The organism is Mycobacterium attenuatum (genome assembly GCF_900566085.1).
Taxonomy (GTDB): domain Bacteria; phylum Actinomycetota; class Actinomycetes; order Mycobacteriales; family Mycobacteriaceae; genus Mycobacterium; species Mycobacterium attenuatum.
Genome location: NZ_UPHT01000049.1, coordinates 1 through 103,198, shown reverse-complemented (window position 1 = coordinate 103,198; position 103,198 = coordinate 1). Strand labels below are relative to the sequence as shown.

General features: G+C 66.1%; 78 protein-coding genes, 2 tRNA genes and 3 pseudogenes. 35 read left to right on the top strand and 48 right to left on the bottom strand.

Annotated elements, in window-relative coordinates; all coding sequences use genetic code 11:
- Positions 1–176, top strand: a pseudogene (locus tag EET13_RS31300) (IS1634 family transposase); the annotation flags it as partial.
- A 349-nt stretch (positions 177–525) separates the two neighbouring features.
- Positions 526–1,335 (top strand): fatty-acid O-methyltransferase Mtf2, encoded by an 810-nt coding sequence (mtf2, locus tag EET13_RS08925; RefSeq protein WP_122441950.1) that lies wholly within the window; start codon positions 526–528, stop codon positions 1,333–1,335.
- A 139-nt stretch (positions 1,336–1,474) separates the two neighbouring features.
- On the opposite strand, the gene EET13_RS08920 is transcribed toward mtf2, so the two are convergent.
- Complete coding sequence (locus EET13_RS08920) at positions 1,475–1,801, bottom strand: hypothetical protein (RefSeq protein ID WP_244603831.1); 327 nt, start codon at positions 1,799–1,801, stop codon at positions 1,475–1,477.
- A 101-nt stretch (positions 1,802–1,902) separates the two neighbouring features.
- Complete coding sequence (pks2, locus tag EET13_RS08915; protein ID WP_122441939.1) at positions 1,903–8,217, bottom strand: sulfolipid-1 biosynthesis phthioceranic/hydroxyphthioceranic acid synthase; 6,315 nt, start codon at positions 8,215–8,217, stop codon at positions 1,903–1,905.
- A gap of 700 nt (positions 8,218–8,917) precedes the next feature.
- On the opposite strand from pks2, the gene fadD28 reads away from it, so the two are divergent.
- Together fadD28 and EET13_RS08905 are read left to right on the top strand one after the other, a co-directional pair.
- Entirely contained in the window at positions 8,918–10,660 is a 1,743-nt protein-coding gene (gene fadD28 / locus EET13_RS08910; RefSeq protein WP_122441938.1) for a fatty-acid--AMP ligase FAAL28/FadD28, read from the top strand.
- Between the two features lie 82 nt (positions 10,661–10,742).
- A complete protein-coding gene (locus EET13_RS08905; RefSeq protein WP_122441949.1) occupies positions 10,743–13,514 on the top strand; it encodes an MMPL family transporter in 2,772 nt (923 codons plus the stop codon).
- 14 nt (positions 13,515–13,528) lie between these two features.
- Here the strand turns inward: EET13_RS08905 and EET13_RS08900 are convergent, their stop codons facing one another.
- From EET13_RS08900 to EET13_RS08875, 6 genes are all read right to left on the bottom strand, one after another.
- Positions 13,529–14,224 carry an LppX_LprAFG lipoprotein gene (locus EET13_RS08900; RefSeq protein WP_122441937.1) on the bottom strand — a complete coding sequence of 232 codons (696 nt, stop codon included), beginning with the start codon at positions 14,222–14,224 and terminating at the stop codon, positions 13,529–13,531.
- 260 nt (positions 14,225–14,484) lie between these two features.
- The gene (locus EET13_RS08895) at positions 14,485–20,850 is read right to left on the bottom strand and encodes a type I polyketide synthase (RefSeq protein ID WP_122441936.1); all 6,366 of its coding nucleotides are present in this window, start codon (positions 20,848–20,850) and stop codon (positions 14,485–14,487) included.
- 16 nt (positions 20,851–20,866) lie between these two features.
- Entirely contained in the window at positions 20,867–22,987 is a 2,121-nt protein-coding gene (locus tag EET13_RS08890) for a p-hydroxybenzoic acid--AMP ligase FadD22 (protein WP_122441935.1), read from the bottom strand.
- 16 nt (positions 22,988–23,003) lie between these two features.
- Complete coding sequence (locus EET13_RS08885) at positions 23,004–23,594, bottom strand: chorismate--pyruvate lyase family protein (RefSeq protein ID WP_122441934.1); 591 nt, start codon at positions 23,592–23,594, stop codon at positions 23,004–23,006.
- 43 nt (positions 23,595–23,637) lie between these two features.
- Positions 23,638–25,386, bottom strand: coding sequence for an AMP-binding protein (locus tag EET13_RS08880; protein ID WP_211189044.1), 1,749 nt, complete (start codon positions 25,384–25,386; stop codon positions 23,638–23,640).
- 289 nt (positions 25,387–25,675) lie between these two features.
- A complete protein-coding gene (locus tag EET13_RS08875) occupies positions 25,676–26,851 on the bottom strand; it encodes an LLM class flavin-dependent oxidoreductase (RefSeq protein WP_122441932.1) in 1,176 nt (391 codons plus the stop codon).
- Positions 26,852–27,050: 199 nt separating this feature from the next.
- Here EET13_RS08875 and EET13_RS08870 point away from each other — a divergent pair, with 199 nt between their 5' ends.
- On the top strand, positions 27,051–27,875 hold the full coding sequence (locus EET13_RS08870) for a phthiotriol/phenolphthiotriol dimycocerosates methyltransferase (protein ID WP_122441931.1): 825 nt from the start codon (positions 27,051–27,053) through the stop codon (positions 27,873–27,875).
- A 52-nt stretch (positions 27,876–27,927) separates the two neighbouring features.
- Positions 27,928–29,184, top strand: coding sequence for a saccharopine dehydrogenase family protein (locus EET13_RS08865; RefSeq protein WP_122441930.1), 1,257 nt, complete (start codon positions 27,928–27,930; stop codon positions 29,182–29,184).
- Positions 29,185–29,198: 14 nt separating this feature from the next.
- On the opposite strand, the pseudogene EET13_RS08860 reads toward EET13_RS08865, so the two are convergent.
- Positions 29,199–30,540, bottom strand: a pseudogene (locus EET13_RS08860) (hypothetical protein).
- 442 nt (positions 30,541–30,982) lie between these two features.
- Between EET13_RS08860 and EET13_RS08855 the strand changes: the two are divergent.
- Both EET13_RS08855 and EET13_RS08850 read left to right on the top strand, forming a co-directional pair.
- Positions 30,983–31,714 carry an FkbM family methyltransferase gene (locus EET13_RS08855; protein WP_122441929.1) on the top strand — a complete coding sequence of 244 codons (732 nt, stop codon included), beginning with the start codon at positions 30,983–30,985 and terminating at the stop codon, positions 31,712–31,714.
- Between the two features lie 24 nt (positions 31,715–31,738).
- The gene (locus EET13_RS08850) at positions 31,739–32,503 is read left to right on the top strand and encodes a glycosyltransferase family 2 protein (protein ID WP_122441928.1); all 765 of its coding nucleotides are present in this window, start codon (positions 31,739–31,741) and stop codon (positions 32,501–32,503) included.
- Between the two features lie 55 nt (positions 32,504–32,558).
- Here the strand turns inward: EET13_RS08850 and EET13_RS08845 are convergent, their stop codons facing one another.
- Positions 32,559–33,650: a glycosyltransferase family 4 protein gene (locus tag EET13_RS08845; protein ID WP_122441927.1), complete on the bottom strand. Its 1,092-nt coding sequence runs from the start codon at positions 33,648–33,650 to the stop codon at positions 32,559–32,561.
- 482 nt (positions 33,651–34,132) lie between these two features.
- Here EET13_RS08845 and EET13_RS08835 point away from each other — a divergent pair, with 482 nt between their 5' ends.
- Positions 34,133–35,026: an FkbM family methyltransferase gene (locus EET13_RS08835; protein WP_122441925.1), complete on the top strand. Its 894-nt coding sequence runs from the start codon at positions 34,133–34,135 to the stop codon at positions 35,024–35,026.
- 96 nt (positions 35,027–35,122) lie between these two features.
- Positions 35,123–36,112 carry a Gfo/Idh/MocA family protein gene (locus tag EET13_RS08830; RefSeq protein WP_122441924.1) on the top strand — a complete coding sequence of 330 codons (990 nt, stop codon included), beginning with the start codon at positions 35,123–35,125 and terminating at the stop codon, positions 36,110–36,112.
- Between the two features lie 60 nt (positions 36,113–36,172).
- Here the strand turns inward: EET13_RS08830 and EET13_RS08825 are convergent, their stop codons facing one another.
- Entirely contained in the window at positions 36,173–36,862 is a 690-nt protein-coding gene (locus tag EET13_RS08825) for a class I SAM-dependent methyltransferase (RefSeq protein ID WP_168991252.1), read from the bottom strand.
- Between the two features lie 498 nt (positions 36,863–37,360).
- On the opposite strand from EET13_RS08825, the gene EET13_RS08820 reads away from it, so the two are divergent.
- Positions 37,361–38,350 carry a Gfo/Idh/MocA family protein gene (locus EET13_RS08820; RefSeq protein WP_244603830.1) on the top strand — a complete coding sequence of 330 codons (990 nt, stop codon included), beginning with the start codon at positions 37,361–37,363 and terminating at the stop codon, positions 38,348–38,350.
- Between the two features lie 105 nt (positions 38,351–38,455).
- The gene (locus EET13_RS08815) at positions 38,456–39,280 is read left to right on the top strand and encodes a class I SAM-dependent methyltransferase (RefSeq protein ID WP_122441921.1); all 825 of its coding nucleotides are present in this window, start codon (positions 38,456–38,458) and stop codon (positions 39,278–39,280) included.
- A gap of 56 nt (positions 39,281–39,336) precedes the next feature.
- Here EET13_RS08815 and EET13_RS08810 read toward each other — a convergent pair whose 3' ends face one another.
- From EET13_RS08810 to EET13_RS08790, 5 genes are all read right to left on the bottom strand, one after another.
- The gene (locus EET13_RS08810; RefSeq protein ID WP_244603829.1) at positions 39,337–40,224 is read right to left on the bottom strand and encodes a hypothetical protein; all 888 of its coding nucleotides are present in this window, start codon (positions 40,222–40,224) and stop codon (positions 39,337–39,339) included.
- A 172-nt stretch (positions 40,225–40,396) separates the two neighbouring features.
- Positions 40,397–41,359: a GDP-L-fucose synthase family protein gene (locus EET13_RS08805; RefSeq protein ID WP_122441919.1), complete on the bottom strand. Its 963-nt coding sequence runs from the start codon at positions 41,357–41,359 to the stop codon at positions 40,397–40,399.
- On the bottom strand, positions 41,356–42,390 hold the full coding sequence (gene gmd / locus EET13_RS08800) for a GDP-mannose 4,6-dehydratase (protein ID WP_122441918.1): 1,035 nt from the start codon (positions 42,388–42,390) through the stop codon (positions 41,356–41,358). Before gmd ends, EET13_RS08805 begins: the two co-directional genes overlap by 4 nt.
- Before the next feature lie 516 nt (positions 42,391–42,906).
- Positions 42,907–44,157 (bottom strand): nucleotide disphospho-sugar-binding domain-containing protein, encoded by a 1,251-nt coding sequence (locus tag EET13_RS08795; protein ID WP_244603828.1) that lies wholly within the window; start codon positions 44,155–44,157, stop codon positions 42,907–42,909.
- 312 nt (positions 44,158–44,469) lie between these two features.
- Positions 44,470–45,771: a glycosyltransferase gene (locus tag EET13_RS08790; RefSeq protein WP_122441916.1), complete on the bottom strand. Its 1,302-nt coding sequence runs from the start codon at positions 45,769–45,771 to the stop codon at positions 44,470–44,472.
- Positions 45,772–46,147: 376 nt separating this feature from the next.
- Here EET13_RS08790 and EET13_RS08785 point away from each other — a divergent pair, with 376 nt between their 5' ends.
- From EET13_RS08785 to EET13_RS08775, 3 genes are all read left to right on the top strand, one after another.
- Positions 46,148–47,332 carry a permease gene (locus EET13_RS08785; protein WP_168991251.1) on the top strand — a complete coding sequence of 395 codons (1,185 nt, stop codon included), beginning with the start codon at positions 46,148–46,150 and terminating at the stop codon, positions 47,330–47,332.
- A gap of 31 nt (positions 47,333–47,363) precedes the next feature.
- A complete protein-coding gene (gene purU, locus EET13_RS08780) occupies positions 47,364–48,260 on the top strand; it encodes a formyltetrahydrofolate deformylase (RefSeq protein ID WP_122441914.1) in 897 nt (298 codons plus the stop codon).
- A 214-nt stretch (positions 48,261–48,474) separates the two neighbouring features.
- Positions 48,475–48,657: a hypothetical protein gene (locus EET13_RS08775; RefSeq protein WP_122441913.1), complete on the top strand. Its 183-nt coding sequence runs from the start codon at positions 48,475–48,477 to the stop codon at positions 48,655–48,657.
- 63 nt (positions 48,658–48,720) lie between these two features.
- On the opposite strand, the gene coaD is transcribed toward EET13_RS08775, so the two are convergent.
- The 6 genes from coaD to EET13_RS08745 form a co-directional block, all read right to left on the bottom strand.
- Entirely contained in the window at positions 48,721–49,197 is a 477-nt protein-coding gene (gene coaD, locus EET13_RS08770; RefSeq protein ID WP_122441912.1) for a pantetheine-phosphate adenylyltransferase, read from the bottom strand.
- A gap of 77 nt (positions 49,198–49,274) precedes the next feature.
- The gene (gene rsmD / locus EET13_RS08765; RefSeq protein ID WP_122441911.1) at positions 49,275–49,829 is read right to left on the bottom strand and encodes a 16S rRNA (guanine(966)-N(2))-methyltransferase RsmD; all 555 of its coding nucleotides are present in this window, start codon (positions 49,827–49,829) and stop codon (positions 49,275–49,277) included.
- Positions 49,826–53,209, bottom strand: a complete 3,384-nt coding sequence (locus tag EET13_RS08760; RefSeq protein ID WP_122441910.1) for a pyruvate carboxylase — start codon at positions 53,207–53,209, stop codon at positions 49,826–49,828. Before EET13_RS08760 ends, rsmD begins: the two co-directional genes overlap by 4 nt.
- 10 nt (positions 53,210–53,219) lie before the next feature.
- On the bottom strand, positions 53,220–53,858 hold the full coding sequence (locus EET13_RS08755) for a vitamin K epoxide reductase family protein (protein WP_122441909.1): 639 nt from the start codon (positions 53,856–53,858) through the stop codon (positions 53,220–53,222).
- A 5-nt stretch (positions 53,859–53,863) separates the two neighbouring features.
- Positions 53,864–54,628, bottom strand: coding sequence for a DsbA family protein (locus EET13_RS08750; RefSeq protein ID WP_122441908.1), 765 nt, complete (start codon positions 54,626–54,628; stop codon positions 53,864–53,866).
- 76 nt (positions 54,629–54,704) lie between these two features.
- Positions 54,705–55,823: an alpha/beta hydrolase gene (locus EET13_RS08745; protein WP_122441907.1), complete on the bottom strand. Its 1,119-nt coding sequence runs from the start codon at positions 55,821–55,823 to the stop codon at positions 54,705–54,707.
- Between EET13_RS08745 and EET13_RS32730 the strand changes: the two genes are divergently transcribed.
- The 3 genes and pseudogenes from EET13_RS32730 to EET13_RS08735 all read left to right on the top strand — a co-directional run bounded on the left by EET13_RS32730 (position 55,822) and on the right by EET13_RS08735 (position 57,217).
- Entirely contained in the window at positions 55,822–56,076 is a 255-nt protein-coding gene (locus tag EET13_RS32730) for an aldo-keto reductase family protein (RefSeq protein WP_244603827.1), read from the top strand. The two genes, EET13_RS08745 and EET13_RS32730, sit on opposite strands and share 2 nt — an antisense overlap.
- A 69-nt stretch (positions 56,077–56,145) precedes the next feature.
- Positions 56,146–56,365, top strand: a pseudogene (locus tag EET13_RS32725) (aldo/keto reductase); the annotation flags it as partial.
- Between the two features lie 6 nt (positions 56,366–56,371).
- Positions 56,372–57,217, top strand: a complete 846-nt coding sequence (locus EET13_RS08735; RefSeq protein WP_122441906.1) for an aldo/keto reductase — start codon at positions 56,372–56,374, stop codon at positions 57,215–57,217.
- A 90-nt stretch (positions 57,218–57,307) separates the two neighbouring features.
- On the opposite strand, the gene EET13_RS08730 is transcribed toward EET13_RS08735, so the two are convergent.
- From EET13_RS08730 to EET13_RS08720, 3 genes are read right to left on the bottom strand one after another with little or no spacing between them, the layout of a single operon-like run.
- Complete coding sequence (locus tag EET13_RS08730) at positions 57,308–58,021, bottom strand: HNH endonuclease family protein (protein ID WP_122441905.1); 714 nt, start codon at positions 58,019–58,021, stop codon at positions 57,308–57,310.
- Entirely contained in the window at positions 58,018–60,237 is a 2,220-nt protein-coding gene (recG, locus tag EET13_RS08725) for an ATP-dependent DNA helicase RecG (RefSeq protein WP_122441904.1), read from the bottom strand. The genes EET13_RS08730 and recG overlap by 4 nt, the downstream gene beginning before the upstream one ends.
- A 2-nt stretch (positions 60,238–60,239) precedes the next feature.
- Positions 60,240–61,910, bottom strand: coding sequence for a DAK2 domain-containing protein (locus EET13_RS08720; protein WP_425294231.1), 1,671 nt, complete (start codon positions 61,908–61,910; stop codon positions 60,240–60,242).
- Positions 61,911–62,200: 290 nt separating this feature from the next.
- Between EET13_RS08720 and rpmB the strand changes: the two genes are divergently transcribed.
- Together rpmB and EET13_RS08710 are read left to right on the top strand one after the other, a co-directional pair.
- Entirely contained in the window at positions 62,201–62,395 is a 195-nt protein-coding gene (rpmB, locus tag EET13_RS08715) for a 50S ribosomal protein L28 (protein ID WP_122441903.1), read from the top strand.
- A 688-nt stretch (positions 62,396–63,083) separates the two neighbouring features.
- Positions 63,084–64,382 carry a PPE family protein gene (locus EET13_RS08710; protein WP_122441902.1) on the top strand — a complete coding sequence of 433 codons (1,299 nt, stop codon included), beginning with the start codon at positions 63,084–63,086 and terminating at the stop codon, positions 64,380–64,382.
- 74 nt (positions 64,383–64,456) lie between these two features.
- On the opposite strand, the gene EET13_RS08705 is transcribed toward EET13_RS08710, so the two are convergent.
- Genes EET13_RS08705 through EET13_RS08695 form a run of 3 tightly spaced genes read right to left on the bottom strand, consistent with a single transcriptional unit; the run spans position 64,457 to position 66,430 of the window.
- Entirely contained in the window at positions 64,457–65,140 is a 684-nt protein-coding gene (locus EET13_RS08705) for a uracil-DNA glycosylase (RefSeq protein ID WP_122441901.1), read from the bottom strand.
- A complete protein-coding gene (locus EET13_RS08700) occupies positions 65,137–65,427 on the bottom strand; it encodes a DUF1330 domain-containing protein (RefSeq protein WP_122441900.1) in 291 nt (96 codons plus the stop codon). Before EET13_RS08700 ends, EET13_RS08705 begins: the two co-directional genes overlap by 4 nt.
- 25 nt (positions 65,428–65,452) lie before the next feature.
- Positions 65,453–66,430, bottom strand: a complete 978-nt coding sequence (locus tag EET13_RS08695) for a thiamine-phosphate kinase (RefSeq protein ID WP_122441899.1) — start codon at positions 66,428–66,430, stop codon at positions 65,453–65,455.
- Positions 66,431–66,581: 151 nt separating this feature from the next.
- On the opposite strand from EET13_RS08695, the gene EET13_RS08690 reads away from it, so the two are divergent.
- On the top strand, positions 66,582–67,157 hold the full coding sequence (locus EET13_RS08690; protein ID WP_425294230.1) for a DUF3515 domain-containing protein: 576 nt from the start codon (positions 66,582–66,584) through the stop codon (positions 67,155–67,157).
- Positions 67,158–67,163: 6 nt separating this feature from the next.
- Here the strand turns inward: EET13_RS08690 and EET13_RS08685 are convergent, their stop codons facing one another.
- Both EET13_RS08685 and EET13_RS08680 read right to left on the bottom strand, forming a co-directional pair.
- Positions 67,164–68,276 (bottom strand): D-alanine--D-alanine ligase family protein, encoded by a 1,113-nt coding sequence (locus EET13_RS08685; RefSeq protein ID WP_122441897.1) that lies wholly within the window; start codon positions 68,274–68,276, stop codon positions 67,164–67,166.
- A 101-nt stretch (positions 68,277–68,377) separates the two neighbouring features.
- Positions 68,378–69,385, bottom strand: a complete 1,008-nt coding sequence (locus EET13_RS08680) for an NAD(P)H-dependent glycerol-3-phosphate dehydrogenase (RefSeq protein WP_122441896.1) — start codon at positions 69,383–69,385, stop codon at positions 68,378–68,380.
- Positions 69,386–69,514: 129 nt separating this feature from the next.
- Between EET13_RS08680 and cofC the strand changes: the two genes are divergently transcribed.
- From cofC to mutT1, 3 genes are all read left to right on the top strand, one after another.
- Complete coding sequence (cofC, locus tag EET13_RS08675) at positions 69,515–70,165, top strand: 2-phospho-L-lactate guanylyltransferase (RefSeq protein WP_122441947.1); 651 nt, start codon at positions 69,515–69,517, stop codon at positions 70,163–70,165.
- An 80-nt stretch (positions 70,166–70,245) separates the two neighbouring features.
- Positions 70,246–72,453 carry an RNA degradosome polyphosphate kinase gene (locus EET13_RS08670; RefSeq protein ID WP_122441895.1) on the top strand — a complete coding sequence of 736 codons (2,208 nt, stop codon included), beginning with the start codon at positions 70,246–70,248 and terminating at the stop codon, positions 72,451–72,453.
- 86 nt (positions 72,454–72,539) lie between these two features.
- A complete protein-coding gene (gene mutT1, locus EET13_RS08665; RefSeq protein WP_122441894.1) occupies positions 72,540–73,472 on the top strand; it encodes an 8-oxo-(d)GTP phosphatase MutT1 in 933 nt (310 codons plus the stop codon).
- 60 nt (positions 73,473–73,532) lie between these two features.
- Here the strand turns inward: mutT1 and EET13_RS08660 are convergent, their stop codons facing one another.
- From EET13_RS08660 to leuC, 3 genes are all read right to left on the bottom strand, one after another.
- Positions 73,533–74,186, bottom strand: a complete 654-nt coding sequence (locus EET13_RS08660) for an HU family DNA-binding protein (RefSeq protein ID WP_122441893.1) — start codon at positions 74,184–74,186, stop codon at positions 73,533–73,535.
- Positions 74,187–74,410: 224 nt separating this feature from the next.
- Positions 74,411–75,007: a 3-isopropylmalate dehydratase small subunit gene (gene leuD, locus EET13_RS08655; protein ID WP_122441892.1), complete on the bottom strand. Its 597-nt coding sequence runs from the start codon at positions 75,005–75,007 to the stop codon at positions 74,411–74,413.
- Positions 75,008–75,044: 37 nt separating this feature from the next.
- Entirely contained in the window at positions 75,045–76,475 is a 1,431-nt protein-coding gene (gene leuC, locus EET13_RS08650; protein WP_122441891.1) for a 3-isopropylmalate dehydratase large subunit, read from the bottom strand.
- A gap of 83 nt (positions 76,476–76,558) precedes the next feature.
- Between leuC and EET13_RS08645 the strand changes: the two genes are divergently transcribed.
- Together EET13_RS08645 and EET13_RS08640 are read left to right on the top strand one after the other, a co-directional pair.
- Complete coding sequence (locus EET13_RS08645) at positions 76,559–77,260, top strand: IclR family transcriptional regulator (protein WP_122441890.1); 702 nt, start codon at positions 76,559–76,561, stop codon at positions 77,258–77,260.
- 89 nt (positions 77,261–77,349) lie between these two features.
- Entirely contained in the window at positions 77,350–77,862 is a 513-nt protein-coding gene (locus EET13_RS08640) for a PPOX class F420-dependent oxidoreductase (protein WP_122441889.1), read from the top strand.
- A 5-nt stretch (positions 77,863–77,867) separates the two neighbouring features.
- Here EET13_RS08640 and EET13_RS08635 read toward each other — a convergent pair.
- The 4 genes from EET13_RS08635 to EET13_RS08620 form a co-directional block, all read right to left on the bottom strand.
- Positions 77,868–77,940: transfer RNA gene (locus EET13_RS08635), tRNA-Glu, on the bottom strand.
- 84 nt (positions 77,941–78,024) lie between these two features.
- Positions 78,025–78,096 (bottom strand) — tRNA-Gln (locus tag EET13_RS08630).
- Positions 78,097–78,249: 153 nt separating this feature from the next.
- Entirely contained in the window at positions 78,250–79,737 is a 1,488-nt protein-coding gene (gltX, locus tag EET13_RS08625; protein ID WP_122441888.1) for a glutamate--tRNA ligase, read from the bottom strand.
- A complete protein-coding gene (locus EET13_RS08620; protein WP_122441887.1) occupies positions 79,734–80,552 on the bottom strand; it encodes a fumarylacetoacetate hydrolase family protein in 819 nt (272 codons plus the stop codon). The genes gltX and EET13_RS08620 overlap by 4 nt, the downstream gene beginning before the upstream one ends.
- 161 nt (positions 80,553–80,713) lie before the next feature.
- Here EET13_RS08620 and EET13_RS08615 point away from each other — a divergent pair, with 161 nt between their 5' ends.
- The 5 genes from EET13_RS08615 (at position 80,714) to EET13_RS08590 (ending at position 87,184) form a co-directional block, all read left to right on the top strand.
- Positions 80,714–82,018: an MFS transporter gene (locus tag EET13_RS08615; RefSeq protein WP_342212278.1), complete on the top strand. Its 1,305-nt coding sequence runs from the start codon at positions 80,714–80,716 to the stop codon at positions 82,016–82,018.
- A 353-nt stretch (positions 82,019–82,371) separates the two neighbouring features.
- Positions 82,372–83,076, top strand: a complete 705-nt coding sequence (locus EET13_RS08610; RefSeq protein WP_244603826.1) for a class I SAM-dependent methyltransferase — start codon at positions 82,372–82,374, stop codon at positions 83,074–83,076.
- Positions 83,077–83,130: 54 nt separating this feature from the next.
- Complete coding sequence (locus tag EET13_RS08605) at positions 83,131–84,480, top strand: MFS transporter (protein ID WP_122441885.1); 1,350 nt, start codon at positions 83,131–83,133, stop codon at positions 84,478–84,480.
- A 66-nt stretch (positions 84,481–84,546) separates the two neighbouring features.
- Positions 84,547–85,791: an MFS transporter gene (locus tag EET13_RS08600; RefSeq protein WP_211189043.1), complete on the top strand. Its 1,245-nt coding sequence runs from the start codon at positions 84,547–84,549 to the stop codon at positions 85,789–85,791.
- A 205-nt stretch (positions 85,792–85,996) separates the two neighbouring features.
- A complete protein-coding gene (locus EET13_RS08590) occupies positions 85,997–87,184 on the top strand; it encodes an MFS transporter (RefSeq protein ID WP_211189042.1) in 1,188 nt (395 codons plus the stop codon).
- Here EET13_RS08590 and EET13_RS08585 read toward each other — a convergent pair.
- Together EET13_RS08585 and serA are read right to left on the bottom strand one after the other, a co-directional pair.
- Positions 87,181–88,191, bottom strand: coding sequence for a 3-isopropylmalate dehydrogenase (locus tag EET13_RS08585; RefSeq protein ID WP_122441884.1), 1,011 nt, complete (start codon positions 88,189–88,191; stop codon positions 87,181–87,183). The genes EET13_RS08590 and EET13_RS08585 overlap by 4 nt on opposite strands.
- A gap of 61 nt (positions 88,192–88,252) precedes the next feature.
- Positions 88,253–89,839: a phosphoglycerate dehydrogenase gene (gene serA / locus EET13_RS08580; RefSeq protein ID WP_122441883.1), complete on the bottom strand. Its 1,587-nt coding sequence runs from the start codon at positions 89,837–89,839 to the stop codon at positions 88,253–88,255.
- A 110-nt stretch (positions 89,840–89,949) separates the two neighbouring features.
- Here serA and EET13_RS08575 point away from each other — a divergent pair, with 110 nt between their 5' ends.
- Together EET13_RS08575 and wrbA are read left to right on the top strand one after the other, a co-directional pair.
- Positions 89,950–91,380 (top strand): phytoene desaturase family protein, encoded by a 1,431-nt coding sequence (locus EET13_RS08575; RefSeq protein WP_122441882.1) that lies wholly within the window; start codon positions 89,950–89,952, stop codon positions 91,378–91,380.
- The gene (gene wrbA / locus EET13_RS08570) at positions 91,377–91,976 is read left to right on the top strand and encodes an NAD(P)H:quinone oxidoreductase (protein WP_122441881.1); all 600 of its coding nucleotides are present in this window, start codon (positions 91,377–91,379) and stop codon (positions 91,974–91,976) included. Before EET13_RS08575 ends, wrbA begins: the two co-directional genes overlap by 4 nt.
- Positions 91,977–92,048: 72 nt before the next feature.
- On the opposite strand, the gene ilvC is transcribed toward wrbA, so the two are convergent.
- The 3 genes from ilvC to EET13_RS08555 are packed head-to-tail and all read right to left on the bottom strand — an operon-like array spanning position 92,049 to position 95,443.
- Entirely contained in the window at positions 92,049–93,050 is a 1,002-nt protein-coding gene (gene ilvC, locus EET13_RS08565; protein WP_122441880.1) for a ketol-acid reductoisomerase, read from the bottom strand.
- 33 nt (positions 93,051–93,083) lie between these two features.
- The gene (ilvN, locus tag EET13_RS08560; RefSeq protein WP_122441879.1) at positions 93,084–93,599 is read right to left on the bottom strand and encodes an acetolactate synthase small subunit; all 516 of its coding nucleotides are present in this window, start codon (positions 93,597–93,599) and stop codon (positions 93,084–93,086) included.
- Positions 93,599–95,443, bottom strand: a complete 1,845-nt coding sequence (locus tag EET13_RS08555; protein WP_122441878.1) for an acetolactate synthase large subunit — start codon at positions 95,441–95,443, stop codon at positions 93,599–93,601. The genes ilvN and EET13_RS08555 overlap by 1 nt, the downstream gene beginning before the upstream one ends.
- 281 nt (positions 95,444–95,724) lie before the next feature.
- Between EET13_RS08555 and EET13_RS08550 the strand changes: the two genes are divergently transcribed.
- The gene (locus EET13_RS08550) at positions 95,725–96,102 is read left to right on the top strand and encodes a PH domain-containing protein (protein ID WP_122441877.1); all 378 of its coding nucleotides are present in this window, start codon (positions 95,725–95,727) and stop codon (positions 96,100–96,102) included.
- Positions 96,103–96,107: 5 nt separating this feature from the next.
- Here EET13_RS08550 and EET13_RS08545 read toward each other — a convergent pair whose 3' ends face one another.
- Complete coding sequence (locus EET13_RS08545; protein ID WP_122441876.1) at positions 96,108–96,953, bottom strand: DoxX family protein; 846 nt, start codon at positions 96,951–96,953, stop codon at positions 96,108–96,110.
- 200 nt (positions 96,954–97,153) lie between these two features.
- On the opposite strand from EET13_RS08545, the gene EET13_RS08540 reads away from it, so the two are divergent.
- Positions 97,154–98,275 (top strand): PQQ-dependent sugar dehydrogenase, encoded by a 1,122-nt coding sequence (locus EET13_RS08540; protein ID WP_122441943.1) that lies wholly within the window; start codon positions 97,154–97,156, stop codon positions 98,273–98,275.
- 152 nt (positions 98,276–98,427) lie between these two features.
- Here EET13_RS08540 and EET13_RS08535 read toward each other — a convergent pair whose 3' ends face one another.
- The 5 genes from EET13_RS08535 to EET13_RS31285 all read right to left on the bottom strand — a co-directional run.
- A complete protein-coding gene (locus EET13_RS08535; protein ID WP_122441942.1) occupies positions 98,428–98,961 on the bottom strand; it encodes a flavin reductase family protein in 534 nt (177 codons plus the stop codon).
- A 112-nt stretch (positions 98,962–99,073) separates the two neighbouring features.
- Positions 99,074–100,594: an Asp-tRNA(Asn)/Glu-tRNA(Gln) amidotransferase subunit GatB gene (gene gatB / locus EET13_RS08530; RefSeq protein WP_122441875.1), complete on the bottom strand. Its 1,521-nt coding sequence runs from the start codon at positions 100,592–100,594 to the stop codon at positions 99,074–99,076.
- Between the two features lie 73 nt (positions 100,595–100,667).
- Complete coding sequence (locus tag EET13_RS08525; RefSeq protein WP_425293652.1) at positions 100,668–101,801, bottom strand: MinD/ParA family ATP-binding protein; 1,134 nt, start codon at positions 101,799–101,801, stop codon at positions 100,668–100,670.
- 152 nt (positions 101,802–101,953) lie between these two features.
- Positions 101,954–102,985 carry an ATP-dependent 6-phosphofructokinase gene (locus EET13_RS08520; protein WP_122441941.1) on the bottom strand — a complete coding sequence of 344 codons (1,032 nt, stop codon included), beginning with the start codon at positions 102,983–102,985 and terminating at the stop codon, positions 101,954–101,956.
- Positions 102,986–103,115: 130 nt separating this feature from the next.
- Positions 103,116–103,198: hypothetical protein (locus EET13_RS31285; RefSeq protein WP_244603832.1), on the bottom strand; the 83-nt coding region annotated here is incomplete at its 5' end.

The following is a 103,198-nucleotide window of genomic DNA, read 5'->3' as shown; positions in this document are numbered from 1 at the left end:
TCGCGCACTGCATTCAGGAACGCAGTGGGCTGGCCATCGCCAACATCATCAAGCAACTGCGACCGCTGCGCTCAGCGACCATCACCATCAACGGCGCCAGTCAGACCTTCCCACCCGAAATCCCTGAGCCCCAGCGGACAATCCTCGCCCACCTCGGCATCAAAGTGGCTTACTAAACCAAATGTCCTAACTCAGGTGGTTGGCCGTGACACTCGCTGATGACGTCGGCCACCATCGACCGCGGATCGGCCAACAGAGCCGGCGCGCATTCTGCCCGTCGCACAGCGACACCCGCACGCCCGCAACACGTTTGTGGCGCTCAGGTGGGCTGACTCGGACGTCCGGGCCGATGGCGACCCGTGTGACTGGCGTGATCAGCGTGCAGTGCGCCCAACGGTGGAATTCTGCTGCACCAGCCCCGGTCCGGGTAACCGCACCGCGCGGTCGGCGCTGCGAATCGCCCGGGCGGCCCCCGGCACCGACCGCGGTTTGGACCCCGGACCGATACCCTGTCATACTCCGCATATGGCACTCAAAAACCGCGTGTACGACGTGGTTCTCCCGGTCGGCTGGAAGCTGAATCAGAAAGCCCAGAAATATATTTACCCCTCCTTCACCAAGCGCGTTGCCGCCGACGAGCTGGTGTTCCTCAACATGGGATATGAGGAGGATCCGCCGATGGCGGTGCCGCTAGAATCGTCCGACGAGCCCGATCGGTATTCCATCCAGCTCTACCACCGGGTTGCCGCCCAGGTGGACCTCACCGGCAAGCGGGTTCTGGAGGTAGGTGCCGGACACGGCGGCGGCGCCTCCTACGTCATGCGTGCCCTGCATCCGGCCTCCTACACCGGATTGGACCTAAACCCTGCCGGTATCGCGTTCTGCCAGAAGCAACACGATGTTGCCGGCCTTGATTTCGTCCAAGGTGACGCCGAGAACCTGCCCTTCGCCGACGAATCGTTCGACGCGGTGATCAACATCGAATCCTCGCTCTACTACCCCGATTTCGCCCGATTTCTCGATGAGGTGGCACGGGTCCTGCGGCCGGGAGGCCATTTCCTGTACACCGATTTCCGGCTCCCGTTCGGCGTCGCTGCCTGGGAGGCGGCGCTGGCCAACGCTCCGCTGCGAATCGTTTCGCAGACCGAGATCAATGATGAGATTCTGCGCGGCTACGAGAAACTGTCGCCGTCGTTGAAGGCGCTTTATGATCGCCATACACCGCGGCTCTTACGAGGTGTCTACGCAAAGCTTTTCGCTGTCGACGGCAAGACGACCCACCCGCTGAAGGCGTGGGGATTTTCCTACCGAATCTACTGTTTGACCAAGGTGTGAGGCGCGGCGTCGAAAGTCGCGCTGAGTACGTCGACGTCGGGTTTGGCACGTTGGCGGCGGCGGGCGCCCACCGCCGTTGTCTGCACATCGGATAACGCCGCCGACAGCAAGCGGCCGGCATCCAGAACCCAACTGAGGGTTATGCGGGCCGGACCTCGTAACCAAGATCGGCCAGCGCTCGGGCCGGCGTCCTGCCGTCGGCGCTGCCGGGCAACTTGGATTCTTTGAAAATGTGTAGGCCTTCTCCGGCCACCCCGTAGAACGCCGTGGAGACCGGGTCATCTGGGGGCTCGGGTGAATCCACGTGAAAAACCCGCATGGCCCATAGTGTCTTTGACGCGGCGATCACGCTGTAACCGCACAGCGGAGGGTTGACGTGGTAGAGCTCGATTTCACCTCGGGCGAACAACTCGGGGTTGGGTAACGAACCGACGCGGCGCGCTACGCCGATCGTGTTGTCCGGCACGCAAACGACCCTTTCCCTGGCAGGCTGCATCGCCGATATCGCAACCGCCAGTTCGGCGGTCGCCCCACGCGCAGCACGGGGTTACGTCAGCTTCCCTGCTCTTATGACGCGACCGGCTGCGCCTCCTCTTCGGCCAGCGTGTCGGCCAGGTGCTGAGCCAAGGCGCGCGCAGTGTTGTGGGTCGCGATGACCTTGGGAGACAACCGAATTCCGGTCTCGGTTTCGATATGGGTACGCATTTCCAGCATGCCCAGCGAATCCAAGCCGTACTCGACGAAGGGCCGGTCGGCATCGACCGTGCGTCGCAGGATCACGCTGGCCTGCTCGGCGATCAGGCGGCGAAGCCGGGCCGGCCATTCCTCTTGCGGCAGCGAACTCAGCTCCGTGCGGAACTTGCTTGGGCCCCTTGAGCCTTGCCCGGTGGATGCGAACATCTCGCCCCACGGGCTGCGCCGCACGAGGTCGGGCAGCCACGGCGCCCCGATAATCGGAATGTAGCCGGTGTAAGTGCGGTTGTGGCGCAGCAACGTCTCGAAGGCGTAGGCACCCTCGTCGGGGCTGATCATGATTTCGCCGCCTTCGGCCAGGAATGTGGCGCGGCCGACCTCACCCCAGGCACCCCACGCGATCGCGGTGACCGGCAGGCCTTGAGCGCGACGCCAGTGGGCGAAGGCGTCCACCCAGCTGTTGGCCGCGGCATAGGCGCCCTGACCGGGCGAACCCAGCAGCGCCGCTCCCGAGGAGAACAGGCACAGCCAGTCCAGCGGCTGTCCGGCAGTGGCACGGTGCAGGTTCCACGACCCGTACACCTTGGGTGACCAGTCGCGGTCGATGAGCTCGTCGGTGATGTTGGTCAGCGTCGCATCTTCGACCACCGCCGCAGAGTGCAGCACGCCGCGCAGCGGCAGCCCGGTGGCCGTCGCCGCGGCGACCAGACGGTCTCCGGTCTCGGGCTCGGCGATGTTGCCGCACTCCACCACGATGTCGGCACCGCGCTTGCGGAGGCGCTCAATCACCTGCCGGGCCCTCGGGTTGGGCTGTGAGCGGGCGGTGAGCACGATGCGGCCCACCCCAGCCCCGCCGTTGGCAGAAGCCAGCTTCTCGGCGAAGAACAGACCCAGACCGCCCAGGCCGCCGGTGATGATGTAGGCGCCGTCGCGGCGGAAGACCGGAGCCTGTTGGGGCGGCACCACCGCGCTGCTGCGGCCGCTGCGCGGCATGTCGAGCAGGAGCTTGCCGGTGTGCTCGGCGTTGCTCATTGCCCGGACGGCATTGGCCGCCTCCGCCAACGGGTAGTGAGTGCACTCCGGCGCGTTCAGCACACCGTCTGCGGTGAGCTTGAACACCGTGGTGAGCAATTCGCGGACCCGCTCGGGCTGCAGGACCGACATCAGCGCCAGGTCCAGGTAGTAGAACGTCAGGCCGCGACGGAACGGGTACAGCCCCAGCCGGGTGTTGCCGTATACATCGGCCTTGCCGATTTCGACGAACCGCCCGCCGAAGGCCAGCAGCTCCAGCCCCGCGCGCTGGGCTGCGCCGGTCAGGGAGTTCAGCACGATGTCCACACCGTAACCGTCGGTGTCGCGGCGGATCTGCTCGGCGAACTCGACGCTACGCGAGTCGTAGATGTGCTCGATGCCCATGTCGCGCAACAGCTCTCGCTTGCGCGCGCTGCCGGCGGTCGCAAAGATCTCCGCCCCTGCGGCCCGCGCGATCGAAATGGCCGCCTGCCCAACACCGCCGGTCGCGGAGTGGATCAACACTTTGTCACCCGCCTTGATCCCGGCCAGATCGTTGAGCCCGTACCAGGCGGTGGCGTTAGCGGTGGCGGCCGCGATCGCCTGCTCGTCGGAAAGGCCCGCCGGCAGCGTGACGGCCAGGGTGGCAGCACACGTGAGGAACGTTCGCCAGCAGCCGCCCTCGGAGAAGCCGCCGACGCGGTCGCCGACCTGGTGGCCGGTGACCCCCTCCCCCACCGCGGTCACCACACCGACGAAATCCATGCCCAACTGAGGCTGGCGGTCGTCGATGATGGGGAATCGACCGAAGGCGATCAGAACATCGGCGAAGTTGATGGTCGACATGCTGACCGCGACCTCGATCTGGCCGGGGCCGGGCGGAATCCGGTCGCAGGCGGCCAGTTCCAGCGTTTGCAGGTCACCGGGTGTGCGGATCTGCATCCGCATGCCGTCGTGTTCGTGGTCCACGATCGCGGTGTGCCGCTCGTCATGGCTGAGCGGGCTGGGGCACAAGCGCGCCACGTACCATTCGCCATCGCGCCAGGCGGTCTCGTCTTCCTCCGATCCCGCCAGCAGTTGCTGGGCAACCTGTTCGACGTCGGTGTGCTCGTCGACGTCGATCTGGGTGGTCCGCAACAGCGGATGTTCGCTGCTGATCACCCGCAACAGCCCACGCAGCCCGGTCTGTTCCAGGTTGGGCTCGTCCTCGGGCCGCACCACCTGGGCCTGCCTGGTCACGACGAACAACCGGGGTAACTCGCCCTCCAATTCGGCCAGCTCCCGGGTGATGCGGACAAAGTGGCGCACCTGCTCACGACCCCGCAGCAGGCCCTGCTCGTCCGGCTCACCAGCCGGCGGCCCGCAGAGAATCACCACGCCATCGACGGGCCGGGTACGCAGTTGACTGCCCAGCTTTTCGACGCTCTCGGCGAGGTCGGCCGCCGCCGGCCAGTGCACAGCGGCGCATTCGGTGCCTTGCGGCCCATGGGATTTCAGCGCGTCGATCAGCGTTGAACCCAGCATGTCGGAGCCGTCGGAGGTGTCGATCAGCAGCCAGGATGTCGCCTCGTCGTGCGTCACCTCGGGCAGCGTCCGCTGTTGCCACGCCAGCGTCAGTAGCCGCTCGCTGAGCAGCCGGTCACGTTCGGCGCTTTCGGTGGTTCCGGTTCCCATGTGCAGCCCACGGACGGCCAACAGAACAGTCCCATGCTCGTCGAGCAGGTCAAGATCGGCCTCACCGCCGGTAGGGCCGGCCTTGGTCACCCGCGTGTAGCAGTAGCGGGCATTGCGGGTAGGTCCATACGCCCGCAGGCTGCGCACACCCAGCGGCAACAGCAAACCACCGCTGCCGGTGGCGTCGACTCCAGCACCGACGGATTGGAAACAGGCGTCCAGCAGTGCCGGGTGAATGCGGTAGGCGCCCTGCTGGAAACGGATCGAGGCGGGCAGCCCGACCTCCGCCAGCACAGTGCCGGTTCCGGCCTCCGCGGTGCGTGCGGTGGCCAGACCGCTGAAGGCCGGACCCAAGTGAACACCGCGCTTGGCGAACGATTCCCGCATCTCGGACCCGTTCACGCTGACCGGATGCGCTGCCAGCAGTGCGGCCATGTCGTACTCCGGGGGCGCCGAATCATCTTCGGCGGCATAGAGAGTCGCGGTGGCGTGCTGTGTCTTTTCACCCTCCTGATCGGATTCCACCGCGAAGGTGAGCGCACCGGGGGCGTCGACCGATGCCACGGCCTCGATCGGGGTTTGGTCGTCGAGCAGGAGCATCTGCTCGAAGGCGATGTCACGCACTTCGCAGCCGTCTCCGAAGACCTCGCCGGCCGCGGCCAGCGCCATCTCGCAGTAGGCGGCGCCGGGCAGGGCCGCGACATTGTGCACCTGGTGGTCGCCGAGCCACGGCAATGCCGCGGTACCGACGTCGGTCTGCCACACGTGGCGCTGCGGCTCCTCGAGCAGCCGCACATGTGCGCCCAGCAGCGGATGCACGGCAATGGTGCAGGCACCCTGCGCCTTCTGTTCTTGCCCCTCGTCGTCGATGAACAAGCGGGGGTGGGTCCACGCCGGCAGCGGCGCATCGACCAGCCGCCCGGTGGGATACAGCACCGAGAAGTCCACCGCCGCGCCGGCGCTGTGCAGGTCGGTCAGCAACCCGCGCAGCCCGTGCGGCAACGGCTGCTCACGCCGCATGCCGGCCAGTGCGGCCGCCGTCATGTCCAGACTGCGGGAGGTCTGGTCCACGGCGTGGGTCAGCAGCGGGTGCGGTGACAGCTCGGCGAACACCCGGTAGCCGTCCTCCAGCGCCGCCTGCACCGCCGCGGCGAACTGCACGGTGTTGCGCAGGTTGTCCACCCAGTAGCGGCCATCACACGCCGGCCGCTCGCGCGGGTCGAACAGGGTTGCCGAGTAGTACGGGACCTGGGGCGGGCTCGGCTTGAGATCAGCCAGCGCCGCGGCCAGATCGTCGAGGATCGGGTCGACCTGCGGTGAGTGCGACGCAACGTCGACGGCGACCTCGCGGGCCATCACGTCACGCTGTTCCCAGCGCGCGACGAGATCGCGCACCGTGTCGGTGGCACCACCGATCACCGTCGACTGCGGCGAGGCCACCACCGCCACCGTGACATCGTCGATTCCGCGGGCCATGAGTTCCGAATTGACCTGCTTGGCAGGCAGTTCCACCGATGCCATGGCGCCGGCACCGGCAATGCGGGTCATCAGCCGGGAGCGGCGGCAGATGACGCGCGCGCCGTCCTCCAGCGACAGCGCACCGGCGGCAACCGCCGCGGCCGCTTCACCCAGCGAGTGTCCGATGACCGCGCCCGGTCGCACCCCGTAGGTCTTTTCCATGGTGGCGGCGAGCGCGACCTGCATCGTGAACAGGGTCGGCTGGACCTTGTCGATCCCGGTCACCGTCTGCGGCGACGTCATCGCCTCGGTCACCGAGAAGCCCGATTCTTCGGCGATGACCGGCTCCACCGCCGCGACGGTCGCGGCGAACACCGGCTCATTCGCCAGCAGTTCAGCACCCATGGCCGCCCATTGCGACCCCTGTCCGGAGAACACCCACACCGGTCCCCGATCGCCTTGTCCTACTGCAGCGTCGTAGAGGATTTCGCCGTCGGCGACCTCGCGCAGCCCTTCGACCAGTTCCGGCAGGCTGGCGGCAACCACGGCGGTGCGCACCGGCCGGTGCGCACGCCGCTGCGCCAGCGTGTAGCCAAGATCTGAGAGCGCAACCGTGTCCTGACGCTCTTGCACCCAGTCGGCCAGCCGGCGCGCGCTGTGGCGCAGCGCGTCGGCGGAGCTTGACGACAACGCGAACAGCAGACGGTCCTGGGTCGTGGCAGCGCCTTCTGCGGGAGCTTGCTCGGGGGCTGATGCCGGGGCTTGCTCCAGGATCGCGTGCACGTTGGTGCCCGACATGCCGAACGAGCTCACCGCGGCCCGCCTTGGGGCTTTCTCATCCTTCCGCGGCCACGGCGTAATCGCCTGCGGCGCAAAGAGTTCCGTCTCGATTCCGGCGAGTTCGTCAGGCAGCCGGTTGAAGTGCAGCAACGGCGGCACCACGCCGTGTTGCAGTGACAGAACCGCCTTGATCAGTCCTACCGCCCCGGCCGCGGACTCGCTGTGTCCCATATTGGCCTTGGCCGAACCGATCGCACACGGCGTGCCGGCGCCATACACCCGTGCAAGGCTGCGAAACTCGATCGGGTCACCGACCGGGGTACCGGTGCCGTGCGCCTCCACGGCGCCGATGGTTTCGGCGTCCACGCCCGCGGCCGCCAACGCCGCACGGTACACAGCGACCTGCGCGTCCTCCGACGGCATTGTGAGGGTCTCCGTGCGACCGTCCTGATTGCTGGCGGTACCGCGGACCACCGCCAGGATCCGGTTACCGTCACGCAGCGCATCCGGCAGCCGCTTGAGCAGCACCATGGCGCAGCCCTCGGAGCGCACGAAGCCGTCCGCATCCGCGTCGAACGAATGGCAGCAACCGGTCGGGGAAAGCATGCCTTGCCCGGACGTCGCCACACTGCCGTGCGGTTCCAGGAGCACCGCGCAGCCACCCGCCAAAGCAAGATCGCTCTCGCCCTCATGCAGGCTGCGGCAGGCCAGGTGCACCGCCATCAGGCCCGAGGAACACGCCGTGTCAAACGTCATCGCCGGGCCATGCAGGCCCAGAGCATAGGAGATCCGCCCGGATGCCACGCTGTTGTTCAGGCCGGTGACGACGTACGGGCTGGCCAGACCGCCGGCGCCCTTGGTCAGGACCAGGTAGTCCTCGTGGGTCAGCCCGGTGTACACCGCAGTCGACGACCCGGCCAGCGATGCCGGGTCCAGACCGGCATGCTCGATAGCCTCCCAGGAGGTTTCCAGCAGCAATCGATGCTGCGGATCGATCGAGGTGGCCTCCCGCTCGCTGATCCCGAAAAACTCGGCGTCGAAGCCGGCAACGTCGTCGATGAACCCGCCCCACCGCGACACCGTCCGACCGGGAACTCCGGGCTCCGGGTCGTAGAAGTCGTCGGCGTCCCAGCGGTCCGGCGGAATCTCGGTGACCAGGTCGGCGCCGCGCGCCAGGGCTTCCCACAATTTGTCAGGCGAGTCGATCCCCCCGGGAAGCCGGCATCCCATGCCGATGACCGCAACGGGAGTGACACGTGTTTGCATCGATTTTTCCTGTCTCAGCTCGACCGGTGTTACCCGACGACATCACCGAATTTTTTTTACGCGGGCAACGAAAGGCCACGGCGCCGCTCGCTAGTCCCCCCGCCTGGATCTCAACACCAGGGCAGGTCTCGAAGAGAACAGCTTAGACGGCCCTCAGCGATGCGGAGGACCAATGGTGAGAATTTTGTTGGGACTCGCCCACGACCAGGCTGCTGGCCAGCCCAAACGGGTAAGTAACGGCCGAGCCGGCGCTGGCCGGCGCGGCGGCCGCCCGCCACCGCGCTACGGTACGGCCGTCCCACTTGACCCGCGCCTCGGGTTGCCCTGCCGGTCCCGCGATGCAGCCACAGGACCCGGCAACCGGCCCACCGCTCTATGCACCGGCTGGATCGGCGGGATCGACGGGATCAGCGCGGTGACGGGGTCAGCCGGAGCCACGTCAGCGCCCACGAAGTGTGGAATCCGCTGCCCACCAATACTGCTCGCCGGAGCTTTCGACGTGATCCCGGTTCCGCGCCGGGCCACCACGGTTCCCTACGTCTCCCCCGTTGGGGCGGGCTGCATCGGCCGAGCACGGGCCGCAACTGCCGCCCACGCGACAGCCGAGGCCGGGGCGAATAGACCGTGCAGCCCGCTGGGTCATGCCCTGCGGATGCCGTCTCACCGCCTTCATCACGGCCGGACGGTAACGTGATAGCTCATGAGTGTGCGTTCCCTACCCGCTGCGCTACGCGCGTGCGCCCGGCTACAGCCCAATGACCCGGCGTTTACGTTCATCGATTACGAAAAGGACTGGGGTGGTGTCGCCGAAATCCTGACCTGGTCCCAGTTGTATCGGCGGACACTGAATGTCGCGCAAGAGCTGAGCCGTTGCACGGCGACCGGTGATCGCGCGGTGATATTGGCTCCGCAGAGCCTTGATTACATCACCGCTTTTCTTGGTGCTTTGCAGGCCGGGGTGATCGCAATTCCGCTTGCGGTTCCGCAGGGCGGGGCCACCGACGAACGCGTTGACGCTGTAATTCGGGACGCGTCACCTTCGGCCATTTTGACGACGTCGTCCGTCGTGGACGATGTCGCGCAGCATGTCACCGCGCAGCTCGGCGAATCCGCGCCCTCGATCATCGAAGTCGATTTGCTCGACCTGGACGCTGCGAATCCATCCGCGGTCCGGGACGAGAACCATTCACCGGTCGCTTACCTGCAATACACGTCGGGGTCCACCCGCACCCCGGCGGGCGTGGTGATGTCCCATCAGAACCTTCGAGTCAATTTCGAACAGCTGATGGCCGGCTATTTTGCCGACACCGACGGGATAGCGCCGCCGGATTCCACGCTGGTTTCGTGGCTGCCGTTTTACCACGACATGGGTTTGGTCTTGGGAGTGTGCGCACCGATCCTCGGGGGATATCAGTCGGTGCTCACCAGCCCGGTGGCATTTCTGCAGCGTCCGGCGCGCTGGATGCACATGCTGGCCACCAATTCACACGCGTTTTCGGCGGCGCCGAACTTCGCCTTCGAACTGGCGGCAAAGAAAGTCTCAGACGATGACATGGCCGGCCACGACCTCGGTAATGTGCTGACCATCCTCAGTGGCAGCGAGCGCGTCCACCCCGCGACGATCAAGCGCTTCGCCGACCGCTTCGCGCGCTTCAATCTGCACGAGAAGGTGATTCGTCCCTCGTACGGCCTGGCGGAAGCCACGGTGTTCGTGGCCGCTAGCAGGACAAACCATCCGCCGAAATTCGTCGATTTCGAAGCCGAAGGACTGTCCGACGGCAAAGCCAAGCCATGCAGCAGCACCGACGGCACAAAATTGGTCAGCTATGTGGTTCCGCAATCACCGATAATTCGGATTGTCGATCCGGAGACCCGTACCGAATGCCGGGAAGGAATGGTCGGTGAGATCTGGGTACACGGCGACAATGTCGCCACTGGCTATTGGCAAAAACCCGAAGAGAATGAGCGCACCTTCGGCGCGAATCTGGTCAGCCCATCCCAAGGCACGCCCGAAGGTCCCTGGCTGAGAACTGGAGACTCCGGTTTCATCACCGATGGCGAATTGTTCATCATCGGCCGTATCAAAGACCTCTTGATCGTTTACGGGCGCAATCATTCTCCAGACGACATCGAGGCGACGATCCAGGAGATCACCCGGGGGCGCTGCGCGGCGATATCGGTTCCCAGCGATCGCAGCACAGAAAAGCTGGTCGCCATCATCGAACTCAGAAAGCGCGGCGAGTCGGATTCGGACGCGATGGAGCGGCTGGGCGCCATTAAGCGTGAGGTCACGTCGGCATTATCGGCTTCGCACGGTCTTAGCGTCGCGGATTTGGTTGTGGTTGCGCCGGGTTCGATTCCGATCACCACCAGCGGCAAGGTCAGACGAGCAGCATGCATCGAGCAATACCGCCAAGATCAATTCGCCCGCTTAGACGTTTAGCCTGGTCGGCCATCATCCCTAGAATTGGTACAAGCGTGTGAAAACGTCGTGCGCGGGCACCGGCGTCAATAGCGTCACCAGCGTGCCAGCCGACGCGGGCCGTAGGCGATCCCGGCGCGCCCCATTCCTTGTCGTCGCCGCCTGGATTGCGGCAGCGGTGATTGCGAATGTGATCCTGGCACTGACACAGGCGAAGCCCCGCGATACCTCGTCGGCGCTGCTGCCTCAGGATGCCAAGGCGGCTGCCGCCACCTCCCGGATCGCGCAGTGGTTCCCGGGCAGCGGCACCGACGCGATCGCCTACCTGGTGGTAGACGGCCGCGACCAGCTTGGATCCGCCGACGAGCAGTACTACAACGCAGCGGTGAGCGCGTTGCGCGCCGACACCGCCCACGTCGGATCGGTCCTCGACTGGTGGTCGGACCCGCTTACCGCCCCGCTGGGAACCAGCCCCGAGGGGCGGTCGGGGGTCGCGATGGTGTGGCTGGTGGGCCAGGCCGGTAGCGACCAAGCGCGGAGCTCACTGGATGCGGCCCGATCGGTGGTGCGCAAACTACCGCCGAGTCCGGGACTTCGTGCCCGCATTGTGGCTTCGCAGGCCATCACAGACATCCCGCTGCGCATGCAGGTATGGCAGGGCTCGGTGATCGCAGCCGCCGCGGCGCTCATCGCCGTGCTGCTCCTGCTGCGCTCCCGACAGTCCCCCCGTTCGGTGGCGATGGTGCTGCTGGCCACCGGGGTCTCGGTGGCAGTGGCATGGCCGCTCGCCGCGATGGTGCCGCGAAGCAGCAGCGCCTTGTCGGTGTTTTCGGGGACCCTGGCCTTCGTCTTGACGATCGCCACCATTACCGCAGCCACCATGCTGGCCGCCCGGCTCCGGCCCGACGGAAGCGTTTCGGTGACCGACCGCCGCGCATACCGCGACCTGTTGCCCGGGTTAGCTCTACCCGGGGCATGCGTGGCAGTGTTCACCGGCCCGCTGCTGCTGGCTCAAACGCCCGCCCTGCGCGGCGTCGGCACCGCCGCACCGGATGTCTTGGTGGCGCTTGCGGTTTCGCTGACACTGCTGCCTGCCTTGCTCGGGTTTGCCGGGCCTCGGACGCTGTCATTGCCGCGTGCCGGCGGTCCCGGCTGGGCACGCAGGTTGCCGAAACCCCGGTTCGCCAATCCCGTTGCCGTCGCCGCCGTGGTGCTGGCGATCTGCGCCCTGCCCGTCGCCGTAATGCGGTGCGACGTCGGTGAGGGACGGGCTCATCCGCCTGGGACCAGCACCGCGCGGCTGTTGCCCGGTAATCCACTGCCCGACGTCGTGGTGGTCAACTCAGCCGCGGACCTTCGCCAGCCCGCAGGGCTCATCGCCATCGATCAGCTCAGTCACCGTCTGATGGAGATTCCCGGTGTACGCAAAGTGGAGTCGGCCGCATGGCCGGCCGGTGTCCCATGGGCCGACGCCTCGCTCACCACCGCCGCGGGAAAGCTCTCCGATCAGCTGAATCGGGGGGCCGGCTCGTTCATGCCGCAGCTGAACGCCATCAAGTCCCTGGGAGCCACGATCGACCAGGTCAGCGCCGCGGTCGACGAGCTGGACAACAGCGTGAGAATCGGGCTTGCCGGAGCCAATCAGCTACAGCAGAACATCAACCGGGTCCTCTCTGTCACGCAGACGCTGCGGGGCAAAGCTACGGAAGTCTCGCAATACCTGAACCCGTTGCGGGACATGCTCACCGGTGCTGCGTATTGTCCCGACGAGCAGCTGTGCTCGGCCGCGCGCCAGGTCGTCGGACCACTGGACCTGGTGGTCGCAAATGTGGCCGCACTGACCAACGGTGCCGACCGCATAGCCGCGGTATCGAACCAAACGATGGGCGCCTTCGCCTCGACACCGCACGTGGTGGCCGAAATGCGGTCTACGCTGGGCCAGCTGCGCTCCTTCGTGCCCAGGCTCGAATCGAGCATTCAGGAAATTCTGCCGCAGCTCGTTCAGGTGTCGGCGTTCCTGAAGAACATCTCCGTCGATTTCGCCGACACCGGCGAGGGTGGTTTCCACCTCACCCGCAAGGACCTGGCGGAGCCGTCGTATCAGCATGTGCGGCAATCGATGTTCTCGCCGGACGGCACGGCGACGCGGCTGTTCGTCTATTCCGACGGGAACACGCTGGAGCTTGACGCAGCGGCACGCAAGCAGTCACTCGAACTTGCCGCCGCCAAGGCGATGAAGTACGGAAGTCTTGTCGACAGCCAGATCACGGTGACCGGCGCCGCGCAAATGGCCACGGCCGCCCGCGCTGCCCTCACCCACGATGCCGTCCTGCTGGCCCTGATGATGCTTGTGGCGGCGGTGCTGATCGGCCGGTGGCGCGGCGCGATCAGCGGTGCCGTGGTCGGTGTGGGGGTGGCGGCGTCCTACCTTGCGGCGCTCGGGATTTCGGTGGTGCTGTGGCAATACCTACTGAATCGTCAGTTGCAGGTCGCGGTCCCGCTGGTGTCGTTCGCCATCCTCGCGGCGCTCGGCGCTCCTTACCTCATTGCCGCAATTGCCGCAATCACACCACTTCAAGCCCCTGACATCGCCCGTGGGCCACGGCCCGCGACGACAATGCCGGTCCGAAGCGCCGTCGCGCCCCTCATCGCACTCGGTGCCGTCTTCGCCGGCGGACTGCTGGTGGTGTCCGGCGGCTCGGCAGGGGCTGCCAGTCAGCTCGGCACCATTGTCCTGCTCGGCTTGGGCGTGCTGATTGCGGTGGCACCCGTATGCATCGCAGCGGTGATCCGCAGGGACCACACCAGGCAACCCGGCGTCGTCGGACCGCCCCTAGCGAAGCGGCTGAAACGTGTTGGCCGCGAACGCTTTTAGTCGACCTTGCGTTTTTAGTCGACCTTGAGGGGTTCGTTCCATTTCGACAGGGTGAGCTCGACCGCGCCGGACCCGATGTCGATAGTTGCCCGCACCAGGCGATGCGAACCGTCGGAGGCGATCCAGACCGTCGCCGGCCGCGGCTGCCTGGCACCGGGATCCAGCATCTTGACGGTATCGGTCGGCACTGTTCCGCTGATCTTGGCGGTCGGAATTCCGTCGATCACCTCCGAGCCTTGCGACTGCAGATTGGTGATACCCGAGAGCACCTTCGCCACCCCGTTGGTGGGATCGACCACCCGCGAGGCTGCCAATTCGGAGACGGAGCCGAGGTTGGTCCAGTCATCGAACAGCTTCACCGAGATGCTGTCGTCCTTGGTCCGGAACGGGACGTCCGGCTGGCCCTGATAGGTGCACACACCTTTCGCGGCGAGCGGATTTGCCCGGACGTCGACGTCGGCGCTGGTGATGCCGAGCAAGCTGTCGACTTTGCCGGTCGTTCGGATCGCCAGGTGCACGCTCGTCAAAGCCTTGGTGGCCTCCAGCGACTGCTTCACCTCGGACACGAGCGCGGGGTCGCTCGTCGTGCTGACCGAACTGTGTGCCTCGGATTCGGGTTTGTCCGAGGAGCACCCGGGCAGCCACAGCACCGCGGCGGTGGCCGCCGCCACCACAAGGGCGAAAGTCGCCGCCGGTTTCCGATCGTTCATTGCTCATCCTCTCGATGAAGTTTCGCCCATACCGCTCGCGACGCGTGCGACACCGACCCAACACACAGACCAGTCAAGCCACCACAGCGCGGCATGACAGCGACGACGTTCACCGGTTCGGCGCCCTGTCCCGGTCCTCTCCTGCCCGCGTGATCTGCCGTGCGCGGGCTGATCAACCCGGCCGACTACAGGTCCGGTGCGTCCACACTAGCCCGGTTCGGTACGTGCCTGGTGGCTGTCGCCGGTCCGGCCGGACCGCGCTATGCATGGACCGACACCTTCGCTTCGTTGTCTTCGTCGCTGTCAGCGCGCGGTGACCGGTCGCCATTGGATTCGGGATGGATTTGCTGGGCTATGTGGTCGGCGACAGCGGTCGGCGTGGGGTGATCCAAGATCACCGTCGGCGGCAAGGTCAGCCCAGTGGCGTTCTTGAGACGGTTGCGTAGCTCGACTGCGGTCAGCGAGTCGAAGCCAAGGTCCTGGAAACCGCTGTCGGGGTCGATGTCCTCGGGAGTCGGACGGCCCAGCACCGCCGCGGCCTGCGCCCGTACTATCCCTACCAGCAGCCCGTGCCGTTCATCGGGAGCCAGCCCCTGCAGGCGTTGGGCCAGCGCCGACTTCGATTGGGTGGCATCGGCCGTGTCATCGATTTGGCGTCGCCGTCGGCGCCGGACGAGCCCGCCGAACAATGGCGGCAATCCGCCGGCTTGGGCCCGGGTGTCGAGCGCGGCCCGGTCCAGACGGGTGGCGACCAGGACCGGGTGATCGATCGTCAGCGCGGCGTCGAACAACTCCAGGGCCTGCTCCGGGCTCATAGCGACCAGGCCGCTACGGCTCATCCGGGCCAGGTCACGCTCGCTCAAGTGAGCGGTGATGGCGCTGGTTTGTTCCCACAGCCCCCACGCCAGCGATGTGCCCGCCAGCCCCGTGGCCTGTCGGTGAGCGGCCAGTCCGTCCAGGAACGCGTTCGCCGCCGAGTAGTTGCCCTGCCCCGGCGAGCCCACCGTGGCCGCGATCGAGGAGCACAGCACAAACAGCGACAAATCCAGGTCACGGGTGGCCTCGTGCAGGTTCCAGGCCGCATCCACCTTGGCCCGCAAGACCGTGTCGATGCGGTCCGGCGTCAACGAGCTGATCACCGCGTCGTCGACCACCCCCGCGGCGTGAATCACCCCGCGCAGCGGTGGCCATTCCTGCCCCAGTTGGGTCAGCAACCCCGTCACCGCTTCCCGGTCGGCCACATCGCAGGCCACCACCTGCACCCGGGCGCCCGCTTCCGCCAACTCGGCGGCCAGCTCCCCGGCCCCCGCAGCGCGATCGCCGCGCCGACTGGCGAGCACCACATGACGCACTCCGTAGGCAGTGACCATGTGGCGGGCCAGCACCGCCCCGACCATCCCGGTGGCACCGGTGATCAGGACGGTACCGTCGGCGAGCCCGTCAGCCAGCGCCGAGGGCATGGTCAAGACCACTTTGCCGATGTGGCGGGCCTGGCTCATGAATCGGAAGGCGGCCGGCGCGCAGCGCACATCCCACGTGGTGACCGGCAGCCGGTGCAGCACCTGGGTGTCGAACAGCTCCTTCACCTCGCAAAGCATCTCCTGCATGCGCACCGGCCCGGCCTCGGACAGGTCAAACGCCCGGTACCACACACCCGGATAGTTGGCGGCGATGGCCTGTGCGTCGCGAATATCGGTCTTGCCCATTTCGAGGAAACGCCCGCCGCGGACCAGCAATCGCAATGACGCGTCGACAAACTCGCCCGCCAACGAGTCGAGCACCACGTCGACCCCGCGGCCCTCGGTGACCGCCAAGAACTTGTCCTCGAACTCACAGGTGCGCGAATCACCGATATGGTCGTCGTCAAAGCCCATGGCGCGCAACGTGTCCCACTTACCACGGCTGGCGGTGACGAAAACCTCCACCCCCCAGTGGCGAGCCAGCTGCACCGCCGCCATGCCCACGCCACCGGTGCCGGCGTGGATGAGCACCGATTCGCCGGCCTTGATCTCAGCCAAGTCCGCCAACCCAAACAATGCCGTCAAGAACACCACCGGCACAGCCGCGGCCTCCGCGAGCGACCAGCCGCGGGGCGCCTGGGTAATCAGCTGTTGATCGACCACCGCCAGCGGACCCGCACCCCCCAGGAAGCCCATCACCGCGTCGCCGACAGCCACCCCGGTCACGTCGGGACCGGTGTCGATGACCACGCCGGCGCCTTCGGCCCCCAGCGGCGGCGCCTGGCCCGGATACATCCCCAGCGCGGCCACCACGTCGCGGAAATTGACCCCCACCGCCGCGACGGCCACCCGAACCTGCCCCGCCTGCAGCGGCGCCTGGGCTTCTGGGCAGGGCTGGATCACCAGATCCTCCAGGGTTCCGCCGCCACCGGCGGCCAACCGCCACGCCTCTCCCGCGGGCAGCGCCAGCAGCGGCGGTGCCGGCGCCAGCCGGGCGTTGTGCACCACGCGGCCGCGCACCACCAGTTGAGGTTCGCCGACGGCGACCAGGGCGGCCAGGTTCAACGCATCCGTCCCCTGATCCAGCGAGGTGTCGGTGTCGACCAATACGATCCGGCCGGGCTGTTCGGCCTGCGCCGAACGAACCATGCCCCAGACCGCCGCCGCGGCCAGGTCGCTGACATCCTCACCAGGCAATGCCACCGCGCCATGGGTCAACACCACCAAAGTGCCGGCCCGGTCGGTGCCCAGCCAGGACTGCAACACCTGCAAAGCGGCGTGCGTGGCGGCGTATGTCGAGCCCACCGCATCCGCGCCGGCAGCACCGCACTCCCAGACCACCACGGCCGCGTCGCTGGCCCCGGCGCCGTTGCCGTTAGCGCTTTCCGCCATACCCGCATCAGCGGCGCTGAAATCCTTCCAGGAAAGCACCGCGGTCTTGTCTTCTTCGTTAATCACGTTGTGGTTCAAGGATATTGGCGACCAGATCACTTCCAGCGGTCCCTGGTCCGGTCCGCGGCCGGCGGCGGTCACCGCGGCGCGCAACTGCTCGGCGCTCATCGCGCGGGTCACCAGGGCGCCAACCGTCAGCACCGGCAACCCCTCGGCATCGGCGACCTCGACGGAGATGGCATCCGCGCCTGCCGACGCCAGACGCGCCCGTACCCGCCCCGCGCCGCCGGCGTGCAGCGACACCCCGCGCCAGCAGAACGGCAGCATCGTTTCGCTGGTCTCGATAGCCAGCCCCAGAGCATGCAGCACCGCGTCCAGCACGGCCGGGTGCATCCCCACCCCCTCGACCGCCACCCCGTGCTGAGCCGGAGCCACCACCTCGGCGAAGAGCTCAGACTCGCGCCGCCATACCGACACCAGGCCCTGGAATGCCTTGCCGTAGGCATAACCGCGCGCGGCCAGCCGTTCGTAGCCATCGGAGACATCGACGATCTCCGCACCTTCCGGCGGCCACACCGACAAGTCGGCCGAGGCCGGGGCGGGGTTTTCCCCGAGCGTGCCCATGGCATGCAGCAACCACTCGCCGTCGCAGTGATCACCACGGGAATACACGGACACGGAACGGGTTCCCGCCTCATCGGCGGCCCCGACCACCACCTGTACCTTCACTCCTACTCCCGGGTGCAGCACCAGCGGCGCAGCCAGGATCAGTTCGTCGATGACCGCGCAGCCGGCCTCGTCCGCGGCGCGAATGACCAACTCCACGAAGCCCGCTCCGGGAAAGAGCACCACCCCGCCGACGACGTGGTCGGCCAGCCAGGGTTGGTCGGCCAGCGACAACCGGCCGGTCAGAACCACTCCGTCGGCGTCGGGCCGCTCGACCACCGCACCCAGCAACGCATGCTCGGTCGGGCCCAGACCCAAACCAACCGCGTCGGCGGGCCCGTCGGCGCCCGGCGTCTCCCAAAAACGGCGCCGCTGAAAGGCATACGTGGGCAACTCGACTCGGCGCCCACCCGAGCCGGCGAACACCGCCGGCCAATCGACCGACACACCGGTGGTGAACAACTGGCCGGCCGCACCCAGGGCAGCGGCCAATTCGGGCCGGTCTTTGCCCAGTACCGACACCACGACCGCCTCAGCCGGGGACACTGACTGCTCGATCGCGCTCGTCAACCCGCTGCCGGGACCGACCTCGATGAAGTGCGTCGCGCCGAGCTGCTGGGCATGACGGGCGCTGTCGGCAAAACGCACCGGCCGCCTCACATGCTCTACCCAGTACTGCGCAGAACCGAAATCTCCTGTGGCGCCGGCCAATTCGCCCGTCACGTTCGACACCAGCCCAATCTGCAGCTCGCGCGCCTCCACGCGGGCCGCAACCCGCGCGAACTCGTCGAGCATCGGCTCCATGAGCGGCGAATGGAATGCATGCGACACCGCCAACCGGTGCACGCGCCGACCCTGCTCGGCAAACCGATCAGCGATCGCGCTCACGGCGGCCTCGGCGCCGGAGATGGTCACCGATCCGGGCGCATTGATCGCGGCGATCCCCACCCCCTCGCCCAGCAGCGCCGTCACGTCAGTTTCCGCGGCGGCCACCGCCACCATGGCCCCACCGGCCGGCAGGGCCTGCATCAAGCGGCCGCGCGCTGCCACCAACATCGCCGCGTCCGGCAGCGTCAGCACCCCGGCCACGTGCGCCGCCGACAATTCGCCCACCGAGTGACCCATCACGAAGTCCGGCTGCACGCCCCAGCGGCGCAACACCGCGAACAGCGCCACCTCAACCGCGAACAGCGCTGGCTGAGCGAACTCGGTGCTGTCCAACAATTCTGCGTCCGCGCCCCAAACCACTTCGCGCAGCGGCAATCTCAGATGTTGATCCAGTTCATCGGCCACTTCGTCGAATGCCTCGGCGAACACCGGCAACCGGTCGTACAACTCGCGGCCCATCCCGAGGCGCTGCGAGCCCTGTCCGGGAAACACCACTACCGTCTTCCCCACCGATCCGGCTTGGCCCACCGCCACACCGGTACCGGGGTCACCCTCGGCCACGCTCGTCAATGCGGCGATGAGGGCCTCCCGATCGGCGCCGACCACCACGGCCCGATGCTCGAACGCCGACCGGCGGGCCAGTGAGCACCCCACATCGACGGGATCCAGATCCGGATCAGCTTGCACAAACTCCACCAACCGGCTCGCCTGCGCTGTCAGCGCCTCAGCCGACTTCGCCGTAACGACCCACGGCACCACCGGCAACCGGCGCCGCGACCCGGCGCCCTGAGTGGTTTCGTCCGCCTCGACAGCGGCCGGCGCGGGAGCCTCTTCCAGGATCACGTGTGCGTTGGTGCCGCTGATCCCGAACGAGGACACTCCGGCGCGGCGCGGACGCCCGTCAGCCGGCCACTCCCGGGCCTCCGTCAACACCGACACCGCGCCGCTTTCCCAATCCACCCGCGGTGACGGCTCATCCACATGCAACGACTCCGGCATGACCCCGTGCCGCATCGCCTGCACCATCTTGATCACCCCGGCCACCCCAGCGGCGGCCTGGGTGTGACCCATGTTCGACTTGATCGAACCCACCCACAACGGCCGCTCGTACGGACGGCCTTGCCCATAGGTGGCCAGCAACGCATTCGCCTCGATGGGATCGCCCAATGTGGTGGCCGTTCCGTGCGCCTCCACCACGTCGACGTCCGCCGCGGTCAACCCGGCACCGGCCAACGCCGCCCGAATGACCCGCTGCTGGGCCAGCCCGTTCGGCGCGGTCAATCCATTAGACGCGCCATCCTGATTGATGGCGCTCCCGCGCACCACCGCCAGCACCGAGTGCCCCAGCCGCTGTGCGTCGGAGAGTCGTTCGAGCACCACCACACCGGCGCCCTCGCCCCACCCCGTCCCATCGGCCGCGGCGGCAAAGGCCTTACAACGCCCGTCGGCGGCCAGCCCCCGCTGCCGGCTGAACCCGACGAAGATCGACGGCAACCCCATCACCGTCACGCCACCGGCCAATGCCAGATCGCACTCACCCGAGCGCAACGACGCCATCGCCCAGTGGATGGCCACCAACGACGAGGAGCATGCGGTGTCCACCGACACCGCCGGGCCTTCGAGCCCCAGCACGTAGGAAACCCGGCCCGAGGCCACGCTCACGGCCGTGCCAGTCAACCCGTAGCCCTGCAGGCCCCCGGTGTCCCTGCTGCCATAGCTGGGCGCAAAGATCCCGGTGAACACCCCAGTCGCCGAACCCCGCAACGACAACGGATCAATTCCCGCGTGCTCCAACGCTTCCCACGAAACCTCCAGCATCAACCGCTGCTGGGGATCCATGGCCAGCACCTCGCTGGGAGCGATCCCGAAAAAGCCGGCGTCAAACCCCGCGGCATCGTCGAGGAACGCACCCCACCGCGTATAGGTCTTGCCCTCGGCGTCGGGATCCGGATCGAACAACCCCTCCACATCCCAGCCGCGATCTGTCGGAAACTCCGACACCACGTCGCGGCCCTCGGCGACCACGTCCCACAACTTCTCGGCCGAGTCGACCCCACCCGGGAAACGGCAGCCCAGTCCCACCACCGCCACGGGTTCGGTGGCCCGCTGCTCGTAGTCCCGCAGCCGGGCGCGTGCCTCATCGAGTTCGACAGCAACCTTTTTCAGATAGCGGAACAGCTTTTCGCTCTGCTGGTCGGCGCCTTCCATGCTCATCGTCATCGCACCTTGCTCCTCTTCATGACTCGCCAAATTCAGAATCGATCAGCCGGAAAATTTCGTCGGGAGTCGACGCGTCCTGGATCCGCTTGCCCAACCGATCCTCGGTGTCGGCGATGGTGCCGAGGATGGCACGCAACCGGTCGGCCACGCGCCGCTTGTCGGCGTCCCCGATCGTGAGCACCAGCTCTTCGATTCTTTTCAATTCCTCGTCGACTCGCCCCTTCGCATCGACAGTCGCCGGAAGCGGCACCGCCAGCCGGCCCGCCCGCCTGTCCCCACCGGACAGTTCAGCCTCCAAATACTGGGCCAGTCCCGATATCGAGCCGTAGTCCCACCCGACCGTTTCCGGTAGCCGCAGCCCGGTCGCCGCGGCCAGCCGCTGGCAAAGCACGACCGTCATCTGGGAGTCAAAACCCAACTCCGAGAACGCAAGATCGCGATTCACCGACTGCGGATCCGGCTCACCCAGCATCCTGGCAGCCTCGGCAGACACGGCCTCGGCCACCAGCCGGTGACGTTCCTGCTGCAAGGCGGCCAGGCGTTCCTTCAGCGTCACTTCGCCGACATGCCCGACGCTGGTGTGCGTGACGACCGGGGGGAGACCGAGCAACGGTTCCGCGTCCGGCCCGGGCCCGACCGACGTGAGTTCCCAGATCGGTTTCGCCGGCCGCTCGGCACGAAGCGGGCCGCGCAACAGCTTTCCGTTCGGGGTCCGGGGAAGCCGCTCCACCACGGCAAATCGGTGCGGCACCTTGAATGCCGACAGTTTGGTAAGCAGCCCCCGGTGAATACCTCGCATCACCGATTCATCGATGATCGCGCCGCCTGCCGGCACCAGAAATGCCTGCAGTGCCGATGCCCCGGTGGACTCTTTTACGCCGGCAACCGCGGCCTCAGCCACGGCCTCGTGCTCCACAACGAGTCGCTCGATTTCCCGCGGATTGACGTTGACGGCTCCGACGACTTCCGTGTCGTCCGCGCGGCAACGGTAGGAAACCCAGCCCTCGGCGTCGAGGCGCACCGTGTCCCGGGTGTCCAGCCAGCCACCGTTCTCCAAAATCGGGTCGGGGCAATTCCAGTAACCGGTCGCGATCGATGGCCCGCGCACCCACAAATTTCCTTCCACCCCGGGTTCTGCGGTTGCGCCATCCGGCGTCACCACGCGAATCTCGTAGGGCGGAAGAACCTTTCCGAGAGTCCCCGGGCGCCATTCATCGACGGTATTGGAGACAAAGGTCTGACCCACCTCTGTCGACCCGATTCCGTCAAGAATGGGAATACCGCCGAAGAATTCCATGAGCCGCTCGGCAAGACCCGCGTCGAGGGCCTCGCCCGCTGATACCACACAACGGAGCTTTCGGAAGGATTCGGAAGCACATGTGTCGACGACTCTGGCGAAGAAATTCGGCACCCCGTAGAGCACGGACGGCTCAAATCCTTCACACAGTGTGGCCGCCATTTCCGCACTGATCGGCAAAGCATTGATGACCGCGGAACCACCCGTCGCCAGGGGAAACCAGACCGAATTACCCAGACCATAGGCGAAATACATGCGGGCGGTACTCAGCCCCGTGTCGTGAACCGTGAGCCGCAGCGCGTTATGACACATGGCCTCGACAAATGTCAATGGGTCACCGTGCCGGTGGATCGCCGCCTTCGGCGGTCCGGTGGTTCCGGAGGTATAGGTCGCGTATGCGTCAGTGTCACTCCCGAGCCGTTCGTATGCTGCGGGCTCGGCCAGCGCTGCCTCCGACAGCAATTCCGCGGCAGCCAACACTGTCGACGCGCCGAACCGACTGCACAGCGAGTCGGACGCGACGACGAGTGCCGGCTGCGTGTCGCGCTCCAGAAATGCATGGTCATCGCGATGCAGCTCCGGGTTGGCCAGGAACGCCATGACGCCGCGAGCCAGGCATGCCAGCAATAGCTGCACCAGCTCCGCTGAATCTGGAAGACACAACAGGACGCGGTCCCCGCTACCAAGGCCGCGGTGTCCTAACACCGCGGCCAGCCGGGCAGCGCCGTCGTGGATTTGGCCATGGGTGACGATCTCGGGGGCATGGTAAGCGGGCCGGTCGTTCCATCCCGCTTCCGATGCCCGCTCAGCCAGGAGCTGTGCCAGGTTGCCGGTCCGCATTACTGGATGACCGCCCCTAGCGCGCCGCAGTGATGACATTCGAAAACTGGCGGCGATCGGTTTCTTCATGCGGAGCATCGTGGAACACAGCGCGAAGAAAGTATTCGGTGATCACAATGACGGGTTGCCCGCCGGTCAGGATACGGTAGCGGCGCCCGACGGTTCTGCGCCGTGAATGCTGGTACCCGTCCAGCGCGAGCCACCGCGGCAAGTCTCCTAGCCAGACTCTGGCCGCCTCCTTGAATGTCTCGATGTAACTGGCGGCCATAACTTCGCCAATAGGATGATCCGTTCTGGTCAACCGCACCATTATTTCCGGTGGCAGCAGGTCAATGGCGACCAACGACTCCGCGGCCACAAAGACGGTCCCTGAATTCCGGCCCTTGAGCAAAATATTACGTTGCAGCACCCGGCCCACCACCGATGGGCCAAGTTCAGCCACCTTCGCTGCGGTCCGGCGAATTTGTTGATTGACGATCTGCACGACGATTTCTTCGTTGGCCACCACGTTGAGAATCCGGGTGAGGGTGCCGTTGGTTGCGAGGAGAATCCGAAGATCGCGATCGAGCGTCCGGATCTCTTCGTCAGACAGCGTGCGGTCGGTCATGTGCTATTTCTCGGGTGAGGCGGAATCCCACAGACGCGTGTCGTCATGCGGCACCGTCCACGCGGGTGAATTCCTGGTTCAGGTAACGCTCGACGCACGCCGAACGCCGAACCTTACCGCTGGTGGTCACGGGAATCGAACCCGGAGCCACCATGACTACATCAGCGACGCGTACCCGATGTAGCCGTGATATCGCGGACGTCACTTCGCGTTTGAGCGTGCGCAGGCGTTCCGACGCCTCGGCGTCGGGATGACCCCACTTCGTGACCTCGATGACGGTGACCAACTGTTCGGTGCGGTCGTCGGGCACGGCTATCGCCACCACCCGGCCGCCGGTGATCTCCTGGATTGTCGCCTCAATGTCGTCGGGATAGTGGTTGGACCCATCCACCACCAGCAGATCCTTGATACGGCCGGTGATGAACAACTCTCCCTCGAACATGACGCCGAGGTCTCCGGTTCGCAGCCACGGACCGGCCGGGGTGCCGGGCGAGGGATCGACGAGCTTTGCCGCGAAGGTCCGCTCGGTGAGTTCGGGGTTGCGCCAATAACCCATGGCCACGTTGTCGCCCTGGACCCAGATTTCGCCGACCGTTCCCGCAGGAATCTCTGTGCTGGCATCGGGGTCGACGATCCGCACGGTCGAGGCCCGCGGCGTGCCGTAGCTGACCAGCTTGGCGCCCTCATCGGCATCGCTGTCGCAGCGCCGGGCCTGGCCTGCGGCCAGTTGCTGGTAGTCGAAACACACAGCCTTGGGCGGGCGTCCCGGTCCAGCGGTCGCCACGTATACCGTGGCCTCGGCGAGCCCGTAGGAGGGTCGGATCGCCGTCTGGCTGAGGTTGAACTTGGCGAACCGGTCGAGGAAACGCCGGACCGTCGCGGGGTTTACGCGTTCGGCGCCGGTGGCGATCGCCCGCACGTGCCCGAGGTCCAGTCCGGCCATATCGTCGTCGGAGGTTCTGCGGACCGCCAGTTCGAAACCGAAGTTCGGTGCGCTGGAAATCTGGCCGCGATGTCTGCCCAGCAATTGCATCCAGCGGGCCGGCCGCTGCAGAAACGCCATCGGGCTCAGCAACACTGCCGTGTCCTGGTTGATCATCGGCAGGATGACACCCAGCATCAACCCCATGTCGTGATAGAACGGCAGCCACGACACCGCCGTAGAGGGAACCTTTTCCGTATCGCCGAGGTAATCCGACATCAGCTGCACGCAGTTGGTGATGACGTTCTTGTGCGACAGCACGACACCGGCGGGCGAGCGCGTCGACCCCGACGTGTACTGGATGTAGGCCGTACCCGGGCGTGCGTGTGGTGTGGTGGCGACTTCGCGCGGCGAGTCCAGGTCCAGCGAGTCAACGGCCACGACGATCGGCGCCGGACCCTGGGGCGCGCGGGCGTGCGGCACATACTTGGTGACCTCGTCGACAACCGCGGACGTGGTGACAATGACCGTCGGCAAGGAATCCCGCAACGCAGCGGAAATTCGTTCGTCGTGGATACCGAACTGCGGAACCGGCAGCGGAACGGCGATCAGGCCGGCCTCCAGCGCGCCGAGGAAGGCAACGATGTATTCGAGCCCCTGCGGGGCCAATATCGCCGCCCGATCACCACGAGACGCGCAGATCCTGAGTTCGTCCGCCACGATCATGGCGCGTCGGTAGACCTGCCACCAGGTGAGGGTTTCGGTAATTCCTTTCGGATCCAGCTCGTAGTCGATGAACTTGTATGCCGCGCGGTTGGGGTAGTTGGTGGCCGCCTTGTGCAGCAGATCGATGAGCGACGATTCGCTCATCGCGAATCGGGTTACCGTCCCATTCGGCGGTTGCGCCGGTTGGGCATCTGTGCCCTGGTCGGTTTGCGTCGCCACCTCTCCCCCAGCCTGAAATGACACGTTCGTTTGCATGGTCGTCCTTCGGCTCTTGACGCAAGAGAGTACGGACGTTTCGCTGCCGTGTCCTTCGAATCGGAATCGGCGCATATACGGCTCGTACGTTGCCCGGAATGCAATGCCACGTCGGTGAGGCCACACGACAATAACAGGTCCCGGCCACTGTGCCCGCAGGACAGAATTAACCCGGTGGTCAGCCGCAGGTCGGCGAGCTGACACCCAGCTTCTTGAGTCCGCGCAACACCTTGGCGTGCGGCAGGCTCGCCGCAACCGCCTTGCCCAGGCTCGGATTGACCAGACTGCCGTTGATCACGAGCAAGTACTCGAGGCCGTGATCTCGCCATTCCGCTACCTGGTCGACCACTTCCGCGGGAGTGCCGCTGAAGACAACCTCTTTCATCAGTGCGGGCGGGACTTTCGCCGTATACGACAAGACCGTCTGCTGGTCCATCGTCTGCGGGATCAGATCCTGCACCCCGGAGAAATCGGCCCCCATCGGATGCTCGACACCGTGGCGGGCACAGACGTCGCCGGGCACGCCGAGCGCGGTCATCTTCACGACCACAGAATCCAACGCCTCCGCCACGTCGTCGCTGTTGCGACCGGTGATCACCCCGCGCACCGCCGACGGCGTAATCGACATCGGGTCACGGCCGGCGTCGGATGCCGCTGCGCGTACGGTTTCAAGCGCCCGGCGGTAGTCATCGGGTCGCACCAGAACAATGGGAACCCAGGCGTCGGCGTAGCGTCCGGTGGCACGCAGCATCCGCGGCCCGTGCGCCGCAATCCAGATTTCCGGCCATTTCCCCCGGTATGGCGGCAGGTCGAACGCGGCGTTACGCAGCGGAAAGTATGCCGATTCGCGCGAGACCAATTCGCCGTTCGAACCCCACAACGCACGTATGGTGGCCAGTGCTTCTTCGAACCGCGCCACCGGTTTGGTCCACTCAACGCCGTAGGGCTCGTTGGCTTCACGCTCCCCAACACCGATACCCAGGATGGCATTGCCCCGGGTAAGCAGCTGCAGAGTCGCGGCGGCCTGGGCCGTGACCGCCGGGTTGCGGCGACTGGCGTCGGTCACGCACACGCCCAGCCGCAACCGCTTGGGCCTGCCGTAAGCGAGGTTTCCCAGCATCGTCCAGGGTTCGTAGTTGGCATCGACGCTGGGCACCAGTTTCGCGGCGATCCCCAGATATTCCGGCGTCGCGATCGAGCGCGGCACCAGTGCATTCAGATGGTCGCCTACCCAGTACGAATCGGCGCCTGTCAGCGTCGCGGCCACCATGCTGGACCGCGCCAGCCAACCCGGGCGAAACCGCGAGTGCACGAGCGAATCGACAAAACCGAAACGAAATCCGCCCCTGCTCACTGCCCGCCTGCCACGCTGTTGATCACCGACATGCCGGGGAGGCTACCTCAGCCGCCCGATCGGGCGGGCTGGCCGACGGCGTCAGACGGCCGGCAGCGGGTCGGACCAGCGCTCTCGCCGACCTCGGTACCGTGCGGGGTTCCCGCGACCGCTTGAGTCCGGGCTCCCTCATCGTGTGGGTCTGCCAAACTGCTTGCCCATGCCCTTCACTCCCACCCACAGCCTGCTCGCCCGCGTTGGGAGCACCCCGATCTACAAGCGAGTCTGGCGGTTCTGGTACCCGCTGATGACACGCGGGCTCGCTACCGACGAAATCGTGTTCATCAACTGGGCCTATGAAGAGGATCCGCCGATGGCGCTGCCGCTGACAGAATCCGACGAACCCAACCGAGCCCACATCAACCTGTACCACCGCACGGCGACTCAGGCAGATCTGAAGGGCAAACGGGTGCTCGAGGTCAGCTGCGGCCACGGCGGCGGCGCCTCCTACCTCACCCGCACCTTGCAGCCGGCCTCTTACACGGCGCTCGACCTGAACCCGGCTGGTATCCGGCTTTGCCAGAAGCGACACCACCTGCCGGGCCTTGATTTTGTGCGAGGCGACGCCGAAAACCTGCCCTTCGACGACGAATCCTTCGATGTGGTTCTCAATGTCGAAGCCTCGCACTGCTATCCGCACTTCCGGCGGTTCCTCGCGGAGGTGGTGCGGGTACTGCGGCCGGGCGGGTACTTCGCCTACGCCGACCTGCGCCCCGACAATGAGATCCCGGCCTGGGAGGCCGACCTGGCCGACGCGCCGCTGCGCCAACTGTCGCAGCGGGAGATCAATGCCGAGGTCCTGCGCGGCATCGAAAAGAATTCGACGAAATCACGGGAGCTGGTCGATCGGCATCTGCCGGCGTTTCTGCGCTTCGCGGGCCGCGAATTCATCGGCGTGCAAGGCACTCAACTGTCCCGCTACCTGGAAAGCGGCGACATTTCCTACCGGATGTACTGCTTCGTCAAGGACTCCGTTCAAGGCTGAGCGCCCCACCGCCCACCCCCGGACGCAGCGCTGCTCGGGTAGTCTCACCCGGGTGAATTCAGCCGAACGCGAGTTCGACATCGTCGTATATGGCGCCACGGGCTTTTCGGGCATACTCACCGCCGAACACCTCGCACGCTGCGAGTCGAGCGCCCGGATCGCGCTGGCCGGCCGCTCGAGTAACCGGCTGCAAGCCGCGCGGGAAACGTTGGGCGCCAGCGCCCGGGACTGGCCGCTGATCATCGCCGATGCGGCTCAACCGTCGACGCTGGAGGCGATGGCCGCCCGTACCCGGGTGGTGCTGACTACCGTCGGCCCCTATACCCGCTACGGCCTGCCACTGGTGGCGGCCTGCGCCGGGGCCGGAACCGACTATGCCGACTTGACCGGCGAAGTGATGTTCTGCCGCAACAGCATCGACCTGTATCACAAGCAAGCCGCCGACACCGGCGCCCGGATTGTGCTTGCCTGCGGATTCGATTCGGTGCCTTCGGATTTGAGCGTCTACCAACTGTATCGTCGGACGATCCAGGACGGCACGGGCGAACTTTGCGACACCAACCTGGTGCTCCGCTCGTTCTCCCAGCGCTGGGTTTCCGGTGGCTCGGTTGCTACCTATTCGGAGGCGATGCGCACCGCATCCAGCGACCCGGAAGCCCGGCGGCTGGTCGAGGACCCGTATACGCTGACCACCGACCGCGGCGCCGAACCCGAACTTGGTCCGCAGCCGGACTTTCTCCGCCGCCGCGGAGTCGACTTGGCACCCGAACTCGCCGGCTTTTGGACCGGCGGATTTGTGCAGGGCCCGTTCAACACCCGGATTGTCAGGCGCAGCAACGCGTTACAGGACTGGGCCTATGGCCGGCGATTCCGCTACTCGGAGACCATGAGCCTGGGGCAGTCGTTCGCGGCGCCGGTGGCATCGGCCGTGGCCACCGGTGCGGTCGCGGGCGCTATCGGTTTGGGCAACAGATACTTCAGTCGGCTACCGCGTCGGTTCGTGGAGCGCGTTACCCCCAAACCGGGGACCGGCCCCAGCCGGAAATCCCGCCAGCGCGGCCACTATCGATTCGAGACCTACACCACCACCACGACCGGTACGCGCTACCTGGCGACTTTCGCGCACAATGTCGACGCATACGAGTCGACCGCGGTGCTTCTCGGGCAGTGCGGTCTGGCACTGGCGCTTGATCGCGGCCGCCTTTCCGAATTGCGGGGGGTCCTTACCCCCGCGGCGGCGATGGGCGACGCGCTGCTGGAGCGTCTGCCCGGCGCCGGGATCTCGACGGGAACAGTCCGGCTGAACTGAGCCGCGCGGAACCGCTAGCGCATCCTGCCGACCGCCTCGGGGCATCCCCAGCCCATCCTCCCGGCAAGCGAGAACTCGGATAAGGTGCTCGAAAGGTCTTGACGCAGTTCGTCATTAGAATTGGACCGGCCCGGCTGATAGGCGAGGACCGAGACGAAGACCTCGGCGTGCGTACGTCCGGACAGCAGTCCCAGATATCCACCGCTGCGGTCCATGACCGAGGTGCGCACGCCCCAGAAACCCGTGACGGCGAAGTGGTCGGCGTCCGTTCCGTCCGGCCGGCAGGCGGCCGGGTTGACCGCACCGATGTTGGATGAGACATTTCCGGCGGCCACTCCGACAGTGCGCCGGACCAGCCACTGCGGCAACAGCGGTATCAGGGGCAGCAGTACCGACTGCTCGTTGGGCAGCTGTTGCCGGCGGATCAGTGCTTGCTTTGTGGCGGAGCGGATTTGGCGGAGGTCCGTGGTCGCGCAACCGGGGTCGACGGTGATGTCGACCTTGGTGACCGCGTTGGCGCGGGTATCGCCGGCGATGCGTTCGCTGACCGGCATGCCCACGGTGACCGAGCCGTTCGCGCTGACGCGTCCCAGCCGCTGGGCCAGCCGGACCGCCAGCCCGGCGAGCAGGGTGTTGCTGGTCCCTCCCAGCGACTGCGCGCGGGCGTCCCATTCTTCGGCGTCAACCAAGATCGTCGCCGCCGGGAACATGATGGTCCGGTCCGCCCCGGACAGCGGCGCGACGCGCCTGCTACGCCTCGGCGCCGCCGCTCCCGGGTAACCACGGTTGCGCCGGGCCAGTCGGGCTGCCTTGGCGACGGCCCGGGCGATACCAGGCATGTCACGCGCGGCTTGGCCGGCGTCTTCGCGCAGCGCTTCCCAGCGTCGGCGCGACCCGGCTGCGGGCCAGCTGAGCTGCTCGTCGCGGCCGCAGGCCGCGTCCGCCACCGCTTCGCACAGCCCGACGGCGTCGGTGAGGCAATGGGAGATGGCCAAACTGATCCCCGCGCCGCCGCCGGTGAAGGGGTGCACCGCAAGTCGCCATCCGGGTCCGTGCTCGGCATCCAACGGTGCGCTGGCCTGCTCGTGGACCCAGGCATCGAATTCCTCGCGAGGCCGGGGCGTGGTGACGATCTCGAAGTCCGGAAGAAACCCAACGATGCCGACCGAACGGCAGCGGCGAACATTCGATTCGGCGAGCCAGCCGTCCCCGACGCAGATGGTGGTGAAACTGCCGGAGCCGGTTGATGTCTACCCCACGGTCGTACACCCAGACACACTGCAGCACGTTGAAGGTTCCGGTCGCTCGCTCGCCGGCAAAGAAGGTCTGGTCGAGCGGATCGACCACGTTGCTCATCGCGCCAAGACCCTTTCACTGCGCCCGCACACGGGGCGGTCCGCACGGCCCGAACGCTTGGCGCACCACCGCATCCCGGCCCGAGCGGGAAACCCGTGCCGCGCGGAAAGCCCAAGAACAACACCCTGATTGAGCGACATGCGGGCCGCTGCACGCCGCGTCATGCCGATCGCCAACTCGAGGGCAAGCTCGCAACCTCCTCGCGCTGCCGCGGTGAAGTCTAGCGCGCATGCCCAACGGCGGGCATTTCATGGCAGCCACCGACAGTCACCGCGTCCCCGGGACGGACTCGGCGCGGTGCGACGCCCTCTACCGCAGCGAGCAGCCCGACGCCAGGACGTGAGCGGCGGCTACCGGTCCTCCGGGCAACGTCTAAGATCGCGGCCGCACCGCCCTGCGCCGGCCAACCCGGGCAGGCCGACGGACATGTTAGTGTCACACGGTGCATTTGTCGGACCTGGCTCGTTTCATCGTGCGCAGCGCTGCCTTTGAGGTGCCGCGCCGTTATTCCGAGCGGGACCAAAGACACCAGTTTGTGAAGCAACTCGAATTGCGCCGGGTCGACGTCGTTTTCGACGTCGGGGCCAATTCGGGGCAATATGCCAACGGTCTGCGCCGCGCGGGGTACAACGGTCGCATCGTCTCGTTCGAGCCGCTATCAAAACCATTTCTGGCCTTGGAAAGAAAGGCGGCTGCTGATCCGTTCTGGGATTGCCAGCAGTGTGCGCTCGGCGATTCCGACGGGACGATCTCGGTCAATGTCGCAGGAAACGCCGGTCAGAGCAGTTCGGTGTTGCCCATGCTCACCCGCCACCAGGAGGCCTTTCCCCCGGCGAATTACGTCGGCACCGAGGAGGCGCCGATTCGCCGACTCGATTCCGTGGCCCCGGAATTTGTCCGGCCCAACGGCGCGGTTTTCCTCAAAGTTGACGTACAGGGATTTGAGAAACAGGTACTCGACGGCGCCAAGTCGACGATCAACGAACATTGCGTCGGCATGCAACTCGAACTCTCCTTCTCGCCATTGTACGAAGGCGGCATGCTCATTCCGGAAGCACTCGATAAGGTGTATTCCCTGGGCTTCACATTGACTGGGTTGCTGCCCTGTTTCATGGACGCTCGAAATGGTCGCATGTTGCAGGCCGACGGCATCTTCTTCCGCGATGCCAATTGACTCGAAGCGCGATGTGAGGCCAGCTTGACCGCTGCTGAGACAACAAAAGCCAACGCGGCCGCACCACTGTTTTCCATCATCATCCCCACCTTGAACGTGGCCTCGGCACTGCGTGATTGCCTGGAAAGCATTGCCCGCCAGAGGTTCCGCGACTTCGAGTTGATACTCGTCGACGGCGGCTCGACAGATGCCACCGTCGACATCGCAAACAGCTTTGCCCCAAACTTCGACACGCGTCTGGTGGTACGTTGCGGCACCGACCGAGGTGTCTACGACGCGATGAATCGCGGCGTGAGCCTGGCGACGGGGACGTGGTTGCTGTTTCTGGGCGCCGACGACGCGCTGTACCAGGCCGACACGCTGGCCCGGGTAGCGGCCTTCATCGGCGAACATGAGCACAGCGATCTGGTGTACGGCGATGTGATCATGCGCTCAACCAAATTGCGCTACGGTGGCGACTTCGACCTTGATCGCCTGCTGTTCAAGCGCAACATCTGTCATCAGGCGATCTTTTACCGCCGCGAACTCTTCACCAGCATCGGCCCCTACAACCTGCGCTACCGGTCCCTGGCCGACTGGGATTTCAATATCCGCTGCTTCTCCAACCCGGCGCTGGTCACCCGGCACATGAACATCGTGGTCGCGCACTTCAACGAGTTGGGCGGCCTCAGCAATACCTTCGTTGACAAGGCGTTTCTCAAGCGGCTGCCGATAACCACCAGGTTGGGCATCCGGCTGGTCATCATCGGGGCGCGCTGGTGGCTGAAGTTACGGGTTCGCGCCGCCTGATGCCGGCCGCACGACGGCGCGGCCCGCAACTGGCGAGGCCGGATAACGTTGTGATTCAGAGGATTTTGCGATAGATCCCCGCCGTCTCGGCTGCGTTCTTGTCCCAGGAGAACGACGGGAGGCGCGCATAGCCACGCTCGCGCAGGTCAGTACGCAGGCGCTCCGTCGTCACCACACGCTCCACAGCCGTGCGCAGCTCCTCGGGGCTGTCGGGATCGAAATAGACGCCGGCATCCGCGACCACTTCTGGAATTCCGCCCGCGTTGCTGCACACCACCGGGCAGCCCTGACTCATGGCTTCCAGCGGGGGGATCCCGAAACCCTCGTACAGCGACGGATAGACGAATGCGGCAGCTGCCCGGTAGCGGGCCGCCAGCTGCTCGTCAGAGCCGGACTCGAAGCGCACCCGGTCAGCGACTCCCAACCGCGCGATCTCTTTCTGCTCCTCGCGCAGGAACGGGGGGCCGCCGAAGGCGATCAACTCGAACTCCCGCAGGATCGGCGAGCTGCTGTAGGCGCGCAACAACGTAGCGAAGTTCTTGTATCCCTCGCGACGTCCGACGTAGAGGAGCGAGGGCCGGCGCCCGCCGCTGTCCACCGTCGCGGTGTTCGCGTGCACCGGCAGTGAACAGGCGAGGTGTACAACGCTGGTGCGGGCCGGGTCGATGCCGTAGAGACGTACCAGGTCGTGCCGGGCGCTTTCGGAGACGCAGATCACATGGTCGGCGCGATTGACAGACGCGCGTTTGGCGGCGATTGCCACTTTGGCCATGGGCGGCTTGAACAGCTCGTGAATCATGTCGAAGATCGTCACCACCCGGCGCCGCGCCTTACCGACGGGTTTGAAGGGGTGCCAGGTCTCGTGCAGGATGTCCGCGTCCGACTTCGACCACGCGAACGGTGCCGCGACCTGATTGGCGAGTTCGACAAGCACCGGGGCGCCCTTGAACGTGTAGGGCACATGTTTCCCGTGGGTGAAGCCGCGGGCCGAGTCGGCCGCCAGATAGGCGTTGAGGTATAACGGCGCGACCACGGACACCTCCGACACCGTGTCGGCAGGTAGGCGGCTCGCCAGCTCGAAGAAATAACGCGACACACCGCCGTACCGCTGGATGGCGAAGATCTGGTGATCAAATGCGACTTTCATGGGCGCTCGGCCTCAGCCGCCTCGGCCTCCACCATTACCTCGACGACGGCGTTCACCCGGCACAGCACAGTTTCAAACCTCCTGGATATCTCCCGCGACGACGTGCAGTCCGGAAGAACGACTATCAGAACGTACGCCACCTTCGTCGCGATGGGCGAGCCAACCCACCCGGCCACGGCCCGCCCCGGGGACGCGCTGCGCACGCGGACCTCGAAGTTGTCTAGGCTGAACTCGGAAGCAACTCTGCTACAACGCGATTCGATACCACCGGGCGACTGGTTGCCGAACCGCGGGCATGTGCTTCGGGCGACCTGGTCGGCTGGCCGAGAGGGGGGCGGGGCCCACACGGACGCCGAGCCGACTCGGGCGTGGATGTGCCCGTGCCCGGCCCGTACCCGCGTGACTTGCGCCGTACCAAGGCTGCGAGCCGCGGGAAAACCAAAGGTCGGATACCCTTTGCGGGTGAGTTTGAACGGAACGCCATGAGTTATCGCCAATTGCTTCGGCAGCTCGGACTGGAACTCTCCTACCGCACGGTCCGTCAGTGGTTCGGCAACCGTCCGGTGATCCGCGACGTGCAAGGTGTTTCGTTGGCGATGCCGTGGTATCACCGGCTACCGGACTATGCCCGCCTGTTCCCCACCTACGGTCAGAATCTGATCAGCCTGGCGGTAGGACTGGCAGAGACCGACAAGCCGTTGGGCGTCATCGACGTCGGGGCCAATATCGGCGACTCCGCTAGGCAGCTCCTCGCCAAAGTCGACGCCCGCATCCTTTGCATCGAGGGAGATCCCGAGTATCTGCCGTACCTGAGGCGCAACGTCGGCTCGGACGATCGATGTGTGATCGACTTCGCGCTACTGGTCACCGATGTCGCCGAGGCCGCCGGTCTGGGCGCGATCCGAAAGGGCGGCGACACCCGCTTCGCGCCCGGCGGCACCGGCGGGGCGGCAGCCGCACTGACCGTGTCCGAACTGCCGCAGCGTCACCCGGAACTGCCGCCGATCCGGCTCATCAAATCGGACACCGAAGGCTACGACACGACGCTGATCCCGCCGCTGGCGCGCGCGTATGCAGACACCTGCCCCGTGCTGTTATTCGAGTACTACCCCGAGCTGACCCGCATGGCCGGTGTACCCGACCCCGCCGCGGTGTGGGGGGAGCTGCAGACCGCCGGCTATGCCCACGCCGGCATCTGGGACAACTTCGGCAGGCCGGTCCGGGCTTTGCCGGTCGACGAGCTACCGGCCGCCGCCGCAGTGCTGGACAAGCGATTTGCCGAACGCGGATATCACTACTGGGACGTCGCCGCCGTCCATGCCGATGACGGCGCGGGCCGGGCCGTACTGGACCGGCTCTTCGCGCCGGCCCCGTAAGCGGCAGCGGCCGGTCATCGGTCGCAACGCGCACTGGCAACCGTCCTACCAACCCGTCGCGCGTCGCCGGTCCGCTCCAGATGCTAGCGTCGGTCCGTGTCTCGACAGGTCCGGATCGGAATCCTGGGCGCCGCCCGCATCGCACCCTTGGCGCTCGTCCAACCCGCCAAGAAAAATGCCGAGGTCGTGGTGGCGGCGGTGGCGGCCCGCGATGCGTCACGTGCGCAGGCGTTTGCCGCTAAGCACGGCGTACCCCGGGTGCATGAAAGTTATGAGGCACTGGTCGCCGACCCGGACCTGGACGCGGTCTACAACCCGTTGCCCAACAGCTTGCACGGCCGCTGGACCCGGGCCGCATTGGCCGCCGGCAAGCACGTGCTGTGCGAAAAGCCGTTCACCGCCAACGCCGCCGAGGCACGCGAAATCGCCCAACTGGCCGCGCAATCGGGCCGGGTAGTGATGGAGGCGTTCCACTATCGCTACCACCCGCTGACGCTGCGCGTCGAGGAGATCATCGCCTCCGGCGAGTTGGGCAAGCTCTGCAGGGTGGAAGCCAACCTGTGCTTTCTGCTGGCTAAGTTCTCCGATATCCGCTACAACTACTCGCTGGCCGGTGGCGCGACCATGGATGCCGGTTGCTATGCGGTGCATATGGTCCGCACCTTCGGCGGTTCCACACCGGAAGTTGTTTCCGCACAAGCGAAACTGCGCGACCCGCAGATCGACCGGGCGATGACGGCCGAACTGCGGTTTGCCGAAGGGCACACCGGCCGGGTGCGCTGTTCGATGTGGTCGACCGATCTGCTGCAGATCAGCGCGCGCGTCGTGGGCGACCAAGGTGAGTTGCGGGTATTCAATCCGGTGCTACCGCACTCGTTCCACCGGCTCTCGGTCCGGTCGGCCGACGGCAAACGGGTGGAACGTTTTCCGCGCCGCGCCTCATACGCGTATCAGCTCGACGCGTTCGCCGGCGCGGTGCTGCGCGGCGAAGCGGTGCAGACCACCCCGGAAGACGCGGTGGAGAACATGACCGTCATCGATGCGATCTATCGTGCTGCAGGGCTGCCGCTTCGCGAGCCCGCCTGAACGCTTATCCGGGTAGCTCGGCAAGCGGCTCGGCAACGTGCATCTGCCATTCGGTGATGCCTACCATGGATCCGTCCGCATCAGGCTCTCATGATCCGCCCACGTCCGAGAACCGAGCACCACTCGCGGCAATACGTATAGGACGCTCGCGACAGGTAGCCAGGTAAGCACCCGCAGCGCCACCGGATTGAGCTTCTTTCGCGTCCAGATATGCAGAATACCCGAGCTGTAAAAGTGCATGCCGAAGCGTTTTCCGATGAACTCCAAGGTCGACCTTTGATAGAAAGTTATGTGCTGCCCGGTGGCGAACGTGTAGTACCACCACGCCTCCGGCGCCGGAGGTTCACCGGCGAAGAGTTCGGTCGTAAAAATTATCGTATCGGTACCGGTCTCTTCCAGGAGCTCCGCGACGAATGCGACGGGATCAGCGAGATGCTCCATTACTTCGAAGGCAGTGACTGCCGTGTAACGGCCGGGCGGTGCCATGCCGGCTTCGAATCCCCGCGCGGTGAGATTGGGACAGTGTCTGTCCCTCCAGTAATAGTCGAAGCCGACGTCCCGCATCAGACGGGTGAATATGCCGTAGCCCCCCGCCGCGTCGAGAAAACGCCCACCCCGATCGAACAGCACGAGAAGAACCGCCGACGTCAACCGTGCCAGGTAGTTGTTACGAAACACCAGGCCGGTATCGGCCGAGTTCACCGGGCTCGCATACGCCTCGTCCAGCCAATGAGGGTCTTCGGTCTGCAAGCCACCGCAATTATCACAGAAGTAGTATTTGGACTCGTATTTGTGAAGGACCTTGTGCGTAAACACCTGCCGCGTAAGTGAATCACAGATTCGGCACCGCATAACACGTAACCTTTCAGAGAAATACTGGTGAGTCTTTCACAACAGCTGCAGTCGTTCGAGTCTGCTCATACCATTTCAAGGCGCCGAGAGCCATTCGAACGACGGATTTTCCGCGGGGATCCGATGGGCTGATATTGCGCTGCCGTCGGCTGACCGCGTCTCAAAGGTTTACGGACTTGCCCGCTCTAGTTGATCCATTCGCTCATGTCGGAACCAATTCTGTCGCGAGCGCCTATGCGGATCAAATCGTTAGAGTTGATCTTGCAATAGGCAAAATTTATCGACGCCCCCATCACGGCCCAGAGCAGCGCATATCGTCCACCGCGGTCACAATTTATGGCCGCAGCAAAACGGTCTTCTTGTCGCCGGCTCAAGCCAGCTGTTAGCGTCTGGCCCGTGTCTGGACAGGTGCGGATCGGTATTCTGGGCGCCGCGCGTATCGCGCCGCTGGCGCTGATCAAGCCCGCCGCAGCGAACGCCGAGGTAGTCGTGGCTGCGGTAGCCACCCGCGATGCGTCACGTGCTCGAGCGTTTGCCGCCCGGCACGGCATACCCCGGGTCCATGACAGCTATGACGCGCTGGTCGCCGACCCGGACCTGGACGCGGTCTACAACCCGTTACCGATCAGCTTGCACGGCCGCTGGACCCGGGCCGCATTGGCCGCCGGCAAGCACGTGCTGTGCGAAAAGCCGTTCACCGCCAACGCCGCCGAGGCACGCGAAATCGCCCAACTGGCCGCGCAATCGGGCCGGGTAGTGATGGAGGCGTTCCACTATCGCTACCACCCGCTGACGCTGCGCGTCGAGGAGATCATCGCCTCCGGCGAGTTGGGCAAGCTCTGCAGGGTGGAAGCCAACCTGTGCTTTCTGCTGGCTAAGTTCTCCGATATCCGCTACAACTACTCGCTGGCCGGTGGCGCGACCATGGATGCCGGTTGCTATGCGGTGCATATGGTCCGCACCTTCGGCGGTTCCACACCGGAAGTTGTTTCCGCACAAGCGAAACTGCGCGACCCGCAGATCGACCGGGCGATGACGGCCGAACTGCGGTTTGCCGAAGGGCACACCGGCCGGGTGCGCTGTTCGATGTGGTCGACCGATCTGCTGCAGATCAGCGCGCGCGTCGTGGGCGACCAAGGTGAGTTGCGGGTACTCAATCCGGTATTGCCGCAGTCTTTCCATCGCCTGACGGTCCGGTCGGCCGGCGGAAAGCGGGTGGAACGTTTTCCGCGCCGCACGTCCTACGCGTACCAACTCGACGCGTTCGCCGGCGCGGTGCTGCGCGGCGAAGCGGTGAAGACCACCCCGGAAGACGCGGTGGAGAACATGACCGTCATCGATGCGATCTACCGCGCAGCCGGCTTGCCGCTTCGCGAGCCCGCCTGAACGCTCATCCCGGCGGCTCGAATTGGCGCCACCGTCCGGGCGCAGTGTACGTTGTGCGACGTGGTTGCGTCCCGGATTGTTGACTCTTTCCTCAGATTCGTCCCGGTGCCTTTGCTGATCAAGGCCGGGCTATTCGTGCGGTACGCGCCAGGCGACGTGCTGGACACGCTCAAGGGCCAGGCCGATCCGTTGGTCCCGCCGCGCCGCATGGTAGGAGGTGGGTCGCGAAACCCGGCGGCACCCGGCCCGTTTCGCGAATCTGGCGATGAGTTCCTGGGCCTTCTGCGCGACTACGGCCAGATCGAACCGCACCACCGCGTCCTGGACATGGGCTGCGGAATGGGCCGTGCGGCCCGCGCGTTGACCGCATTTCTCGATCCGGCCAAGGGCAGCTACGAGGGCTTCGACATCAACGCCGGCGAAGTGCGCTGGTGTTCTGAGCACTATGTGTCGCATCCCAACTTCCGTTTCCAGCGCGCAGATATCTACAACAAGATGTACAACCCGAAAGGGACGGTGCACGCCGAGGCGTTCACATTCCCCTACCCGGACGCGAGCTTCGAGTTGGCCTTCGCATCGTCGTTGTTCACCCACATGCCCCTGCCGCAGGTGGCGCGCTACCTCGCCGAGACCGCGCGAGTCCTCGCCCCCGGCGGACGCGCGCTGCTGACGCTGTACGTGTGGAATCAGGAATCTGAGGCGCTCGTTGCGCAGGGCAAGTCGGCCCTGCCATTTCGCGAGCACGAGGGTTTGATCGTGATCACCCCCTTTGTTCCGGAGGCCGCCATCGCGCTTCCGCTGGACGGCTGGGACAGCGCCGTCCGCGACGCCGGCCTCGAGCAGGAGGGTGACATGCTGTGGGGAAGCTGGTGCGGTAGAACGAATTTCACCGCCTACCAAGATATGGTTGTGCTGCGCAAGCCGGGCTGAGTCTGCGACGGCGCCCGCCGGGGGCCGTGCACCAACGCTGCGTGCCCGCCGCCGGCTCACAGTTTTTCGTCGGCGCCCGTCCGCGTGTTGACCACCGGCGCCCCGCGCAGTGCAGCCAGCCGCCGCTCTCCGCGGAGACGGGTCAGTCGGCCCTTGGCGTCGCGGGAATCAGCGAACTTCGACACCACGTAGCCTTCGGCGGCGGTCAGCGGCTGGAGGCCGTGGGACAGGTCGGATCGGATGAAATAGGCGTTGTTGCCCGCGCTGTTGCTGCCCACGAAGTCATATCCCTTGGCCCGAGCTAGGTCGCAGAAAGCCAACAAGGACGCGCCGAAATGTTGATTCATGTAGCGCCCTCTGGTGAAGTTCGGATCGTAGGGAACGGTGATCGGGCGCTCCGCCCCGAATACGCTGTTGTATTCGACAATGACGATCGCGGGATGCACGACTGTTAACCCCCTCCACACCCAATAATCGTTGCCGTCGATATCGATGTGCAATAGTCCGATGTCGCCCTCGAATCCATGCTCTAACATCAATTGATCAACGTTTTCGGCGGTGACGCGCGCGCATTTGCTCTGTAGGTCATAGAGCACCGAAATCCGATCACGCTTGATGGCATCGACATTGCGTTTGGAGCAGTCCATGACCAGCCCGCTCCAGTTGTCGTTCAACAGGAGGAACCTGGTGTTGGCTTCCTGGTAGCACCCAACCCCAAACTCGACGAAAGTCTCACTGATGCCCGACAGGCGGTGGATCAGCCATTGAATGATCCCGTCGTCGCCAAACTGACTGAATACCGAGAATTCCACCTCGGCCAATTTGCCTATCGTTTCCAGCTCTCGCACTCGCCAAGCCAACTCCCGTCCGATGAGAACGCGTTGCTTGCCTTCGCCGCTGCTCAACAGCTCTACCCACATAGCAACTTTGCCGAGAAGATTCACCTATTTCCTATCTCGTCGTCGGGAATATTGTGGTCCCCGGCCAGAACTCAGCGTTCAAGATGATAACGACACAACGCCGGGCCGCGGAGTGGGAACCGTCCACAGAATGGATACGAAGGCAGGTTTCGGGGGCCTACACCTCACCGGCTCGCAGCTAAGAGCCAGTCAACACTCATTTTCTCGCCACGGCGGCGTTGGCCCGGTACCACGCAAGTGTGGACTCGATGCCCTCACGCAGGGTGATCCGGGATTGCCAGCCCGCGTCCCGCAACACCGACACGTCCAGCAGTTTGCGAGGGGTTCCATCCGGTTTGGTTGGATCCCAATCGGTTTCGCCGTTGTAGCCCACTGCGCCGGCCACCATCTCGGCGATCTCCCGCACGGTATGGTCGACGCCGGTTCCGACGTTGACGGGGTTTGGTCCATCGAAGTGCTCCAGCAGGTACAGACATGCGTCCGCCAGATCATCGACATGCAGCAGCTCGCGGCGCGGGGTTCCGGTGCCCCAGTTCGTCACCTTCGGCACGCCGCCGGCCCTGGCCTCTTCATACCTGCGGATCAGCGCCGGCAGCAGGTGCGATGTGGACGCGGAAAAATTGTCGCCGGGTCCATACAGGTTGGTTGCCATCGCCGAGATCCAGGCCAGCCCATGTTGATTGCGGACCGCCTGGACCTGAAGCAGGCCGGCGATCTTGGCGATCGCGTAGGTATTGTTGGTCGGCTCCAGCGGGCCGCTGAGTAGCGCGCTTTCCTTGATGGGCTGCTGGGCAAATTTCGGGTAGATGCAGGAGGAGCCGAGAAACAGCAGCCGCGGCACCCGCGCGGCCACGGCCGCGTCCAGCAGATTGACCTGGATTTGCAGGTTTTCGGACAGGAAGTCGGCCGGGTAGGTGCTGTTGGCCAGGATCCCGCCCACCTTGGCGGCGGCGTCGATGATCACCTGTGGCCTGGTCTCCAGAATGAAATCGAATGTCGCCGCCCGATCCGTGAGGTCAAGTTCTTGGTGTGAGCGCACAACGAGGTTGGTGAAACCCTCGGCCTGGAACCTGCGCAACAACGCAGACCCGGCCAGCCCGCGGTGCCCGGCGATATACACCGGGCACGTACGGTCGAGGACGCCGGCCGAGGTGCTCATTGGCTTTCGCGCGCCCGGTCGGTGAGCATCGGCTTGTCGATCCACGGCTTGCCTTCACACTCCAGGGCCGCGATGTCCGCGTCCACCATGATCTGCGCCAATTCAGCGGTATGTACCGACGCCTTCCATCCCAGCGATTGGGCGGCCTTGGTCGCGTCGCCGATCAGCGAATCCACCTCGGTGGGACGCAGATAGCGTTCGTCGAATCGCACATGCTTCTCCCAGTCGAGCCCGGCATGGTCGAAGGCGGTCTGGGCGAATTCGCGCACCGTATAGCCGCGTCCCGTCGCCAGTACGAAGTCCTCCGGCTCGGACTGCTGCAGCATGGCCCACATCCCGTCGACATACTCGGGCGCATACCCCCAGTCGCGAACGGCGTCGAGGTTGCCCAGGTAGACGTGGGACTCGAGGCCGGCCTTGATCCGTGCCACGGCACGGCTGATTTTCCGGGTGACGAACGTTTCACCACGCCGCGGCGACTCGTGGTTGAACAAGATGCCGTTCACCGCGAACAGTCCGTACGCCTCTCGATAGTTGCGCGTCAGCCAGTACGAGTACACCTTTGCCGCGCCATAGGGTGATCGTGGGTAAAACGGCGTCTGCTCGGTCTGGGGCGGCGGCGAGGCACCGAACATCTCCGACGAGGACGCCTGGTAGAAGCGGCATTCCACCCGGGACAGCCGAATAGCTTCGAGCAGCCGGATGGATCCCATGCCGGTGGTGTCGCCCGTGTGCACCGGTTCGTCGAAGCTGACGCGCACGTGGGACTGGGCCGCAAGGTTGTACACCTCGTCGGGGTTGATGGTGCTCAGCAGCGTCACCAGCCGGGTACCGTCGGTGAGATCGCCATAGTGCAGGAACAACCGCGCATGCGGATCGTGGCGGTCGACGTAGAGGTGATCGATCCGCGACGTGTTGAACGTCGAAGCCCGGCGGATGAGCCCGTGGACCTCATATCCCTTGCTCAGCAGCAATTCGGCGAGGTAGGAGCCGTCCTGCCCAGTGATTCCGGTGATGAGCGCCCGCTTCACCGGATTCCCGCTTCTGTGGGTGCCTGCTTGTCACCACATTTGCGGCATCCCATCGTGGCCGTCTCCACTCCTTTTATGCCTTGGCCGGTGCGGCGGGGGTCGCCGTCAGCTTGATGCGGCGTGCGTCCGCAAGGCCGTCTTCGTGCCCGCTTCAAAGTACAGGACACCGGGAGCCGCGCGAATCAGGTTCCCGACCCTAGTTCCATTGACCGCGGCAGACAAATCCGGACGGCGCGGCCCTGGTCGACGAGCCTGGTATTGACTGGCCGATGCTGCCGGACTTCGCGACGTGTCGGCCGAGGCGGTGCTGATCTAGTCGGGTGTTCTCACCGTGGCCGCGGCAGCGGCGCGCGACCGCTGGCCGGGTCGACGAAGCATGTTGGCGCCGAACGGGATCGGATACCGAAGAACGGTACCCGGTTGAGGCGGGCGGCTGCCCGACGGAGCCGGTCAGCGCGGCGGCGCACCCGATCCAGGCTCGCGCCCGGCTCGGCCCGCGGCGGTGGTCGCGATGTCTCAGGCCGCGTTCTCCGGCTTGAGGTACAGCGCGGCTTCGACGTGCTGTGAGAACCCGTCGAAGTCGCGTGCCAGGGCTTCGGCCAGCCGCCGGGCCGCCTGCCGATAGCCGGGATCAGCCAGCGCGTGGCGGACCGCATCGGCCACCCGCGCGCCGTTGATGCGTTCGGTTCGCAACAGCATTCCCGCACCGGCACGCTCGAGGGCCTCCATGTTCAGGTGCTGGTCAAGATTGCTGGCAATCCCCACCACCGGCACCCCCGCCAGCAACGCCTGCTGCGTCGTCAAACTGCCGCCGTTGCAGACCACCACCGCTGAACGCGCCGCAGCCGCCTCACCCGGCAGGTAGTCGGCCACAAAGGCGTTGGCCGGCACATTGGTCAAATCACTGCGGTCAGCGGTGGCCGCGATCACCGTCACCGGCATATCGGCCAGCGCATCCAGCACCACCTGCAACAGGTTCGTGCCACCCGAACTGCCCAGGGTCGCATAAACGATCGGCCGGTCCGCCGGCAACGAATCCCACCAGGGCGGCGGCTGCACCGCCGGCGACCACAGCACCGGACCCAGATACCGATGGTTGGCCGGCAGATCATCGGTCGGCACCAACTCAGGCACGTCGGCATACAGGGTGTAGTCGCCGTCGGTGAAAATGCGGCACAGGTTCCAGCCCAGAATCGGCAAGCCGTTCCTGCGGCGAACCCAATTCAGCGGCAGGCAATAAAGGGCGAAGATCAACGGGCGGTACACCCGGAACAGCAATGTCACCAGCCGGACGCCCAGCAGGCGCGTCCACAACGTGTCCGGCAGCGGAAAGCGACGCCGCGCATACGGACTCCAGTAGGCATTCGCGATGGCGACGTAGGGAATGCCGGCCAGCCGCGCGCTGGCCGAAAGCGATAGCCGATTGTCGCCGACCACCAGATCCGGCGCGATCTCGGCCAGCACCTTGGCGTCTTCTTCGACGTACCTGCGCAACGTGCGAGTGGTGTAGAACAAGCGGCCCTGCGCGATCTTGGCCAGCACCTGCTCGCTGGGGATGGTGTAGATCGGGTGGTGCTGAAAAGGCATCGGTCCCAGCAGCTTGTTGAATCGCGGATCGCAGGCGAAGTGGACCTCGTAACGGCTCGGGTCCAGCGAGCTGGCCAACACGAACGGCCGCACGATGTGAGACAGGGTCGCTGCCTCCCCGATGAACAGGACCCGCGGCCTGCGGGTGCCGGCCGCAGGAGCGGGCGGGTGGGTGCTCACCGATGCACCATCCTCATCGCCCCCTCCAGACACCGCTCAACTCATGCTCGCGTCCCTTCGCGCGTCGCCGGCGAACGTTGATCGCTGCCGCCGGACCGCGGCCGTAGAGTACACGCCGGGCGCGTGGCCGGGAAACTCCGGGCAACGCGCGAGCCTGCGCCGGCCGGGGACGGCGAACCGATCGTCGGGCCGGGGCACGCCACGCGTGCGGGCCGGCAAGGTGCGCGTCCGGCGCGGAATTCACGCCGGGGTTGGACGGGCTGTCCTGGGGGCTGACCGAGGTCGTCAAGGGGCGCGCGGCGATCGCTAGTGCTAACCGGCCCGCAGATTTCTCTGCCGACCGGCCGGCGAGGCCGCGTTCTCGGGCGTGAGGTGCAGCGCGGCTTCGACGTGCTGTGAGAACCCGTCGAAGTCGCGTGCCAAGGCTTCGGCCAGCCGCCGGGCCGCCTGCCGATAGCCGGGATCAGCCAGCGCGTGGCGGACCGCATCGGCCACCCGCGCGCCGTTGATGCGTTCGGTTCGCAACAGCATTCCCGCACCGGCACGCTCGAGGGCCTCCATGTTCAGGTGCTGGTCAAGATTGCTGGCAATCCCCACCACCGGCACCCCCGCCAGCAACGCCTGCTGCGTCGTCAAACTGCCGCCGTTGCAGACCACCACCGCTGAACGCGCCGCAGCCGCCTCACCCGGCAGGTAGTCGGCCACAAAGGCGTTGGCCGGCACATTGGTCAAATCACTGCGGTCAGCGGTGGCCGCGATCACCGTCACCGGCATATCGGCCAGCGCATCCAGCACCACCTGCAACAGGTTCGTGCCACCCGAACTGCCCAGGGTCGCATAAACGATCGGCCGGTCCGCCGGCAACGAATCCCACCAGGGCGGCGGCTGCACCGCCGGCGACCACAGCACCGGACCCAGATACCGATGGTTGGCCGGCAGATCATCGGTCGGCACCAACTCAGGCACGTCGGCATACAGGGTGTAGTCGCCGTCGGTGAAAATGCGGCACAGGTTCCAGCCCAGAATCGGCAAGCCGTTCCTGCGGCGAACCCAATTCAGCGGCAGGCAATAAAGGGCGAAGATCAACGGGCGGTACACCCGGAACAGCAATGTCACCAGCCGGACGCCCAGCAGGCGCGTCCACAACGTGTCCGGCAGCGGAAAGCGACGCCGCGCATACGGACTCCAGTAGGCATTCGCGATGGCGACGTAGGGAATGCCGGCCAGCCGCGCGCTGGCCGAAAGCGAGACCCGAAGGTCGCCGACCACCAGATCCGGCGCGATCTCGGCCAGCACCTTGGCGTCCTCTTCGACGTACCTGCGCAACGCCCGCGTGGTGTAGAAACGGCCCTGAGCCAAGTTGCTGAGGAACCGCTCGCTGGGAATGGTATGGATCGGGTGGTACTGAAAAGGCATCGGTCCCAGCAGCTTGTTGAATCGCGGATCGCAGGCGAAGTGGACCTCGTAACGGCTCGGGTCCAGCGAGCTGGCCAACACGAACGGCCGCACGACGTGGGCCAGGGTCACTGCCTCCCCGATGAACAGGATCCGCAGCCTGCGAGCGGCAGGCTCGGGTGCGCTCGATGCGATGCTCATGCCCGCGTTCCTTCTCATTGCTGGCGACCATTACCCGTTACGCCGCACCCCGAGGCCGTAGCGTACACGCAGGACGCGCCCGTACTCGGGGAAATCCGAACAATAACGGTGAGCCCGGGCGTGGTGCCGGTCGATCGGGCCAGTGCGGCACACCGCCGATCTGAGCTCGTCGGGGCCGCAGCTCGATGCCGGCACAACCACCGCGCGTGCGGTGCCGACAGGGGTTATCCCATTGTGCAGCAACGCTTTACACGCAGATATGAGTATTGCGGGCAGTATGTTATGCCACGGGATCCGCGGCTTGACATATACCCCCTATGGGTATATGTTGCCGGGGTGGGCGGGCTCGCCCATATGATCGCCCGAACATGCAACCGAAGCGGAGGACCGGGTGGTGGACAACGTGCTGGCAGCAGTGGGTCATGCATTGGCGCTGACGGGATCTATGACGTGGGAGATCTTGTGGGCGCTGATCCTTGGATTCGCACTGTCGGCGATGGTGCAGGCCGTGGTGCGCCGCGAGACGATTGTGGCCCTGATGGGCGACGACAAGCCCCGCACCCTCGCGGTGGCCGCCGGCCTCGGAGCCGCATCGTCATCGTGCTCATATGCGGCCGTGGCGCTGGCTCGTTCCCTGATCCGCAAGGGCGCCAACTTCACCGCCGCCATGGCGTTCGAGATCAGTTCCACCAATCTCGTCGTGGAGCTGGGCATCATCCTGGCGCTCTTGATGGGCTGGCAATTCACCGCCGCGGAGTTCGTCGGAGGCCCGCTGATGATCATCGTGCTGGCCCTGTTGTTCCGGCTGTTCGTGCGCTCCCGGCTGGTCGACGCCGCCCGCGAGCAAGCCGACCGCGGAATCGCCGGCTCCATGGAAGGTCACGCCGCCATGGACATGTCGGTCAGCGGCCAGGGCTCGTTTTGGCGGCGGCTGTTTTCCGCGCGGGCCTTCACCTCGGTGTCGCATGTGTTCGTCATGGAGTGGGCAGCGATTCTGCGGGACCTGATCGTGGGCCTGTTGATCGCGGGTGCCATCGCGGCCTGGGTTCCCGAAACCTTTTGGCAACACTTCTTTTTGACCGACCATCCGGTGTGGTCGGCGCTGTGGGGGCCGATCGTGGGTCCCTTCGTAGCGATCGTCTCCTTCGTCTGCTCGATCGGCAATGTGCCGCTGGCCGCGGTGCTGTGGAACGGCGGCATCAGCTTCGGCGGCGTCATCGCGTTCATCTTCGCCGACCTGTTGATCCTGCCGATCTTGAACATCTATCGGAAGTACTACGGGACGAAAATGATGCTGACGCTGCTGGGCACCTTCTACGCCTCGATGGTCGTCGCCGGGTACCTCGTCGAATTACTTTTCGGCGCAGCTAGTCTCATTCCCAGTCAGCGCAGCGCCGTGGTCATGCACGCCGGAATTTCGTGGAACTACACGACCTGGCTCAACGTCGTCTTCCTCGTCGTCGCGGCGATCCTGGTGGTCCGGTTCGCCGCTACCGGCGGGATACCGATGCTGCGCATGATGGGCGGCTCCCCCGACTCGCAAGATCACCAGCACGACCACAGCCATCAGTGCCACTAGCGCCGCGGTCGGCGTATCCTGGCCTGCGGCAATGTCTGATAGCTATCCGCCGCCACCTGGCGGTCCACCGCAGCCGGCCGATATCGGCCGGCTGCTGCTGCGTTGCCACGACCGCCCCGGAATTATCGCCGCGGTGAGCGGGTTTTTAGCCCAAGCCGGTGCCAACATCATTTCCCTAGACCAGCACTCCACCGCGCCGGAGGGTGGAACCTTCCTGCAGCGTGCGATCTTTCACCTACCCGGCTTGACCGCGGCCATCGACGAGCTGCAACGCGACTTCGGCGCCGCCGTGGCCGGCAGGTTCGGCATCGATTACCGGTTCAGCGAGGCCGCCAAGCCCAAACGGGTCGCCATCATGGCCTCCAAGAGTGATCACTGCTTGTTAGACCTGTTGTGGCGCAACCGTCGCGGCGAGCTGGAGATGTCGGTGGTCATGGTGATCGCCAACCACCCCGAACTAGCCGATCATGTCCGCCCGTTCGGTGTGCCATTCGTCCATATCCCGGCGACCCGGGACACCCGCGCCGAAGCCGAGCAGCGGGAGCTTCAGTTGCTCAGCGGCAATGTTGATTTGGTGGTCCTTGCCCGCTACATGCAGATCCTGAGCCCGGCATTCCTGACCGCAATCAGCTGTCCGCTGATCAACATTCACCATTCGTTTCTTCCGGCCTTCACCGGCGCGGCCCCGTACAAACGCGCCCGGGAGCGCGGCGTGAAGCTGATCGGCGCGACAGCTCACTACGTGACCGAGGTCCTCGACGAAGGCCCGATCATCGAACAAGACGTGGTCCGTGTCGACCACAATGACACCGTCGAAGACCTGGTGCGGGTCGGCGCCGACGTCGAACGCGCGGTGCTCTCCCGGGCCGTCCTCTGGCACTGCCAGGACCGTGTCATCGTCCACCACAACCAGACCATCGTCTTCTGACGCTTGCCGGTCCGTCCGGTAGCCGTGAGCGAGCCCGCTGGTCGGATCTGCGGGCGGCCCCGGCGCCGCCGGGGACACACTACGTGCCAAGGATCCCGCAAGGTTTCGCCAAGAACCCACCGTCAGCCTTGTCGCAACGGCCACGGCCGCCCACCCGAAAACACAACCAAGCAAAGACCATCAAGCACAGACCATCAAGTAAGGAGAGGTATCAATGTTGACCACCCGTCTTCGCGCCCTTGCCGGCATGTCCCTGCTGGCCTCGGCCATCGGCCTGGCCGCGCTGGGAGCCAGCGCCGGCGCCGCCGACACGGCACCCAGCCACCAGGCGTACGGCACCTACACCTGTTACGACTACGCAACGCAGACCTTCTACGAATGCTTCGACCCCAGCTAACCCGGGCTGCGCCCCCGCACCCCAATCGGACCTGGTCCTCCCCCGGGCCAGGTCCGATTATCTTCAGCCGGAGAGCTTTTCGCGTAGTCGCCGGTTCACCGGCTCGGGCAGCAGCTCCGACACGTCGCCGCCGAGCATCGCCACCTCTTTGGCCAGCGACGACGACACGAACGAATACCGAGGCGCGGTCGCGACGAAAAAGGTGTCCACGCCGGCGATGTGCTTGTTCATCTGCGCCATCTGCAGTTCGTATTCGAAGTCGGTGCCGGTGCGCAAACCCTTCACAATGGCGTTCATCCCCCGGGACCTGACGAAGTCGACCACCAGGCCTTGGCCTGCCTCCACCCGCAGGTTGGGCAGGTGGGTGGTCGATTCGTTGATCATCGCGATGCGCTCGTCCAGGTCGAACATGCCCTTCTTGGTCGGATTGGTCAGGATCGCCACCACGACGTCGTCGAACTGGGCCGCGGCACGCTCGAAAACGTCGATGTGGCCCAGCGTGACCGGGTCGAACGACCCTGGGCATACGGCGCCGCTCATGACCCGCGCCGGCGACAAGGCAGAACGAAGTGATGCTGTGCAGCGGCGCCCATGAGACCAGACGCTAGCAGGCCCGTTCAGCCCCGCTGAGCCAACTCCAGCCGGGTGTCGCCGTACACCCGCTCGGGCCACCTGGCCCAGCCCGCCGGCCAGGTCAATGGCGCACTAGCCACCGGTCGTTCCACCACGGCGATGGTTTCGGCGCGGACCCAGCCGTGGATGCTCAACGCGGCCAGGACCGCATCGACGTCCGCGGCGTCGACGTCATAGGGCGGATCGGCCAGCACCAGGTCCACCGGAGCCGACGTCCCTGCCGTCACGACGGCGGCCACCGGGCCCCGGCGCACCGTCGCACCGGCCAGACCCAGGGCCTTGATATTGCGGGCGATGACCGCCGCGGTGCGTTGGTCGGCCTCCACGAACAGCGCCGAAGCGGCCCCGCGCGACAGGGCCTCCAGCCCGAGCGCCCCCGACCCGGCATAGAGATCCAGCACGGCCAGCCCGGTCAGCTCCCGGCGCGCGCTCACGATGTTGAACAGCGCTTCGCGGACCCGATCGGTGGTCGGCCTGGTCCCCCGCGACGGTACCGCGAGTCGGCGTCCCCCGGCGACACCGCCGATGATCCGGGTCAGCTCACCACCGCCAGCAGGTCTCCGCCCTCGACCTGGGCGGTATCCGAGACCGCCACCCGCTGCACTGTGCCGTCGTTGGGGGCGGTGATGGGGGCCTCCATCTTCATCGCCTCGATGGTGGCGATGGTCTGGCCTGCCGTGACGTGGTCGCCGACGGTCACGGCGATGGTGACGACCCCGGCGAACGGCGCGGCGATGTGGCCCGGGTTTCCGCGGTCGGCCTTCTCGGCGGCCGGTACTGAGCTGGCAATGCTGCGGTCACGCACCAGTACCGGGCGCAACTGGCCGTTGATGATGCACATCACCGTTCGCATGCCGCGTTCGTCGGGCTCGGAGATGGCCTCCAGACCGATCAGCAGCTCCACCCCGCGTTCCAGCTTCACCCGATGTTCTTCACCCTGCCGCAGCCCGTAGAAGAACTGATTGGCCGACAATTGCGAGGTGTCGCCGTAGGTTTCCCGATGCTCCTCGAATTCCTTTGTCGGACCCGGGAATAACAAGCGGTTCAACGCGGCCTGCCGTTTGGGTCCCGGCACCGCTAGAGCCGCCTCGTCGTCGGCCGTCAGTTGTCCGGTGGGTTTGGCCGGCGCGCGGCCGGCCAACGCCGTGCTGCGCAGCGGCTCGGGCCACCCGCCGGGCGGATCGCCCAGGTCGCCACGCAGAAATCCCAGAACTGAGTCTGGGATGTCGAATCGTGCCGGTTCGGAGGCGAATTCGTCGGCACTAACGCCGGCGCCGACCAAGGCGAGCGCCAGATCACCGACGACCTTCGACGACGGAGTGACCTTGATCAGCCGGCCCAGGACCCGGTCAGCGCCGGCGTATGCCTCTTCGACTTCCTCGAACCGATCCCCCAGACCCAGGGCGATCGCCTGCTGGCGCAGGTTCGACAACTGGCCGCCCGGAATTTCGTGGCGGTAGACCCGGCCAGTCGGCCCGGGAAGGCCGGATTCGAAGGGCGCGTACACTTTTCGCAACGCTTCCCAAAATGGCTCCAGCGCGCACACCGCCGCAAGCGACAAACCGGTGTCGTATTCGGTGTGTGCGGCTGCGGCGACGATCGAGCTCAGCGCGGGCTGGCTGGTGGTTCCCGCCAGCGGCGCAGCGGCCCCGTCGACGGCGTCGGCCCCAGCGTGCCAGGCGGCGACATAGCTGGCCAGCTGGCCACCCGGAGTGTCGTGGGTATGTACGTGCACCGGAAGTTCGAAGCGACTTCGTAAGGCGGAGACCAACTTTACCGCGGCCGGAGCCCGCAACAGCCCCGCCATGTCCTTGATGGCCAGTACGTGGGCACCAGCCGCCACGATGGACTCGGCCAGCCTCAGATAGTAGTCGAGCGTATACAGTCGCTCACCGGGGTCACACAGGTCGCCGGTGTAGCACATCGCGACTTCAGCTATCGCAGAACCGGTTTCGCGAACCGCGTCGATCGCCGGGCGCATCGACTCCAGGTTGTTGAGCGCGTCGAAGATACGGAAAATGTCGATGCCGGTGGCCGTGGCCTCGTCGATGAACGCCGTCGTCACCACCTCCGGATAGGGGGTGTAGCCGACGGTATTGCGGCCCCTCAGCAGCATCTGCAGACAAATGTTGGGCATTGCCTGGCGCAGTGCGGACAGCCGTTCCCAGGGATCTTCCTTGAGAAAACGAAGTGCCACATCGTACGTCGCACCGCCCCAGCACTCCACCGACAACAGCTGCGGCATGGTCCGGGCCAGATAGGGTGCCACCATCATCAGCCCGCTGGTGCGCACCCGCGTGGCCAGCAGTGACTGATGCGCGTCACGGAATGTCGTGTCGGTCAACCGCACTGCCGCCGACTCGCGCAGCCAGCGCGCGAAACCGTCGGGTCCCAACTCGGCCAGCAGTTGCTTGGACCCCGCCGGCGGCGGGGCGTCCAGGTCGACATCGGGCAGTTTGTCCTGGGGGTAGACCTTCGACGGCCTGGTGCCGTGCGGTTTGTTGACCGTGACATCGGCCAGGTAGTTCAGGATCTTAGTGCCCCGGTCGGCCGAGGATCGCGCGGTCAGCAGCTGCGGCCGTTCGTCGATGAACGACGTGCTGATGCGGCCGTCCTGGAAATCGGGGTCGTCCAGAACCGCTTGCAGGAAGGGGATATTCGTAGACACGCCGCGGATCCGGAACTCCGCCATCGCCCGGCGAGCGCGATTCACCGCGGTCGAGAAGTCCCGGCCCCGGCAGGTCAGCTTGACCAGCATGGAATCGAAGTGGGCGCTGATCTCGGCGCCGAGGTTGGTGCTGCCGTCCAGCCGGATGCCCGCACCGCCGGGGGCGCGCAGCGCGCTGATGCGGCCGGTGTCGGGCCGGAACCCGTTGGCCGGGTCCTCGGTGGTGATCCGACACTGCAGAGCGGCGCCGTGCGGTCTGATGGAATCCTGCGCCAGGCCCAGGTCGTCGAGGGTCTCCCCCGCCGCAAGACGCAGCTGGCTAGACACCAGGTCCACATCGGTGATTTCCTCGGTGACGGTGTGTTCCACCTGAATCCGTGGATTCATCTCGATGAACACGTAGTCGCCACCGTGGTCAAGAAGAAACTCGACGGTGCCGGCGCAGCTGTAGCCGATGTGGCGGGCGAAGGCCACCGCGTCGGCGGACATCCGGTCGCGCAACCCGGCGGGCAGGTTGGGCGCCGGCGCGAGTTCGATGACCTTCTGATGGCGGCGCTGCACACTGCAGTCGCGCTCGTACAGGTGAATCACGTTGCCGCGAATGTCCGCCAGGATCTGCACCTCGATGTGGCGGGGGCTCAGCACCGCCTGTTCCAGGTAGACCGTTGGGTCTCCGAATGCCGACTCGGCTTCACGGCTGGCGGCTTCGATGGCTTCCGGCAGTGCGGCGATATCGCCCACCCGGCGCATACCGCGGCCACCACCGCCGGCAACCGCCTTGACGAACAACGGAAACCGCATACCCGCGGCGGCCGACACCAGCTCGTCGACCGAGGCGGACGGCGCCGACGACGTCAGCACCGGCAGCCCCGCGTCCCGGGCGGCAGCGATGGCCCGCGACTTATTTCCAGTCAGCTCAAGCACTTCAGCGCCGGGGCCGACAAAGGTGATGCCCGCCGCCGCACATGCCCTGGCTAACTCGGGGTTCTCTGACAGGAACCCGTAACCGGGGTAGATCGCGTCAGCGCCGGCGCGGCGGGCGGTTTCCACGATCTGGTCCACCGAAAGATACGCACGTACCGGGTGCCCGATTTCGCCGATCTGGTAGGACTCGTCGGCCTTGGACCGATGCAGCGAATTGCGGTCCTCGTAGGCGTAGACGGCCACCGTGCCGATACCGAGTTCGTAAGCGGCGCGAAAGGCCCGGATCGCGATCTCCCCGCGATTGGCCACCAGCACTTTGGAGATCACGGGGCCCCTCTCAGATGAGCGTCGACCAATAGTTCCAGAAGCGGATCATGATCTGCAGGAACACCGCGGTGAACCACAGCGTGGCGATCGACCATCGCCATTGGAAGACCACCCGCAGGACGGCGCTGTCTCGGCTTTCGAGCACCGGGCGAAACGCGGTCGACGCGACCACCACCAGCAGTGTGATGGTGACCACCCAGACCAGCATGCAGTACGGGCACAACGCCCCGATGCGGTACAGGCTTTGAAAGATCAGCCAGTGCACGAACCCGGTGCCGACCAGGACACCCACCGTCAGCCCGATCCAATACCAATGCGGCAGAGGCACTTTCGTTACCGCCAGCACACCGGTAACCACGACCACGGTGAATCCCACGATGCCGGCCACCGGATTGGGCAGCCCCAGTAACGATGCCTGGGGGGTGCCCATCACCGAGCCGCACGACATGATCGGATTGATGTTGCACGACGGCACGTAATCCCGGTCGAGCAGAACCCTGATCTTTTCCACCGTCAGCGTCATCGAGGCGAGCAGGCCGACCGCACCGGCGATCAACACCCACCACGCACTGAGCGTGGGCACCCGCACTTGGGCCGGTGTGTCCAGTGTCGGATCGCCGGATCGTTCGGCGGGTTCGGCTGAGACCATAACGGTCAAGCCGCCGGGGTGGTTGCCGCCGTGTCCATGCCCGGAATGTCGCCGACGATTTCTTTGATCTTGGCCACCAGCGCCTCCGGCGTCGACCATTCGTACTCGGTGCCGTTGATCTTGACCGTAGGCGTCGCGTGGACGTTCGCCGCCGCCGCCAGGCCGCCGACCCAGGAAAGATACTTTCCGCTGTTGATGCATTCCGGCACCTTGCCCACCACGCCGGCCTGACGGGCCAGTTCGATCAGCTTCGCGTTGTCGGGGAAGGTCTTGCCGACTTCGGAGGGCTGGATGCCCGCGCTGAACAACGCGGTGTGAAAGCGGCGGAACGCGTCGGTGGACTCGTCGGCCACGCAATAGGCCGCAGCGGCGGCTCGCGCCGAATAGTTATCGTTGCGCGGGCTGGAAAGAATGGTGACCATCGTGTAATCGGCCGCGATGGCGCCGATGTCGATGAGCCTGGATACCGTTGGGCCGAATCCGCGTTCGAAGTTGCCGCAGGCCGGGCACAGGAAATCCTCGTAGAACGAGATCACGGCCTTGGGGTTGTTGGTTCCGGGCTGGGTGACCAGCTTGCTTGACGTCACCCGGACCGCATCGCCAGACCTGTTGGCGCCGCCTGTTTTGTGATGCGAGGTGACGATGTAGAACACCAGGGCAATGGCAAAGAGCACGACGAGCGCGGTGCCACCGATCTGCACCAGTCGGCCGAATTTGCCGTCGGGCGACTTCAGGTCGATCCGCGGAGGGCGTTTGTTGTTGTCGGCCACGGGTTTGCGATCCTCACTTGGTGAATAGCCTGCGCTGCTGGCGCCTCTAGAGTACCGGCGGCGGCCCGGACACGGGTCAGACCCGGCTCAGGTGCGCCCGCAACGCCGAAATCAGCTCGCTGGTCGCCGCGGCGCTGGCGCCGCCGAGCGGAAACAGATTGAGGAAGCCGTGCGTCAGCGAACCCTCGCAGCGAAAGTCCACCGGGGTCCCCGCGGCCCGCAACGCCGAGGCGTATTGCTCGCCTTCGTCGCGTAGCGGGTCGAAGCCGGCAACGACCATCAGCGTGGGCGGCAGACCTGAGAGCGACTCGGCTCGCAACGGCGACACCCGCGGGTCAGTGGGGTCGAGCCCGGAGCCGCGAAGGTACTGCGCCTGAAACCAGTCGATGTCTCGTCTGGTCAGCAAGAAACCACGGGCGAACAGGCCCAACGAGCGGGTCTGCGCGGTGAAGTCGGTGCGTGGGTAGATCAGCCACTGCAACACGGGCGTGGGGCCTCCGCTGTCTCGGGCCAGCTGACACACGACGGCCGCCAGATTGCCGCCGGCACTGTCGCCGCCGACCGCCACCCGCCCCGGGACGGCGCCCAGTTCGCCGGCGTGCTCGTATGCCCAGCGGAAGGCCGCAAACGCATCCTCGATGCCGGCCGGGGCGTGATGCTCGGGGGCCAGCCGATAATCGATCGACAGCACCGGTATGCCGGCATCGCGGCACGTCAACCGGCACGCCGCGTCGTGGGTGTCCAAGTCGCCGATGACCCAGCCGCCGCCGTGATAAAAGACCAGCAGCGGCGCGGCGCCGCCGCCGGGCGGGCGGTAGTGCCGCGCTCTGATCTCCCCGGCCGGACCGGGCAACGTGATTTCGTCGACCTCGACGTGAATCTGTGGACCGCCGAATCCCAGGAGCGACTCGCGCATGTTGGCGCGGGAGGCGGCCGGGTCGTCGTCGATCACGAGTCCGTCGATGCCGACCGCGCGCAAACCCGACAGCATCAGCTGCAGGGTGGGATCAAGAGTGTTTCCGTCGATGACGACCGAACGGCCCCGAGTGAGAAGCCGCTTGGCCGGGGCCGGAATCCACGGAATGACTTTGACGCCGGCGCCGGTGACGGTGCTTTGGATACGACGCGTCCACCGCATCGGTACGCACGCGGCTTCGGGCTGAAGGTCCGGCGTGCCCGGCAGACTCTTGGTCATGGGTTTCTCCTATGTCAAGCCCGTTATCAAGCCCCAGCCACACGTGCTCACGCTGAACGATGGGCATTCGATACCGTTCGACACCCGTGTCAGACTCGGAGTCTTCCGGATCGGCCGACACCGAGCAGGCGTTAGTGCCGCGTCGCGCGCCGGGTACCGGCATATCGACACCGCCGCGGCCTACCGCTACCAACGGGAGACCGGGCGAGCGGTCGCCGATTCCGGCGTGCCCGCGACCAACTGTACGTGGTGACCACATTGGCGAACTCCGACCAGCACTCCGGCGGCGGCTGAATGTCTTTGACACCGGAGTGCGCGACCCGGGCGGATACCGAGACAGGCGTTGATTAGGTGGCATATTCAACTCGGTAATATCGTGATCCCCAAGTCGGTGAACCTCAAACGGAATGTGAGCAACTTCGACGTGGTCGACTTCGAGCTCAGCGGCTCAGCACAAGGGCCGCAATGCTGTCGATCTCGTCGCTAGTTGACGGAACCCAGCTGGGCCTGATCCGAGAACCTTCAATGTCACAGGCAGGTGAGATGCGTTGACCGGCGAGTCGGGCGCCATGATTCCCTCAATAACCCTTAACGACGAGAACACGATGCCGGTTCTCGGCCTCGGCGTCGCAGAGTTGTCCGAGGATGAAACCGAACGCGCGGTGTCAACGGCGTTAGAGCTTGGCTGCCGGCTCATCGACACTGCTGCGGTATACGGCAACGAGGCCGCCGTGGGCCGTGCGATCGCGGCTTGCGGTATTCCGCGCGCGGAGTTGTTCGTCACCACCAAGCTGGCCACCGCCGACCACGGGTTCTCCAAGGCGCAGGAGGCCTGCACCGCCAGCCTGGAGCGACTCGGCTTGGACTACGTCGACCTGTACCTGATTCACTGGCCCGCGCCGGCGGTGGGTAAGTACGTGGACGCGTTCGGCGGCTTGATCCAGTCCCGCGGCGAAGGCCATGCCCGCTCGATCGGGGTGTCCAACTTCACCGACGAACACCTGTCCAACGTCATCGACCTCACGTTCGTCACACCCGCGGTCAACCAGATCGAGCTGCACCCCCTGCTCAACCAGGCCGAGCTGCGCAAAGCGAACGCGCAGCACAATGTCGTCACCCAGTCCTACACTCCACTGGTTCTCGGCCGGCTGATGGACAACCCGACCGTGACGTCGATTGCCGGTGAATACGGCAAGACGCCCGCACAGGTACTGCTGCGCTGGAACCTGCAACTGGGTAATGCGGTCGTCTTCCGCTCGTCTGAGCCCGAGCACATCGCCGGCAACCTGGACGTATTCGATTTCGAGTTGGCCGCCGAGCATATGGATGCGCTCAACGGGCTCAATGACGGCACCCGCGTTCGCGAGGACCCGCTGACCTACGACGGCGCGTAATTCGTTGCTGCGCCTATTGTGAATCGCCGCGACGCTCCCGCGGCGTGTCGCGTCGCCCAATGCACAGTCGGCGGGCCGCCCAGGCCGGGGTCAGCCGCTCGGGCAGGTGGCCGCGGCGTTGCGCAGTACACCGGCCGACGCCTCATCTACCGGCAACGAGTAGCCGCGCAGCACGGCGATGAACTGTATGGCGTACTGGCAGGCGAAGGCGGCGTTGGGCGGCATCCACTGCGCCGGCGGTGAATCCCCTTTGTCCTGATTTGCTTGTCCCTGCACGGCCAGCAAGTTGGCCGGATCGTTGGCGAACCGCAGCCGCTCCGGAGCCGGCCAGCCGTAGGCGCCCATGTCCCAGGCGTAGGACAGCGGAACGAGGTGATCGATCTGCACCGATTCGCCGACCTTGGCGCCGCGCTGGAAGGCGATGGTGGTGTTGGTGTAGGGGTCGTGCAAGGTGCCGGTTGCCACGGCATTCGGGCACCGCTTGGTCGGCACATACGTCTTGTCGACGAGGTCGCGGTTGAGGATGTCGTCGCGGGTGTCACAGCCGTTGTGCCCACCGGGCGCGTCGTTGTTGTCGTCCCAGGCGTCGCCGAAGGCCGCCCTGCGATAGTCGTAACGGTGGGTGCGCTGCGGCAGCACAGCCACACCCGCGAGCACATCGGCACCGGGTTGCACCGTCGGGACATCGGCCCGCGCGGCGAACTGCTCAGCGTGCCTGGCCGCCGATGAGCCCAGCGTCTGATAGGCGACCACCAGGGCCAGCACCGCAACCGCCGCCAGCATCGCAAGCGTCTTGCGGTTCACGACTTGTCCAGGTATTCGATGCGGTCGGTGTCGGTAAAGCGCGCCGCCAGCAGCGCCAATCCCGGGTGCTTGCCGGCATCCTGATATGCGCGGACACAGAAGTCCCGGGCAGCCTCGATGTACTCGCGGTGCTCGGCCAGCGACAGCAGCCGCAGAGTGATCGCCTTACCGGACTGATTGCGGCCCAGCACGTCTCCTTCCTTGCGCTCCTTGAGGTCGAGGTCGGCCAGGGCGAATCCGTCCATGGTTTTGGCGACCGCGCGCAACCGCTCACCGGCCGGTGATGCCGGCGGCGCCCAGCTGGCCAGCAGACACAGACTCGGATGTGCGCCACGACCGATCCGGCCGCGCAGCTGGTGTAGCTGGCTGATGCCGAACCGGTCGGCGTCCATCACCAGCATCACAGTGGCGTTGGGGACGTCCACCCCCACTTCGATGACGGTGGTGCACACCAGCACATCGATGCGGCCGGCCCGAAAGGCCGCCATCGCGGCGTCCTTCTCGTCGGCGGACAACCGCCCATGCATGAGCCCCAACCGCAGCTTGGCCAGCTCCCGAGAACCCAACCGCGCGTACAGACCCTCGGCTGTCTCTGCGGGCTTGGTGCCGACGGGCTCTTTGTTGGACTCGTCGCTCTCGTCGATGCGGGGCGCCACCACATACGCCTGGCGGCCGGCCGCGACCTCCTCGATGATGCGTTGCCAGGCACGATCGAGCCAGGCGGGTTTGTCCTTGACGAAAATGACGTTGGTGGTGATCGGCTGGCGCCCGCGCGGAAGTTCGCGCAGCGTGGCGGTTTCCAGGTCGCCATAGACCGTGAGTGCGACGGTGCGCGGTATCGGCGTGGCAGTCATCACCAGCAGATGCGGCGTGATTCCGGCGCGCGCCTTGCCGCGCAATTGATCTCGCTGCTCGACACCGAACCGGTGTTGCTCGTCTACCACCACCATGCCCAGGTTGTAGAACTCCACCGCATCCTGCAACAGGGCGTGGGTGCCGACGACGATGCCGACCTCGCCACCGGCAACCGCAGCCCGAACGTCCTTCTTCTGCCCCGCGGTCATCGAGCCGGTCAGCAACGCCACCTGGGTAGCATTATCGGCCCCGCCCAGCTGGCCGCCCATCGCCAGCGGTCCCAGGATATCGCAGATCGACGTAAGATGTTGTGCGGCAAGCACTTCGGTGGGGGCCAGCAGTGCACACTGATAGCCGGCGTCGACCATCTGCAGCATCGCCAGCACCGCGACGATCGTCTTGCCCGAACCGACCTCACCCTGCAGCAAGCGGTTCATCGGGCGCGTCGCCGAGATCTCGTCGAACAGCATCGCGAGCACCTCACGCTGACCTGCGGTCAGGTCGAAAGGCAGCCGGCCGAGCAATTCAGCCGCCAACCCGTCACACCGGGGCGGTGCCGGGGGCCCGGACGCCGACAGCTCACCGTGCCGGCGCGCGACCAGCGCCCACTGCAGGCCGACGGCTTCGTCGAAGGTCAGCCGTTCCCGGGCGCGCCGCCGGTCGGCCTCGTCCTCGGCAAGGTGAATGGCCCGCAACGCCTCGTCTTCGCAGACCAGCCCGTGCTCGGTGCGCACCTCGGGGGGCAGCGGATCATCGACTGGATCCAGGACTTCCAGCACCTGGCGGACACATTTGAAAATGTCCCAGCTCTGCACCTTCGTGCTGGCCGGATAGATCGGGAAGAAGCGACGCTCGAACTCCTCCATAGCCACCTCACCGCTGATCGCCTTGGAGGCGTCGGCGATGCTTTTCAGTGACCTGGTGCCGCGGTTCTTCCCATCCGGCGACTCCAAGACCAGGAACGCCGGGTGTGTGAGCTGCATGACGCCCTTGAAGAACCCGACTTCCCCGGACAGCATCACCTTCGTGTTCTTGGTCAGGTCCTTCTTGATGTAGTCCGCGTTGAAGAACGTGGCGGTTACCTTGTTGCGGCCGGCGCCGAGGGTGATGCGCAGGCATTGGCGCTTCGGTGTCTTCCTCATGGGAAACGTCTCGGTTTCGGTGATGACGTCGACGATCGTGATGTGTTCACCCGCTTCGGGGCGCTCGTCACCGGCGCCGCGCCGGGCGCCGCTTTCGACATAGCTGCGCGGGTAATGACGCAACAGGTCATCGACGGTCCTGATGCCGAACTCCTCCTCGAGCGGCTTTGCCGACGATGCGCCCAGAACGAAGACCAGCCGGTCGCTCAGTGACACCACGGCTACTCGACCCCGATCAGCAGCTCGTCACCGCGATGACCGGTTCGGTAGGTCACCAACTCGGTGCCCGGATGACGGTCGTGCATGTGCCTTTCCAGCAGGTCGCTCAGGACCGCAGCATCCTCGTCGTCGACGGCGGCGCCCACCAGCACCGTCACCAGATCGCCCCCCGAGGCCATCAACAGATCGAGCAGCCCGATCGCCGCGGCAGCGACGTCGCGGGCAACGATCAGCACCTCGTCGCCGGCGATACCCAGCCCGTCGCCCGGCTCACAGGTGCCCGCCCACGTCAACGCCCGCTCGGTGGCCGTACGCACCGACCCGCGCCGGGCAGCCCCGGCGGCCCGGGCCATGGTGTAGCCGTCGTCGACGGCCTGGCTGGCCGGGTCGTGCACGGCCAGTGCCGCCAGCCCCTGGACCATCGACCCGGTAGGGACCGGAACCACGTCAACACCCCATCCCAGGGCCGCGGTACAGCCCGCCACCAGCTCCTCGACGGCGACGTAGCCGTTGGGCAGCACCATCACCTGGGCGGCACCGGTGTCCACCACGGCCCGCACCAACTGATGGGCGCTGATATCGGCTGCCGGCGCCGAACCCGGACTGGAGGCATCCGGGCCGGGGCGCAGCACGCAGGCCCCTTCTCCGGCGAACAGCTCAGCGGCGCCGTCGCCGTCGACGACGGCCAATACGGCGCGTTCGCGTGTCCAGCTGCCCGCCGGCAGCCCGTTGGCGCCGGAGCTCAGCGCCGAGATGACGATCCTGCTCAGCTGCCCGACCGCCAGTCCGGCTTCCACGGCGGCGCCCGCGTCGTCGGTGTGGACGTGCACCGAATAACTGTGCGACGGGGCAGCCGCGATGGCCACCGAATCTCCCAGCTCCGCCAGCCGCTGGCGCAGTGTGTCCGCCGCCGCGGCCGCACAGCCCGTCAACAGGTACATCACCTCGAACTGCGGCGCGGGCCGGGCGACAGGCGCCTCGGCGAGCGGTCCCCGCGGCGCCGGCTCGTAGACCGAGCGAGCCGGTGTGTGCCCGGTCAGCGTCGACCGCAACGCGTCCAGCATGACCACCAGGCCGCGCCCGCCGGCATCCACCACACCCGCATCAGCGAGCACGGCGAGCTGCTCGGGCGTTTTTTCCAGTGCTACCACGGCGGCGTCACCGGCGGCGGTGATGGCCTGGGCCAAGGTTTCGCCAGTGTCGGCGCACTGCTCGACGGCGGCCGCGGCGGCCCGCAGCACCGAGACGATGGTCCCCGGGACTTCCGCACCGCCCATCGAGGCGATGACCAGCTCGACACCGCGCCACAACGCCGCAGCGAGCAGGACGGTATCGATGGCCGGCAATGCGCCGCCGGCTGCCGCACCGGCGGTGACGTCGGCGATGCCGCGCAGAATCTGCGAGACGATCACCCCGGAATTCCCGCGTGCCCCATTGTGTGCGCCGGACGACAGGGCCGCAGCCACCCGGGCCACGCTCGCCGCGCCGCCGCCGTTACCGGCCGCGGCTACCGCATCTACCTCGGCCAGCGCCGCCCGCATGGTGAATAGCATGTTCGCACCGGTGTCAGAATCGGCGACCGGGAACACGTTCAGCCGGTTGATTTCGTCGATGTGGGTGATCAGGTCGCTGACGACGGTGTGCGCCCAATCTCGCAGGGCCGATGCGTCCAGCAGACCACTAGACGTGCCCACCTCACCCACCTCCTCTGCGCGGCTCCCGGTGGGCGCCAGCGTAGCCCGGCGACAGTGTGGACAGTCTGCGGCGGCTGTTCGGCGCGGGCCGCCAAGCCGGGCCCGACAAAGCTGCATCGAGCCTAGCCAGCGGGAGTGACAGTACTGGTCACGGCGCATGGCGTTTTGGCGCTCGCCGACGACCCCGGCTATCCTGGGACGGCCTGGTCCACCCGGGCCGTTCCGCCCGGGTCGTCGGACCCCAGCAACCGACTTGAGGAGTTTGAACAATGGCCGCTGTGTGCGATATCTGCGGGAAAGGCCCCGGCTTCGGCAAGTCGGTGTCCCACTCCCACCGCCGCACCAGCCGCCGGTGGGACCCCAACGTCCAGACCGTGCGCGCCGTCAGCCGTCCTGGGGGCAACAAAAAGCGCGTCAACGTCTGCACCTCCTGCATCAAGGCGGGCAAGGTCAGCCGCGGCTGACCATCGCCATCCAACAAGATCAGCGCCCGGCTGTTCGGCCGCGGCGAGATATGGCTGCATCGCGGTGCGCCCTGACCGCGGGATAACCGTCGGCGCCAGGTGAGGCCGTTTAGGCAACTGCGCCCGTCGATAATCTGTACCAACCCCATGAGCGCCCCGTGAGCGCTGGTACGAAGGTTCGCGTTATCGGTGCGGACCCCGCGGGCGCGGTTTCGGCGCGCGGCGCGGCGCAACGCGCTCAACCCCCGGCCAGGCATGTCGGACCACGTGTCATCCATCATCAAATGGTTGCGCTGCAATGAAACTGACACTTCTGTAGTACCGGCGGCAGTACCCGGCGCACCGGCGACATCACGTCGTACCGCCGTCAATAGCTTGTGTCCATTGATCAATAACCGATCGGTATTGGACATCAAACACGTGTCACCGACATCTTTTTGACGTGTCGGCGATCACATCTCGGGAATGCGCGGCGGCCGACAAGGCACCCGACCGGACCACCAGCACCTTGGCGGTGGCCAACGATGTTGGGCTCGTAGGTGATAAGCCCGCAACGCACCCGTCGCGAGTGAAAGTGCAGGTAGCCGCAACGTCGTGGAGGTTAGGCTGTGATGTCGTGCAAGGCTGAGACTTCGGCTGCCGACGCAGTGACCGATGCCGTGCCGCAGTTGGCCGTTCGAGGTTGGGCATGAGCGCACCGGTGTGGCTGGCTTCGCCGCCGGAGGTGCATTCGGCCTTGCTCAGCGCTGGTCCGGGACCCGCTTCGGCACTTTCGGCCGCCGCGCAATGGACGTCGCTGAGCACCGAATACGCGGCCGTGGCTGATGAACTCGCCGCGGTAATGGGCGTGATGCAAACCGGGGCGTGGCAAGGCCCCAGCGCCGACATCTGTGTGGCGGCCTATGCGCCCTATGTGGCGTGGCTGGTCCAGGCCAGCACCGATGGCGCCGCAACCTCGGCAGCACATCAGGCGGCGGCCGCCGCCTACGTCAGCGCACGCGCAGCGATGCCGACACTGCCGGAACTGGCCGCTAATCATGCCGCCCACACGGTGTTGCTGGCGACGAATTTCTTTGGCATCAATACTATTCCGATCGCCCTCAACGAGGCGGACTATGCGCGGATGTGGATTCAGGCCGCAACCACCATGAGCGTCTACAACGCGGCCTCTGCCGCCGCGTTGGCCTCGGCGCCACGCCTGATGCCGGCACCGGTCATCGTCAAACCCGGTACCGGTACGGCCGCAGCCATCGCCGCCGACGTAGCGCAAGCGGTCAGCTACCAGCCGTTTCCGATATGGCAGATCTTGTGGGACTTGATCAAAGTCGTTGCCACCGAGGTCCTCAGCATACCGGCCTTTATGATCTTCACGCTCATGATGGATTTCTACACACCCATAGTCTTGTTGTTCATCGGATACCTACTCCTGATCGGCAATACGCATTTGGCGCTGGAAGCCCTTCAATATCTAGAGCTCGCGTGGCTCACTGTTGGCATCGAGGCTTTCGCTATTGTGTTTCTGCCCTTCGTTTTCGGCTATGAAGTCGGCAATCTGGTGATCCACTGGATCATGGGCCTGAACCTCGGGATTGCTCCCACTGTGGCGGGTCCGCTGGCGGCGGGGACGGCGCTTTCGGTTTCGGCTGCTGCCGCCGGCGCGAGCGCCAACGCGATGGCGGGTACGGTCGCCGCGCCCGTGGCAGGCGTGGCGGTGAGCGCCGTCGAGCCGTCAGCGGTGTTGCCGAAGACACCGTTGGTGTCGGAAATCATGATCGGTGGCGGTCCGCAGGCGACGACGGCTGATCAGGGTGCCGGCGCGTTGGGATTTGCCGGTACCGGGCTATCGCAGGACGCTGCGCGTGCAGCCGGTTTGACCACAATGAGTAGTGGCGAGCTAGGGGGCGGCCCGCAGGTGCCGATGCTGCCATCTAGTTGGAATTGGCATCCGGTCGGCGCGACCACTATGGGCAATCTCTTGCCGGAGTGAGCGATTCACCCACCGTCGGCTGCCGAAACGACGGCCGGGTTCGGCGGCGCACACCCCCCGGGTGTCCGGCGCGATCAGGGCAGCTGCCAATCGATCGGCTCGGCACCCATCCCCGAAAGCAGCTCGTTGGCACGGCTGAACGGCCGCGAGCCGAAGAACCCTCGCGACGCCGACAGCGGCGACGGATGCGGTGATTCGATGGCGACACATTTCCCCGCGGCCAGCATCGGTTTCAGCGTCGACGCGTCACGCCCCCACAGAATGGCCACCAGGGGCTGCGACCGCGCGACGAGCGCGCGAATCGCACACTCGGTCACCACTTCCCAGCCCTTGCCCCGATGCGACGCCGGGTTGCTCGGTCGCACGGTGAGCACTCTGTTCAACAACATCACGCCGCGCTGCGCCCAGGGCGTCAGATCACCGCACGAGGGTCGCGGATAGCCCAGGTCAGCCGTGTATTCCTGGAAGATGTTGTCCAGGCTGCGCGGCAGCGGACGCACCTCGGGTGCGACCGAAAAACTCAGCCCCACCGCATGTCCGGGTGTCGGGTACGGGTCCTGCCCGACGATGAGCACCCGCACCTGGTCGAAAGGAAACGTGAAGGCGCGCAACACATTCGGCCCTGCCGGCAGGTACCTGCGGCCGGCCGCGATCTCCGCGCGCAGAAACTGCCCCATCTGGGCGACCTGGTCGGCCACCGGATGCAACGCGGCCGCCCAGCCCTGCTCGACCAGGTCGCTCAGCGGACGCGCGGTCACTGCAGGCCTTGCGCCAGCAGCACCACCGTATCGGCGCCCGCCAGACGGTCTTTCGAAATTTCTTGGTATTCAGGCGATTGCGCCCAGCCATGGAATGCGGCCTCGTCGGGAAACGACATCAGCACCACTTTCTGATGGTCCCACTGCCCCTCGATCACCTGCGGTGACTCGTCGGCGGCCAGCAACGTTCCCGGATGACGGCGAAATACTTCCATGAACCTGGCCTGATACCGGCTATATGCTGCCCGATCGGTGAAATTCAGCTGCGCGATCGCGTAGACGGTCACCGCGTCACCCTACTCAATTGCGTGGTCAATCGAACGACTGCCAGCCTGCGTATCCGCCCCATTCGGTGCCGTCGATCAGAACCCGCGCCGGGCCGTCGACCACTCGTCCGATGACCCGCCACCCGCGGGGCACCGCAGCGGCGAAACACGCCACCAGGGCGTGGTCTTCGCCACCGCCGAGCACCCAGCGCCACGGATCGGCGTCCACGGCGGCGGCGGCCGCGGTCAGCGCGGCGTGGTCGTGAGCCAGCGCCGCGGTCGACACCTCGATACCGGCTGCGGAAGCCTGTGCGACATGGCGCAGGTCGGCGACCAGACCGTCGGAGATGTCGATCATGGCCTGTGCCCCCGCGGCGGCGGCCGCCACCCCCTGCCGGTACGGCGGCTCGGGCACCAGATGGCGGCGCCGCAACTCGTCGAAACCGTCAATTCCGTTGTGCCACAAGTCATAACCGGCCGCCGAGCGGCCCAGTTCACCGGCCACCGCCACGATCGAACCGGGTGTTGCGCCGGAACGCCGCACCGCGGTGCGGCCCTCGAGGTCACCTAGAACCGTCACCGACACCACCCATTGCGGGCAACTGACCAGATCGCCGCCGACGATGCCGGCGCCGATCCGGCCCGCCTCGTCCCACATCCCGTCGACCAGCGCGCTCACCTGGGCCGCCGGTGTGTCGGTGGGCGCCCCGAAGCTCACCACGAACGCGGTACAGCGCGCACCCATCGCCGCGATGTCGGCGGCGTTTTGAGCGATCGCCTTGCGGCCGACGTCACGCGGTGTCGACCAGTCCAGCCGAAAGTGCCGATCCTGCACCAGCATGTCGGTCGATATCACGACGCGGCCGTCGTCGGCGGCGACGACGGCGGCATCGTCGCCCGGCCCGAGTTCGACGACAGGAGGCTGGCGACGTCCGGCCACCAGCCGGTCGATCAGGGCGAACTCCCCGAGCTGTCGCAGTGTAGGCCCCTGCCCCGATGCTTCCCCAGATGAGTCGTCGTGCACGCCACCTCCTGCGGAACGTCTCGCCCGGGCCCCTGCCCGCCCGGGTGGACCGCGTTAGTGTATGAGCTCTGGTAACCCGAGCATCCGGGCGGGAGGCCAGCGGCCCGGGGGACCGCCGGGCAGTCAAGGCGAGTCGGAGGTGGCCGGCCAGGTGACGGGCGACGCCCTTCCCAACCCCGAAGCCGACGCTGACGGTCCGCCCCGAATCCTGATCATTGCCGCCGTGGTACTGGCCGTGGCGGCGATCGCGGTGATCCTAGTTATCGCCGCGACCCGCCACACCTCGCAGCAACCGGTCACCGTGGCGGCGGTGCCGGCCCCGCAGGCCGGCAGTCCGGCCTGCGGGGCTCTGACGGCCGCGCTGCCGCAGCGCCTGGGCGATTTCCGACGAGTGAGCATCGCGCTACCGGCCCCGCAAGGCGCGAGCGCCTGGAGCTCCGGACCCACCGGCGAGCCAGTCATCCTGCGCTGCGGCCTCGACCGTCCGGCCGACTTCGTCGTGGGCGCACCGATCCAGATCGTCGACCAGGTGCAGTGGTTCCGGGCCACCGACGAACCCCAGACCGGCCGCGACGCCGGCAGGTCGACTTGGTACACGGTCGACCGTCCGGTGTATCTCGCCCTGACATTGCCGACCGGGTCGGGGCCGACCCCGATTCAGGAGTTATCCGAGGTCATCGACCGCACCATGGCGGCCGTGCCCATCGACCCGGCGCCAGCCGGTTAGCGCCCTTCAGCGCAGGCCCACGCCCCGGGCCAGCGCCGTGTCCACCATGGTCGCCAGCAGTGTGGGATAGTCGACGCCGCTGGCCGCCCACATCCTGGGATACATCGAGATCGTGGTGAACCCCGGCATCGTGTTGATCTCGTTGATCACCGGACCCTCCTCGGTGAGGAAGAAGTCCACCCGGGCCAGGCCCTGGCAGTCGATGGCGTGAAACGCCCGGATCGCCAGGTCCCGCACCGCATCGGCGACGTCGTCGTCGACCTTGGCCGGCACGTCCAGCTCCGCCGCGTCGTCGAGATACTTGGTCGCAAAGTCGTAAAAGGCGTCCTCGCGTCCGCGCACTCCGGCCACCCGGATCTCCCCCAGCGTGCTGGCCCGGACCGTGCCGTCGGGGAATTCGAGCACCCCGCATTCGAGCTCGCGGCCGTTGACGGCAGCCTCGACGATCACCTTCGGATCGTGGCGGCGCGCCTGCGCGATCGCGGCGGGCAACTCGGCCCAGCTCGACACCCGGCTGACGCCGATCGACGAGCCGCCGCGCGCGGGTTTGACGTACACCGGCAATCCCAGCCGCTCGCATTCGTCGAGGCTCAATGCCGGCCGCGACGGGCGCAGCACCATGTGCGGCCCGATCGGAAGCCCGTCAGCGGTCAGCAGCTTCTTGGTGAATTCCTTGTCCATGCCCGCGGCACTGGCCAGCACACCGGCCCCGACGTACGGCACGCCGGCAAGTTCGAGCAGCCCCTGGATGGTGCCGTCCTCCCCGTAGGGGCCGTGCAGCACCGGGAACACCACGTCGACGGAGGCCAGCACCTCGCCGGCGCCCGGAGGCAGCGAAAGCAGCCGGCCGCCCCATTGCGGGTCGGCGGGCAACGCCAGCAAGGTGCCAGATTGGGAGCTCACCCGAGGCAGTTGCCGGTTGGTGATGGCCAGGGCATCGGGGTTGCCGTCGGTGAGCACCCACGAGCCCTGCGGAGTGATGCCGATCGCGATCACCTCGAACCGTTGCGGGTCCAGGTTGCGCAGGATGCTGCCCGCCGACACGCACGAGATGGCGTGCTCGTTGCTGCGGCCGCCGAACACGACGGCAACCCGGGCACGCCGGCAGCTGGCACTCACAACCTTCAGAGGCTACCGGGTGCAGCGCGACCAGGCCCCGCTGCCGCCGCAAGCTGGGACTCGAGCAGCCGACCCTACAGCCATCGGGACCGTGCGCCGCGCTACTCGGGCTTGGTGCTGCGACCCAGCAACAGAGCTATCGCCTCGTTCACCGACAACCCCTTGTGGCAGACCCGGTGCACGGCGTCGGTCAACGGCATTTCGACGTCGTAACTGGACGCCAGCGCGAGCACCGCCTCACACGACGTGACTCCCTCGACGACATGGCCTTCCCCGTGCTGCATCGCCGACTGCAGCGTCTCACCCCGCCCCAGCCGCTCGCCGAACGAGCGGTTGCGGGAATGCGGCGAGGTACAGGTGGCCACCAGGTCCCCCACGCCGGCAAGCCCGGCCAGCGTCGCGCCTTTGGCGCCCAGCGCGATTCCCAGCCGCATGATTTCGGCCAGCCCCCGGGTAATGATGGCCGCCGCGGTGTTTTCACCCAACCCGACACCGACGGCCATCCCACACGCCAGCGCGATGACGTTCTTGCAGGCGCCACCGATCTCGGTGCCGATGACATCGCTGTTGGTGTACGGGCGAAAGTAGCCGCTGTTGAGCGCACGCTGCAGAGCAACCGCCCGGCCGGAGTCGCTGCATGCGACGACAGTGGCTGCGGGCTGGCACTCGGCGATCTCGCTGGCCAGGTTGGGCCCGGAGATCACTGCGACGTGCGCCGGGTCCACTCCGGTCACCGAGGTGATCACCTGGCTCATCCGCATCAACGTGCCCAGTTCGATGCCCTTGGCCAAACTGACCAGGGTCGCGTCCTCGGTCAACAAGCCGGCCCACCGCTCGAGGTTGGTGCGCAGCGTCTGGGCCGGAACGCCCAGCAGTACCGTGGTTACGCCGCGCAGCGCCTCCTCTGCATCGGGGGTGGCGCGGACGTCGGCCGGCAGTAACGTGCCGGGCAGATAGTCGGGGTTGTATCGGGTGGTGTTGATCTGCTCGGCGACGTCGGCGCGCCGGGTCCACAGGGTGACCTGGCCGCCCGCGTCGGCCAGCACCTTGGCCAGCGCGGTGCCCCACGCACCGGCCCCCATCACGGCGACGGTTCCCGTGCCGGCCATCCGCACACCCCCTGTTGGTCCGTTATGGCAGCTGCAGCCGCTACACAGTAGACCCGCCTGCCGGTCACCGCCATGTCCAGCCCGACGCTCACCGATCATCCGGAAACCGGCGCTGGCAGGATGACCTTCATGAGCGGCACACGAGCCGACGAGAACGGTGATGTCGGCTTGATCATCGCCGTCAAAAGGTTGGCGGCCGCCAAGACCCGGTTGGCGCCGGTGTTCTCGGCGCGCACGCGCGAAAGTGTGGTACTGGCCATGCTCGTCGACACGCTGACCGCGGCAGCCCGCGTACGCGCGTTGCATTCGATCACCGTCATCACGCCCGACGAGGCCGCCGCGGCTGCGGCAGCCGAGCTCGGCGCCGAGGTAGTGGCCGACCCGACGCCGCAAGGCGACGCCGACCCGCTCAACAACGCGATCAGCGCCGCCGAACGCACAATGACCGGTTCGTTAGCGAATCTCGTTGTGCTGCAAGGCGATTTGCCCGCGCTGCAGCCGCAGGAGCTCGCCGAGGCGATCTCGGCGGCACGCCACCACCAGCGCAGCTTCGTCTCCGATCGGCGCGGCACGGGAACGGCCGCGCTGTGCGCCTTCGGCGCCGCGCTCGACCCGCAATTCGGGCCGGATTCCTCCGCGCGGCACCGCCGTTCGGGTGCCGTCGAGCTCACCGGCGCCTGGCCCGGTCTGCGCTGCGATGTCGACACACCGGCGGACCTAGCGGCCGCCCGCCGGCTAGGCGTCGGGCCGGCGACCGCGCGTGCCATCGGTCACCGATAACCGGTGTCGCAGGGCGGCCCGAAGGTGAACGGCGCACCAACGCCAGATTGATGTCGGCCCTGTGCTGGCAACCTCACAGGGTGATAAGCAATGATCGCTGGGTGACCGAAACCGAAACCAGTCCAGTCACAGAGGCGCGGCCGGACGAGAATGCATGGCATCCCGGCGACTCGGCACTGACGGCACCGCCGGCTGCCACGCCCGCGGCGATCACCGATCAGCTGCCCGAAGACCGCTATCTCAACCGCGAGCTGAGCTGGCTGGATTTCAACGCACGCGTGCTGGCCCTTGCCGCCGACAACTCCATGCCGTTGCTCGAGCGCGCCAAGTTTCTGGCCATCTTTGCGTCCAACCTCGACGAGTTCTACATGGTTCGGGTAGCCGGTCTCAAACGCCGCGACGAAATGGGGTTGTCGGTGCGTTCCGCCGACGGTCTGACGCCGCGGGAGCAGCTGGGGCGGATCGGCGAGCAGACCCAGCAGATCGCCAGTCGGCACGCGCGGGTGTTCCTCGATTCGGTGCTGCCGGCGCTGGGCGAAGAGGGGATCTACATCATCACCTGGGCCGATCTGAATGAGACTGAGCGCGAGCAATTGTCGACCTACTTCAACGAACAGGTCTTTCCGGTGCTGACCCCGTTGGCCGTGGATCCCGCGCACCCGTTTCCGTTCGTCAGCGGTCTGAGCCTGAACTTGGCAGTCACCGTGCGCCAGCCCGACGACGGCGGTCAGCATTTCGCGCGGGTCAAGGTGCCCGACAACGTCGACCGCTTCGTCGAACTGGTCGGCCACAGCGATGCCGACGGGACCGAAGGGCAAACCGTCCACCGTTTCCTGCCGGTGGAAGAGCTCATCGCCGCCTTCCTGCCGGTGCTGTTTCCGGGAATGGAAATCGTTGAGCATCACGCGTTCCGCATCACCCGCAACGCCGACTTCGAAGTCGAAGAGGACCGTGACGAAGATCTGCTGCAGGCGCTCGAACGCGAACTGGCCCGGCGCCGGTTCGGATCGCCGGTTCGGCTCGAAGTTGCCGACGACATGACCGAAGGCATGCTGGAGCTGCTGCTGCGCGAACTCGATGTCCATCCCGGTGACGTCATTGAGGTGCCGGGGCTGCTGGACCTGTCGTCGTTGTGGCAGATCTACGGTCTGGACCGGCCGGCGCTCAAAGACCGGACATTCGTGCCGGCCACCCATCCGGCCTTCGCCGAACGGGAGACACCCAAGAGCATCTTTGCGACGCTGCGCGAGGGCGACGTGCTGGTGCACCATCCCTATGATTCGTTCTCCACCAGCGTGCAGCGGTTCATCGAGCAGGCCGCCGCCGACCCCGACGTGCTGGCGATCAAGCAGACCTTGTACCGCACCTCCGGGGATTCGCCGATCGTTCGGGCCTTGATCGACGCGGCCGAAGCGGGCAAGCAAGTGGTCGCACTGGTGGAGATCAAAGCCCGCTTCGACGAGCAGGCCAATATCCGGTGGGCCCGACAACTCGAGCAGGCGGGCGTGCACGTGGCCTACGGCATCGTCGGCCTCAAGACCCACTGCAAGACCGCGCTGGTCGTTCGCCGCGAAGGCCCGTTGATCCGGCGGTATTGCCATGTGGGGACCGGCAATTACAACAGCAAGACCGCCCGGCTGTACGAGGACGTCGGCCTGCTCACGGCTGCGCCCGATATCGGAGCCGACCTGACCGATTTGTTCAATTCGCTGACCGGTTACTCACGCAAGGTCTCCTATCGCAACCTGTTGGTAGCTCCGCACGGAATTCGCAGCGGCATCATCGAGCGCGTCGAGCGGGAGGTGGCCGCGCACCGGGAGAACGGCAACGGGCGAATCCGGCTCAAGATGAACGCCCTTGTCGACGAACAGGTCATCGACGCCCTCTACCGCGCATCGCGGGCGGGCGTGCCCACCGAGGTGGTGGTGCGTGGCATCTGCGCGTTACGCCCCGGCGCGGAAGGGTTCTCGGAAAGCATCACCGTGCGTTCCATTCTCGGCCGCTTCCTGGAACACTCGCGGATCCTGCATTTCCGTGCCATCGACGAGTTCTGGATCGGCAGCGCCGACATGATGCACCGCAATCTCGACCGGCGCGTCGAGGTGATGGCTCAGGTCAAGGACCCGAGGCTGACCGCGCAGCTGGACGATCTGTTCGAGTCCGCGCTGGACCCGTCGACCCGCTGTTGGGAACTGGGCCCGGACGGGCAATGGACGGCGGCGCCCCAGGACGGACACAGTGTGCGCGACCACCAGGTATCGCGGATGGAGCGGCACCGCAGTCCCTGACGCCGGGTCGCGACTCCCGCTGATTTGTGCCCACCCACGACCGCGCGCGGCCCAGGCCGAATTGACCTGCAGGAGTTAACGTGTCGATGCCAAGCACGTCCGACCGCCGCCGTTCGGAGGGCCGGATCGTGTATGCCGCCGGCGCGGTGTTGTGGCGTCCGGGAAACGCCAAGGGAGCGGTCGAGATTGCGGTGATTCACCGCCCCCGTTACGACGATTGGTCACTACCCAAGGGCAAGGTGGACCCCGGGGAAACGACCGCGGTGGCGGCAGTGCGCGAGGTGTTCGAGGAGACCGGTCAGCAGGCGCACCTTGGCCGGCGTCTGATCATGACAAGCTACCCGATCGACCAAGGTGTCAAGAAGGTGTACTACTGGGCTGCGCGCCGCGTCGGCGGGGAATTCGTTCCCGGTAGCGAAGTCGACGACCTGGTCTGGCTGCCGATCGCCGACGCGATGCGACGACTCGACTATGCGCAAGATCGAAAGGTCTTGCGCCGGTTCGCCAAACAGCCGGCCGACACCAAGACGGTGCTGGTGGTCCGCCATGGCACCGCCGGCAGCAAGTCACGCTTCTCCGGCGACGACACCCGGCGACCGCTGGACAAGAAGGGACGGGCGCAGGCCGAGGCGCTCGTCGGACAGCTACTGGCCTTCGGCGTCACCACCGTGTACGCCGCCGACAGGTTGCGCTGTCATCAGACGGTACAGCCGCTCGCCGAAGAACTGGGCGTGATCATCCACAACGAACACACCCTCACCGAGGAGGCCTACGCCAAGAACGCCAAACGGGGCCGGCATCGGGTGCTGCGGATCGCCGCGCAGCCGGGCACGCCGGTGATCTGCACACAGGGCAAGGTAATTCCGGATCTCATCGCCTGGTGGTGCCAACGTGACGGCGTGCGCCCGGACAAGTCCCGCAACCACAAGGGCAGTACCTGGGTGCTGTCGATGTCCGGCGGGCGGCTGATCGCAGCCGACCACATCGGCGGCGCGCTGGCCGCCAACGTGCGGGCCTAACGCACAGATACCCTTTGGGCGGCATCGGTGCCACCCAAAGGGTATCCGCGGTGTACTGACTTACTTGCGACCGCGCCTGGTGCTCGTCGCCTTCTTGGCCGGTGCCTTGGTGGCGGGCCGCTTTGCCGCGGCCTTCTTCGCCGGCGCCTTGGTGGCAGCCTTGCGCACTGGCGCCTTGGCGGCGGTCTTCTTTGCCGTCGCCTTGGTTGCCTTGGCGGGCGCCTTGGTTGCCTTGGTCGCGGCCTTCTTCGCCGGCGCCTTGGCCGCCGTCTTGGCGGGTGCCTTGGTCGCGGCTTTCTTGGCGGGTGCCTTGGTCGCGGCCTTCTTGGCGGGCGCCTTGGTCGCAGTCTTGCGGGCAGGCGCTTTCTTCGCGGCCTTCTTGGCGGCACTGGTTCCCACGCCACGCTTCACGGCGGGGCCTTCCGACGGGAGCTTTTGTGCGCCAGCCACAACCGCTTTGAATTGCGCGCCGGGCCGGAACGCCGGGACTGAAGTCGGCTTCACCTTGACCGTTTCGCCGGTGCGGGGATTGCGAGCCACGCGGGCCGCGCGGCGACGCTGTTCGAACACACCGAATCCGGTAATGGTGACGCTGTCGCCCTTGTGCACGGCACGCACAATGGTGTCGACGACATTCTCGACGGCGGCGGTCGCCTGCCGACGGTCCGAGCCCAATTTCTGTGTGAGCACGTCAATGAGCTCTGCTTTGTTCATCCAACCCTCCGAAGCTAGCGGTCCTCGTTAATGGAACCGACTAGTGGACACGGTAAACCCTCACCCGGCAAATTGCCAAGAGCCACGCGCAATTTCGGAGCCCGGGAACGACAATTTTCGCAATCCGATTGCCGCCCTTGACCGGTGGCGTCGCCTCGAAATGTACCCGGCTTGCAAGCCCTACAGTAGCTCGCGGGAGCCGAAATTCCGCCTCGATCGACCGTTCACAAGACCGGCAGAGTGCGCGGTTTCCAGGTCGGGTAGGCCGCTTCATAAGACTCGATTTCGTCGAGTTTTCGCAGCGTAAGGGCTATATCATCAAGGCCTTCAAGGAGTCGCCATGCGGTGTGATCGTCAATCTTGAACGGCAACACCACTGTTCCGGCCGCGATATTTCGATCTTGAAGATTGACAGTGATTTCCAACCCCGGACTCTGCTCGATGAGCTTCCAAAGCAGTTCGACGCCGTCTTGGTCGACTTCGGCCGCCAGCAGCCCCGCCTTGCCGGCGTTGCCGCGAAAAATGTCACCGAATCGAGACGAGATAACCACCCGGAATCCGTAGTCCATCAGTGCCCAGACCGCATGCTCACGCGAAGATCCGGTGCCGAAGTCCGGGCCGGCGACCAACACCGACCCCCGATCAAAGGGACTGAGGTTCAGCACGAACGACGGATCCGAGCGCCAACTCGCGAACAGGCCGTCCTCGAAACCGGTTCGGGTGACGCGCTTCAGAAAGACCGCCGGGATGATCTGGTCGGTATCGACATTGGACCGTCGCAAGGGCACACCGATGCCGGTGTGAGTATGAAAGGCTTCCATTCGCTCTTCCTCTAACTGGTTGAGTAACTGGTTGAGTTCAATTCAAATCGGCCGGCGCGGAGAGGGTGCCGCGAACCGCGGTGGCGGCGGCAACAGCCGGTGAAACCAGATGCGTACGACCGCCCTTGCCCTGTCGCCCTTCGAAGTTGCGGTTGGAAGTAGCGGCGCAGCGCTCCCCCGGGGCGAGCTGATCGGGATTCATGCCCAGACACATCGAGCATCCCGCCTGCCGCCATTCGGCGCCTGCGGCGGTAAAGATCTCACCGAGGCCTTCCGCCTCGGCCTGCGCACGAACCCGCATGGATCCCGGAACAATGAGCATCCGCACGCCCGGCGCCACCTTGCGGCCGCGCAAGACACCGGCCACCACCCGCAGGTCTTCGATGCGGCCGTTGGTGCACGACCCGACGAACACGGCGTCGACGGCGATGTCGCGCATTGCCGTTCCGGGCCGAAGGTCCATATAGGCCAACGCTTTCTCGGCAGCCTGGCGCGCGGCATCATCGGTCATCAGCTCCGGATCAGGCACCGCACCCGCCAGCGGCACTCCTTGTCCGGGATTGGTTCCCCAGGTGACAAAGGGGCTCAACGAGGTGGCGTCGAGGTGCACCTCGGTGTCGAAGACGGCGCCGGGGTCCGTCCGCAACTGTTGCCAATAGGCGACAGCGGCGTCCCACTGGTCGCCGGTGGGCGCGTGCGGACGACCGCGCAGGAACTCGTATGTGGCGTCGTCCGGAGCCACCATGCCGGCTCGCGCGCCGGCTTCGATGCTCATGTTGCAGATCGTCATGCGGGCTTCCATGGACAGCGATTCGATGGCGGCGCCCCGATATTCGATGACATGACCCTGTCCGCCACCGGTGCCGATCTTGGCGATCAGCGCCAGAATGATGTCCTTGGCCGATACGCCCGGCGGCAGTTGCCCTTCGACATTGACCGCCATGGTCTTGAAGGGCCGCAGCGGCAGTGTCTGAGTGGCCAGCACATGCTCGACCTCCGAGGTGCCGATGCCCATTGCCAATGCGCCGAACGCGCCGTGCGTCGAGGTATGACTGTCGCCGCAGACGATAGTCATACCCGGTTGGGTGAGGCCCAATTGCGGTCCGACGACGTGCACGATGCCCTGCTCGATGTCGCCCATCGGGTGTAGCCGAATACCGAATTCGGCGCAGTTGCGCCGCAACGTCTCCACCTGGGTGCGCGACACCGGGTCGGCGATCGGCTTGTCGATGTCGAGGGTGGGCACGTTGTGGTCCTCGGTGGCAATGGTCAGGCCGGGGCGCCGCACTCGGCGACCGGCCAGTCGTAGGCCGTCGAAAGCCTGCGGGCTGGTGACCTCATGCACCAGGTGTAGATCGATGTAGATCAAGTCGGGCCCGCCTCGCTCAGAGGCGTCACCGGACACCACAACGTGGTCGTCCCAGACCTTCTCCGCCAAGGTGCGTGGCCTGCCAGTCTCGATTGTCATCTCCACTTGCCTCGATTCACTCAATAGCGGCGCACCGGCACACCATGGTTGGTTCTCAGAATATGAGACGCTAGTATCTAGATGTGAGACAGCATAGCGGCATCGGCGTGCTCGACAAAGCCGTAGGCCTGTTGCATGTGATCGCGGAATCTCCGTGCGGACTGGCCGAACTCTGTGACCGAACCGGCCTGCCGAGGGCCACCGCTTACCGGCTGGCGGCCGCTCTCGAGGTGCATCGCCTGCTGGGGCGCGACGAGGAAGGCCGGTGGCGTCTTGGTCCCGCGGTGTCCGAACTCGCGGCCCAGGTCGACGATTCGCTGCTGGCCGCCAGCGCAACGGTGCTGCCCAAATTGCGCGAGACCACCGGCGAGAGCGTGCAGCTATATCGTCGCGAGGGCACCACGCGGGTCTGTGTGGCCGCGCTGGAACCGGCTGCGGGACTCCGAGATACGGTTCCGGTCGGAGCCAGATTGCCGATGACGGCCGGGTCGGGAGCCAAAGTGCTGCTAGCCCATAGCGACGGCGCGATCCAACAAGCGGTGCTGCCGCAGGCGGGATTCGGCGAACGGGTGCTGGCCGAAGTCCGCCGGCGCGGTTGGGCGCAAAGCGTGGCCGAGCGTGAACCCGGGGTGGCCAGCGTGTCGGCACCGGTTCGCGACCGCCGCGGTGTCGTGGTCGCCGCCATATCGGTGTCCGGCCCCGTCGACCGGATGGGGCGGCGCCCGGGCGCGCGTTGGGCCGCCGACCTGTTGGCCGCGGCCGAGGAGATCACCCGCCGCCTGTAACGGCCTTACCTTCCCGGGTACCCCGGGCGTTCGGGCCGGCCTACTGACGCCGCCGCGTCGGCGTCACGACCACCTGACACACTGACGCCATGGGAACCAACCAGCGCGCGCAGATCGTCATGACCGAGGCGGAAATCGCCGACTTCGTCAACAAGAGCCGCACCGGCACGCTGGCCACCATCGGGCCGGACGGCCAGCCGCACTTGACGGCGATGTGGTACGCGGTGGTCGACGACGAAATCTGGCTCGAGACCAAGGCCAAGTCGCAGAAGGCGGTCAACGTCCGGCGGGATCCCCGGGTGAGCTTCCTGATCGAGGACGGCAACACCTACGACACGCTGCGTGGGGTGTCTTTCGAAGGCGTCGCGGAAATCGTCGACGATCCCGACGCCCTGCACCGGGTCGGAGTCAGCGTGTGGGAGCGCTATACCGGCCCCTACAGCGACGAGCTGAAGCCCATGGTCGACCAGATGATGAACAAGCGCGTCGGTGTCCGCATCGTCAGCCACCGCGCCCGCTCGTGGGACCACCGAAAGTTGGGGCTGCCGCCCATGCCGGTGGGCGGTTCAACCGCGCCGGCCGTGTTGGGGACCGGTCACTGATCTTGTAGCCCCGATGGGATTCGAACCCACGCTACCGCCGTGAGAGGGCGGCGTCCTAGGCCGCTAGACGACGGGGCCAGAACCGATCCGAGCTGTCAGCATAGCTCACCGCGGTAAGCCCACCTAATCACTCGCAATCCGCTTCGCATCGGTGGGACTGTGCTGGGGTACCAGGACTCGAACCTAGAATGGCTGAACCAGAATCAGCTGTGTTGCCAATTACACCATACCCCATCGGTCACCTAAAACTGCTGGTCAGAGCGGTTTTTGCAAACCATTGCCGGGTCCGCGTCGGACCGCCGCTGCCAGCCGTTGTCGGCCGACGTGCAGACTACCAAAAACTAGCCCGGCCATCCGCACGCCCGGGTTCTATTCTGCGCCATGCCACTACTTGGTGACCGAATCGCGAGCTGAAGTCAGCCGCGCCAGGCTGCGGTCACGGCCGAGCAGCTCCAGTGACTCGAAGAGCGGCGGGCTGACCGTGGTCCCGGTGGCGGCCACTCGGATCGGCCCGAAAGCCTTGCGGGGTTTGAGCTCCAGGCCTTCGATCAGCGCAGCCTTGAGCGCCTCCTCGATGTGGGCGGCGGTCCAGCCGGACACGCCCTCGAGCGCGACCACAGCCGCGGCCAACACCGGGGCCGCGTCGGGACCCAGTTCCTTGGCGGCGGCCTTGGGGTCGACGGCGTAGTGGTCATCATTGAGGAACTTCAGCAGATCCCACGCATCGCCGAGTACCACGATTCGGGTTTGCACCAACTCCGCGGCAGTGGCGAAGGCCGCGTCGTCCAACCCGATGCGATGGCCGTGTGCGTCCAGGTAATCACGGAGCCGGCGGGCGAAGTCTTCGGCATCGAGCATCCGGATGTGCTCGGCGTTGAGGGCGTCGGCTTTCTTCTGGTCGAACCGCGCCGGATTCGAGTTCACGTCGGCTACGTCGAACGCCGCCACCATCTGGTCGAGGCTGAACACATCGCGGTCGTCGGCGATCGACCAGCCCAGCAGCGCGAGATAATTCAGCAGCCCTTCGGGAATGAAGCCGCGGTCGCGGTGCGCGAACAGGTTCGACTGCGGGTCGCGCTTGGAGAGCTTCTTGGTCCCTTCCCCCAATACCGTTGGCAGATGGGCGAATTCCGGAATACGCTCGGCCACTCCGATCCGGATCAGAGATTGATACAGCGCGAGCTGGCGTGGCGTCGACGGCAGCAGGTCCTCCCCGCGCAGCACGTGGGTGATCTTCATCAACGCGTCGTCGCAGGGGTTGACCAGCGTGTACAGCGGATCACCGGTAGCGCGGGTCAACGCAAAGTCTGGCACCGAGCCGGCCGCGAATGTGGTGGGGCCGCGGACCAAGTCGTTCCAGCTGAGATCGGTGCCGGGCATCCGCAGCCGCACCACCGGCTGGCGGCCTTCCGCCAGGTACGCCGCGCGCTGGGAGTCGGTGAGGTGCCGGTCGAAATTGTCGTAGCCCAACTTGGGGTTGCGTCCGGCCGCGATATGTCGCGCCTCGACCTCTTCGGGCGTCGAAAAGGCGTAGTAGGCCTCGTCTGCCGCGAGCAGTCGGGCGATGACATCCCGGTAGATCTCGCTGCGCCGCGACTGCCGGTACGGTCCGTAGGGTCCGTCGACCTCGGGCCCCTCGTCCCAGTTCAGGCCGAGCCAGCGCAATGCGTCGAGCAACGCCACATAGCTTTCCTCGCTGTCACGCTGGGCGTCGGTGTCTTCGATGCGGAACACGAAGGTGCCGCCGGTATGCCGGGCATAGGCCCAGTTGAACAACGCGGTGCGGACCATGCCGACGTGGGGAATACCGGTGGGCGACGGGCAGAATCGAACCCGAACGCGGGTAGCTTCTTCTTCAGGAGCGGCTGCTGTCACGACTTTCCTTTGCGCACTACGGGATTGGTGAGGGTACCGATTCCCTCTACGGTGATGGCGACGGTGTCACCGTCGTCGATGGGACCGACGCCGGCCGGTGTTCCGGTGAGAACGAGGTCCCCGGGCAGCAACGTCATGACCGCCGAGATCCATTCCACGATCGCGCCGATGTCGTGGATCATCTGTGAGGTGCGGGCGTGCTGTTTGATTTCGCCGTTGACTTCGGTGCGCAGTTCGAGGTCGGTGGGGTCGAGCGGATCCAGGTCGGTGACAATCCATGGTCCGACCGGACAAAACGTGTCGTGGCCTTTGGCCCGGGTCCATTGGCCGTCGGACTTCTGCTGGTCGCGTGCTGACACGTCGTTGGCGACGCTGTAGCCGAGAATGTTGTCGGCGGCTTGCGCGGCTGGGACGTCCTTGCAGGGCCGGCCGATCACTACTGCCAGCTCACCTTCGAAGTGAACCGGTGATGCGTTGGCGGGCAACCGAATCGGCGCATTGGGACCAATGATTGCGGTATTGGGCTTGAGGAATATGACGGGGTCGGCCGGAGTTGCGCCCAGTTGGCCGCCCATTTCAGCGATGTGATCGGCGTAATTCTTGCCGACGCACACCACCTTGCTGGCGAGTATTGGTGCCAGCAGCCGGACGTCGGCCAGCGGCCAGGAGCGGCCGGTGAAGGTTGGCGTACCGAACGGGTGTTCTGCGATCTCGCGGACGGTCATTCCCCCGGGGTCGCCCAGTGAGCCTTCGATGCTGACGAAGGCCGATCGGCCGGATGGGCCGTCGAGGCTGGCGATTCGACCAAGGCGCATTCGGATGAGCCTAATGACGGTCGCCAGCCCGGCGCAGCCGGGCGCTGCGGGCCGGCATCACCAGACCCCGACGGTCGCCAGCCCGGCGCAGCCGGGCGCTGCGGGCCGGCATCACCAGACCCCGACGGTCGCCAGCCCGGCGCAGCCGGGCGCTGCGGGAAATTGCTCGACAACAGAAGGCATACAACCAACGACATCTGTGCGAGCATGGCTTGATGGCCGCGGAGCCGGTCAGTGCGACGTTGCGCTGGTCGATGGTCGCTATTGCGCTGACGGTAACCGCCAGCGCGTTCTCCTTTATCAACGCCGTTCCGTTCATGATTCCCGCATTGGAAGCTGCTCGCGGAACTGAGCTGGCCGAAGCGGGCTTGCTGTCGGCAATGCCGAGCCTGGGCATGGTGGTCACCCTGATCGCCTGGGGTTATGTGGCGGATCGCATCGGAGAACGTACGGTGCTCGTCATCGGCTCCGCGCTGACCGCGCTCAGCGGCTTTGCGGCGGCATCAGTCAATTCGCTGGTTGCCACGGGAGCACTGTTGTTCTTGGGCGGGATGGCGGCGGCCAGCTGCAATCCCGCCTGCGGCCGCCTGGTCGCGGGTTGGTTTCCGGCGCATCAGCGGGGCCTGGCCATGGGAGTTCGCCAGACCGCGCAACCGTTGGGAATTGCCATGGGCGCCTTGATGATTCCCCGTCTCGCTGAGCATCGTCCAAGCCTGGGGTTGCTGTTTCCGGCCTCGGCGTGCGCGGTTTCGGCCGTCGTAGGAGCGCTGATCGCGCACGACCCGCCGCGCAAGCCGTCGACAACGGCCAGCGGAGCCGAACTCGTCAACCCGTACCGCGGCACCACGGTGCTGTGGCGGATCCACACGGTGTCGGCACTCATGGTGATGCCCCAGTCGATGACGGTGACCTTCATGCTGGTGTGGCTGACCGGCAACCACGGGTGGTCGGTGCGAGCTGCCGGTGCGCTGGTGACCACCACTCAGCTACTCGGTGCGCTCACCCGCATCGCCGCCGGCCGCTGGTCCGATCGTGTGGGGTCGCGCATGCGGCCGGTCCGCATTGTCGCGGTCGCCACCAGCCTCACGTTGCTGATGCTGTCGTTGGCCAATCAGCTCGATTCACCGCTTGCGGTGGGTTTCATGGTCCTGGTCTCGGTGGTCACGGTGATGGACAACGGGCTCGAGGCGACGGCGATCACCGAATTCGCCGGCCAGTTCTGGAGTGGGCGCGCACTGGGCGTTCAGAACACGACCCAGCGGCTGATGATTCTGGCCGTCCCACCGGCATTCGGAGCGATGATCATGGCCGGCGGATATCCACTGGCGTTCGCGCTGTGTGGGCTGTTCCCACTGGCGGCGGCACCGCTGGTGCCCGTCGGCTTGCTCGCGCCCGATGTGGAAGACCGCGAAGCCGAACATTCTCTCGGCCGACTTCCACGGAAAGCGGTTCAGGCCCGTGATTAACATCCGGGTACGACGTGCGGGCCGGCGGCCTTTCCGGGCAGTCGGACGTCGGCCACCAGCCAGGAGCGGCCGAGTGAATTCGGCCTACCGAATGGGTGTTTCGCGCTTTCCCACACGTTCATCCACGGGGTTGTCCACTGAGCCTTCGATGCTGACAAGAGCCGATCAGCAGGACGGGCTGTCCGGACCGGCGATTCGACCAAGGCGCATTCGGATGAGCCTCGCGGGCCAGGGTTCAGACCGGCACCGCCTGACGAGAAGCCGGCATCTTCAAAAGTTGTTGGCGCGCAAACCCGGCTGTGAACGACCGTCGGCGTATTGCTGCGCTGCGCCTCTCGATTAGGGTTCGGGCCGTGAACGGCGAATTGATGGATTGGGAAGCCGCATATCGCGAACACGGCGTCTTCGGGGGACCGCCGCCGTGGAACATTGGCGAACCGCAACCGGAAATCGCGGCACTGATACGGGCCGGCAAGATCCGCGGCGAGGTACTCGATGCCGGTTGTGGGGTCGCCGAGTTGTCGCTTGCGCTCGCCGCACTGGGGCACACAGTCATGGGTGTCGACGTGTCTGGCACCGCGATCGCCAAGGCCAAGCAAGCCGCCGACGATCGCGGGCTCAGCACTGCCACGTTCGTTCAGGATGACCTGACGTCACTTCGCGGCTACGACGGCCGGTTCAACACCATCATCGACAGCACGCTGTTTGAATCGCTTCCGGTCGATTCTCGCGACGACTACATCCACTCGGTGCACCGCGCCGCCGCCCCGGGCGCGTCCTACTATATCCTGGCGTCGACCCCGGCCGCGCTCCCGGCCGACATCGAGCTGCCGCCCGATGCTCGGGCGGCGCCGCCAAATGTCGTTACCGAAACTGAACTGCGCGAAGCTGTTTCACGGTATTGGGTGATCGACGAAATCCGACCGGCGTTCATCCATGTCCACTTGGCCGAGGTCCTATCCAAGCTCCCGGGCGTCTCGTTGGATGACTACCAGGTCGACGAAAGAAACCGGGTAAAGGTCTCCGCCTCCTTGCTCACCGCACACAAAGCGGGGTAGCGCACCGCGCCCGCGAATCACCCGCACTGGGCATGCTTGTGCGAGCATGAGCCAATGCCGCGCCAACCGAGCGACCCGGGCGAATTGAGCTTGTTTGCACGCTGGTCAATCGTGGTCGTCTCGCTGCTGGTGACCTCGACGTCGTTCCTGTTCATCAACGGCGTCGCCTTCCTGATACCCCGGCTGGAAGCCGCGCGCGGAACGCCGCTGACCCAGGCCGGTCTGTTGGCGTCGATGCCCAGCTGGGGCATGGTGGTAACGCTGGTGGCCTGGGGTTACGTCCTGGACCGTGTGGGTGAGCGGATTGTGATGACCGTGGGCTCGGCTCTCACCGCCGCAGCCGCCTATGCCGCCGCGTCCGTGCACTCGCTGACCCTGATGGGCATCTATCTGTTCTTGGGCGGCATGGCCGCCGCCAGCTGCAACAGCGCCGGCGGGCGGCTGGTGTCGGGCTGGTTTCCACCGCATCAACGAGGTCTGGCGATGGGGATCCGGCAGACCGCGCAACCGCTGGGAATTGCGCTGGGCGCGCTGGTCATACCCGAGTTGGCCGAACGAGGTGCCCATGCGGGGCTGATGTTTCCCGCGGTCGCATGCACCGTGGCTGCGGTGGCCAGCCTGCTCGGCGTAGCCGACGCGCCGCGCAAGTCCCGCAAGGTCGCGACTGACGAGGAGCTGGCCAGCCCGTATCGGGGGTCGTCGGTGTTGTGGCGCATCCACGCGGTGTCGGCGCTGCTGATGATGCCGCAGACGGTGACCGTGACGTTCATGCTCGTCTGGCTGATGAACCATCACGGCTGGTCGGTTGCAGCGGCGGGCGCTTTGGTGACCATTTCGCAGCTGCTGGGCGCGCTGGGGCGTATCGCGGTTGGCCGCTGGTCGGACTACGTCGGCTCACGGATGCGGCCCGTTCGCATCATCGCCATCGCCGCCGCGTCGGCACTGTTCCTGCTGGCGCTCACCGACAACATCGGTTCGCGATATGACGTGTTGCTCATGATCGCCATCTCGGTGATAGCGGTACTCGACAACGGCTTGGAAGCAACGGCGATCACCGAGTTCGCGGGACCCTATTGGAGTGGGCGCGCCCTGGGAACGCAGAACACCACCCAGCGTCTGATGGCGGCCGCGGGTCCGCCGCTGTTCGGTGCGCTGATCACGACGGCGGCGTACCCGCTGGCCTGGGGTTTGTGCGGGTTGTTCCCCCTGGCCGCGGTGCCATTGGTGCCGACTCGCGTACTACCGCCCGGCTTGGAGACCCGGGCGCGGCGGCAATCGGTTCGGCGGCATCGGTGGCGACAGGCCGTTCGTGCCCGCGAGCTGCCAACCAGGCCTCGGCTGCCCCGCGCACCCGGGCCGTCCAGGACCGGCCGAGGCGGACGAGCACCAACGCCACCGGCATGAACGCGACGGCGGAGTAGCCGCGCACCGCCAAGGAAGTATCGGAACAACCAGATGAAGCATCACATGATGCCTGCGGAAACAAAGAGCGCGACGCAGCGCTGGGCGATGCTCGGCGTTTCCATCGTGGCCACGCTAACTGCCACTGTCTTCGTCAAAGGAGTTGCATTTCTCATCCCCGTGCTCGACGAAAATCGCGGCATCTCCCTTGCCGGAGCGGCTTTGCTGTCGGCCATGCCGGGCTTCGGCATGCTGTTCACCCACATCGTCTGGGGTTACCTGCTCGACCGCCTCGGCGAGCGAATCGTGCTTACAGCTGGTTTGGCGCTGACCGCTGCGGCCGCCTATGCCGCAGCGTCGATGCCGCCGACAATGCTTCCGAAAGGCACGTGCTTTTTCGCGGGCGGTATGGCCGCGGCCAGCGCCTTCACGGCCAGCGGCCGGCTGGTGACGGGCTGGTTCCCAACACATCAACGCGGCGTGGCGATGGGAATCCGTCAGACCGCCGGACCTCTGGGTACCGCAGTGGCCGCTGTATTGCTTCCGGAGCTGGGTAAACACAGTTTGTCAAGTGCGCTGTTGTTCCCGGCGGTGATATGCGGATCATCGGCGCTACTGTGCGCCGTCGTAGTGCGCGACCCTGCGTGGCCGCAGGTCTCGGTCACACATGAACGCGAATCGGCCAACCCCTACCGCGGAAGCCTGGTGCTGTGGCGAATCCACCTTGCCTCAGCACTGCTTATGGTGCCCCAGACGGTGGCGTTTACTTTCATGCTGGTCTGGCTGATCGAAGCCCGCAGCTGGTCGGTCCAGGCCGCGGGCGTACTTGTCGGCGTTACGCAATTCTTAGGCGCGCTTGGCCGCATCGTGGTCGGCCGGTGGTCTGACCGGGCCGGCTCGCGGATGCGGCCCGTGCGCCACGTCGCAACAGGGGCCGCCGTTGTCATGTTGCTGTTGGCGGTGACCGATCACTTGCACTCACCGGTGGCCATCATGTTGATGGTGGCCGCCTCCGTGATCACGGTGCTCGACAACGGTTTGGCCGTCACCGCCATTGCAGAATTCGCCGGGCGGTTCTGGACCGGACGGGCAATGGGCGCCCAGAACACCACCCAAACCATTTCGGCGTCGATTGCGGCACCGGCTTTCGGTGAGGTGATCGAAATGGCCGGCTATCCCGTCGCGTTCGCGGTGGGCGGCCTGCTCCCGCTGCTGGCACTACCAATCGTGCCGGTCAGCGCGCGACCGCACGCGCTCGAAGCAATCACCGTGAGTTCCGCTGATCATGACGGTCACGGTCGGGGCGAACACTAGAGCGCCGTGGCAATCTGGTCGCGGGTGGCGATGGTGGCCACCCGTTCGTTGCCCCGGGTTCCGCCAAGTACGCCTCGGCCGCCCGATCCACCCGGCCGGCGTCGTCCTCGCCGACGTAAGCCAGCAGCAGCGCCACCGACATGATCGCGCGGTCGCAGCGCATCAGCGAGGTTTGCCGAAATGCCGCAACGAGAACTATCACTAGGTGCAGATAACATCGACACGGCGTTGGTCGCTGCTCGCTGTCGCGCTCGTCGCGACGTTGTGCGCCACCGTCTTCATCAACGGCATTGCCTTCCTGATTCCCGCACTTAACGACGTGCGCGGCATCAGCCTGTCCGAAGCCGCCCTGCTGTCGGCGATGCCCAGCTTCGGCATGGTCTTCACGCTGATCGGCTGGGGATATGTGCTGGATCTGGTCGGCGAACGGATCGTGCTCAGCGTGGGCTTGGCACTGACCGCTGCCGCCGCCTATGGGGCATCCCTGGTGCCCCAGTCGATGCTCGCCGAGGGCATTGCCCTGTTCGTCGGCGGCATGGCCGCAGCCAGAGCCAACACCGCCAGCGGGCGGCTGGTAACCGGCTGGTTTTCCGCCGAGCAGCGCGGCCTGGCGATGGGAATCCGCCAGACCGCGCAGCCGCTCGGAATCGCCTCGGCCGCGGTGGTGCTTCCCGAGCTCGGGGAGCGCTCCATCTCGGTGGCGCTGCTGTTCCCGGCGATGGTGTGCGCACTGGCTGCACTGCTTTGCGCGGTGTGGGTGCGCGACCCGTCGCGGCCGGCGCGGTCGGTCGCCGACCACCGCGAGTTGGCCAGTCCCTATCGCGGCACGGCGGTGCTGTGGCGAATCCACCTGGCATCCGCACTGCTCATGGTCCCCCAGACGGTGGTCTTGACGTTCATGCTGGTCTGGCTGATCCACAGCCACGGCTGGTCGATCGCGGCGGCCGGCACGTTGGTGAGCGTCTCCCAACTGCTGGGCGCGCTTGGCCGCATCGCCGCCGGGAGGTGGTCGGACCACCTCGGTTCGCGAATGCGGCCCATCCGGATGATTGCCGTCGCCGCCGCGCTGGGGATGATGTTGCTGGCGGTAGCCGATCACCTGCACTCGACTGTGGCGGTGGCCCTGATGGTCGTCGCGTCGGTGATCACCGTGCTCGACAACGGCTTGGCGTTCACCGCGATCCCCGAAGTGGCCGGGCGCTTCTGGAGCGGGCGCGCGATGGGCGCGCAGAACACCACCCAGCGGCTCACCGCGGCAGTTGGGCCGCCGGTATTCGGCCAGGTGATCGAGGCGTCGGGTTATCCCCTGGCCTTCGCGGTGTGCGGATTGTTTCCGCTGCTGGCGTTGCCGATAGTGCCGCAGCACACTCGCGCGCGGGTCCGGACCCGTTAGAGCGCAGCAACAATCCGGTCGCCGATGACGGTGGTGGTCAGCCGTTGGTTGCCCCGGGTCGCCAAGTACGCCTCGACCGCCCGGTCCACCCGGCCGGCGGCGTCGTCCTCGCCGACGTGGGCAAGCAGCAGCGCCACCGACATGATGGCCGCGGTCGGATCGGCGATGCCCTGGCCGGCGATGTCGGGCGCGCTGCCATGCACCGGCTCGAACATCGACGGGTTGGTCCTGGTCGCGTCGATGTTTCCACTGGCGGCCAAGCCGATGCCGCCGCACACCGCCGCGGCCAGGTCGGTGATGATGTCGCCGAACAGGTTGTCGGTGACGATGACGTCGAAGCGGCCGGGATCGGTGATCATGTGGATGGTGGCCGCGTCGACGTGCTGATACGCCACCTCGACGTCGGGAAACTTCTTGGCGATCTCCTGCACGGTCCGCCACCACAGGCTTCCGGCGAATGTCAGGACGTTGGTCTTGTGCACCAGGGTCAGGTGCTTACGACGCCGCCGTGCCCGCTCGAACGCGTCGGCGACCACTCGTCGCGCGCCGAACGCGGTGTTCACGCTGACTTCGGTGGCCACCTCGTTGGGCGTGCCGACCCGAATCGCGCCGCCATTACCGGTGTAGGGCCCCTCGGTTCCCTCGCGCACCACCAGGAAGTCGATGTCGGGGTTACCCGCCAACGGGCTGCTCACCCCAGGGTAGAGCCGGGCCGGCCGCAGATTGACGTGATGGTCCAGCTCGAAGCGCAGACGCAGCAGCAAGCCGCGCTCCAGGACGCCGCTGGGCACCGACGGGTCGCCGATGGCCCCGAGGAGGATGGCGTCATGCGCGCGCAGTTCGGCGAGCACGGAGTCCGGCAATAGCTCGCCGGTGGCGTGGAACCGCGTGGCTCCGAGGTCGTAGCTGGTCTTCTGCACGCCCGGCAGCACCGCGTCGAGGACCTTGACCGCTTCGGTCATCACCTCGGGGCCGATACCGTCTCCTGCGATGATCGCGAGCTTCATTGGCGCCGCTCCAGCTCATCGCCTCCGGGCGGTGCTCCCACTACGTCGTCACCGGCGCGCTTCACGACAGGTCGACCACTTCGATCTTGTTCGCGCCGACTGCCGCCACCATCGCCGACCGGACATCGTCGGGCACAGCCTGATCCAGCCGCAGCAGAATCGTCGCGCGCGGACCCTCGACGTCCTCGGACAATTGAGCGGCATGGATGTTCACCCCGGCGGCGCCCAGCAAGGTGCCGATCTTGCCCAGGGCTCCCGGCTGGTCGACGTAGTGGACGATCAAGTTGATCCCCTCGGCACGCATGTCGAAGTGGCGACCGTTGATCTGCACGACCTTCTGGGTCAGTTGCGGGCCGTACAGCGTGCCCGAGACGTTCACGACGGAGCCGTCCGCGCCGACCGCGCGGACGTCGACGACACTGCGGTGGTTGGGGCTTTCGGAGGCCTTGGTGATCTCGGCGGATACCCCGCGCTCGGCGGCCAGCGCCGGGGCGTTCACAAAGGTCACCGGCTCGTCGATCACCGCCGAGAACAGCCCGCGCAGCGCCGAAAGCCGCAGCACCTCAACCTCTTCGGAGGCAAGCTCACCGCGAACCTGTACCGACAACGACACCGGCGCGCCGTCGGACAGCGCGGCGGCCAGCACTCCGAGCTTGCGCACCAGATCCAGCCAGGGCGCCACCTCTTCGTTGACCACTCCGGCGCCGACGTTGACCGCGTCGGGAACGAACTCCCCCGCCAGCGCCAGTCGAACGCTCTCGGCGACGTCGGTCCCGGCCCGGTCCTGGGCCTCGGCGGTGGACGCACCCAGGTGCGGGGTGACGACCACCTGGGGCAGGTCGAACAATGGGCTGTCGGTGCACGGTTCGCTGGCGAACACGTCAAGACCGGCAGCGCGCACGTGGCCCCCGCTGATAGCGTCGGCCAGCGCCGCCTCGTCCACCAGGCCGCCGCGGGCGGCGTTGACGATGATGACGCCGGGCTTGGTCTTGGCCAGTGCTTCCTTGTCGATCAGGCCTGCGGTCTCGGGCGTCTTGGGCAGGTGCACCGAGATGAAGTCGGCGCGTGCCAGCAACTCGTCCAGGGGAAGCAGTTCGATGCCCAGCTGCGCAGCCCGGGCGGGCGAGACATATGGGTCGTAGGCGACGACGTGGGCGTCGAAAGCGGCGACCCGCTGTGCGACCAGCTGCCCGATGCGACCCAATCCGACTACGCCGACGGTCTTTCCGAAAATCTCGGTACCGGAGAACGAAGAGCGTTTCCAGGTGTGCTCCCGCAGCGTGGCGTCGGCGGCAGGGATCTGCCGGGCCGCGGCCAACAGCAGCGCGATGGCGTGCTCTGCGGCGCTGTGGATGTTCGACGTCGGAGCGTTGACCACCAGCACGCCGCGGGTGGTGGCGGCATCCACGTCGACGTTGTCCAGCCCGACGCCGGCGCGTGCCACGATTTTCAGCTTGGGAGCCGCGGCCAGCACTTCGGCGTCCACGGTGGTGGCCGACCGTACCAGCAGCGCGTCGGCCTCGGGCACTGCGGCCAGCAGCTTCGCGCGGTCCGGACCGTCTACCCAGCGCACCTCCACCTGATCTCCCAGGGCAGCGACCGTCGATTGGGCAAGTTTGTCGGCGATTAATACAACAGGCAAGTTCACCCGGACAGCGTAGCGGCGATCGCGATCGCCAGCGCGGCGGAGCCGGGCGCAGCGGGGCCGAGCCGGGCGCCGCAGGTCGCAGCCATCGGCCCATCCGCTGTAATCAAGGGGTGGATGTGACCGTCGTCGGCAGCGGGCCCAACGGGTTGGCCGCTGCTGTCGTCTGCGCCCGAGCCGGGCTGAAAGTAAACGTCATCGAGGCACAACCGACCTTTGGCGGCGGCGCGCGCAGCGCAGCCGACGTCGAATTTCCCGGAGTCCTACACGACGTGTGTTCAGCGGTGCATCCGCTGGCGCTGGCGTCGCCGTTTTTCGCCGAGTTCGACCTCCCGGCGCGCGGTGTGACACTGGCCGTACCGGAGATCGCGTATGCCAACCCGCTGCCGGGGCGGCCAGCGGCCATCGCCTACCGCGACTTGGCCCGCACCTGCGCCGAATTGGATGACGGTGCGTCCTGGCGACGGCTGCTCGGCCCGCTGGTGACGAATTTTGCTGCTGTCGTGGATTTTATGCTTGGCGACAAACGTTCGGCGCCCGCCGCGTTGCTGCCGGCCATGCATCTCGGGTTGCGAATGCTGGGCCAGGGTACGCCCGCGTGGCGATCGCTGGCGGGCGAAGATTCCCGGGCGCTGTTCACCGGCGTTGCGGCCCACGCCATTTCACGGTTGCCGTCACTGGTGTCGGCGGGTGCCGGGCTCATGCTGGCTACCCTCGCCCATTCGGTAGGCTGGCCCATCCCGGTGGGCGGCAGCCAGGTGATCGCCGACGCGTTGATCGACGATCTGCGGGCACACGGCGGTGAGCTGACGGCGGGCGTCGAGGTCACATCTCCGCCCGGCGGTGTCGTGGTGTTCGATACGGCGCCCACGACGCTGCTGCACGTCTACCGCGACGCCCTTCCAGATCGGTACGCTAAGGCATTGCGGCGCTATCGATTCGGTTCCGGCGCTGCCAAAGTCGACTTCGTGCTCAGCGACGAGATCCCGTGGCCGGATTCGCGGCTCAGTCGGGCCCCGACGCTTCACCTCGGCGGCACCCGCGAGCAGATGGCGCGCGCCGAGGCGGAGGTCGCGGCCGGACGCCACGCCGACTGGCCGATGGTGCTGGCCGCAAGCCCGCACCTGGCCGATCCCGGCCGAGTGGATGGCGCCAGCCGGCGTCCCTTCTGGACCTACACCCACGTCCCTTCGGGCTCGACGTTCGATGCGACCGAGACGGTGACCCGGGTCGTCGAGCGGCTGGCACCTGGCTTCCGCGACGTCGTCGTCGCAGCACGTTCCGTGCCCGCCGCACGAATGGCCGAACACAACGCCAACTATGTCGGTGGCGATATCTCCGTGGGTGCCAACTCCGTGTGGCGTGCGATCGCCGGACCCACGCCACGCCTTAACCCTTGGCGCACACCGGTTGCCGGGGTGTACCTGTGTTCGGCGGCCACTCCACCCGGCCCCGGGGTGCACGGCATGTCCGGTTATTACGCCGCACGCACCCTGCTGCGGCACGAATTCGGCATCACCGACATGCCTAAGCTGAGTCCATGACGAAACTTGCGGTCATCTACTACTCAGCTACCGGCCATGGAACGACGATGGCGCAGCGCGTCGCCGCGGCGGCCGAGGCCGCCGGCGCCGAAGTCCGGGTCCGGCCCGTCGCCGAGACCCGCGACCCCGCATCGTTTGCGCACAATCCCGCGTGGACGGCGAATTACCAAGCGACCAAGGACCTTCCAGCGGCCACCGGTGCGGACATCGTCTGGGCCGACGCGGTGATTTTCGGTTCACCCACCCGTTTCGGCTGCGTCGCAGCGCAATTGCGGGATTTCCTCGACTCGTTGGGCGGGCTGTGGGCCGAGGGCAAACTCGCAGACAAGGTGTATGCGGCGTTCACGTCGAGCAACACCCTGCACGGCGGCCAGGAGACAACCTTGCTCACCCTATACGTCACGCTGATGCATTTCGGTGGCATCATCGTGCCGCCGGGATACACCGACCCGCTGAAATTCGTGGACGGCAACCCCTACGGTGCAAGCCTGGTATCCACCCACGGCAACATCCACGAGTTCGACGAGTCCACGGTCAACGCCTTAGACCACCTGGCGCGCAGGGTGGTTGAGGTGGCGGGGCGCCTCACCTCTTAGCGCGAGCAGACGCAAAATCCCCCGACACGCCGACAAATTGGGGGCTTTTGCGTCTGCTCGGCGAAACAGCGACTACGCGGTCTCGGTGATCGGCCGGTCCACCCAGCTCATCAGGTCGCGCAGCTTCTTGCCGGTAACCTCGATGGGATGCTCGGCATTCTCCTTGCGCAGCTGCTCGAGTTCCTTGTTGCCGCCCTCAACGTTGGCGACCAGCTTCTTGATGAAGGTGCCGTCCTGGATCTCGCGCAGGATCTCGCGCATCCGGTCCTTGGTGCTGGCGTCGATGACGCGCGGGCCCGACAGGTAGCCGCCGAATTCCGCGGTGTCGGACACCGAGTAGTTCATCCGCGCGATCCCGCCTTCATACATCAGGTCGACGATCAGCTTGAGTTCGTGCAGCACCTCAAAGTACGCCATTTCCGGCGGGTAGCCCGCCTCGACCATCACGTCGAACCCGGCCTTCACCAATTCCTCAGTGCCACCGCACAATACGGCCTGCTCGCCGAACAGATCGGTCTCGGTCTCGTCTTTGAAGGTGGTCTTGATGACGCCGGCGCGGGCGCCGCCGATGGCCTTGGCGTAGGACAGCGCCAGCGCCTCACCGTTTCCGGTCGGGTCCTGGTCGACTGCGATCAGGCAGGGCACACCCTTGCCGTCCACGAACTGGCGGCGCACCAGGTGACCGGGCCCCTTCGGCGCGACCATCGCGACGGTAACGTCGGCGGGCGGCTTGATCAGGTTGAAGTGGATGTTGAGGCCGTGGCCGAAAAACAACGCGTCGCCGGGCTTCAAGTTGGGCTCGATGTCGTTGGTGAAGATCTCCGCCTGGGCGGTGTCGGGAGCCAACAGCATGATCACATCGGCCCACTTGGCAACCTCGGCCGGCGTGTCGACGTCCAGTCCCTGCTCTTCGACTTTGGCCCGCGACTTTGACCCTTCCTTCAGCCCGACGCGCACCTGCACGCCGGAGTCGCGCAGGCTCAGCGAGTGCGCATGGCCTTGGCTGCCGTAGCCGATAACGCCGACCTTGCGGCCCTGGATGATCGACAGGTCTGCGTCGTCGTCGTAGAACATCTCTAATGCCACTGTTGAGTCACTCCTTGTTAGTTATTTGACAGTGCCGATACACCGCGGGCCGCGGGACAACGACACCATTCCGGATTGGGCGATTTCGCGGATACCGAAGGGCTCCAATACTCGCAGCAACGCCTCAAGCTTGCCACGGTTACCGGTGGCCTCTACGGTCAAAGATTCCGGAGATACGTCAATCACGTTGGCGCGGAAGAGGTTTACCGCTTCGATCACCTGACTGCGGGTGCCGGCGTCGGCGCGGACCTTGATCAGAGCCAATTCCCGGGATACCGATTGCTCGTCGTCCTGTTCGATGATTTTGATGACGTTGATCAGCTTGTTCAACTGCTTGGTGACCTGCTCGAGCGGGGTCTCCTCGCAGGCGACGACGATGGTCATCCGCGACATGTCCTTCTGCTCGGTCGCGCCCACCGCCAACGACTCGATGTTGAAACCGCGCCGGGAGAACAGCGCCGCGACGCGCGCCAGCACGCCGGGTTTGTCTTCGACCAGGACCGACAACGTGTGCGTCTTAGGCGACCCGTTCACCATCAGGCGTGCCCTTCACTTTCGTCGTCGAACAGGGGACGGATGCCGCGCGCGGCCTGGATCTCGTCGTTGCTGGTGCCGGCGGCCACCATCGGCCACACCTGTGCGTCGGCGCCGACGATGAAGTCGATCACTACCGGGCAGTCGTTGATCGCCCGGGCCTGGTTGATCACGTCGATGACGTCTTCGGCACGCTCGCAACGCAATCCGACACAACCCAACGCCTCGGCCAGCTTGACGAAGTCGGGGATTCGGTGCGAGTGGGTGGCCAGGTCGGTCTGAGAGTAGCGCTCCTCGTAGAACAGGCTCTGCCACTGCCGCACCATGCCCAGATTGCCGTTGTTGATCAACGCCACCTTGATCGGTATGCCCTCGATGGCACAGGTGGCCAGTTCCTGGTTGGTCATCTGGAAACAGCCGTCGCCGTCGATGGCCCATACCTCGGTGTCCGGCAACGAGATCTTGGCACCCATGGCCGCCGGGATGGCAAACCCCATGGTGCCCAGCCCGCCGGAATTGAGCCAGGTGCGCGGCTTTTCGTACTTGATGAACTGCGCCGCCCACATTTGATGCTGGCCGACGCCGGCGACATACACGGCGTCCGGGCCGGCGATTTCGCCCAGCTTCTCGATCACGTACTCGGGACTGAGGCTGCCGTCGCTTTGCGGCCCATAGCTCAGCGGATAGGTCTTTCGAACGCCATCGAGATACGCCCACCACTCGCCGAGCTCGAGGGTGCCGGGAATGTCGTAGTGGCGCAGCATTGCAATGAGTTCGGCGATGACGGCTTTGACGTCGGCCACAATCGGGACATCGGCGTGCCGGTTCTTGCCGATCTCGGCCGGATCGATGTCGGCGTGAATGACCTTGGCTTCCGGAGCGAAGGAGTCGAGCTTACCGGTCACCCGGTCGTCGAAACGGGTGCCCAGCGCGATCAGCAGGTCGCTACGTTGCAGTGCCGCCACGGCTCCCACCGTGCCGTGCATGCCCGGCATGCCCAGGTTCTGCCGGTGGCTGTCGGGGAACGCTCCGCGAGCCATCAGTGTGGTGACCACCGGAATGCCCGTCAGTTCGGCCAGTTCCCGCAGCTGTTGGGTCGCCTCGCCGCGAATGACGCCGCCGCCGACGTACAGCACCGGCTTGCGCGCGGCGGCGATCAGCTTGGCGGCTGCACGGATCTGGCGGTTGTGGGGTTTGGTGTTGGGCTTGTAACCGGGCAGATCCATCCGCGGCGGCCAGCTGAAGGTGCACTGGCCCTGCAGCACGTCCTTGGGGATGTCCACGAGCACCGCTCCGGGGCGACCGGACGCCGCGATGTGGAACGCCTCGGCCAGCACCTGCGGAATCTCGTCGCCGGTGCGAACCAGGAAGTTGTGCTTGGTGATCGGCATCGTGATGCCGGAGATGTCGGCCTCCTGGAAGGCGTCGGTGCCGATCAGGCCGCGGCCGACCTGACCGGTGATGGCGACCACCGGGATGGAGTCCATCTGCGCGTCGGCCAGCGGTGTCACCAGGTTGGTCGCACCGGGACCCGACGTCGCCATGCACACCCCCACCCGACCGGTGGCGTGCGCGTAGCCGCTGGCCGCATGGCCGGCGCCCTGTTCGTGGCGGACCAGCACGTGGCGCAGCTTCTGGGAGTCGAACAGCGGGTCATAGACCGGCAAGACGGCACCTCCCGGAATCCCGAAGATGACGTCGACGTCGAGCTCCTCCAGGGACCGGATGACCGCTTGCGCCCCGGTAAGCTGCTGCGGCGCAACATGTTTGGTGTGCGGTGCCGACGGCTTGACACCGTTTGCCCCGCCTGGCGATGTCGGTGAGTGTGGCTTCGTTGGTGCGCTCACTGTCCTGTTAATCCTTTATTGCTGTGGCAGTCTCGTTGGGGGGCAACAAAAAACCCCCGCCAGCTCAGCTGCTGCACGAGGGTTGCGCGTTGGTGCTCGATCGAACTAGTCAGGCACCAACGCGCCGACCAAGTACTACAAGCATTCTGGGGAGCATTTTGGGCTCTCCGACGGTATCCATAGCGTCTGACGGTAGCCTTCGTACAGCTCAACCGTCAAATCCGGGGTGATCAGGCCGGCACGGAACACGCGCCCTACCCGCGCGATGGAAGGATACGAGGGTGGTATCTGGCTCACCGGTGGTGATCAGGGTGTCGCCGATCGCGCACCTGGCCGTGGGTTTTGCGACCCTGGGGCTGCTCATCCCCGTGCTGGCATGGCCACCGACTGCGCCGCTGCTGCTCATCCCGGTGCTGTTGTCGGCGATGATCATTAGGCTGCGCACGGTCGCCGACGACCACGGGGTGACGGTACGGACCCTGCTGGGTAGCCGTACGGTGCGCTGGGACGACATCGACGGCCTGCGATTCCACCGGGGTTCCTGGGCGCGCGCCCGCCTCAAGGACGGCACCGAGCTGCGCTTGCCCGCGGTCACGTTCTCGACGCTGCCGCAATTGACCGAGGCCAGTGCGGGGCGGGTTCCCAACCCCTACCGATGAGACGTTCAGGCCAGCGGATTGGCGCCGTTGAGGAATACCCACACGGCGATCCCGGCGGCGATGCCGGCCAGCAACGCCACAAATGACCCGATGAAAGGCCGCTGGGACCAGCCGCGACCGGCGTCGAGGCCATAGCGACCGGGACCGCTCAAGATGACGGCGACAGCCATCACAACCAGGGAGATCTGGTATTCATACCCGTCGGGCAGGAAGTAGCTGAAATGTGAATGCGGCCGCGCCGAGATGCCGGCCAGCAGACCATTGATGAGGAAAGCCAGTGCGCCCGCGGCCGCCAGCGGGGTGAAAAGGCCCAGGACCAACAGCACTCCGGCGACGATCTCGCCGCCTACGCCCACGTAGGCCAGGATGTCGGCGTGCTGATAGCCAACGTCGGACAGTGAGTTCTTGAATCCGGTGACCCCGGATCCGCCCCACCAGCCGAACAGCTTTTGCAGCCCGTGGGCGATCATTACCGCGCCCAGCCCGACGCGCAATACCAGCAGACCTAGATTCTGCGTGCCGCGCCGGCCGGCGGCGCGTACTCGCTCGTCGTCGGCGTCGATATCGATCGCGGGCGCTGCCGGGATCGGCCGCCCGGCAGGCTGCGGCTGGGCGTACGGTAACGGCTCCTGCGTGTCGAGCAGGTGATATCCCGAGCTGACCGCCCCAGAATTGGCCGGGTCATAGGGCGGGATGACGGTGGTGGTGCCGGTATTGCCAAAGTCGCCGGGGTAGCTGCCGGGGCTCAGATCGTCTTCGGGGTCGACCAGGCTTGCCGAGACGGGGCGTCCCGCGGTTGGTCCGGGGGAACCGTCCGGCCGCTGCCAATGTGATTCATTCGAACTGGTCACTCGTGTCAGGGTAAGGGCATTTGGTCCTGAATTGGGGATTTGAGCGGCGCTTTCGCCGGTTAAGTCCGCACTTCGTGCGGTCAACGGTTCCGGCGGTGGCCCAAAACGGACTCCGGCCCACCGACCATGACTTGATTGGGGCTGCCACGCCGCGGTCGGTAGGTGGCGGTGGCGCAGACAAAGTCCGTAGCCTGTCGGTCATGCGGATACGGCGGTCGGTTCGGCGCGCACTCACTGTGTTGTGCGCGGCGGCGCTGGTGTCGAGCGGTTGCGCTCGGTTCAACGATGCCCAGTCGCAGCCTTTCACCACCAACCCGGAACTTCGGCCCCAGCCCAGCTCGACCCCGCCACCACCGCCGCCGCTGCCGCCCACACCATTTCCCAAGGCCTGCCCGGCGCCGGGCGTCATGCAGGGCTGTCTGGAGAGCACCAGCGGCCTGATCATGGGCATCGACAGCAAGACCGCGCTGGTCGCCGAGCGCATCACCGGCGCCGTCAAGGAAATCTCGATCAGTGCCGAGCCCAAGGTGAAGATGGTCATCCCGGTCGACCCGGCGGGTGACGGCGGCTTGATGGATATCGTGTTGTCGCCCACGTATTCGCAGGACCGGCTGATGTATGCCTACATCAGCACGCCCACCGACAACCGGGTCATCAGGATCGCCGACGGTGACGTCCCGAAGGACATCCTGACCGGCATCCCCAAAGGTCCTGCCGGTAACACCGGTGCGCTGATCTTCACCAGCCCCACCACGCTGGTGGTCATGACCGGCGACGCCGGCAACCCGGCGCTGGCCGCCGATCCCAATTCGTTAGCCGGCAAGGTACTGCGCATCGAGCAGCCCACGACCATCGGACAGGCGCCGCCGACGACAGCACTGACCGGGATCGGCTCGGGCGGTGGCATGTGCATCGACCCCGTCGACGGCTCGCTCTACGTCGCCGACCGCACCCCGGGCGCCGACCGATTGCAGCGCATCACCAAGAAGTCGGAGGTCTCGACGGTATGGACGTGGCCGGACAAGCCGGGCGTGGCCGGGTGTGCGGCCATGGACGGCACCGTGCTGGTCAACCTGATCAATACCAAGCTCACGGTTGCGGTTCGGCTCGCACCGTCGACCGGCGCAGTGACCGGCGAACCCGACGTCGTACGCAAGGACACCCACGCACATGCCTGGGCCCTGCGGATGTCGCCCGACGGCAACGTCTGGGGTGCGACGGTCAACAAGACCGCAGGTGATGCCGAGAAGCTCGACGATGTGGTGTTCCCGTTGTTCCCGCAGGGCGGCGGGTTCCCGCGCAACAACGACGACAAGACCTAACCGTTGGGCGACGATGCGGCCCCCGACGTCCGTCATACCAACCACAGAAGCCTCAGCCCGGCGCCCGTACTGCTCGTGCAACCTGTGAGCGACAAACGCGACAAACTACGCAGCGGCTACCCGTCCGAGGTAGCGACACAATCGGCAGGTGCTCAGGGCACGTCGAGGGTGAACCTGACGCCGTATCGCCGGGTCACCTCGGTGGGTTCGTAGAACCGCCGCGTCGGTTCCTCGTGGCCGGGCTCGAGGTCGTCGATATCGGAGAGGTATAGCAGCTCTTCGGAGCATTCCGGAGCCCAGACGCTCACGGGCTCCAACAGATAACACACGTGATCCCCGACATCGCTGCGACTCACCGTCCTGCCGACGAACCACGCCACCGCGTCATCGAGAATCGGCATCCCATAAGGGCCCGCGCGCCACGGGCAACGAGCGAATTTGTCGGCGTCGTCTGTTGTTGGGCCGGCGAACAGTTCGGCCAGGGCGCGCTGGTGCTGCGCCAACACATGCACAGCCACATGGTCAGATCGGCCGGCCACCTCGGCGGTGTGATTACTTCTGGGCATGCCGATCATGAAACTCGGGGGCTGCACGCTGGTTTGGGTGGCGAAACCGATCAGACAACCCGACGGCTGACCCTCGGCCTGGGTTGTCACCACGAATACCGGGGAATCCAGCATGGTCATCAGGTCATCGAACGATTCATCGATCACCTCAACATCATGAATCGCCGCGGCGCCTTTCGACGTCTTTCGCAGCGAACTCCTAGATACCAGTTCGGTGAACCGACAGCCCGGGCTAACCCTGACCGCAGGCCGCCAACACCAGCTCGCGTACCCGCGCGGCGTCGGCCTGACCGCGGGTGGCCTTCATCACCGCGCCGACGATCGCACCCGCCGCAGCCACCTTGCCGCCCCGAATCTTCTCGGCCACATCGGGATTGGCGGCCAAGGCTTCATCGACGGCCGCCTGGGTCAGCGAGTCGTCACGAACCAGCGCCAGTCCGCGGGCAGTCATCACTTGCTCCGGTTCGCCTTCGCCGGCCAGCACGCCTTCCACGACCTCGCGAGCGAGCTTGTTGGATAGCTTGCCCTCCTCGACCAGCCGTATAACGACTGCGACCTGGGCAGGGGTGATGGCCAGTTCATCCAGGCCGATACCGGACTCGTTGGCCTTTTGCACCAAGAAGTTCCCCCACCACGAGCGCGCCTCCTTGCTGGCGGCTCCGTGCTTGACCGTTTCGGCGACCAGTTCTACCGCGCCGGCGTTCACCAGGTCGCGCATCACCTCGTCGGAAATGCCCCATTCCTGCTGAATCCGCTTGCGGGTCAACCACGGTAGCTCGGGAATGGTTTGGCGCAGTTCTTCGACCAGTGCCCGGCTGGGCGCGACGGGTTCGAGATCGGGCTCCGGGAAATACCGATAGTCCTCTGCGGTCTCCTTGGTGCGGCCGGAGCTGGTGTAGCCGGCCTCGTGGAAGTGCCTGGTCTCTTGGGTGATCTGGCCGCCGGCCACCAAGACGGCGGCCTGCCGCTGCATTTCGTAACGCACCGCGACCTCGACGCTCTTGAGCGAGTTGACGTTCTTGGTCTCGGTCCGAGTGCCGAATTCGATTGCACCCCTTGGCTTTAGTGATACATTCGCATCGCAGCGCAGCGAGCCCTGGTCCATCCGGACGTCGGATACGTCCAACTCCCGCAGCAGGTCGCGCAACGCGGTCACGTAGGCACGGGCTACCTGAGGCGCACGTTCGCCCGCTCCCACAATCGGCTTGGTCACGATCTCGATCAGCGGGACGCCGGCACGGTTGTAGTCGATGAGCGACGTCGTCGCCCCGTGGATGCGGCCCGTCTCACTGCCGATATGGGTCAGTTTGCCGGTGTCCTCCTCCATGTGGGCACGTTCGATCTCCACTCGCCAGGTAGTGCCGTCTTCCAGCGGCGCCTCGAGGTAGCCGTTGACGGCGATCGGCTCGTCGTATTGCGAAATCTGATAATTCTTCGGCATGTCCGGGTAGAAGTAGTTCTTCCTGGCAAAGCGGCACCAGGACACGATCTCGCAATTCAGCGCCAAGCCGATGCGGATCGCCGACTCGACCGCGGCCCGGTTCAGCACCGGCAGCGAACCGGGCAGCCCCAGGCACACCGGGCACACCTGCGTGTTCGGCTCGGCGCCGAATGCCGTTGCGCAGCCGCAAAACATCTTGGTCGCGGTGGACAATTCGACGTGAACTTCCAGTCCGAGGACCGGATCGAAGCGCGCGACGACGTCGTCGAAGTCCAGCAGGTCAGCCCCTGAAGCCCGGGCAGCAGCAGTCATGCGTTTATCCTAGTGGCGGGCGGTGGCCCACCGGAGTCGGACAGGGCTACCCACCGATGGCACACCCCAGGGACTATGCCCGCCGTGGGAACATGGCTGCCAGCGTGGCAGCCAGCTCAAGGTAGGCGCGCCGGCTTTCCTTACTCAACCGGTCCAGACCGATTTCCTTACCCGCATGTACGTGGCGATCGAACGGCAGGACCACCGTGGCGGCCACGCCGGTCGACAATTGCTCGAGTTCCTTGCCGGCCAAGGTGCTGGGCCTGGCCGGTTCGGTGCGGTTGACCGCCAACACCGTCGTCGCGACGAGTTTTTGATATCCGTTGTTGCGCAACCACTCCAGCGTGATTCTGGTCTTTCGTATCGCATCGATCGAGGCGCTGGTAACGACCACCAGTGCCCGCGATTCCGGCAACACCGCCTCCATCGCGCTGGATTCGAGCGCCTTGACGCAGTCGACCAGGACCACCGAGTAATGCTTGCGCAAAATGGAAAACACCTTGACGATGTCGCTTCGCCCCACTCGCCAACTGTTCTTTGCATAGTCCGGCAGCCCGAGCACCTCCAGCCCGCAACTGTTCATATAGGTATGCGCGCGCACGTCCGGATACCGGGTGACCGAACCGTCCATGAGCAGATCGACCATATTCAAACGGCTGCGGCGGCCATGCCGATCCGACAAATCGCCGCCGTCGGTGTCGACGGCGATCACCCGGTCATTGCGCACCTGCGCGAAAGTTGAGCCCAGCGCCTCCACGACCGCTGTCTTGCCGACCCCACCTTTGAGGTTGAGCACGGCCATGGGAAACGCGCTTCCGAGCGGAGTACGGACGCGCTCACGCAGCTCACGTTCATATGCTGGGCCTTTGCCGGGGCCGAAGTCCCTTCGGCTGATCCGCCACAACAGGTCTCGCCAGCTGAAACGGCCGGTATCGTCGGCGTCCTGCTGGTCGAAAACGTCGAGCGCCATGCCGCCGGGGGTCCGTTCACGAGGGGGAACCGGCGTCGCCGCGGGGGTCCGGGCGGTTGACCACGGCGCAGCGGGAGACGAGGGGTAGGCAGGGGTATCACGGCGGTAGACCCGCGGCACCGTGGTGGACGTCGACTCGACCGGCGGACGGTGACAGGGCGGGGAGGTGCGCCGCTCCTGTGCTACCGGCGGAGCGGCCTGAGGCAGGTCTCCGCGACCAGGATCGCGGTTGCTCATACCCCACGGTATAGCCGGGCTGATTTGCTCGGAAACCGCGAATTCCCCGGATTGGCGAAGATGCAAGCAACAGGCAAACAAGATTTCGTCCGCAGTTCAGCCCGCGCTACCGGATGTTCGACACATTCCGGCGATCGGCGCGAAAACCGACGTCAGCCGAAGAAAGCCGCGGCGTCGTCGTAGCGGCTTTGAGGTACCAACTTGAGCTGGCGCACGGCGTCAGCCAGGGCGACACGGCCGATGTCCTGCCCGCGCAGCGACACCATCTGGCCGTATTCGCCGGCATGGGCGGCGTCGGCGGCGTTGACACCGAACCGGGTGGCAAGAACGCGGTCGTAGGCCGTCGGGGTACCGCCGCGCTGGACATGGCCCAGCACCGTCACCCGGACATCTTTGTTGATCCGCTTCTCCACCTCGACACCCAGCTGCGCGGCCACCCCGGTGAAACGCTCATGGCCGAACTCGTCGATCCCGCCTTCGCGCAACTCGATGGAGCCGGCCACCGGCTTGGCTCCCTCGGCGACCACGCAGATGAAGTGCGAGTCTCCGCGCTGGAAACGCTGTTTGACCAGCCGGCACACCTCCTCGACATCGAACGGCTGCTCGGGGATCAGCGTCATGTGAGCGCCGGATGCAAGCCCGGAGTTCAGCGCGATCCAGCCGGCGTGGCGGCCCATCACCTCGACCAGCATCACCCGCTGATGCGATTCGGCGGTGCTGTGCAGGCGGTCGATCGCCTCAGTCGCCACGGTCAATGCCGTGTCGTGGCCGAAAGTCACGTCGGTGCAGTCGATGTCGTTGTCGATGGTCTTCGGTACGCCGACGACCGGTACATTCTCCTGCGACAGCCAGTGCGCCGCCGTCAGCGTGCCTTCGCCGCCGATGGGGATCAGCACGTCGATGCCGTTGTCGTCCAAGGTCTGCATGATCTGACTCAGGCCGGCGCGCAGTTTGTCCGGATGCACCCGCGCGGTCCCCAGCATGGTTCCGCCCTTGGCCAGCAATCGGTCATTGCGGTCGTCGTTGCGCAGCTGCATGCGCCGGTTTTCCAACAGCCCGCGCCACCCGTCCTGGAACCCGACCACCGACGAGCCGTAGCGGGCATCGCAAGTGCGCACCACGGCCCGGATGACGGCGTTGAGGCCGGGGCAGTCGCCGCCTCCGGTGAGAAGTCCAATCCGCATGCCATCATCTTGCACCGCAGCTGGCTCGGGCCGCGAGCAGACGCGGAATCGCACGCGCGGGGTCCGCGCAGTGCGATTCCGCGTCTGCTCGCGCAAGCGAGAGGTGCCCCAGCTCGCGCCTAGATGGCTCCTAAATCGGCGAGGGCAGCGGGCCACGGGCGGCCTCGTAGGCGGCTCCCACCCGGTAAAGCCGGTCGTCGGCCAAGGCGGGCG

Excerpts from the sequence above, each read along its gene's own strand:
- coaD (WP_122441912.1), bottom strand. The coding sequence starts at position 49,197 with ATGAGCGGCGCCGTATGCCCAGGGTCGTTCGACCCGGTCACGCTGGGC.
- EET13_RS08710 (WP_122441902.1), top strand. The coding sequence starts at position 63,084 with ATGAGCGCACCGGTGTGGCTGGCTTCGCCGCCGGAGGTGCATTCGGCC.
- EET13_RS08890 (WP_122441935.1), bottom strand. The coding sequence starts at position 22,987 with ATGCGGACCGGCAACCTGGCACAGCTCCTGGCTGAGCGGGCATCGGAA.
- EET13_RS08520 (WP_122441941.1), bottom strand. The coding sequence starts at position 102,985 with ATGCGGATTGGACTTCTCACCGGAGGCGGCGACTGCCCCGGCCTCAAC.
- EET13_RS32730 (WP_244603827.1), top strand. The coding sequence starts at position 55,822 with ATGGGTTTCTCCTATGTCAAGCCCGTTATCAAGCCCCAGCCACACGTG.
- EET13_RS08605 (WP_122441885.1), top strand. The coding sequence starts at position 83,131 with ATGCCGCGCCAACCGAGCGACCCGGGCGAATTGAGCTTGTTTGCACGC.
- EET13_RS08790 (WP_122441916.1), bottom strand. The coding sequence starts at position 45,771 with ATGAGAAGGAACGCGGGCATGAGCATCGCATCGAGCGCACCCGAGCCT.
- EET13_RS08680 (WP_122441896.1), bottom strand. The coding sequence starts at position 69,385 with ATGGCCGGCACGGGAACCGTCGCCGTGATGGGGGCCGGTGCGTGGGGC.
- EET13_RS08895 (WP_122441936.1), bottom strand. The coding sequence starts at position 20,850 with ATGACGATGAGCATGGAAGGCGCCGACCAGCAGAGCGAAAAGCTGTTC.
- mutT1 (WP_122441894.1), top strand. The coding sequence starts at position 72,540 with ATGCCAAGCACGTCCGACCGCCGCCGTTCGGAGGGCCGGATCGTGTAT.
- ilvN (WP_122441879.1), bottom strand. The coding sequence starts at position 93,599 with ATGGTGAACGGGTCGCCTAAGACGCACACGTTGTCGGTCCTGGTCGAA.
- EET13_RS08885 (WP_122441934.1), bottom strand. The coding sequence starts at position 23,594 with ATGACCGACCGCACGCTGTCTGACGAAGAGATCCGGACGCTCGATCGC.
- rpmB (WP_122441903.1), top strand. The coding sequence starts at position 62,201 with ATGGCCGCTGTGTGCGATATCTGCGGGAAAGGCCCCGGCTTCGGCAAG.
- ilvC (WP_122441880.1), bottom strand. The coding sequence starts at position 93,050 with ATGTTCTACGACGACGACGCAGACCTGTCGATCATCCAGGGCCGCAAG.
- EET13_RS08660 (WP_122441893.1), bottom strand. The coding sequence starts at position 74,186 with ATGAACAAAGCAGAGCTCATTGACGTGCTCACACAGAAATTGGGCTCG.
- pks2 (WP_122441939.1), bottom strand. The coding sequence starts at position 8,217 with ATGCAAACACGTGTCACTCCCGTTGCGGTCATCGGCATGGGATGCCGG.
- EET13_RS08600 (WP_211189043.1), top strand. The coding sequence starts at position 84,547 with ATGCCTGCGGAAACAAAGAGCGCGACGCAGCGCTGGGCGATGCTCGGC.
- EET13_RS08870 (WP_122441931.1), top strand. The coding sequence starts at position 27,051 with ATGCCCTTCACTCCCACCCACAGCCTGCTCGCCCGCGTTGGGAGCACC.
- leuC (WP_122441891.1), bottom strand. The coding sequence starts at position 76,475 with ATGACAATCGAGACTGGCAGGCCACGCACCTTGGCGGAGAAGGTCTGG.
- EET13_RS08540 (WP_122441943.1), top strand. The coding sequence starts at position 97,154 with ATGCGGATACGGCGGTCGGTTCGGCGCGCACTCACTGTGTTGTGCGCG.
- purU (WP_122441914.1), top strand. The coding sequence starts at position 47,364 with ATGTCTGATAGCTATCCGCCGCCACCTGGCGGTCCACCGCAGCCGGCC.
- EET13_RS08535 (WP_122441942.1), bottom strand. The coding sequence starts at position 98,961 with ATGACCATGCTGGATTCCCCGGTATTCGTGGTGACAACCCAGGCCGAG.
- EET13_RS08775 (WP_122441913.1), top strand. The coding sequence starts at position 48,475 with ATGTTGACCACCCGTCTTCGCGCCCTTGCCGGCATGTCCCTGCTGGCC.
- EET13_RS08640 (WP_122441889.1), top strand. The coding sequence starts at position 77,350 with ATGGGAACCAACCAGCGCGCGCAGATCGTCATGACCGAGGCGGAAATC.
- leuD (WP_122441892.1), bottom strand. The coding sequence starts at position 75,007 with ATGGAAGCCTTTCATACTCACACCGGCATCGGTGTGCCCTTGCGACGG.
- wrbA (WP_122441881.1), top strand. The coding sequence starts at position 91,377 with ATGACGAAACTTGCGGTCATCTACTACTCAGCTACCGGCCATGGAACG.
- EET13_RS08745 (WP_122441907.1), bottom strand. The coding sequence starts at position 55,823 with ATGACCAAGAGTCTGCCGGGCACGCCGGACCTTCAGCCCGAAGCCGCG.
- EET13_RS08585 (WP_122441884.1), bottom strand. The coding sequence starts at position 88,191 with ATGAAGCTCGCGATCATCGCAGGAGACGGTATCGGCCCCGAGGTGATG.
- EET13_RS08525 (WP_425293652.1), bottom strand. The coding sequence starts at position 101,801 with ATGAGCAACCGCGATCCTGGTCGCGGAGACCTGCCTCAGGCCGCTCCG.
- EET13_RS08755 (WP_122441909.1), bottom strand. The coding sequence starts at position 53,858 with ATGGTCTCAGCCGAACCCGCCGAACGATCCGGCGATCCGACACTGGAC.
- EET13_RS08880 (WP_211189044.1), bottom strand. The coding sequence starts at position 25,386 with ATGAGCGAATCGTCGCTCATCGATCTGCTGCACAAGGCGGCCACCAAC.
- cofC (WP_122441947.1), top strand. The coding sequence starts at position 69,515 with ATGAGCGGCACACGAGCCGACGAGAACGGTGATGTCGGCTTGATCATC.
- EET13_RS08805 (WP_122441919.1), bottom strand. The coding sequence starts at position 41,359 with ATGAGCACCTCGGCCGGCGTCCTCGACCGTACGTGCCCGGTGTATATC.
- mtf2 (WP_122441950.1), top strand. The coding sequence starts at position 526 with ATGGCACTCAAAAACCGCGTGTACGACGTGGTTCTCCCGGTCGGCTGG.
- fadD28 (WP_122441938.1), top strand. The coding sequence starts at position 8,918 with ATGAGTGTGCGTTCCCTACCCGCTGCGCTACGCGCGTGCGCCCGGCTA.
- EET13_RS08900 (WP_122441937.1), bottom strand. The coding sequence starts at position 14,224 with ATGAACGATCGGAAACCGGCGGCGACTTTCGCCCTTGTGGTGGCGGCG.
- EET13_RS08845 (WP_122441927.1), bottom strand. The coding sequence starts at position 33,650 with ATGAAAGTCGCATTTGATCACCAGATCTTCGCCATCCAGCGGTACGGC.
- EET13_RS08835 (WP_122441925.1), top strand. The coding sequence starts at position 34,133 with ATGAGTTATCGCCAATTGCTTCGGCAGCTCGGACTGGAACTCTCCTAC.
- gatB (WP_122441875.1), bottom strand. The coding sequence starts at position 100,594 with ATGACTGCTGCTGCCCGGGCTTCAGGGGCTGACCTGCTGGACTTCGAC.
- EET13_RS08620 (WP_122441887.1), bottom strand. The coding sequence starts at position 80,552 with ATGCGCCTTGGTCGAATCGCCAGCCTCGACGGCCCATCCGGCCGATCG.